We start from the raw sequence: 98774 nt of genomic DNA on the forward strand, positions 1-98774 counted from the left end.
CTTCAGCAACTTGTATTGGAACCAAGCCGGTGCTTTGAAACCGATTTGCTGTCCAAAGAGCCTCTATTTGTATATGAATGTTATATGAAATTCATTTTCGTACATAAAGATACATTATACTAAAATACTGTCTCCGCGCAAATAGAGTGTGCTGAATTTTTTATTTGTAAATTCCATACAAGCCGAGGGAAAGCATTGCCGCATCAAGGTTTTACGCGTTTTGAAGCACGTTTGTGATCTTTTGGATCGCCCAGTCCAAGTCTTCCTTGGAAATCATTAACGGCGGTGCAAAACGGATCACGGTATCATGTGTTTCTTTGCATAAAAGCCCTTCGCCTTTCAGCTTTTCACAGTACGGGCGGGCCGCTTCTGTCAGTTCAACGCCGATAAACAGGCCGCGTCCGCGCACGTCTTTTATGATCGGGTTATCAATTTTCTCAAGCTCTTCTTTAAAATACCGGCCAAGCTGAAGGGAACGCTCTGCCAGCCCTTCTTCCTCAAGGACTTCAAGAGATGCGAGCGATACCGCGCAAGCGAGCGGGTTTCCGCCGAATGTCGAGCCGTGGGAACCCGGGTTAAACACGCCGAGAATGTCACGGTTCGCCGCGATGCACGAAATCGGGAAGACGCCCCCGCCGAGCGCTTTGCCTAAGATGAACATATCCGGTACGATATTTTCCCAGTCAACCGCGAATGTTTTCCCTGTGCGGCCGAGTCCCGTCTGAATTTCATCAGCGATCAGAAGCACATTTTCTTCCTTACAAATAGCGGCCGCTTCTTGTAAAAATCCTTCCGGCGGAATGACGATGCCCGCTTCTCCCTGAATCGGTTCGAATAAGAAAGCGGCTGTGTTCGGCGTGATCGCCCGGCGCAGCGCTTCTGCGTCTCCGTATGGAATTAATTTTATACCCGGAAGCATAGGTCCGAAACCGCGTTTATACTCATCTTCTGAAGAAAGGGATACCGCGAGCATCGTTCTGCCGTGGAAGTTGCCGATACACGCAATGATTTCCGCCTGATTATCCGCTACTCCTTTGACCTCATATGCCCAGCGTCTCGCCGCTTTGACAGCGGATTCAACGGCTTCCGCTCCCGTATTCATCGGCAGAATCATATCTTTTCCGGTCAGCTTGGCTGTTTTCTCATAAAACGGGCCGAGCTGATCGTTATGGAACGCGCGTGACGTCAAAGTGATTTTATCCGCCTGATCCTTCAGCGCCTGAATGATCTTCGGATGTCTGTGCCCCTGGTTCACCGCAGAATAAGCACTCAGCATATCCATATATTGATTGCCTTCAGGGTCTTTTACCCATACACCCTGCGCTTCGGAAATAACAATCGGCAGAGGATGATAATTGTTCGCGCCGTAATGTGAAGTTTGGCTGATAATTTCTTGAGATTTTGTGAAAGCTGACATAATCTGATTCCCCCTTGTTTTGTAATCATTCAACATTAGATCTTGCTTTCCCTTTTTATAAAGCAAGTTCCGTGCCAATCCGAAAAAACGGGATGTTTCGCCGGCATTCTTTCTTTTCCTGCAAAATATTCCGGCAGTTTGCGTGCAAACTTCAGCCAAGCGCAAAATTTTTTTGCGTTTCCCGCTGACAAAACAGGAGCAATCCGATTAGATTGCTCCTGTTCAACAATTATTTATTTAATTGTCTCTGATATACAATGTAAGAATATAGTAAAGATAATATGATACAGCCGATTGCCGCAATGAAAATGACTGACACTCTATATACCGGCGGCAAAAAGGCTGCAAGCATCATGAGTATGCCCGCTACGACAAAAATTTTCGAACTAACCCTGTGTGTATCCTTCCAAACTCTTTCACTGCTCAGCGTCCAAGGTGTTCTTATCCCTAAAAAGAAATTAGGCTTCACGATCTGAATGAAGTTTCCAAACACCATGAAAATGACTCCCACTATAAAGTTTCCTAAATAAGATATAGGGAGATCATATCCCAGGCCGGTCAAGATGGTCATCAGATTAATGACAAACAGAACCGCAAACATTGTATTAAATATAGCCATATATGGCCGGATAAATGTTTTGTAGTTATTTTTAGGATCAATCTTAGGGATGATAACCATTAAAATATATACAATAATCATGATGCCAATAAGCATCATCATCGCATCAGCTTTCGTTTGGTAATCATTTGCACTTCCGTTTAATCCCCAGTGTGTCGCCAAATTGTCCGGTAAAGATGAATAAGTGCAAACCCATGTGAAAACAGTTAAAACAATGATTCCTGCCGAAAAGAGATATTTTTTCATGATTCCCCGCCTTTCTTATTATCATGTTCTGAATCAGTCAGAGAAAAGAACCAGCCTATAAGATCCTGTAATACAGTGGTATTTAATGAATACATAATAAATTGGCCCTTCCTCTCATCGTGAACCAAATCAGTATTTTTCAATATGGTAAGGTGATGAGAAATACTGGGTTTTGACATGTCGAAGTGTTTCGCAATTTCACCAGCTGTCATGTCTTGTTTCTTTAATAAATCCAAAATTCTTCTCCTTGTAGGATCGGCCAGTGCTTTAAAAGCTTTATTCAAAAACTTTCCCCCTCTCATACGTACATGATTTAGATATTTAAGTATATATCTAAATATCAATCATTTCCCTAAAAAAGTCAATGGTTTTATTACCTCAATTTCCATTTATTTTTAAACATCGCCAAGCGCAAAATTTTTTTGCGTTTCCTGTTCGATTTATTTTAAAATAATGAATGTTAAGACGATTGAGAGGGGGAATTGACCTGCACACAACCAGCGAATTTTACACACTCGTGTTACAAAGCATTCTGGAAGAGATTGATGTCGGGCTGCATGTGGTGGACGAGAAGGGCAGCACCGTCATTTACAATAAGAAAATGATGCAGATTGAAGATATGGATGAACGGGACGTCCTGCATAAAAACCTGACTGATGTATTTATGTTTTCCAATCAGCAGGACAGCACGCTCGTTCAGGCCCTTCAAGAAGGCAAAACGATTAAAAATGTAAAGCAGAGCTATTTCAATAACAAAGGCCAGGAAATCACGACGATCAACCACACCTTCCCGATTGTGCAAAACGGCGAGATCAAGGGCGCCGTGGAAATCGCCAAGGACGTCACCAAGCTCGAACGGCTGATCAGGGAGAACATGCACAGGAAAGAACAGAACAGCTACACGTTTGACAGCATTCTCGGCAACAGCCCGGTCATTAGGGAAGTCATCGAAAACGCGAAACGGGCAACCCGTACGTCATCGTCCGTGCTTTTGGCCGGCGAGACGGGAACAGGCAAGGAACTGTTCGCCCAAAGCATTCACAACGGCAGCCAGCGCTCAGGGGCCCCGTTCATATCACAAAACTGCGCCGCCCTGCCGGACAGTCTGGTCGAAAGTATTTTATTCGGCACGAAAAAAGGCGCCTTTACCGGAGCCATCGACCAGCCCGGTTTATTTGAGCAGGCGCAGGGAGGCACCCTGCTCCTCGATGAGATCAACTCTCTCAATCTCAGCCTGCAGGCAAAACTGCTCCGCGCCCTTCAGGAAAAGAAAATCAGGCGCATCGGATCAGCTCAGGACAAACCGATTGACGTCCGTATCATCGCCACGATGAATGAAGACCCGATCACCGCCATTTCAGAAGAGCGGCTGCGCAAAGATTTATACTACCGCTTAAGCGTTGTCACGCTGATCATTCCCCCGCTCCGGGAGCGCAAGGAGGATATTCTGCCTCTGGCCGAAGTGTTTATCCAGAAAAACAACCACCTGTTCCAAATGCATGTCGATTCGATCAGTGACGATGTGCAGCAATTTTTCCTGGAATATGACTGGCCGGGCAACATCCGCGAGCTTGAACATATGATTGAAGGCGCCATGAACTTTATGACGGATGAAACGACGATTACGGCGGCCCACCTGCCTTACCAATACCGGATGAAAATCAAACCCGCTGACACGGAAAGCAAAGCCGCCGCAACCACCCAGCCCGGCACCGATTTAAAAGACAAAATGGAAAACTTCGAAAAATACATGATCGAAAAAACTCTGAGAAAACACGGCAATAACATATCCAAAACGGCAAACGAGCTCGGAATCAGCAGACAGAGCCTGCAATACCGCCTGAAAAAATTCGGTCTGGACCGGATGAAATGAATCCATACAAAAAAAGGCTGAGGTGCTCCTCAGCCTTTCGTTTATATCTGATTGGCAAGCCGCTCTCCGGTAAACCAAAAGTTCTCACTCACTGCCAATGTATGTTCCGTATTCTCGACTTGATGCCACCAATGGCGCGGCGCGTAAATGATTTCTCCCGCCTTTTGTCTGAAGCGGATCGGAGACGCCTTTTGCGCCAGCGGTTTTTGCTCTATGTCTTTTTCATCAAAGACATTGATATTTCCTTCGTACAAATACGGAGAGTCGTCCGGATGATAGAAGATCCATTCCTTCTCTCCGAAAATGACGCCGTTCCACGCGTGCGTGCTGTTAAAATCCTGATGCAGCGGCGTGCCTGTCTGCTTAGAACCGAGAAAGAACCATTTCCAGTCCCGTCCCGTTTCTTCATCCGCTCTCAATGTGTCTTTTGTAAAATACTCGGGTGCGGAATAGACAAGGTCTAAGTCATTTTGGTTCAGCTGCGTAAAATTCCAGTCACAGTACCATTTGTCATCATTCTGATCAATGTACTCGATATAGTTGGAAAGCTTTACTTGTTTAAACGTTTTGACCCCTTCGATATCTGATTTCCGGATGGTGACCATTCTGTCTCCATAGTGTTCGCCAATGTATTCAAGCGTCCACCGCCTGCATTCCCAGTGATCCATTGCCCCCGTCAAAATAAAAGGTTTCTTATCAGCATACTCGCTTACAAAAAGATCGTACGATAACTCATTGATTGTCAGTCTGTCAATGGTCATATCCATTCCCCTTTTATTCGGCAATCTGCCGTTTTTTGTTTGGCGTAACTGTATGGACCTGAAAAGATGGTGACGTTTTGATTCTCAAGCCAGAAAATCTTGTTGAACTTCTCCAGCAGGTTTCTGTCGTGAGAAACGCAGATGATGGTGCCTTGAAACTGCATCAGGCTGTTTTCGAGAATTTCCTGAGATTCAATATCCAAGTGGTTGGTCGGCTCATCCAGGATCAAAACATTCAGCTTTTTTCCATTAAGATGGACAGCTTCAGCCTGATTCTCTCACCGCCCGACAGGACGGAAAGTTTTTTAAAGACTGACGACCCGTAAAATCCGTACTTGGCCAGCATATTCCGGGCCATGCCCTCTTCAGTCAGCAGATTTTCTTTAAAGAATTGCAGAATCGTCTGACTCGAATCTCCGACGTGGCTCTTTTGATCAATGTAGCCTATTTTAAGATTTTCCCCTACTTTAATGGTGCCGTCCGACAGTTCTCTTTCCCCGATGATGCAGCGGATCAGCGTTGTTTTGCCGACGCCGTTTCTGCCGACGATGCCGATTCTGTCTTTATGCTTTATGCGCAGATTCACATTTTGATATAAAAGGGAAGATCCGTTGGCCACCTTTCCGTTTTCAATGAACACAATATCTTTTGAACCGGCGCCCGCTTCCTGAAATGCGTTTTTTAATTTTTGCTCCGTCCGGACCGGCTTATTGATCAGCTCGATCCTTTTCAGCGCCTTTTCCATATTATTCGCGCGTCTGTGCAGGCCGACAGACGGCGGATTCGAGCGGTTGGCCCAATCTCTCAGCTGGGCGATGGATTCCTTCATCTTCTGTATTTTTCTCTGCTGTTCTTCATATTTCTCAAACTGGGCGATGATGAATTCTTCCCGTTTTTTCAGGTATTCGCTGAAACCGTAAGGCCAAATCTTCACCTCAGTATCATCAATCTCGAGCACCTTCATCGCCGTTTGGTCGGCAAACGTTTTATCGTGGGTCGTAAACAGAATGGTTTTGTTCGATTTTTTAATAAACCCTTCAAGCCATTCAATCGCATGGACATCCAAATGGTTGGTCGGCTCGTCCAGCAGTATAATGTCGTCGTTGCGGATTAAAATTTCGGCAAGGCCGGCTTTTGTTTTTCGCCGCCGCTCAGCTTTGAGAACGGCTGATCCTTTAATTCGCTGAGGCTGAGCCCGTTGCATACCTCGTCAATCATCGCATGCATCTGGTAGCCGTTGTTCCGCTCAAATGTTTCCGTGTATTGACTGTACTTTTCCAATAAAGCAGTCAGCTCGTCATCACTCATCGGTTCCGAAAGCTTCAGCTCAATGGCCTTCATTTCCTTCTGGATCGCCGCGAGAGCTTCAAACGATTTTTCCAGATATTGATACAATGTCAGATCCTCATGGGGGTCAGCGATCTGCTTCAGCAAACCGACCTTCGCCCCTTTGTTGATCGCAATCGTTCCTTCATCCGCCTCAAGCTCCCCGGAAAGCACCCTGAACAGCGTGCTTTTGCCGGAACCGTTCGGCCCGGCCACAAGCACTTTTTCGCCTTCATTGATGAAGAAAGAAACTTGTTTGAAAATGGTATCTCCCGCTACATTTACCGTAAGATTATGAATATTCAGCAACTCACATCATCCCTTTGTCATTCTGGTTCAAAGCTCGACTTTATTCTGGATGGCGACGCTCGCTTTCAGTTTGTAAAAGCTGAGCATCATAAACAGCGACAATAAGATGGATAATACCCCGATTGCGGTCAGCAGCAAAGCTGAATCAAAATAGTCCGTTAAGAATCCGATAAACGGAAAGGCAATGAACATGAAGAGCGAGGTCATCAAACTGATAATGGACAGCAGCGTGGCTCTCGTTCTGGACGGAATCTCATTATTCACCACCTGACTGGATACGGGTTCTATCACATCATAGAGCGCGTTGATGACGACAAAAGCTGCAATCGTCACGTACAGGCTGCCCGAAGGTATAAACAGATAGGCCGCCCCGATGATGCAGAATGTCAGCAGAAGCACGCGCCTCGGCGTGAATTTTTCCGCCGGCTTTGAAGAAAAGATGGAGCACAGCGCCTGCAAGATGGACAGTCCCGCAAAAATAATGGATATATTGCGCACGGACAGCCCTTCCTGACTTAACAAATCTTGTCCGTACATATAAAAAACCGATGTAATCGCAAAGAAAACAGACAGTGACAGCACCAGATATTTAAAGGCTTTGTTCAGCCTGAAGAAATCTTTGACTTCTTTTAAGATGTCCCCGACCGTCTGCGTTTCGTGTTCACTGTTTTCAAATTTGATTTCCGTCAGCTGTGTAATGACCGCCATCGCAATCAGCTGAGTCACAATCCCGGCGATAAACACATACGACCATGATATTTCCTGCAAGTAGCCGCCGATGCCCATGGCGATCGCAAGACCAAGTATGACAAGTCCGTTATAATTTCCGATGGATTTGCCGTACCACTTTTCTTTCCCTTGTTCTTTCAGTGAATCAAACAAAAAGGCGTGATCCGTTCCTGATATAAACGTCAGCCCGATACCGTATATAATATGGGCGATGAAGAGGGCGATGAAGTTATGGAAGCTCAGGAACATCACCAAATAGACAATGACCATAAAATGGCCGAGCAAGAGCGATTTTTTTCTCCCGATTCTGTCCGAGATGACGCCGCTCGGCACTTCCGCCAGAAACATCGCCAAATTCAGGACCGATTGCAGGATGCCCACTAGAAACAATGAATAATTCATGCTTGTTAAATATAAAATCCAAATTCCCCGTTCGAAAAAGAAGTTTCCGAAAAAACCGGAGAAATAAAGCAAATTTCGATTCCGCAAATGAATACCCCTTTCCAGCTATCTGCATTTAACATCATGAACAGAAAGGAGCCCGTCAGTCTTTACACTAAAACCCTCTATACATGGATCTTGCAGATACAGACTTTTCCCAAAACAAATTGGGCAATAATGAGTTGTATTCTCGAATAACCCAAAAAGTTCCTTCTTTTTTTCAGATCCTATGGCATCAATGATCGTTTTTTTCTTCCCCGGATCGCTGATGTCGCGGATGAAATATTTGATATAGCTCAGCTCATGCATATAACCCGGCAGAAACAAATGGAGCTCAATATCAAACCCGCTTTTATCCATATGGTAATAATCATTGAAATGACTGACGCGGGAGACGGATACGTCCGCTCCGGCCCTCCGAAACAATTCAGCCAGCCTTTCAATGATCTCTCCGTTGGGATAATAATCGGCATAAACAATTCGGATCGGCTCTTCTTTTGTCAAAAGGGGCGGATCTTTCTGCGGTGTCCGTCCGCTTTCCCATATACCGATCAGTGAATCAGTCGGTGTGATGATATGCCCCAAATCGCCGGCCAGCTTTTGTTTATCAAAATAATGCTGAATGAAAGTTCTCAGCATGCCGTCCTTTACCTTGAAGGTAAATAACATCGGCAAATGATTTTCTTTAAAATCAGCATACTGCCGATACCTCATGTTGGAATGATGAAACTGGGTGTGGCAGGTTACATCGGTCTGATTCGCTTCGTACAGCCCGATGCTTTTTTCCAGATCATCATTCAAAATAAATTGGATGATCTGAACGGTGCGGTCATCCGCGGGCGTCATTTTATATTGCGGATTCCGCTCAAATTCCAGTCCCTTCTCAAACGTACGCTTGAATCGGTACGGGCCGTTTTCCGGCACATCGCCCCCGGCGGTCGCCGGAATCAGAAAGCTGCTCTGCAAAACGGCTTCTATTTCATCAGACGGCTCGTCCAAGGTGACTTCAAAGCGTTTTTCGCCCGTTACGTTCACCCCGAGCTGATCGGATGAGACGAGGCCTTTTACATACGGAACGGCCTGTTTTATGTTCAGGAAACTGCCGAGATGGGGACTTTGGTTTTCTTTTGTCAGATGATAGATGATCGTTTGAACCACACCCTCGGCGTCACCTAAATAGTCCGGGTGAATGTCCACCTGACAGGTGCGGCGATCTTTGCGGATGATTCGGCAGTTATAGCCGTCCTGCAGGCTTTCATACATAATGCTGCAAATCATCTTGCTTGTGTAATCCTGCGTATCTAATGGGTTCAAGCGTATCGGGCTTGTGTCGATTTCTATTTTCAGAGGGTCGCCCGGTTTTCTCGCCGTACGATGCATCGTCTTCATAAAGCGCTTTCCTTTTGAGATAGCTTCGTTTCTGTAATATGAAGGCCGTCAAAGTCCAAGCCGATGCGGGTATTCAGGGATTTCGGGCTTCCGCCTGCAAGGTATGTGATAATGTCATGAGACATAAACGAGGATATAATACCGTTTGTCGCTCCTAAAGAACCTTTGATCGGTTCATCGGGGTAACAGTTCAGAAGTCCGGCCGGCATGCTTTTTTCATAGGTGACGCCGGATTGATAGGATTCAGGCGTGAGCAGAGGCCCCCATTGGCCGCTGAAGCTGCCGACACCCCCGGTCATAAACGCGATATTCCGCTCCTTACAATACTGATAAACCCATTCAGAAATGTTATGGGGTTTGTCAGCGGCATTTATGACGATATCAATTTCGTACGGATCTAACACGCGCAGGTCCTGCGGCTGTGTCATTTCCTGATGGTAAAGTGCTGCGTCCGCATGGGGATTGATACCCGCGATATAATCTCTGCATTCTGAGATCTTTAATTTGCCTACAGAAGATTGAGTATAGACGAATTGTCTGTTCAGGTTATGTACTGATACGGCATCGAAATCAATGAGAATAAAATGCTGCATGCCCGCCGCCAAAAGGTTTTGAAGAATGATCGTTCCGACGCCCCCCAGACCCACGATCGCTGCCCTGCTGCCGTCTAATCTGTTTTGGATCAGATTGGGGTTTTGGTTGTATTTCTCAAAATGGTACAGCTGCTTTTCAGTGATGCAGCCTTCACGGCCGTTTTGCCATGGCTCTATTAAAGCATCCAATTTCATTAACGCATCGAAAAACCGGTTTCCCGCTTCCTCTCCCAGAAGATCAGAAAGCTCTTGTTTTTCACAGCCGGTGATCAGCCGTTCAACCGCCTCTTTGATCTCACTCGTATGCGCAAGCTTAATCGCCTTTCGATATTGAATGATAATATGCGCCGTGTAGGTCAGCACCTGCACGCTGTCTTTAAACTTCCAGCGCTTACAGTCCGTTGACATCATGACATACCCCCTGAAAGATAATAACTCCCCAATGAGGGGAGTCACGGCTTTACTAGCAACGCTGCACCAAGCTTGCTGTTTCTGTATCAAGATCAAGTTCTTCAATCTTCATCAGTACACCCCCTTTTCCAATAACTAGATATTATCATCATTATTGGAAAAAGACAAGTTATTTTTTGAAAATTTAGAATTTACATATAAATTGTGATACATCTTCCGGCATCCCGGTCTATCCCGGCAGCCGGATGATGAACACGGAGCCTTTTCCCTGCTCACTTTTCACTTCAATTGTTCCGTTATGGCTGTCAATAATGGTTTTTGTAATGGCAAGACCCAGCTCCGCGCCGCCGGATTGACGGGATCGGGAGGTTTCCGCCCTGTAAAACCGGTCAAACACATGAGGCACATGCTCCGGAGCGATTCCCGTTCCGTTATCCGCAATCATAAGCATGATTCCTCCGTCTTTCTGCAGGGAGACGGTGATGACACCCGTGTCTTCATCCGTATGCTGCACCGCATTGTAAAAGAGATTGAGAATGGCCTGCTTCATTTTGTTTTTGTCAAAAACAGCTTCTATCTTTTGATCGACAAAGAACTCGAGTTTCCGGTTTCTCGCGAGCTGCTTCAGCTCAGCCTCCATTTCCAAAATGACGTCTCCCAATGCGCCTTTTTTCATTTCAAAGCTCGGCTCCCGGTCAATCTTCGCGAGAAACAAAAGATCCTCTATCAGCTTATTCGCCCTGGCGGATTCCGCGTACATGCTTTGAAGCGCTTTTTCTCTCTGCTCCGGCTTTTCCGCCGCTCCGCGCATTAAAATTTCGATAAAGCCGTGAATGGAGGTAAGCGGCGTTCTCAGCTCATGTGATGCGTCTGATACAAACTGCCGGATGCGCTCCTTCGCTTCTTTTTCCGCCTGAAACGCGGTTTCAATCCGTTCCAGCATCTGATTGATGGAGATGCCCAATGACTCAATTTCGGCCTGCTTCCTATCAATCGGCAGCCGTTTATCGAGACTGCCGGCATGAATGTCACCCATCATATGCACAATGCGGGACAGCGGCTTGAGTGTGAGCCGGATCACCGGCAAAAAACAAACAGTCCGATGACCAAAGCCGCAAAGGAAAGCATCGCGAAAATGCTGATCTGGCGGAAAAGCGAATCATTCAGCGGCTGGGTCAGCGTGCTCATTTGCACAACTCCCGCCTGACTTCTGTCAACGGAAATCGCCTGAAACACGACGATGATTTCCTCACCCGCCTTATTGTGAGCCACCTGATAGTGAAGCGCCATTGTATCTGTCAGCGCATCCCGATACACGTGTTTCGGAAAAGAAGGAGCGGCCCCCGCGTGCGGGTCTTCTGATAAAACTGACATCTTGTATGATTGATTGATAAAAGCAACCGTCACCCCGGGGTAAATCACATTCGGATGAGCGGGTGTTTCGGAACGGACAAGGGTTTTGATTGACTTCCATACGCTTTGATCCATTGAATTGATATCACTCTGAATGCTGATCGCCTGATTTTCATACATCGTCCGTTTCATCAACATGTACTGTGTGCCGCCGATGAAACATAACAGCAAGGTCAAAATCGCCAATGATCTGAACAGGAGCTGGAACCGGAGGGTTCTGTACAGCCGTTTCATGCCAGGTTCACCCTGTACCCGGCGCCCCGAACCGTGCGAATCACCTTGTGTTCTTTGTCCTTCAGCTTTTCGCGCAAAGAACGGATGTATGCCTCGAGGATATTGTCTTCCCCGAGGACCGTTCCGTGATGAAGCCCCATCGTTAAAGAATCAATGAGTGCAGACTCGCCGTCTGCACTCAGCAGCTTGATGCCTTTCAACTTATCCATGATGCAGTCTCTCCTTAGATGTATCAGCCTGTGTTTATTTTTTCGCTTCCCCTTCTATTATTCGCTTTTATCTGAAACAAAACGGAAGCTAAGCTGAATTGGTGAAAGTAAACGCTCAAAACGGAACTATCTGCAAATCATAATCAATAAGCTGCCGCTTCAATTCAGCACCAGTCTGTTTCAATCACAAAGTTCTAAGGTCATGTCTGCCTTTTTCTAAACATACCCATTTTCAACTGAACGTGTTGAGACCCGCGTTCAGTTCTTTTTTATGGCTTCTGAAAAAAGGCATAAAAAAAGCGCCCCCGAAAAAGGACGTTTGATATGACGTGTTTCGTTTTCTTAAATTCTGCATTCTAAAATAATTCTTCCTTCACATTCACCCTCGATTTCATTCAATACGATGATCACATCAGCCGTTTTCATATGTTTCACCTCCCCGCTTCACAATAGTATAATATTAACAAATAAATCAATAAGAAACAGCCCGGATGTCCGGGCTGCTTTTTTATTTCTGTAATCGATCCGCTTCTGTCAGTTTGACTTCCGCTGTTTTTTCTTTCCCGAACGGTAGAATGTGATGTTCACACGGTCGCCGATCTTTTTGCGATACAGGCGCTCACGGAGATCCACAACGTCATTGACCTTATGTCCGTCGAACCCGGTAATCACGTCGAGCTTTTTCAAACCCGCTTTTCCGGCCGGTGAAAACGCGTCGACACCCATAATGACCGCCCCGGTTTTAACGCCTTTCGGGAGTTTCAGCGTCTGGCTCCAATGGTAGCTCGCAATATCCGTTAAGGATTTCATCTCAATACCGAGGAAAGGCCGTCGGACTTCTCCGTATTTTTCTAAATCCTGAATAACGGGAATGACAAGCTTTGACGGAATGGACAGGCCGATTCCTTCAACGGCGGATTCAGCGATCTTCATTGAGTTGATGCCGACCACCTTGCCCGATATATTCATCAAAGCGCCGCCGCTGTTGCCGGGATTAATCGCGGCGTCGGTCTGCAGCACTTCGGCATTCCAATCCGGATGTCCGTCGCCGTTTGAGTCAACGGGCACCGCTCTTTCCGTGCCTGAAATGATCCCCTGTGTCACTGATCCCGCAAATTCAAGTCCGAGCGGATTTCCGATCGCAATGACCGGTTCTCCGACTTTGACTTGATCAGAATTGCCGAACTGGGCGGCCGATTTGATTTTATCAGACTTCACCTTCAGTACCGCGAGATCCATCAGACGGTCGCTCCCGATCAGCTCAGCAGGCACGCGCGAGCCATCCTTCAGGCTGATCTCAATCTCAGTCGCACCTTCAATGACATGGTGATTGGTTACGATATAAGATGTGTTTCCGTTCTTTTTGTAAATGACGCCCGAACCGCTTCCCGCTTCGCCGCCCTCTCCCCAAATATCGGTCTTTTGGATATTGAGAACGCCGACTACCGAATCCGATACACGGCTGACCATATTCGTGACAGCGTCATTGACATTTACGTTGACTGTTTTCACCTGTTCGCTGCCGAGACGCTGGCTGGTGCTTTTGCTGCTGTCTCCATGGTCTCCGCCTGTCCAGTACGGCAGCAGGAAAGCCATGAGCGCGGCCCCGACGATGACGCCGATCAGACTTGATAGAAAGTATCCTCTCTTGCTGCGGCGGGGCTGTTCGGAGGCGTACTGTTCATCATCGCGATTATAATCCACCCTATCTCAAATCCTTTCAAGAGTACTCGATTTGCTTATAGTGTGGGTCAGATCGCGGATTAATAATCATGATTCATTTGGAAAAATTACACGGCGCACAGCGGCGTCGGAATTTTCGGATCGGTATCAAATAACTGAAATGTTTCCCCGGCGACAAATCCTTTCGCAGCCAATGTCTGCTGCACGGACATTCTCGCCAGTTCCTTCATATTGTTGTCTTGGCTCAGATGCGCCAAATAGATGCGCGATGTGCCGTCGCCGATGACATCAGTCATGGCGAGCGCCGCATCTTCATTCGAGACGTGGCCGACATCGCTTAAAATCCGCCGCTTAATGCTCCAAGGGTATCTGCCCATTTGCAGCATGCCGACGTCATGGTTGCTTTCAAATACAAACACATTGGCCGAACGGATGATGCCTTTCATTCTGTCGCTCACATATCCGGTGTCCGTCATCAGCGCGAGCTTTCTGCCTTGGTAGTGGAAAACATAAAACATCGGCTCGGCCGCGTCATGAGAGACGCCGAATGACTCAACATCAAGCCCGCCGAAAGATTTCACGCTTTCCATCGGGAACAAAAACTTTTGTCCGGTATCCAGCTTGCCGATCTGATTCTCCATCGCTTTCCACGTCTTTTCATTGGCGTAGACGGGTAGACCGTACTTTCTCGCAATGACGCCGAGCCCTTTAATATGGTCGCTGTGCTCGTGAGTGACAAAGATGCCGTCGACGTCGTCTATCTTACGGCCGATTCTCTCCATCAGCCCGTCCATCGCTTTACCGCTCAGGCCGGCATCCACCAGAAAAGAGTGCTCCTCTGTCTCCAGATAAAACGCGTTTCCGGTACTCCCGCTCGCAAGCACGCTAAATTGCAAGCCCATTGTGTCTCACTCCATTATTTATTTTGATTGTTATCAATGACTGTGCTTTCCAATGCATTCACAGTGTACGTTTGCTGTGTCTTTTTCTTCGTCCCTTTTGACTTATCTTCAATTGTAATTCTCCATACCGGCGCCAGCACCTGCGTACTTGTCAGCGGGTATTGGGCAATATAGCCGAACTTGACGCTTTTAACGGCGCAATTCGCTTTTAAGTAATTTTGAGAATACAATAATTCGACCGCATCAAGCTCAGGAATCAGGCTCTCCGTCTGGATTCGCTTGAATGACTCCAGCATGGTCTGCTCGTAAGATACGACCTGGTTTTTATCGTTCAGATGCAGAATCACCTGTCCGATCGCATCCGTGGACGAGTCAAAATCCTGATAAATAAACTGTCCGTCATACGTCTGGTAAAAAATGATCTGTTTTTGATCCTTGTCGACTTTCCACAGTTTATATTTTTCACCGCCGGTTACTTTAGAGCTGACGAGCGATTCCGCATCCTCCTGCGGTTTTTGCTTCGATAAACCGACCGGATCGGTAAATTTCATTTTCAGCGTTGTGACCTTGTGATCATCCGCCGGCATTTCCATTAACGGCTTTTGATCCTTCAAAGCATCAATATCTTCAGCGGTAAATACTTTTTGGCCCGCCGTCAGCCGGTAGCCCGTCGCGGAATCAGAAGACAGGTTGCCAAATGTGATATGATCCATCTCCATGTCTTTTTCCACGTTTGAATTTTTAATCACTTCGTATTCACTGCTCGAGCGTTTTTCAAAAAACTGATAGCCGAGAAAAATATCGAGGATGAGGAAGGCAATGATGAAGATCGTTTTTGTCTTATTCCACTCCATTATCGTCCTCCTCCTTCCCCAGCAGATCTTTCGTAATCGGGACGATCTTCCCGTTGATTTTCATACTCCAGACGGGTTCCAGTTCAACGAGATCATTCGTTGACGAAGAGACCATTTGATAGGACAGGAAGATCTGGTCGATTTTGTTCACGTCGTATTTATCCTGCTGCTCCAGCAGAGACACAACCTCATTGCCGTTCATCATTTTTACGTCTTTTGTTTTAATCGGATTCGGCCCGAGAACATAGTTCGGCCGCTTGTAGCTGAGAACCTCGTCATTGGCCCATTGCAGGGTCAAAACAGGTCCGGATCCGAAAGGCTTAGACGTGCTGTTGATCACAGGCATTTGGTCTTTAAACATGTAGAAACTCAGCTGCTGGTTATCACTCACATTGAAAAATTGATAATGATCCGTCCAGCTTCCCGTATCCTCTAAATATTTATAGCTTTTCTTAATCAGCTCACCCGTTTGGTAAGAAGCGCTTTGTGCCAGGTTCCGATGCTGGAATTGAATCTGCCGCTGTGTCGAATTGATTTCCAGACGGCTGATTCCGTCAGTCAGCACATTCCGATTGTAATTCGGGTCCTCTCTGACCGTGCTCGGATCATTAAAAAGCGTCTGCTTAAACAGGTTCGTCTTAATGGTTTCAGTGATAAATTCTTTTTCCTTCATATTAAACCGCGCATTCGGCATGAGAAATTCTTTGCTTTTTCCGACCGAATAGAGGTGGTATAACGGCATACTCGACTTTTTGCTGTACAGCTCATTCATCAGATTGCGGTAATTCGCCGATTCCACAGTCACTTCCAAAATCAGCTGCTTGCTGTATGAGACCATGTAAATCTTCTTATTCGTCTTATTCTCATTAAACGGAATGACAATATGGTCAAATGAGCTGTATTCCATTGACGGATTCGACCATTTAAACATCGATTGGAAGAAATCAATCGGAATGGTGTCATTGAATTGCAGATCGAGCTTTGCCGAATTGCCGTTTCTGCCGTAAAGCCAATTTTTAAAACCGAGCTTGTCGTATTGATCGGAAATATCCTTCATCCCTTTTACTTCCCATTGCGGCAAATCCGCCCACAGGTCATTAAAGAGCGTCTCATCATCCACTTTATAATGAGAGCCGTTTGTATGAATAAACATATCCCGGGGTTTTACCGTTTGCGACACTTTTTGGCTCGTTTTATCAATTTTATGCTTTTCCCGGACAGTCGATTTGGTTGAGGCCGTGCCTTCTGAAAAATTGGGCTGGAATGTCCAAATTCCCCATGTTAAAACAAGACTAATGACGACCAGCACTGACAGTATGACTGTTTTTATATTTTCACGCCTCATCCCAATCATCCTCTTGCTCTTCTTTATATGGAAGAGTAAATGTAATCTTCGTTCCTTTGCCTTCTACACTGTCGGCCCAAATGTCTCCGCCGTGCGCCTGAACCATCTCTTTTGCAATCGCAAGGCCGAGCCCGGTGCCGCCGAGTTTTCTCGTGCGCGCTTTATCCACTCTGTAGAAACGGTCAAAGACTTTTTCCACATCTTTTTTCGGAATGCCGATACCTTCATCTTTTACGCTGATATAAAGCAGCTCTTCTTTCTCGTTCACATCGACTGAGAAAGTGACATGCCCGCCTTCCGGTGAGTATTTCAGTGCGTTAGAAATGATATTATCGAGAACCTGCGTCACTTTATCCTGATCAATCTCCACGTACAGATTTCTGTCCGGAAGCTCGCGGATAAATTCGACATGCTGTTCTTTCGTCATTTCAAAACGATCGATAATCAGTGACATAAAGCGGATCATATGAATCCACTCCCGATTAAACTGATAATCTTTGCTGTCGAATTTAGAAAGCTGAAGCAGGTCGTTCACCAATCTGATCATGCGCTCAGTCTCATTTTGGGTCACCATTAAGAAACGCGGAGCGATATCTTTGTTTTCCCACGCGCCTTCCGCAAGCGCCTCTAAATAGCTTCGCATGGTCGTCAGCGGTGTCCGCAGCTCATGAGACACGTTGGCAACGAACTCTCTGCGTTCCCGATCGAGTTTTTCCTGTTCGGTGACATCATAAAGAACCGCGATTAAACCGTCGATTTTTCCGTGCTCTCTCTGAATAACGGAAAAATTCACCCGCAGTACAGTCGTTTCATCGTCACGTTCGATCTCCAGCAGCATTGAATCCTGCTGTTCTACTAAATCCTCAAATGTAAAGTTCTCTTTTATGCCCAATAAAGACGTAATCGGCATCTCTAAAGCCGTTTCACGTGAAACATTCAGCAGCTCAAGCGCAGGGCTGTTTAAAAGAATAATAGCCCCGTTGCGATTCGTAGCGATGACACCGTCCGTCATATACGCGATAACGGAAGAAAGCTTTCTTCTCTCCCCTTCCGTCATGGCTTGGGCATCTTCAAGCTCTCTCGTCAGATGGTTGAACGTCGTTGCGAGCTGACCGATTTCATCATGCCCGTATTTCCGCACCTTTCTGGAGAAATTCCCTTTTGCCAGTTCCATCGCCTGCTTCCGCATATCCGACAGCGGATGGGTGATGGTGCGGGCGAGAAAAATACCGAGAAGGGCCGTCAGAACAAGGGCTAATCCTGTTCCTGAAGCAAGAATCGAGTTGACGGTTTTCATCTGGTTAAAGGTATCTTCCATACTGGCCACGACATAAATCGCGCCGACAACTTCCTGATTCTCTGTGACGACAGGTTTTGCTGAAATCAGCACTCTGTTTTTGCTTTTAGGATCATAATATTTTTTTGAATAGGCCTGTTTTGTTGAAAAAATCCGTTTAAAAATCGGGTCAGTCGTCTGTTTCCCCGCTATTTCCTCGCCATAAGGCCTCGAAGAACCGACGACCTCATAGCTTTTATCAACAAATGTAATCTCCCGTATTTCATTGTTTTTCGTAAAATCATTCAAAATCCGTTTGACGTCATCTTTAATGACGGTGCTGTCATTATCTCCTTTATATTCCTGCTCAATATAATAAGATAGATTGTCAATCCGCTGATTTAACGATAATTCATAGGACTTGAGAAGAGAATTCTCCACCTGTTTCACAAAGTACACGCCGATAATCTGCATGGCGATGATAATGAGAAGCACATAGATCAGCGTGATCTTAAACTGAATCGACCGAAAAAACCAACCTTATTCATCGCCGGTTAGTCCTGTTCAGGATTTCTCAAGTAATAACCGACACCCCGTCTTGTGACGATCCAGTTCGGATGGCTCGGATTATCCTCGATTTTCTCACGGAGACGGCGCACTGTTACATCCACCGTTCTCACGTCACCGAAATAGTCATAGCCCCACACAGTCTGCAACAGATGCTCACGCGTCATAACCTGTCCGATATGTTTGGCTAAGTAATGAAGCAATTCAAACTCACGATGAGTCAGCTCGATCGTTTCTTCTCTTTTTGATACGACATAAGCGTCAGGGAAGATGACGAGAGAACCGATATGAATGTCATTAGAAGCTGATTCTTCCTCAGCCGGCGCAACCGTAAGCTGGCGGCGCAGGTTCGCTTTGACGCGGGCCAGAAGCTCACGCGTGCTGAAAGGCTTCGTGACATAGTCATCCGCTCCGATTTCAAGCCCGATGACCTTGTCAATCTCCGAGTCTTTTGCCGTCAGCATAATAATCGGCATATCATATTTTTTCCGGACTTCCCGGCACACTTCAACTCCGTCTTTATTCGGAAGCATAATATCTAAAAGAATTAAATCAGGCTGAAGCTCCTCCACCATTTCCACGGCTTCGTTTCCGTCGTACGCACAATGCACGTCATAGCCTTCTTTTCTTAAATTAAACTCTAATATATCTGCAATCGGTTTTTCATCATCGACTACAAGGATTTTCTTATCCATCATCTTGATTTTCCTCCTGCCAGAATGACTTCATTTCATCTATTGATGTTTCATGATGATCACAATTCGGATCATGAAAAACGTTCCCCGTCTATTATAACGGTTTCAGGTCAAAAGATAAAAAAATTAAAGAGAACAGCGCAAAAACGTATTGAACTGCCATCCTTTTGTCATGTTTTTTATTTTCTTTTAAAAAATAATATTTTTTTGAAACCTCACGAAAAAAAACGCCGTCTAGTGTTTGACGTCTTCTTCTGGGCCGGCTGAAAAGCCGGCTCTCCCTTTTTTATAACAAAAGAAAAAACGCACCTACTATTGCAGATGCGTTTGGGTAAGTGGCTCGGGACGGAATCGAACCGCCGACACACGGATTTTCAGTCCGTTGCTCTACCAACTGAGCTACCGAGCCAGATGTTTCTTTTCTATACTATAAAGTAAAGTAAAATGGCGGTCCGGACGGGACTCGAACCCGCGACCTCCTGCGTGACAGGCAGGCATTCTAACCAACTGAACTACCGGACCTTACAGTAATTTGTCCGGAGAACCGTATCGTGGCGGCCCTCCGAGGACAAATAAGGAGTTAGCAATAACGCTAAAGTAAATCAATGACCCGTACGGGATTCGAACCCGTGTTACCGCCGTGAAAGGGCGGTGTCTTAACCGCTTGACCAACGGGCCATAAAAAGTGGTGAGCCATGAAGGACTCGAACCTTCGACCCTCTGATTAAAAGTCAGATGCTCTACCAACTGAGCTAATGGCTCTTGATGTGTCGGATTATGTATCATAGAGCATTCAGACAAAAGCTTTCTTGCAGTACTCTATTGAAGCTGTTCCGTAACAACGAGATTTATAATATCATAGAACATTCGAAAGTGGCAACTACTTTTTTGAAAAAAATCTATTATTTTTTCCTACATAAAAAACAAGCCTCCGTGACCGGAGGCTTGTTTGCTGCAAATTCTTAGTTAGCGCGGTATACGCTGCGGATGACGTTCGTTTGTGAACGGTCGGGACCGACAGAGAAAATAGAAAGCGGAATACCTGTCAGCTGAGATACGCGTTCCAGATAATGGCGCGCATTTTCAGGAAGATCGCTCAATGTTTTTGCGCCTGTGATATCTTCCGTCCAGCCAGGCATTTCTTCATATACCGGTTCACACTCTGCGAGAGCTTTCAGACTTGCCGGGAATTCTTCAATCACTTCACCTTTGTAGCGGTAAGCGACACAGATTTTCAATGTTTCAATGCCAGTCAGCACATCGATTGAGTTCAGAGAAAGATCTGTGATTCCGCTGACGCGGCGGGCATGGCGGACAACAACGCTGTCAAACCAGCCGACACGGCGCGGACGGCCTGTTGTTGTGCCGTATTCGCGTCCGACTTCACGGATTTGATCTCCGATTTCATCTTTCAGCTCAGTCGGGAAAGGACCGTCACCGACACGGGTTGTGTACGCTTTCGATACACCGACGACGTGCTGGATTTTTGTCGGGCCTACGCCTGAACCGATCGTCACCCCTCCGGCGACCGGGTTGGATGAAGTGACAAACGGGTATGTCCCTTGGTCGATATCAAGCATAACCCCTTGAGCGCCTTCAAATAAAACGCGGCGGCCTTCATCCAGCGCGTCATTCAGAACGACGGATGTATCGCATACATACTTTTTAATCTGCTGGCCGTATTCATAATACTCATCCAGAATATCTTCAATTTTGAAGCCTTCCGTTTCATACATTTTTTCCAGCAGACGGTTTTTCTCTTCAAGGTTCCGTTCAAGCTTTTCTGCAAACACGTCACGATCTAGCAGGTCTGCGATCCGGATGCCGATCCGCGCCGCTTTGTCCATATAAGCAGGTCCGATGCCTTTTTTCGTTGTGCCGATCTTGTTGGCCCCTTTGCGTTCTTCCTCTACTTCATCCAGTTTCAGATGGTATGGAAGAATGACGTGGGCTCTGTTGCTGATTCTCAAGTTATCTGTGCTCACATTGCGTTCATGAAGATACGCAAGCTCCGTTACGAGCGCTTTCGGATCAACAACCATTCCGTTCCCGATGACACACGCTTTTTCTTTATAAAAAATTCCTGATGGGATTAAATGAAGCTTGTACGTGACGCCATCAAACTTGATGGTATGTCCTGCATTGTTTCCGCCTTGATAACGTGCGATCACTTCTGCATTTTCTGATAGGAAATCTGTAATTTTACCTTTTCCTTCATCGCCCCACTGCGTACCTACTACGACTACTGAAGACATATATCCGTGCACCTCCGTTAACCTTTCAAAACGATATCTCATTCAAACAAATTAAGTGTATCAGTGCCGAAACAGAAAGTCAATCGTAAATCCGAACGTTTAAATCTTATTATTCTGTATTTGTTCGCCTTAAACCTGATTAAAAGCGTTTTCTCTTTCATTTGCTATCTATTACTCCCGAAACTTTCATACTTTAACATGAAAAAGAACCCGTATCCCAGGTTCTTCAGACAGTCATTTATATTCCGCTTGTATTCATCAGGACGATCCGCCAGCCGTCAGGATCTTCGATGGTCACGCCTTTTTCTTCCCAGTACGGATTTTCGGATTCTTTCTCCTCATATCCCATCTGCTTTAATTTCGTGCTGATGCGAATGACCTCCTGCTGATCAGGGATGTAAAAGACAAGCAGGCTGTCGCCGTGCGGAACGGGCGCCGGCTGAAACGAGCCGGTTTCTTCGGTGAATTCTAAGTGATATTGCGTATGGGGCAGACCGAACATGACGCCGCTGTAGCCCTCATGTCCGGAAAAACTGCCGATTCTCTTCAATCCGAGGCCTTCTTCATAAAACCTGATGATTTCTTTGAGCTGTCCGGTCGGCCGGGCAATCCGGATTTGCGCCGCTTGAAATTGCGGAAATTCAATTGTCATCATCATCCCTCCCTTAATGCCATTGTATAAAAGCGCTTTCTTTTTTTCGTCTGCCGAACGGACGGCATTCTCTCATTCTTTCGGATGAAAAAAAGCCTCAAGACATTGCTTGAGGCTTTACGCACCTGCCGGAACACCGCCGTCATCAAAGCGCCTTTCCAGGTTTACGAACTTATTGTATTCTTTCACAAAAGCCAGTGAGACGGTGCCCACCGGGCCGTTACGCTGTTTGGCAATAATGATTTCGATGATGTTTTTGTTTTCGGATTCTTTATCATAGTAATCATCACGATACAGGAAGGCGACGATGTCGGCATCCTGCTCAATACTTCCCGACTCACGGATATCTGACATCATCGGACGTTTATCCTGCCGCTGCTCAACACCCCGGGAGAGCTGAGACAGGGCGATGACCGGGACTTCGAGCTCCCGCGCCAGCGCTTTTAGCGCCCGTGAAATTTCCGATACCTCTTGCTGACGGTTGTCGCTCGAACGGCCGCTTCCCTGAATGAGCTGCAGGTAGTCAATTAAAATCATGCCCAATCCGTTCTCCTGCTTCAGCCTGCGGCATTTTGAACGGATTTCGCTGACGCGGATGCCGGGGGTGTCATCTATAAAGATACCGCTGTTTGACAGGCTTCCCATCGCCATCGTCAGCTTGCCCCAATCTTCTTCCGTCAGATTACCCGTTCTGAGATTTTGGGCGTTAATATTCCCTTCAGCGCAGAGCATACGCATGACAAGCTGCTCGGCACCCATCTCAAGACTGAATATCGCGACGCTCTCATCCGTTTTGGTGGCCACGTTTTGCGCAATATTTAAGGCAAACGCCGTTTTTCCCACAGACGGACGGGCTGCGACAATGATCAAATCATTCCGCTGAAAACCCGCCGTCATCCGGTCAAGCTCGATAAAGCCGGTCGGAATCCCGGTAATATCGCCTTTCCGGTTGTGAAGCTGCTCAATGTTGTCGTATGTTTGCACAAGCACGTCTTTAATATTTTGGAAGGCGCCCGAATTTTTTCGCTGCGCGACCTCCATAATCGTTTTTTCCGCATCGCTTAATAAATCTTCAACTTCATCCTCGCGCGTATACCCGTCTTGGGCGATTGAGGTCGCCGTTCTGATTAAACGGCGGAGAATGGATTTTTCCTCAACGATTTTCGCGTAATATTCTATATTAGCCGCTGTCGGAACGGAATTCGCGATATCCGTCAGGTAAGAAACGCCGCCCACCTCTTCTAACAAATCGGTATTCGCAAGCTCTGACGTTACCGTGACCAAATCAACCGGTTCACCGCGGTCTCCGAGCACGAGCATGGCATTGTAAATTTTTTGATGTGACATTCTGTAGAAATCATCCGGAATCAACACTTCAGAAGCCAGTGTCAACGCAGACGGCTGTAAAAAAACAGCACCTAACACGGCCTGCTCAGCTTCTATGTTTTGCGGCGGCAGCCGATCATTCAGAAGGTCTGTCATGCTAAGCACCGTCCTCTCCTTAAAAATATCCAAACTCCATTTTACCATTTCTCATGAAAAAGAATAGAAAAATATCACTTTCCCTGTATTTGGAGGAGAGGGTTATGTGTTTTGCCGTTCCGAATGCCGGGAAACAAGTAAATAAATCGAAACCGGGAGGTAAGAAGGATGAAAACATATGCTGTAACACCCAGTGTTGATGCGGACGGATGGTTTGTGAAGGTGGAAAATGTGGCGCCGACGGCTCTTTATACATCAAAGGACGCGGCGATCGAGAAAGCGGAGCAGACGGCGAAAGAGAACAGCCCGTCTAAGCTTGTCATTTATGATCAGCATAAAAACATTGAAGAAGAACGGTCCTTTTAAGAAAAGCCTTCGCCCGAGCGAGGGCTTTTCCTTATTCGATGAAACGGATGTGCAGCACCGTCTGCGCCATGAGATCGGCCGTTTTTTGATACAGCTCCCATTCTTCACAGGCGGCGAATACTTTCATCATGTCCTGCAATGTCTGTTTCAGTATGATAAATTCGTCAATTGTCCGCAGTTCTGCGGCTTTTTTCTGATAATCAGCCAGCTTCAGCTGTAATAACATCAATGGCGATTGCATAAAAAACCTCCCCCATTCTGTTATAAAGCCCCGCTTTTCAAACCTCCATTCCTTTGTCATATCCTCTTACGATAGATTTCTGATTTTAGTACAATAAAGAAACGGAAGGAGTGATCACATGAAACCGCTGCAAATTTCCGCCGAAACGGCGCAAAAGCTCGCAGAATCACTGAATATGCCGCTTGAGAGAATCATGCACATGCCTCAGCACATTCTGCTTGCCAAATTAGCTGAAATCCAAAAAGAGAACGATCACAAATAAAGGCCGCTCTCTCATATATATGTGCGGGAGGCGGAAGCGATGGCTTTCCGCCTCTTTTTTCCGTGAAGAAAATTTCGGTAAAACCGTCTCACAGCTGAAAAAACTTGTTGACGAAGGAAAAATGAACTATTACTTATTATCCGGCAACAATTCAGGCAACACAAAGCTTGTCTCATGGATTAAAAAGAACGGCACAAAAATCTCAGCTGACCGATACAGCACCGGAAAAACAAGCTCAGCCCGGCGAGGAATGCCAGGCGGCCCGGGCGGACAAAGTCAGCAGACTCTGTATGAGATGAAAAAACAGCTCGGAAAGAAGCTGGATAGTTAAACGCCGGCCTCTTTATTCTGCTCATGAAGCACCTGCCATGCGGCGCCGGTATCATTCAGAAAAATGATTGATAAATCCTTTCTATTTTTGAAACCATCAGTTCCTGACGCAGATGCCGGCCGGCATAGGAGCGCGCTTCTTTTCCAAGCCGTTCCCTGAGAGACTGATCCGTAATCAGCATTACGAGGGCATCAGCAAGTTCGCGGCTGTTGCCGGGCTGACAGATAAGCCCTGTGTCCTCATGCCGGATCATCTCAGGGATTCCTCCGCAGTCAGTTGCGACAATGGCTTGACCTGAGAACATCGCTTCGATGATCGCTATGGGGAAATTATCATTCAATGTCGGCAGGACAAATATAGATGATTCAGCCAAAAGCGCCGGCACATCATGCCGTTTTCCGAGGAAAAACACATTTGAGAGGCCCAGTTTCCGTCTCTTCTCTTCCAGAAACTCTCTCATGTTTCCGTCTCCGATGATCCATATATCAACTCCGGATAAATGGTGCCGGATGCGGGCGAGAGCGTCCAGCAGCACATCATGTCCTTTTCGCTCGGTCAGACGGGAAACGCACGCAATCACGAGCTTTTCAGCACGTTTTGGCTCAGGGGCATCCTGAATGTGAATACCGGTATGAACAGTCGTCAGCTGAGCCTCCTTCGCTCCGTACTCCAGCAAGGGCTCGTGAAAGGAGTCGCTGATTGTAATGATTTTATCCGAAGCCCGAATACCCTGCCTTTCTATTTCACTGAAATATGCCTCTTCTATTGAACCCTTTTGGATTTTATGAAACTTCATCCGGCTTTTCGTAAAATGTCCGTGCGGCGTGAAAAAAAGCGGACGCCGATACGTTTGATTAAGGTATCCCAGCAAAAATACTGCAAATAAATCCTGCGCGTGAAACAGGTCATATTGTTCTAAGTCTTTCTCCTTCAAAAATCTTTGAAAGACATGTAAATAGCTGAGATTCTTCACAAACTTTTCGTTTGCGGCGCCGTATCTGCCAACAAGAAACGCTCTGATCTCGTCAGCGGCCCGCGGGATATCTTCCTGAAAAAAAGTTGGCGGCATTTGGAGCGGCGAGATGACATCCGCCTGATGACCGATGCGCTCAAAACCCGTCTTAATTGACGTGATATAACTCGCCAGTCCTCCGACATTCGGGTAACGGAGAAAGGTTGCGTACAGAATACGCAATGGCTTTTTTCGTTTGGGGGAGCTTTTTCCTTCCGCACAGAACGAATACAGCATCTCCGGCTCACTTTGATGTTCGATCCCGTAAAATTGATCCATGACGCGCAATAAGGCTAGAGGCACCAGACCGTTCGGCTTGCCGATCTCTTCTTTCAAATCCGCTCCCCCTCTCTTAAACTTATAATCCTAATTCCCGTCCCCATTTTGACACTTTGTCAACATGATACGGCAGCAGTTCTCCTCCCCGATTGTCGAAGATTCTCCGCAATTGGGTATGAAGCCCTTTCTCAAGTGTTCTCTGCAAATAAGCCATTTTATAAAGCGTCATAGGAGGGGTCTGAAAATGAATGCCCCGCTTTTTCATTTCTTTCGAATACACTTTTACGCAATACGTCCGAATATCTTCTGCGTGCCGGCTCCAATCTTTTCTGAAGCCGAGCAGAATTTCGACCAGCACCGTCATATCAAACCAAACCGGCGCGTATTTTGCGGATTCCCAATCGATGAATTGAATATCCCACGGTTCATGTCCGGACACATCGTGGGTGCAGATATTCTGCATATGAAGATCACCGTGTGTGATGGCTGAGCCGTTTTGTATCAATTCAGGGAAAAAATCCGGCTCCTCCTGCTCCAGCAAGTTTGTGATTTGCCGATAATGAGGCTTCACGATATCCTTTGTGCGCTCATCTTTAAGAGCTCTATCCAATAATTCCGCTGTCTTTTTGATCTGCTTTTTACGCCCTTTTCTCATGGTTTCCGATTCGTATACCGGCAGCCACGACCGCCATTTACCGTCAGAAATAGTCTTGTTTTCAAAGGTGCGGCTGTGCAGTTCTGCGACAGACGGAATAATATACTTGAAATGCTTCGGATGAAATGTAAGCTGTCCTCTGATCTGGCTGACAAACTCCATAAATATCCACGTTTCATGGTCACTTTCTTCTATAAGATAGATGTCCGGCAGCAAATCCCCTAAAACAGAACGGGCTTTCCCGTATATATTAATCTCGACCTTGTTTTTTTCACGGGAAGATTTATACACCTTCAATATCAGCGGAACAGTGCCGGATTTTTTCTTTACAAACAGTTTATAAATGGCGCTTCTGTCTGTTGATTTCAGGCATGTGATGTCATCCGGATTCACCGCGGCCCTTTCACCGAACGAATACGACAGTTTTTCGTCAATTCTCAGTTTTTGAAATGCATCATACAAAAGATCCTTTTCATACATGCCGATCTTCCTTCCGCTTCCGTTTCCAGCTGTTTTTGAGATGAGACCAAGTGTTTCTGATAAATGGCATCGGGTCATTCCAAGCAAAAAGAGCGTACTCTTTTTTCCTTTACATCCTTTCCAAAAATCCCGGAACGTCATTTCTCCTCTTTTTCGTTTCTTCAAAAACGTTAAGAAGTAACGCACCTCATAAATCCAGTTGATTCCGTCTTTTTGTTCGAGCTGGGGCTTCACCTGTTGTCCGGTCAAATACAGATAGTACATGTAAACGAAATGAATGCCTGCCGGTTCTGTCAGGCTATGGCTGAGCCAAAAGCGCGGATTAATTTCGATAAACTTGTAAACATTGTCCCGGGGATCCTTTTTAAATTCCGCCATGCCTACTCCCTTCAGCTGAATCGCTTCAAAAAACGGCAGGGTCTTCTCGATTAAATCAGGAAGCCGTTTGCTGACGACGTGGGCCCCCGCGCCAAAGTCAGCAGGGAATTGATGGTTCTTTTGCAGAGTGAACAGGCCCATTAATTTCATTTGATCATCATAAAAAGTGGCGACTTTATAAAAACACTGGTTGTCTCCGGGGATGATCTCCTGCACGAGCAGTTCTCCATTTTCTCTGTAGGAGCTGAACTCCTTGCGCAATTGTGCGGCATCCTTCATTACAATTGCTTTTTTGTTTACTTTTTTCTGTATTCATGGCCGGCCACCGGTTTTAAAATACACGGGAAGTCAATATTGGCGATGGCCTCTTCCAGCTCATCCCGGTTGTTCGGAAAAAAGGTTTTCGGGCAGGGGATGTTATGCTTGACCGCTAATTCATATGCTTTGCTTTTATCTAAGACCGTTTCTAACAGAGAGCGGCTCGGGAGCAAAAATAAAAAAAACCGGCTAATGTCTCGCGGAATTTAGATATAAATCCCGCGTAATCATCAGATCCTGCGTACAGAACCGGCTTTGCTTGGAATCGCTTCCCGAAATCAGTCAGAAATGTCAGCAGTTCTTCTTCTTGTGTTAAAGGGCTGGGACATATCCCGCAATCTGCCAACCTTGATTTTCCGATACGATAAGGTCCCTCCGTGTCAAACGCGTAAACATCGATTCCTCTTCGGGCCAGGCTGCGAATGATCCCAATCCCGTTTGCACTGAAATCAAGTACAACGGCTGCATGTTCATGTTTCATGATCTCCCTCCGAGCTGTTGGTATTTTGATAAATCGATTCGATATTTTTTATCATCGTCTCACTGCTTAAATATTTCTCCGCGTAGGCCTTTGCGTTTGAAGCAGCCTTCTCCCGCGCAGATTTGTTAGAGATAAAAAACGCTAAAGCCCGGGCAAGAACCTTTGCATTTCCCGGCTCGACAATAAGTCCCGTTTTGTTATGGCGGATCAGATCCGGAATACCCCCGCAATCGGTCGCGATGATAGCCGAGCCGCTGAACATCGCTTCAATAATCGAGATGGGCAGACTATCATTAATGGTCGGCAGTACGAATATATCCGTCATATTCAAAATAGCGGGAACATCATCTCTTTTCCTAAAAAGGAGACCATAGATAGATTCAGTTTTCGAGCCTGTTCCTCTAAGGCGCTCCTCATCTCTCCGTCGCCCGCGATCAGCACTTCAACATGTTCAAGCACATCAGACGGAATTCGTGAAAGTGCGTCAAGCAAATGATTATGTCCTTTTCTCGGGCCTAATCTTGCAATACACGCGATGATGATCTTATTTTTCGGCAGCGGGGTTTCTTTTTTCACGTCTGTTTTTGCATTGTAATCGATTCCTGTGATCACCGTTGTCATGTCTTCCTGTTCGGCTCCGAGCTTCATGAGCGGGCTGCGGAACGTATCGCTGATAATAATCAGGCGATCTGCGTATTCAATGGCTTTCATCTCTAGTTTTTTATAATAAAACTCTTCTACCGATCCTTTTTTAAAGATGTGAAATTTAAGTCTGTTGAAAGTAAACATGCCATGCGGTGTGAAAAATAAAGGTTTCTTATAGATTTGATTGAACCTGCCTAATATATTGGCTGTAAATAAATCTTGAGCATGAAATACATCATATTTTTCCAAATGAATCTTTTGAAGCATTTGCTCGTATATAAACATCAGCCGATTATTCTTCAAAATATGAGCACTGTAATCCCCGTATCTGTCACTAAAGAAATCTTTTAATTTCGGAACAACATCCGTCCGCAGTTCTTTTACCTGTGCGGAAGGAAACTGATTGGGGGATATGACATCCACCTTATGGCCTCTTTTTTCCAGTCCTTCACTAAGCGTTTTAATATAGTTTGATAAACCGCCCGTATGCGGGTAGTCCCAAAACGTGGCAATCAAAATGGATAACTTCTGTTTTTTCCGTATAATCGCGGAATAGGATGTGCATGTTTCATCTGAGTCTTTACCGCCGTCTTTTTTTGCGGGCGCGTTTTGACCCCGTAGTAGCGGTCAAGCGTCTGAATCATATACGGATACGGGACGGAAAATGTCTTGATCATTTCCAGATCCTCCGCACGACTTCAAAAGCTTCGGCGTATTCCACACCCGCCGTCATCCCTCTGACTCTTCCTAAATGTTTAACGCCTTCATATGAACGGGGATGAGGGTAATCCCTCATTTCTACGTCATAGTGGTGAAGCGCCGCGAGTTTGGCATCCATTGTGTCTGTGATGTTAACGAAGTAATTAGGCTTGAAGAGTTTATCAGCCGTATTCCTCTCCCACTCGCTTGAAGATAGCGTTTCAAACGTAAGCAGTTCGATAGGCTTTTGATTCGGAAGCGGTCTGGCGGCTGTTAAAACTGCTTGGAATGTTCTCTGGTGGTCCATATTGACATCGCCGTAATGATGTGTAAAGATTTTTTCAGGCTGATAGACGCGGATGAGCTGCTCTAATTCTTTGACAAGCTTATGAAGAGGGATACATTCCAGCTCTAAATTCGTATGCTCCAAAAAGATGACTTTCTCAATTCCAAGCTCTTGATTCGCGCGTTCGCCTAATTGTTTAATATGATGAGCTTCTTCTTTTCTTCCTAATGCCGTAATAATGGAAATCACTTTATATCCTTCATTGATCAGCCGTTTTATGGTGCCCGCTGATCCCAATAGTTCATCATCGGGATGAGCGCCGATAACCATAATGTATTCTGCCATTTTTTCCACACTCCACCAAACAAATGTTACAAATATCATATGACGACCCTGAAAAAAGGAAACTTACATATGCGGATTTTCAGAAACTTACCATTTCCTTCGCCATTCCCGGTAACGTGACGGATTTAATTTTTTTATAGTGTTCAAAAACTCATCCGCCAAGCCGTATTTGTCCAATCCTTTTAATAGTTTTACAGGAACTCGGGTAACGGTCGAAAAGGCTCTTTTATGGTCGATCACTTTAAGTTTGCCTTGTTCATTGATCAGAATATGCCTGATTTCGGCATCCCACCTGGCAAAACCGATATCTTTTAATTCATCCAGCATGGCTAAAATATCAGCTGTCAGTTTGTCGGACAGGGATTTTTCTTTTTGATATGGCGCGCAAGAGAGGTGCCTTTGACGTATTCCATCACAATATAATAATCTCCGTATTCATACAGTTTCGGGATCACCGGTGAACCATATCCGAGCTGTAAAGCTTCCAATTCCTTCTTACATGTCTCTTTTTTAAAAAATATTTAATGCATTTGTTGTGTGTTAAGCGATAGACCTCCCCGTCTTTTCCATCTCCGATCAGGGGGTAGTGCTCCAGCGCCTTTTTATTCTCCGGATTTTGAAAATATGTTTCAGAAAAAAATCGTTTCATACCGACACATCCTTCGTCATGATGTAATATAATATGCAATCTGGTAACAATCGGAAATGAAACAATCTCATCATTTTCTTGTGCTGCGCCGTATGCTGACATGAAAAAAACCCGCCGGATCGGCGGGTTTTTCATTGTGTATTACGCTTCTTCTTTTACGTGAACCTTCAGCACAGCCTGAACTTCAGGGTGCAGCTTTACAGGAACGTTTGTATATCCCAGTGTGCGGATACCGTCTTGGAGCTCCAGTTTCCGTTTATCCACTTTAATCTTATGCGTTTTTTGCAGCGCTTCTGCAATCTGCTTGCTTGTGACAGACCCGAACAGGCGGCCGCCTTCACCGGATTTGGCACTCAGCTCAACAGTCAGCTGTTCAAGCGTTTCTTTCAAATCTTTCGCTCTTTCAAGCTCGGCAATCGCTTCTTTTTCTCTTTTTCTTTCTGTCCTTTCAATGCGCTGATGTTTGTCGCATTTGCTTCGACAGCGAGGCCTTTTTTAATGAGAAAGTTATGTGCATAACCGTCTGCTACGTTTTTCATTTCGCCTTTTTTCCTTTACCTTTTACATCTTGTAAGAAAATAACCTTCATCTCTGAACGCCTCCCTCAAAATATTCATCAATGGCTTCCTTCAGCCGGACGAGCGCTTCTGAGACAGAAATGCCCGATAACTGGGTTGCCGCATTGGTTAAATGCCCTCCGCCATCCAGCGCCTCCATAATAATCTGCACATTGACCTCGCCCAGCGATCTCGCACTGATGCACACCGTATGCTCATCCCGTCTGGCTACCGCAAATGAAGCTTCCACTTCACTCATCGATAAGAGGGAATCAGCCGCCTGCGCAATCAGCACCTGGTCAAAGTACTCCTCTTCATTCTCAGGAAGAGAAGCAATCGCGATATGTTCTTTATAAAGAGCCGTATGCTGGATCAGTTTCGCCCGCTTGATGTAAGAACCGACGGATTCTTTGAGAACTTTCTGCACCAGAACCGTATCTGCGCCTTTCGCTCTCAAATAAGAAGCGGCGTCGAACGTCCGCGAGCCCGTGCGAAGGGAAAAACTCTTCGTATCCACTATTATACCAGCTAACAGGGCCGTCGCTTCAATCATATTGATTTTGAGCCGCTTCGGCTGGTATTCAAGCAGCTCCGTCACGAGTTCTGCGGTGGATGAAGCGTATGGCTCCATATAAACGAGCAGCGGGTCTTTAATAAATTCCTCGCCTCTGCGGTGGTGGTCAATCACAACGATGTGCTCGATTTTGTTCATGAGACGCTCTTCCATCACAAGGGACGGTTTATGTGTATCAACAACGACAAGCAGCGTGTCGTCATTTGAAATTTCCATCGCCTCTTCCGGCGTGATGAACCGCGACCACAGCTCTTCATATTTTTAATTTCTTCAATCAGGCGCTGAACGCTTGATCCGATCTGGTTCGGATCAATGACGATGTAGCCTTCTTTGCCGTTGGCCTGCGCCACCTTCAATATTCCGATTGCGGCTCCGACTGCGTCCATATCAGGAAATTTGTGCCCCATGATAATGACATTGCTGCTTTCTGAGACAATCTCCTTGAGCGCGTGAGAAATCACCCGGGCGCGCACCCTTGTGCGTTTCTCCATCGGATTTGTTTTGCCGCCGTAAAATTTCACCTTGCCGTTCGGCATTTTGATCGCCACTTGGTCGCCTCCGCGGCCGAGAGCCAAATCGAGGCTGGACTGCGCCAGATCTCCAAGCTCCTTCAAGGAAGAAACCGATGCGCCGATCCCGATGCTGAGGGTCAAAGATACAGTGTGAACGGATGTTTTTTCTCGGATTTCATCCAAAATCGAAAATTTCGCGTTTTCAAGCTCCGTTAAAATGTGTTCATTTAACACCGCGATAAACCGCTCAGAGGACGTCCGTTTCAGGAAAATGCCGTACTCCTGCGCCCACGCATTTAATAATGAGGTGACCTGGCTGTTCATCGTGCTTCTCGTTTGGTCATCCAGTCCCTGTGTGACGTCATCATAGTTATCTAAAAAGATATATGCCAGCACGGTTCTCTCATTTTCGTACTGCTTTTCAATCTGAATCTGTTCTGTCACATCAAAGAAATAGAGCAGGCGCTCATCTCTTTTAATCACTACTTTAAACTTCCGCTCATTCAAGGTGATCGTTTCCGAATCGACCTCCTGCTTGATCAGCGGCACGACGGCCTCGCATGTGTCATACAGCGAGCGCCCGACGAGTGTGCTTTCATTAAAACAGGAAGACAAAAACGGATTCGCCCACTCAATGTAATATTGATCATTAAACAGCATAATCCCGATAGGCATTTCCATTAATGCCTCTTCGCCTACTTTTTTCAATCTATACGATAACGTGGAGATATAATCGTCAATTTCTTTTCTGATCAGAGAATCCGCACGCTTAATGAAAAACAGGATCACGGCGAGCAGCACAACGCCGATGGCTCCTATCAGCCAGTTAAAGTAAATGCTGATGAGGATTATGATGATTGACAATGCAATCAATGCATAGATGGGATACCGAAACAACGGTTTTTCATAAAAACTAGGCATTTCTATCAACTCCCCACCTGTAAGTCACACTCAATTTCGCGTCACCTTATTTCTTATGTTAAAGCCTATGTCAATGATGCCTAAGAGGAGATACACGGACAAGATGAGCGGAAAAAGCACACCCAGCACAATTGCTAAAACAGGAACGGCTTTCGGCATCTCCATTTCGCGGCAATAGAAAAAAATAAACGCTAATCCTTGAATACAAATCAGCAAGCTGAGAATAAATCCCCCATTCAATGAAACCGAATACAGCATATGCCCTTTTTCTAAAGGCAGAAACCCTAATATCGTCACAATAAAATACAGAATGACAACGCTTTGCGGGAGTTTGAGCTCTCTAAAAGGCTTCATCTTCGGAAGATCAGGGGAAAATCGCCGTAAAAGCGGCCTTGCCATAGCATAACTGAGGAAAGAAAAACGATACCGGTCAATACGAGCACTGTCGGAAAAAGATATTGAACCGTGTTCAGCTGACTTTCCATCAGCTTGATCTGCTTCCCGAACTGATCTCCGTAACCGAGCTGCTTTGACATGGTTTCTGCTAAAGACATCGACTCCCGAAGCTGGGACATGGTGGTATCGATCACATTCATGTTAAGAAACACGATGCTGACCACAAAAAAAACGACGCCGCACAGCACATACGCCATAGCGCCGGCAGCAACCGCATAGCCGGGCTGTTTCTTTTTAAAATAATATCCCATGGCGATTCCCGTACAGGCAGCCGTAAAAGCGCCTGTAAGCCCGGTAAACGAACTTACAATAAAGCTGACAGGAAGGCTGGCAAGCCCCATCCATACCCCGGGCTTCAGACCGTGCCGAATGGTGTAAAGAATGATCGGCAGCGGCAAAGCAAAGAGAAGAATTGCCCCCAGTAAAGGGAGGTACACGACCAAAAGGGAAATGATTGCAAAAATACTGATCAAAATGGCGCCTTCTATTAGAGCCCTTGTATTTTTCACTTACTCACCTCAAACCTTGTATCATTCGAACATACGAATAGAAAAGAGCAGCTTAGACGACTGCTCTTTTGACGCCGCAATGTCTCTTTCAAGACCTGAATTTTCCATAAACTCTCCAAAATACACGTATATATTTTAACATAAGTCGAAATCGCAAGTAAAATGAGCGCGGACACCCGCAATGTTCCATGTGAAACATGAAAACAGACAAACGGACATCCCAGTGAAAGAATGCCCGTTGTATCAGTGATCCTGATCATCCATGAAACCAGAAGTATCTCTGTTTTTCTTTTTGGTTTTTCGTACATATAACAAGACGATAACGATAAGTAAGAGAGTGGTCGCCTGTAAAACCCCGCTGCTGAAAAGGAAGAAGTTCTTTATCATGTCCCACATATAGTTTCACCTCTATTTCGTATTTCCTTTACATTGAGTTTCCCTTTCTGGAAACTTCAAAACATCAGGAACAACATCGGGACCGGGGCATATGCTGAAAGTGAAAATGAAGGGTAAAGGAGATTCTTACACCATGACCGAGCGGAGAACATTAGCATGGCATGAAACGTTAGAACTGCATGAGTTAGTGGCTTTCCAGGCAAACGGACTTGTGAAATTAAAAAGAACAGAGCGGGACGTAAGCGATGCCAGATTAAAACAGCTTTACAGATTTTCCATCCATTCGCTGGAACAAAATCTGCGTGAACTGCTTCCTTTCTTCCCTGAAGCTCCCGCTTTTCGTGAGGATGAAACAGAAGAGCGCGCTGATTCCTCCTTTTACAGCGGCGGCCTGCTGATCATGGCCAAAACGTCTGTCCGCAATTACGCCGGAGCCATTACAGAGACGGCCACACCCCAATTAAGACATGTTTTCGTCAAGCACTTAAACGCGGCTATCAAGTGGCATCAAATGGTCTTTGAGTATATGGAAGAACGCGGTCAATATCCGGCTTACAACCTGAGCGAATTGCTGAAGAATGACGTGCGCAACGCCAGAAAGGCCATCGCGATGAAATAAAAAAAAGCAGCAAGGAATTTAATCCTTTGCTGCTTCTTATTTTTGAGCGGACTGATCTTGAGGCGACGTTTTTTCCCGGTATGCCTCGAGAAACTCCCGGTTGGCATCTCCCCATTTCTTCATTTGCAAAACGATCGGTTCCAGCGACCTGCCGAATTCGGTAAGAGAATACTCCACCTTTGGAGGCACCTGCTGATATACCTCGCGATGCACGATGCCGTCCGCCTCAAGCTCGCGAAGCTGAAGCGTCAGCATACGCTGCGTAATGCTGGGGCAAATGCGCCGAAACTCATTAAACCGCTTTTTTCCGCCGATCATATGATAAAACAAAATACCCTTCCACTTTCCGCCGATAACGGAAAGCGTCAGTTCAACCGGACAACCTTCTTTATTCGGATATATGTTCATTTTTCATCCTCCATAGTACCTTTTTTGATACTATATGCTGATTAGCATCTGACTTACCCAGTATTTTACTCGCAATCCTCCTCACCGCTCAACAAAAATGCTTCTTTTTCACATCAATTTTTAAGGTTTTGAAGATTACACCCTCCGCAAGACGTGTTAAACTATAAAAAGATTGTTTACACTACAAAAAAGGACAAGGAGTTATTATGGAAAAAATTCTTATTTTCGGACATCAAAACCCAGACACAGATACCATTTGCTCTGCCATTGCCTACGCTGATCTAAAAAATAAACTCGGCTTCAATGCTGAGCCCGTCCGCCTTGGACAAGTCAACGGCGAAACACAATACGCGCTTGATTATTTCAAGCAGGAAAGCCCGCGTTTGGTGGAAACTGCCGCAAACGAAGTAAACGGCGTCATCCTTGTTGACCACAATGAACGCCAGCAAAGCATCAAGGATATCGAAGACGTTCAGGTTCTTGAAGTGATCGACCACCACCGTATCGCCAACTTCGAAACAGCGGAACCTCTTTACTATCGTGCTGAGCCGGTCGGCTGTACGGCTACGATCTTAAACAAAATGTACAAAGAAAATAACGTGAAAATCGAGAAAGAAATTGCGGGCCTCATGCTCTCAGCAATTATTTCCGACTCTCTGTTATTTAAATCTCCGACTTGCACAGAGCAGGATATCGCAGCGGCAAAAGAGCTTGCTGAAATTGCCGGCGTAGATGCGGAAGAGTACGGCTTAAACATGCTGAAAGCGGGAGCCGACTTAAGCAAAAAACTGTGGAAGAACTGATTTCTCTTGATGCGAAAGAGTTCACGCTCGGCAGCAAAAAAGTCGAAATCGCCCAAGTCAACACAGTTGATATTGAAGATGTCAAAAAGCGGCAGCCGGAATTAGAAGCGGCTCTTTCAAAAGTAATTGCTGAGAAGAACCTTGACCTGTTCCTTCTCGTGATTACGGATATTTTAGAAAACGATTCCCTTGCGCTCGCCATCGGCGATCAGGCGTCAAAAGTTGAAAAAGCATTCAACGTGACGTTAGAAAACAACACGGCTCTTTTAAAAGGTGTCGTATCCAGAAAGAAACAAGTCGTTCCTGTTTTAACAGACGCGATTGCAGAATAACCAACACACCCCGGAAAACAGCCGGGGTGTTTTTTTACGGTCTTTTTTTGTAAGCGCTCACCCATCACATTTTGATATGTAGTATATCAAGAGTGAGGCGTTTGTTTTTCTAAGAATTGCCCCCTAGCCATATCATTAGGGGGTTTTCATTTAAAGCAATAAATAGCGCTATGGAGCAGAAGGGAACTTAGAAAAGTGCCGCTGTTCTGAATGCTGTGGAGTGACCGGATCTCATAGACAACAGCCTTTTTTTAAGGATAGAGTCTAAGATAATGGTTTGGAAGGACTAATATTGGAGAAACCTCTAAACGTGCTCAGATTCGTTTCTGAGCGGTTTAAAAAGCAAACATGATTAAATAACAGAACGGTAATTCGACAGCAAATACAAGAGATAAAGCCTTTTTCCAGCTTTATCTAGGGGGATTCTATAATTGATCCGAATAACGCAGCATTTTTTCCTTAACACCTTGATTAGACCAATATAACCACATACCAGAGATGAAGGTTCAAATTTAACGACTGTTAACCTATGGCGAAATGCAAAAACAGACTTAAAGAAACGAGTCTTTTGTCATTTTCCGTCCGAAAATACGTAAATATCTCCAAATTTTAGTATTTTAGTCGGATGTAAAATCTTCTGATTACTATTATTATATTTAAAGTGATGATTAATGAACCATATTGACATAGGAGGTATTACTTAATGAAGAAGAAGTTAATTATGATATTAGCCGCTTTGGTTATTGCATTGACAAGCTTTACAGCCGTTGACCTTGCGAATAACAAAGCACAAGCTAAAGACTGGAAAAAAACAGGTGGACTTTGGACTGAATACTGGCATTCAGGTTCTTTTAAAAATTACATATATACTCCAGTATTCCATCCATATTATAAAGGCAAAGTGTCTGGTTTCTTAACAGCTAATGGATCAGGAAGTGGAAAAATCCAAGCTGTTCTTCAACAGAAGACAAGTAAAGGTTGGAAAAATGTAAAAACATTTTACGCTAAGAAAAAGGGAAAACGAGTATGTATTATAACAAGGCATCAAAAAGCTACTCTGCGAGTTATAGATTCAAACTTACCAACACGGGCACTAAGAAAACTGTAAATTATAAATTTATGTCCATGTATTAAGATCATTTTGATGACCGGATAAGATTTTTTAACCTTGATTATTATAGTTTGAGCTACTGATCCGAACAGTAGCTTTTTATTTTGATTGTCATAGGAGGATTATGAAATTGAAGAAAAAAATGGGGGTAATTTCTGTTCTTTCAACTGCATTATTACTATCTGCTTGCGGTAATCATGATGACGGTTCAACAAAGAAAGCTGAGAAAAAAGTCGAAACAACATCACAATCTGAATCAAAGAGTAAAGAAAATAATGCCTCTTTTACAGATAAAACATCTTCGGAGAGTTCAAGCGGCGATACTGCAAAAAATGGTGTTTTGAATTCTTATATTGCAGATTCAACTAAAGGGCAAGCAGATGTCATTTTCAATAACGCAGATCCGAAAATCGATCTGAACTTCGATGGATTTAAATTCAAGGTATCTCAGTATCAAGTGGTTCATGTGAAGAATGCTGAAAACGAGCCGTACAGTTTTGACGGAGATAAAGAAGGATATGTAATAACACTTAAAGCCACTGTAGAAAACCAGACAGGCGGCAAGGCTTATTTCAACAATCCGGCAGTTCAGGGGAAAGATGAATACAATACGAAACAACCGGACGTCAGTTTAGTTGATGAAACAGACAGGGTAAAGCCTAAAAAAGATGGTACGCCAAGTAATCCAGCATACTACGATAAAGGGGAATCTAAAACTGGATTCATTCAATATGAATTATCGAAAGAAAAATATGAAATTCTTGTTAAAGAAAAATCAAAACTGGTAGTCTCTAATGCTTCTAAAGATTCTATGATGAGAGAACACTTGGGAGAAAAACAAATCGTTGATTTACCTTTATCAGGTGCTTCCGCTAAAAAACAAAAAAGTGATAACAAGTTCTTTGATGATCAGATTGTTACCAAAAACATTGCTGAAAAAACGTTACTGGAACAGAAAAATGAAATTAACGAGAAACAGTCTCAGAATAATATTGAGCTTACATTGACAGGCGTACAATTTACAAAATTAGATCCAACTGATTCATTCAAAAACTCTTTCAGAGGTTTCGGCAATGAAGACATTGTTGCAGTTACAGTCAAGATGACAGTCAAAAACGGATCAAGTGATTCATTACCAATCAATCAATTTAGTGCATTTTTAGATACTGATGCTATGCATTATTTGAACCAAGGTTCGTTAGAGAGCGATTCTGGGGATGTTAAGAGCGGGCAAAGAGGCGATAAATATTTAGTATTCTTGCTTAAGAAGTCAGAATTTGAAAAGAATAAAAACTTCAAACTGAAGATTAGACATATCGAGGGTAATAGTGGGGATGCATTGAAAGATCACGAACTATCCTTCAATATAAAACGCTGAAACAAAAAAGCAACCGAAATGGTTGCTTGAGGCTGTCGAGAAAATCTCGACAGCCTGACACCCCGGCAACCAGCCGGGGTGTTTTTTTTACAGCTTGTTCATCAGACAGCCATTTAGTAAGCGCTTTCTCCGAAATTATTTTGACGCCTGTTAATATACAATATATAATATATCACATGTAAGGCGTCGTTCGTTTTCCTAATTATTGTAAGTTGCTATCACAACATCAGAATCGGGGGTGTCTATCCTGGAAAAACACGCTGCTCTTTCTTATTCACGAACAACAGGCATTTGGCTTGTGCTTACAGGAGCTATCTTATGGGGGGTCTCGGGAACGGTTGCCCAGTATCTGTTCCAGCACCGCCATTTTAATACAGAATGGCTGACTTCGGTGCGCCTTCTGGTGTCAGGGGCGCTTCTGCTCGGAATCGCGTACCGCAAAGAAAAAGGACGGATATGGGCTGTTTGGAAAGACAGACGGGACAGAATTCCCCTTCTTTTATTCGGGATTTTCGGAATGTTAGGCGTTCAATACACCTACTTCGCGGCAATTGAGTACGGCAACGCGGCAACTGCTACCGTTCTTCAGTATTTAGGGCCGGCGATCATTACATGCTTTTTAGCGATTCGCGCAAAGAGAATTCCTTCGGGAAAAGAACTGCTCGCCGTCTTATTGGCGGTTGCCGGCACATTCATTTTGGTCACGCACGGGAATGCCGGAAGCCTGTCCATATCCGGTCTGGCCGTCTTTTGGGGAATCAGTTCGGCGTTTGCACTGGCGTTTTACACCCTTCAGCCGCATCGTCTGCTGAAGAAATGGGGATCCGCCATTGTTGTCGGATGGGGCATGCTGATCGGCGGAGCCGCCCTCAGCTTGATCCGCCCGCCCTGGACATTTGAAGGCGAGTGGTCCTTTCCTGCATATGCCGCGATTGTGTTTATCATCATTTTCGGAACGCTCATCGCTTTTTATTGCTACTTGGAAAGCCTGAAATATCTGAGTGCCTCTGAAACCAGCCTGCTTGCCTGTGCAGAGCCGCTGTCGGCAGCTTTTTTAGCTGTTATCTGGCTGCATGTTCCCTTCGGAATATCAGAATGGCTGGGTACTTTGCTGATTTTAGCCACCATCGCTTTATTATCTATCAAGAAAAATAACCTCTCTTTTTTAGAGAGGTTATTTCCTAGGCCCAGAGCACCCCTTAGTCTCAATTACCCATATATTAAAAGGCCTTTTTTCATTTTACTATCATCCAAAAGAGGAAAATAGACCAGTTGTCAATAGAATCAGAGTCTAATAGAATGATGTCGACAAGTAAATCATGCAGGATTGTTACTGATAAAGCAGGCAAGACCTAAAATGTGTTAAGGGCAAAGTGTATTCTTTGGCGTCACCCCATACATATTTTAGGTCTTTTTTTCTGTAACAAACCTGCCATCCATGAATGCAGGAGGATCGAATCGGCAGATCGCAAAAAAAGGTACATACAAAAGGAGACATGAACATGAACATCAAAAAATTTGCAAAACGAGCCACAGTTCTAACTTTTACGACTGCACTTCTGGCAGGGGGAGCGACTCAAGCCTTCGCGAAAGAAAATACCCAAAAACCTTACAAAGAAACGTACGGCGTCTCTCATATCACACGCCATGATATGCTGCAGATCCCTAAACAGCAGCAAAGTGAAAAATACCAAGTTCCTCAATTCGACCAATCAACAATTAAAAATATCGAGTCCGCGAAAGGACTGGATGTGTGGGACAGCTGGCCGCTCCAAAACGCTGACGGAACAGTAGCTGAATACAATGGCTATCACGTCGTGTTTGCTCTTGCCGGAAGCCCGAAAGACGCTGATGACACATCCATCTACATGTTTTACCAAAAAGTCGGCGACAACTCGATCGACAGCTGGAAAAACGCGGGCCGTGTCTTTAAAGACAGCGATAAGTTCGACGCCAACGATGAAATCCTGAAAGAACAGACACAAGAATGGTCCGGTTCTGCAACCTTTACATCTGACGGAAAAATCCGTTTATTCTACACTGACTTTTCCGGTAAACATTACGGCAAACAAAGCCTGACAACGGCGCAGGTAAATGTGTCAAAAGCTGATGACACGCTCAAGATCAACGGAGTCGAAGATCATAAAACGATTTTTGACGGCGACGGAAAAACATATCAAAACGTTCAGCAGTTTATCGATGAAGGGAACTATACATCCGGCGACAACCATACGCTGAGAGACCCTCACTACGTTGAAGACAAAGGCCATAAATACCTTGTATTCGAAGCCAACACAGGAACAGAAAACGGATACCAAGGCGAAGAATCTTTATTTAACAAAGCGTACTACGGCGGCAGCACAAACTTCTTCCGTAAAGAAAGTCAGAAGCTTCAGCAAAGCGCTAAAAAACGCGATGCTGAATTAGCGAACGGCGCCCTCGGTATGGTAGAGTTAAACGATGATTACACATTGAAAAAAGTCATGAAGCCGCTGATCACTTCAAACACGGTAACTGATGAAATCGAGCGTGCGAATGTTTTCAAAATGAACGGCAAATGGTACCTGTTCACTGATTCACGCGGTTCAAAAATGACGATCGACGGTATTAACTCAAACGATATTTACATGCTTGGTTATGTATCAAACTCTTTAACAGGTCCTTACAAGCCGCTGAACAAAACTGGTCTTGTCCTGCAAATGGGTCTTGATCCTAACGATGTAACGTTCACTTACTCTCACTTCGCAGTGCCGCAAGCCAAAGGCAACAATGTCGTGATCACAAGCTACATGACAAACAGAGGCTTCTTTGAGGATAAAAAGGCAACATTTGCGCCAAGCTTCTTAATGAACATCAAAGGCAAGAAAACATCCGTTGTTAAAAACAGCATCCTTGAACAAGGACAGCTTACGGTTAACAACTAATAACAACAAAAAGAAAATGCCGATACTTCATTGGCATTTTCTTTTATTTCTCAACAAGATGGTGAACTCAATCATGGCACGAAAATGGCCCGTTGTAATATTGATCTTTTTGGGTGCGTTCCTGTTTGTCGGCTTACTGCCGAACAAAAACCACAATTCCTCTGACACAAACAATACGGAGCATAAGAAGGATTACCGGGCGGCGTATCATTTTACGACTCCGGACAAATGGAAAAACGACCCTCAAAAGCCCATTTTTTTCGAGGGAAAATATCATTACTACTATCTTTATAATCGGGATTACCCGAACGGCAACGGCACAGAATGGCGGCACGCCGTATCAGAGGACTTGGTGCACTGGACGGACGAAGGCACGGCTATTCCGAAATACACCAACGAAAACGGCGATATATGGTCCGGTTCTGTCGTCATTGATAAACACAACACGTCGGGCTTCGGCAAAAACGCGCTGGTCGCCGTCACAACGCAGCCGACTGCCAAAACAAAAGCCCAGGAACAATATTTATGGTACAGCACGGATAAGGGAAAAACGTTTACTTCCTATAGTGATCAGCCCGTTATGAAAAACCCGGGAACTAAGGATTTCCGGGACCCGAAAGTGATCTGGGATGAACAGGATGACAAATGGGTGATGGCCATGGCCGAAGGAGAAAAAATCGGTTTTTATGAATCACCCGATTTAAAAAATTGGAAATACACGGGCGGCTTTATCACTCAGCAGATCGGCCTCGTCGAATGCCCCGACCTTTATATGATGCGTGCAGATGACGGAACAGCCAAATGGGTTCTGGGCGCAAGCGCAAACGGCAAACCCGCAGGCAAACCGAATACGTACGCGTATTGGACCGGAAACTTTGACGGGAAGGAATTTACCGCCGATCAAGAAGAACCGCAATGGCTCGATTACGGCTTTGACTGGTACGGCGGCGTCACATTTGAAGACGGTAATAGCGAAGATCCGCTGACAAAACGCTATGCGCTGGCATGGATGAACAATTGGGATTATCCGAATGAAACACCGACACTAAAAAACGGCTTTAACGGCACGGATTCTATCGTCCGTGAAATCCGCCTTCAGCAGCAGGACGGCGGCACATACAGCCTTGTGTCAGAGCCGGTTGAAGCATTGAACCAATTAACCTCTTCAACTGACAGCATAGAACACAAACAGGTGAACGGTTCAGAGACACTGCCGATCAAAGGTGATACATATCAGCTTGATATGGATATCGCTTGGTCAGATATCAAAAATGCAGGCGTCAGACTCAGAGAATCAGCAGACCAAAGCCGGCATATTGATGTCGGTATTTCAGCAGAAGACGGCTGTGCCTATGTGAACAGATCGTTTACAGACCAGCCTGATAAAACCGGCGCATACGTCGAAAGCAAAGCCCCATTTGACGGAAACAAAGGGCGCGTTCATCTGAAAATTCTCGTAGATAAAACCAGTATTGAAGTATTTGCAGACGACGGAAAAACCGTTCTGACAAATGAAGTGTTCCCAAAACACGAAGATCAGGGAATCACGCTCTTTTCTGAAGGCGGCTCCGCTGACTTTCAGCATATTGAGATGAAGCATCTCGGTTCGATTCATTCTTAGATGTCCCTCTTCATTTCTAACCGGCGCCCGGTCTGTGGTAAAATGCCAATATGTATACTACGATTCATGAGGTGTTCCATTGGATAATCAAAACAAAGAACCTGTGCTGAAAAGAACCATCATGCGGGACGAAGTGTATCGCACACTCAGAAACTGGATCATAACGGGCAAGCTCAAACCGGAAACAAAGTTAAAGGACAAGGATTTGTCGGAAACATTGGGAATCAGCCGCACCCCGATACGGGAAGCCTTATTGCGGCTGGAAGATGACGGCTTGGTGATAACAAAAGCGAACAGATGGACGCTTGTCGCTCCGATTGAGTTAAAAGAAGCGGAAAACTTGTATTCCATCGTCTGGACGCTTGAGAAACTCGCATTGCAGCAAGCCCTCCCGCGTATGGACGATGCCGTGATTCAAGAATTGAAACAGCTGAATGAAAATCTTCTTCAAACGATGAAAGACGGCGATAAAATGGCCGTTCTGGAAGCGGATAATGCATTTCACCATCACATCATTCTGCTTGCGGACAACGCTGAACTTCACAAATTGCTTGTAAGCCTGAAAGTCAAAATTCAGAGACTGGAAATCCGCTATTTCAGTGAAAGCGGCGCTTTAAACAGATCATATAATGAACACTCTGATATCATTCACGCATTAGAACAGCAAGATGCCGCCGCTGCTTTTACAGCGCTTGAAGCGAATTGGAAAAACAGTTTAGAACGGCTGCAAAACATGGCATAGCAAACGAAAAAGCCAAATCACTCATATGATTTGGCTTTTTTACGGATATCACAAGACAGCCGCGTGGGCTGTCTTGTTTACTTTTTGTTTATATATAAATAAATACCGTAATCCGTCGGCACAGAAGCATACCCCATCTGTCTGAGCATGGCTGTTATATTCCCGCGATGATACGTTCCGTGGTTCACAACATGTAGGATCATATCGGCAGCTGCGGTTTTCATGATGTCACCTGACGGATGCTCTATTTCAAGGGGGAGGCTGATATTTTCCTCCTTCTGCAAAAATAGTTGATACCGGTCTGATAATTCCAAAAATAGATCTTCCAGCTCTTCTATCTCTTTAGACAAGATGTCCCCTTTTTGCTGTTCAGCTGATTTCAGCGTATCCTCCAGACGCTCTCCGGAGAACACATCAAACCACCCCTTATCGGACAGATACACATGAGTCAATACACCGGCTATCGACGGAAAGACACTTTGAATCTCCTTACGGTACACATCCTCCGGAAGCTCTTTAAGCCGGGTGAATATTTGCTGATTTGCCCAAAGATGATAATCATACAATTGCAGTGCCAGATGTCCCACATTACCCTCTCCTCTCTCGATATAGAACGTACGTTCCTAATTATACTACACTACATGCCGCTCTGTACCATTTTCTTCATTCTCAGCTGAGAAAATCCGATAAAAGCCGAAATTAATAAGAGAAGGCCTGCGCCGATATAAATAAACCGCACGCCGAATACATCTGAGATAATCCCCGTTCCGATAATGGAAAACATAAAAATGAACTGAACTAAAGCTGATCTCGCCGCTAATATATTGACCCGTGTCTTTTCGGTCGTGATGTTTTGAAGTAATGTTTCCTGCGTGAGATCTCGTAATACACAAGCCGGCCCCATACACAGCACCAGAAAAAGGGCCGTAACGGCGCTTGTGATCAGCCCGTAAATAAACGTGAACATTCCATATGCCAAGGCTCCCGTCAGCATAAGCGGAATGAGATGATGCTGAAACTTACCGGATAACTTATAGATGATCAGTCCTCCGATCATCGTCCCTGCATAATAGACTCCGTTGACATACCCCCACCAAGCCTCTCCTTTATGAAGGACGTCATGCACATAAGTCAAGGACACAGACCCGATCCATATCATGCCTGCCCACGATTCGATCACATCCATCACAATGAGAACCCTGAGCTGTTTTTGCTGAAATAAATACACCCAGCCGCTTGCCGCATCTGCAAAAAGGGAACGTTTCCTGACTGCTGCCGGCGCACACATGCGTACTCGAAGAAACAGAATGATGCCCAACACCGAAGAAACCAATAACATGACAGTGACGATCATTGTATCGCTCTCTCCCAGGAACGCTATGATGACGCCGCCCAGAGACCACCCCGCAAACTGAACGGTCTGATCCGCCGCCGATAATAAACCGTTCGCTTTCGCCCTTCGATCAGGAGGAATGATTTCCCCAATCAACGCGCTTTTTATCGGAGCAAACCATCCGTTGCAAAAAGAAATGCCTCCGATCAGACAAAACAGCAGAAAAAAGAATGCGGATGAACCGGTTTGGATGACAAAAACAAACAGACTAACAGTGTGATCTGTATCAATTGAGAACTGATTAACAAAGAACGAAGCGTGAACCGGCCGGTGACCAGCGGCAAAACGGCGCTGCCCAATACGCGGCATACAATGCTGACGAGCGTCATAAGAGAGGCCATCGCTGTCGAACCGGTTTTTGTAAACAAAAACAAGATGACGGCCATCGTATAAAGTGAAAACCCCAAGTTGATAGCGGTCTGGCTGTATAAAATAGCGTAATACGCTCTCTTCGTATTCATCCTCTGCAACCCCACTCCCTGATTATGTAAATCATACCATATTTGCCGATCAGCTTTTTTTTAAAAAAACAGATTGACATGGAGTCCGCTCCATCTATTAGGCTTTATTAGCAGAAAGAAGGCTATCAGCAAATAACAATTAAAAAGGATGGAGTGACACATGTTTAAAATCATCAGTGCGATTATCATTGTTACGTTCGTGTGGGGGTATTTGTGGGTGCCCACCAAAATCGGACTCGGTTATATTTCACCGTTTTTGGCTTTTCTATTGATACCCTTCGTTGTTATGAAAAAAATCGGCTTGCTTTCCCCGCCGCAAAGAAAAGAAAGCGGTGTGCGCATTTACTTTCAAAAAGACATCGACACACTATCTTTTTTGCAATGCTTAAAAAAGACGGGGCTCTCTGTTGAAGAGATGACTGAATTCATTCACACCAGGGGCTTTGCTCTCGCTCATAAAACCCCTATGACCGAAGAATATGCAGCTTCCGTCAAAACGAAGGTGGAAATCTTAACGAAACACGTCAGCAAGCTGAAAAAATAGCTGGCTGATATCGAAAATATCATTTCTTTAACGATAAAGAAAATCGGCACTTATCGCGAGATATTGAGTCAGATGAAAGAGTAAATGATGTACAGGATTCCGGACAAAAAAGCCGTTGCGCGCAGGCATCGGCAGATTTTTGTAAAGTGTGCTTAATGAGGAATATTGAATGTTATTTGTTGGCTAATATCCCCAGTTTGTTCGCCTCTCTAATTGCGCCAACTCTTGATTTAACAGAAAGTTTATTAAAAATCATAGTCATATAATATTCTACCGTACTTATCGAATAGTTAAGAATATGAGAAATTTCTTTATTTGTTTTTTCATTATAGATTAATTTTAATATCTGTATTTCTTTAGTTGTTAAATTTTTGTTACTGTTTTTATTCATATGTTTTGATAGCTCTTTGCTGATTACTATTTGATCATTTTGAATTAAATAAAACATCTCGGCTATGCCATCTGCATCCGAAGCGGCAGTCATAAAGCCTTTGACGTCAAGGTTTATCAATTCATCAAAATAGGTTTGGAACAACCCCTTTTTTATTATTACAACAATTTTGGACGTTAAACGATATCTTGTGCTTTGAAGGTGTTTTAAAAAAGCAATACATTCTCTAATATTATGATGCTCTATATTAATTACAATAATTTCAAAATGGAACTCATCTATTATTGAATATTCCTTACTTTTTACATAAAGGGTATTCACTGATTCCATATCATTTTTGGTTTCAAGCATTGATTTCATTCCATAACCAAACAAAGGATAGACGTCGACTAACAAAAGATTTATCTCCATTTACTTTCTCTCCTTAACTAAGCTCCTCTAATTCTCATTCTAAACTCTTTTTTCGACTGGTAATTTATTCTTTGGTTAAATATAGAATAACGGTATATTCCGAGTCAATATTACAAAAACACTAATTTTAGTTAATTTGCAATATTCAATCATGTTATATAAAATAAGATACAGATTAGCAAAGTTTAGATTAGTTGAGACAGGATAGCTGAGGAAAGTAGAAAAATCTTATACTGTTTAACTCAGTTTTCTCCTGTAAATTAAGGAGGAACCATACATGAGTATTCTTAAAGACTTCCCGTTGTTGAAGAATGGAAGTAAGCAATATTACACAAAAAATGGGTTAGTCATCACTCGGACTCAGAAATTGCTTAATCGTGCAACAGCAGCCGAACATGTTGATACAATTGTAAAAGGTGTTGACACACAAAAAGGCGCTTTATTTTCAAGCGGTTATGAGTATCCGGGCCGCTATTCACGCTGGGACATGGGGTTTGTTAATCCGCCAATTGAGTTGCGGTCGTTCAAGGATTCATTTAAATTACGCGCCTTAAATAACCGAGGGAAATTGCTCTTACAATATATAAACGATCATCTTTCAGATTTTGAAGAAATCTATGACATCTCTGTAGAAAAAATACCGAATTGAAGGGGAAAATTATTGGTCCGCAAGGAATTTTTTCTGAGGAAAACAGAAGTAAACAGCCATCCATTTTTACTTTAATAAAATATATAATGAGTTTGTTTTTCCCCGGAGGATTCATTCCTCGGGTTTTATGGAGCGTTTGGCTATGATCTGATTTTTCAATTTGAACCTACAGAATTAAAACATAAACGAAATGAAAATCAAAACGATCTGCTGCTCTATATACCTGACGAAATTTTAATAGTCGATCACAGACTGTCCACAGCATATCAACTGCAATATGAATTTTCATATAAATCATATGATACAAATTCGCTGGTACGTGATCAGTTATATTTTCAAGATGAACATCCCGCTGTAAAAATCCAGCCGAAAGCGTATGTGAAAGGAAAATATGCGGATTTGGTCCGCACTGCCGCACAATCTTTTATAAAGGGTGATTTATTCGAAGTTGTTCCGACGCACTGCTTTTATGAAAAGTATACTGATAATCCGTCAGATGTTTTTCTTAGGCTGCAACATTTGAATCCGAGCCCTTATGGATTCATCATTAATTTAGGCGGGGAATACTTAGTCGGATCATCCCCCGAAATGTATGTCCGGGTAGAAGGAAGAAGGGTAGAAACCTGCCCGATTTCAGGTACAATAAAGCGTGGCGAGAATGCGTTAGAAGATGCAGAGCAAATCCTTAAGCTGTTGAATTCAAACAAAGATGAATCTGAGCTAACGATGTGTACTGATGTTGACCGGAATGACAAATCGAGAATTTGTGTTCCTGGGACGGTCAAGGTGATTGGCAGAAGACAGCCTGAAATCTATTCACATTTGATTCATACAGTGGATCATATAGAAGGGCAGTTAAAACCGGATTTTGATTCTCTGGATGCCTTTATCACGCATATGTGGGCGGTAACAATTACAGGAGCTCCTAAAAGGTCAGCTGTTAAATGGATTGAACAACATGAGGAGACACCCCGAAAATGGTATGGGGGGGCAGTCGGACATATTTCTTTTAATGGCGATATTAATACCGGTCTTACACTTAGAACAATATATATGCAGGAAAATCAGGCGGAAATCAGAGTGGGTGCCACTTTATTATACGATTCTATTCCAGATGAAGAGGAAAAAGAAACGCAATTAAAAGCACAGGCTCTCAAGAGTGCGATTAGAGGAGTTATGAGGAGAGCTGGAGAAGAAGAGTGTCAGGAAAACAAAGTCCTTTCCTCAAAAAGTATTCTTCTGGTTGATCATGAGGATTCATTTGTTCATACACTGGCGAATTATTTAAGGCAGTTCGGAGCTGATGTGGTCACGATGCGACACAGCTATGCTCGTAAAATCTTAAAAGAAGAAAACTTTGATTTAGTCTTTCTCTCCCCTGGTCCAGGGCTTCCCTCAGAATTTATGATGAATGAAACCATTTATTTATGTATAAGCAAACAAATCCCAATTATCGGTGTCTGTTTAGGACTTCAAGCGATTGTTGAATACTTTGGGGGATCACTCGGTATTTTAGATGAACCGAGACACGGTAGGAAGCATCTGGTACATCTGACCGGAAACTCCAAATTATTCGAAGACGTGCCTTGCCAATTTGAGGCAGGCCTTTATCATTCCATTTTTGCACAGTCCGTATCTGAAGACCTTCGGGTTACAGCGATCTCAGATGAGGGCATTGTGATGGCAGTTGAACATAGGAATCTTCCTATCGCAGCTATTCAATTTCATCCCGAATCGATCATGTCAGCGCAGCATCAGGTTGGCTTAACAATTATTAAAAATATTATTCATTATATGAAATAAATACAGTGAAAGCCTCCCTAAACACTCACGGGAGGCTTTCACATGTCAGGTTTTCATTTTTAATTTGATCTTCCTGCCTTCCGAAAAAGTAATCATGCTTAGGACAATGAAACAGCCTATCCACTGTATCCATGTTAAGCGCTCACCCAAGAAAAAGGCGCCAAAGATGATTGTGATGATCGGGCCCATCATTGAAATCAAAGACCCTCTCACTGCCCCAATCCGTTTGATACCTTCCAGCATAAATAAAAAAGGAACGACTGTTGTAAATACAGCAATGATTAAAAAAAGGAAATATACGGTTGGCTGAAACGACCATAGCTCTGTCTGATAGCCAAAGCCCTTTCTTGCGATTAAAAAAAGCACCATGGCAATGCTTGCTAAGGACATCCCATATGCATTCATACGGATACTGCCTACTTTGCGAACAAGCTGACCGGATAAGACCAAATAAAGTCCGTAAACCGCGGACGACAGAAGAACGAGAAAAGCGCCAAATATATTCGCACTCAATTCGTGCAGATTCCAGCCGCCAATGGAAAAAAAGATTCCTATGCTGACCACAACGACAGAAATGATGTCTGCAGCGGTGATTTTCTCCATTTTTCCAAAAAACGAGATAATCATGACAAAAATTGGATAACTCATAACGAGCATCCTTTCTACAATAGCTGAAACATAATGCAGCCCGATAAAGTCCAACAACGGAGATAGAAAAAAACGAGCAAACCCGTGATTCCTGCTCTGACTATATCAGCCTTTGCCGGTTTTTCAGATAATTTTGCACGATATATAAAAAAAATGATGCAAAAAAGAGGGGTTGCAATCACTTGCCTGAAAAATAGCGTTGACTCCGGAGTGGCTCCGAATGAGTAAGCCCACTTAATAAAGATCGACTTTGAGGCAAAACACAGCGTACCAACAATCATAAACAACATTCCGGCGAGAAACGGATGGTTTAGTTTTGGCGGAGTATTCACTTCGATTTTGCTCATAGATTTACACCTTTCCTTAGTATGAAAGAAATGAAACACCCTGGCTCATAGCGCAAGGTGCTCAAGGTTATTCTTTTTATCATACATTTAATTTAATATTATTTATTTCAATTCTGTAAGCAGTTTCCCTTTTTGTTTTATATACCATAATGCATTTCTATCAATAATTTTAGAAATACTGGAGTCTGAAGCAGAAACAGCATTTTTTAACAATTCATCAATAACGCCAAATGAAAAATACTTTCCTTTCTCATTTTCAAAGTTTTTTTGTAAATAATAGGTACCTGAAACAGTGTAACCACCTATTTTGACTTTCTTACACTTTGCAAAAAAATCATCAATATTAAAAAGAATGTCTAAAACTTTCTCTCTCATAGAAGGATGACTACTTAGTGCTTTTTTACTTTTTCAGCGGTTAGAAAATCTATGATTTTATATTTATCTTTCAAAAATAAAGAGGTAAATGTGATTAAATGAAAATTCTCGATAGGTTTTATAATAACTGTGTTTGTCCCTTCATAAATATCAATAAGCGTATGTAAGTTCATCTCTGTGATGTTTCCAACTAAAATTTTTTGACCCGTGTCCAAGCGTGCTGGTGTGTTTTCTAAATACATATAAGCATTTTTTGTTTCTGTATTTTGTGAAAACGAGGTGATTGTGGTGTCTGCACCAACTTTCTCTAATACTCTTTTTGTTACTTCGACCTCACCTTCAATTCTTCCCAAAGTTAAAATAGAGTCAGTTCCTGCTTGACTGAAACTCATAGTAATATTAGAAATTAATTCAATGGTCTGCAGGTAATCTAATTGACCGGAACTGTGTTTAATCCCCCATGTTCCGTCCTTATTTAATCCAATACTGAATGGATCCACTGTGATATGGAGAGTCCCCTTAGGATAACGTGCTCGTATTGTCTTAAACGCATCAACATGGTCCTTTAAGACATCATATATATCCCAGCAGTTATCAGAGGGCTTTCCGACAAGACGGAGAGTTATCGAATAAATCCCATGAGATCTTACCTCTTTTATAAATTCAATTGAATTTTCAACAGAACGATAAGGATAATCATCCATATTTTTCATTTCCCTGGTGGTGTCGCCCTGTAAATAAACATCAACATCAATCGGTTGTGATAATTTATCCGCACTTACCTCAACCTCAAAATCATGAGTCAATCTTCTCGATGTTCTCCTTTGATCCCATTTATCAAATTCCGAGTGTTCAAATAATTCTATCATGGTTAAAGCACCCTCTCTACGTATTTGGTAAAACAAATTATAGAATTATTCGAAAAAATAATAACCGATGAATGGTATGAATTTTATTGGTGCAAGTCCCTTTTGGGTATAAGGTATTCCCTAAGAGCATTTAGTCAGTAGCATTATTGTTTTCAGGCAAATCAGCAAATACTCATGCTGCTTAAAGAGCTTCCGGGCTTCAATGAAATAAAGAAATCCGCGTCATAGCAAAATACGCATCAGCTGGCCAAAATGCCAGCGCGTGATCGGCATCGCCTGGATAAAAGGCAGATTTTTATCCCCTGTTGCTGAAACGTTCAAACAGCGTGTGATTGAACATTTCGGCTGAACAATGCCGTCTTGACGAAAAAAACCGATGCGCGCAAGCATCGGCTTTCAAACTAAACTAAACATCATTTAACATCAAATGACTAAGAACAAGGGATACAAAAGCCGCGGCGGCCGAAACTGATTTTCAAAACAGAATAAAAAAAGAGGGCTTCCTTTCCGGAAGCCCTCACTCCGTCTGCTACGCCAATAAAAGAAAAATAAGCGCTAAAACAGCCGGAAGTCCTTGTTTTACGATAATTGATTTGTTTGAAGTAAAGCCTCCGAAAATGGCCGCGATGACCACACAAATAACGAAAAACATTTGAATCATATGGCCAATCGGATCAGCTCCGAGGATCAGTCCCCAAATGAGGCCGGCAGCCAGAAATCCATTATACAGACCTTGATTTGCAAACATGACCGCCACATTCCGATCACCTTCTAAATGCTTCGGCAATTTGAAAGACCGCTTGGCAGCCTTCGAATTGATAAAAAACATTTCAAGTATCATGATAAATATATGTTCTAAAGCTACAATTCCGACGAAAACAGCCGCAATTATGTCCACTGTCCCTCTCCTCTCAGCTTCACTTCAACCTTATTTCCATTGTGCGATTGTTTCGATAGGAAGACGGTAGGAAGCATATCCTTCGTCTGCCGCTTTTCCGATTGATAACAGCATGACCGGTACATAACGCTCTTTATCCATTCCGAAAACCTCGGCAATCTTTTCTTTATCATAGCCGCCGATCGGGTTTGTATCATAGCCGTGCGCACGTGCTGTAAGCATCAGCTGCATGGAAACGAGACCTCCGTCGATCAGAATCGTTTCACGGTTCACTTGCTCCGGCAGTTTTTCAAAATGCGCCGTCAAAGCAGCGATTTGTCTGTCTTTTACTTCCTGCGGCATGTAGCCCAGTTCGACTGCTTTTGAATAAATTTCTTCTAAATAGTCATCACTGTTCATATCTGCGAAAACCGCGATCACCGCAGATGATGTGCTGACTTGTGTTTGGTTAAAGCTGGCAAGCGGCGCGAGTTTTTCTTTTCCTTCAGGGCTGTCAATGACGAGGAAACGCCACGGCTGCGCGTTGACTGAAGACGGCGCTGTCGTTGCTTCTTCAAGAATTTGAGTCATTTCTTCTTTGCTGATTTTTACGGCCGGATCGTAATTCCGAATGGAACGGCGCCCTTTCATAATGTCCATAAAGTCGTTTGTTTTCAGTTCTGTTTTCATGTGTAATACACTCCTATGCTTTCATATTTTCTATATTATTCTGCATCTGCGACAATACGTTTTTTAACATATTGCGTTCTTCCTCGCTGACACCGGCAAGCATTTCCTTTATGAAACGCTCTTTCTCTTTTTTGGAAGCCTCAATTCTCGCCCGCCCCTGATCAGTAAGCCGGACAAGTATAATTCGGTTGTCCTCGGGCTTCCGCCTTCTTGTGACCATTTCTTTGGCTTCAAGCTGTTTCAAGTGTCTTGTCACGGCTGCGCCATCAATATTCACCTTTTTCTGAAGATCGCTTTGGCTGATCTCATCGACGTAAAAAAGCACGGCGAGAAGCTCAAGGCGGGATTGGCTGATTCCGGTGCACGCTTCAAACTTCGTGCCGATCACTTTGTGCAGTGATTGGAGCTGATACAAAATCTCGCCTTCCTCTGAACAACATGCTGTCAAAACCCATCCCTACTTTCTTTTGCGCAATTAATTGACTAGTCAATGTTTGATATATCAATAATATACATCCGTTATTCTTTTTTTGCAAGTGTTTTCTCTTTTTTTAAAAAAAGCTGCCGGTGAACGGCAGCTCGCTTCTTAATGATTATGGATTTTTCTGAAATTACTGCCTTTTACTTCAGCGACATCATATACCGTCACAAAGGCTTGATTATCAATGTCATTAATAATTTCCTTCAGTTTGGTTTCTTCCAAACGGTTGATGACACATGTGATTTCTTTGAATTTTTCATGAGAAAAACCGCCGTATGCTTCTTTATACGTAGCGCTCCGGCCCAATTCTTCACGAATGGTCTCTACCATTAATGCAGGCTCGTTGGTGATAATCTGAAATGTTTTAGAACCGCTTAAGCCTTCCTCAACCACATGGATCACCTTGGATGCGATGTAGTAAGCAATGACGGAAAGCAATGCGCCTTGCAGCCCGAATACAAAAGAAACAAAATAAACACAAAAATGTTTAAAAATAAAATGAGATCACTCGTGCCAAACGGCAGTTTCCGTGACAGCAGCACAGCCAGCATATCAATACCATCTAAGGCGCCGCCGTTGCGCAATGCCAATCCCATTCCCAAGCCGAGAATAATCCCGCCGACAACGGTGATTAACAGGGTATCTCCCTCAATGATAGCCGGCGTGTGGTGGAAAAAACTCGTGCCCGCGGCAAGTGAGACAATACCGATAATTGATAGAAACGCAAAACCTTTCCCGATTTGCTTATATCCTAACCAGACAAACGGTATATTGATCACCGCAATCAAGATCCCAAGAGGCAAATGAAAGAGCTGTGAACCGACAATGCTGAGTCCGGTTACACCGCCGTCAGATACACTATTCGGAATCAGTACGGTTTCCAGTCCATACGCGGCAATAATTCCGCCGATGATGACCATGATGGCCCGTACGATTGATTTCGCTCTGAATTTCTTACGTCTTTGTTTTTCGATTGTACTCATATCATTCCCCGCTTCAATTATTTTGTCTTATTTAAATATACCATAATTGATACTTTTCGTTAAAAATAAGCCTATCGGCTAGTTGAAGCAGGAACCGAGGAAGGAGATTTCACAGATAACGTATCCATTTATGACTTTAATCATTCACAACGCAATTATTCAGTAAAAGGGATTATCATCCATTAATAGTCCCTTTTGTTTCCCTTCTTCACATATTCCCAATCATGCTCTATATTTTTTCTCACCCGCTGAAGAAGGCTGAAAATGGTTTCTTTTTCCTCAGACGTAAAGCCGGACAGGGCTACTTCCGCAGAGTGCTCTCCTTCTCTTTGCAATAACGGATAAACCTTTCTCCCTTTTTCGGTCGGGAACAGTTTTTTTATTTTTTATTTTGATCATCAGGACGCTTTTCAACAAATCCTTGTATTTCCAGTTTCTTGATCGCTCTCGCCGCTGTTGTCCGGTCAACTTTAATCATTTCCGCCAGTTTTTCCTGTATCACTCCCGGGTTTTCACATATACGCACAAGATAGAGATACTGCCCCTTTGTTAAGTCTAATTCTTTAAATTCTATATTGCTGATGGAATCCAATGCCCGTGCGATCATGCCGATTTCCCGCAAAATATCAGTCATATCTTTTCAAACCCTTCGTATTTTTGTTGCATTTACAATATAATTGTTTTATCGCTACTTCTATAAGACCACAAGCAAGCCGTGCAGTCCAGACTAATATGTGAAAAGGATTGGTTAATGATGAGGGTAAAAAGAATAACAACGGAAATTGATTTACAAGCAGCGCTCGAGATTAGAAAAGCAGTATTCATTGAGGAACAGCAAGTACCTGAATCCGATGAATTTGATCAGTTCGATACGCTTGAGGAACAGTGCGGGCATGTCTTGGTTTATCATGAAAATCAGCCTGCCGGCACAGGACGGGTCCGCATCGTAAACCATACAGGCAAGCTCGAACGAATCTGCATCCTGAAACCTTACCGCAAATACGGGTTGGGCAAAGTAATCATAAGCGAATTAGAAAACATGGTAAAAGAAAAAGGCATCACCCAATGTAAACTGCATGGACAAACACATGCGGAAGGCTTTTATCACAAACTGGGCTATCAGACAGATTCACCGGAATTTATGGAAGACGGCATCCCGCATGTCTTAATGACAAAAGAGCTGGCTTAACCGAATAACAAACGGCCGGACTTCTTCCTTTTTAATCTTTAGTATATTAAGGATGCAAGATTGACCGAAGTTAAAGGAGATTAGAATATTCTGACCTCCTTTAACTTTCTTATCTATCCCTGCCTTGTCACTCACTGCATCCCGATTCGCCAAGTTTAAAACGAACCATGCAGTTTGAATTCCGGTATGCCGCTGTCTTTTAAATTTATCTGCTTGCCAATTCCTTAATCATCAAACCCAATTCATAAATTCCCTTTTGAAGGTCTTCAAGAGATGCATAAGCATATGATAAGCGAATATAATTCCCTTTTTCCTCAGCATAGATACTGCCGAGATTGAGCAGAATCCCTTTTGATAAGGCTTTGGTATAAAGTAATTTCATGGATATGGAAGGCAATATTTTTACCCAGACAAAGAATCCTCCCTTTGGGATATTCCATGCAGCGACATTTTTCAAATTGGTTTCTAAAAGACTCATGACCAATTGTCTTCTCACCTTTAATTGACTTCTCACCTGTTCTAGATGCTGCTGGTATTCACCGGATATAAACCACTCAGCCGCTACTCTCTGGGATAACGAACTGGAGCCGTAATCTGTTTGCATTTTTATGTCGGATAAACGTTCAATCACTGGTTCCGGCCCGACGATCCATCCAATCCTCAAGCCCGGACTTAATGTTTTCGATAAGCTGCCTATGTAAAGTACATGCCCATTTTTATCAATTGTTTTAATAGGATCTGGAGGAATCTCATCGATCCATAACTCACGATAAATGTCATCTTCAATAATGGGAAGCTGTGCATTCTCACTTGCCGCAAGGATTTCTTCTCGTCTCTTTTTTGACATTAAAATACCTGTCGGGTTATGAAAACAAGGATTTGTATATAAGATAGCCCTCCCCGTTCCCCCCTTGCCATGCGGATATGTTCCGGCAAAAGTCCATTATGATCCATAGGAACTCCAGTCAGCTTCATACCGGCTGATTGAAATACGTGTAATGAATAAAGATAGGAAGGCTGATCGAGAAATACGGTCGATCCTCTTTGTAAAAGCCCCATTGATATAAGCTGTAAGGCTTGCAGCGCGCCAGAAACAATAAGAATGGAAGAAGGAGAAGCTTGAATGCCGATTGTTCTTAAATAGCCGCTTAATGCCTCTCTCAAAGGCAAATATCCTTTTGGTTCCTCATATCCGAATGCCTCTATGTTTTGAGATACCTTTCCCATGATCTCTTTCATAACAGCTAAAGGAAAAATCTCATGTGAAAGTTCTCCTTTACTGAGCTGTATAAGATCAGTTTTTGATTCTGATTTATTGATCTCTTGAACGATTTTTTGGCTTGGCTGCTGAATTCCGGAGGTTACATACTGATCCCAATCGGGGGCGGAATTCTTAGCCAAAAGTGTCCATGTATTGTTCGTAACAACTGTCCCTTTGCCCATTCTGCCTTCGATTAATCCATCCGCCATCAATTCCTCTAAGGCTGTAATGACTGTGCTCCTGTTCACCTCAAAGTGTTTGGCAAGCGTGCGCTGGCTTGGAATCTTACTTCCGATCGGCCATTCTCCATTTCCTATTTTCTCTTTTATAAATTGAATGATTTGTATGTACTTAGGAAGCTTTCTCATCTTTTTTTCTTCTGGAGCGCTCATAAAAAGGATCCTCCTTAAAAACTAAAGTGGTTGGGTCAAAATCTATTTAACTGGTTGAAGTCATCTCATCAAATCTTTATTAATATAGAAAAACATTAAATAACTGGTTGGTTTTTGTAAAGAGGAGTGAGAAAGATGAGAAAGAAAACAGTTCGAATCGGCATATCTTACAGTCTGATGATTGGGTTGTGGGCATCAGCTTTCCCGGGAATTCGCGCGGGTCTTGAGAGTTACACGCCGGAACACCTCGCTTTGTTTCGCTTGTTGATTGGGTCAATGGCATTGGTGGTTTTTGCTGTTTTGACTCATATGCGTTTACCTGACATGAAAGATATCCCTGTTATTTTCTCTTTAGGATTTTTAGGTTTTGCACTATATCACATTTTGCTGAATATCGGAGAAAAAACAGTCAGCGCTGGAGTTGCGAGCTTACTCGTGACCATGACACCTATTTTTTCTGCAATGTTATCTCGTCTGTTTTTTGGTGAACATTTTGGGCTTTATAAATGGATTGGCTCTATCATAAGTTTATTGGGTGTGTCGATCATTTCTTTCGGGGCAGGAAACTATACAAATTCAGTGAACGGCATTTTGTTAATCCTGCTGGCAGCTTTTTCGGAGAGTATTTATTTCGTTTTTCAAGCCCGCTATATAAAAAAATATGGTTTTATTCCATTTGTGACATTCACCATTTGGGGTGCAACATTGCCTATGCTGATGTTTCTTCCTGGATTATGGGGAGAAGTTGTTCACGCATCTATGAATTCCACATTGTCTATCGTTTACTTAGGCTTATTACCAACGGTTGTGCCTTACTTTGCACTTGCATACGTCACTTCACTCGTCGGTGCTTCAGAAGCAGCCATTTCACTTTACCTAACACCCGCTATAACCTTGGTCATTTCTTGGGTGTGGTTAGGTGAGGTACCTGCGTTTATTGCACTGACAGGCGGGATGGTTACAGTCGCCGGGGTGTGTTTCACTTATCTGAAAGCAAATAAAATTAGGCTCAAATGAATTTTTCAGAATTGTGATATGTTAAGTATATCAATATTAAAGGGAAGAAAATCCATGATGCGATAGGTTGCACTTCTTTGCCATGCTTGACTTTCAGTTTCTGCAATTAGCGCATCAAAGGGGTGTAAGGAAAATGAAGATAACAGATAGTATTTATGGCGATGATGAAATAGATGGAATTCTTGAAGAGCTTATTTTCAGTCATCCAGTACAAAGACTAAAAGGGGTTTACCAAGGAGGAGCAAGTTATGTTGTGAATCAAAAGTGGAATGTCACGAGGTATGAACATTCCATAGGCGTAATGCTCCTCATAAAAAAGCTTGGCGGTTCTTTAGAAGAACAAATCGCAGGTTTACTTCACGATGTATCTCATACTGCATTTTCACACGTTATTGATTTTGTGTTTAACAATAAAAATGAGGATTATCACGAAAACATTTATCATCAAATCATAACTGATTCAGAAATCCCCCATATTCTCAGTACATATGGATTAAATTACAAGGACATTCTATTAGACACCTCTAATTGGAATTTGCTCGAACAGCCAGCTCCTGAGTTATGCGCTGACAGAATCGATTATACCTTAAGAGATATGTATCAGTACGAAAACATCACAATGGAGGAAGTTGATCATTTCTTAGATCATCTAATAATTAAAGAAGGAAAAATATACTTAAAAAATATAAAAACTGCTGAATGGTTTGTAAGAACTTATTATAAAGAAGTTATTGATTTCTTTATGAACCCTCTTAATATTTACGGTTATGATTATTTGGCTAAGACTTTAAAAACCGCCTTGGATAAAGAAATCATTAACATAAACACACTGCTCGGAACAGATGAAGAAGTAATGAACATCTTGCGTTCTTCCGGGGATATAGATGTGAAAAATCTTGTAAGCCGCTTACATCGAAGAGTCATTGTTAAAGAAGATAAGGCTGATTATCATTTGCATCGTAAGAATAAATTGAGGCTTATTGATCCGTCTGTATTCTATGATGACAAACTTATCGCTTCCTCTGCATTATCAAATGAAATCAAAACGATGAACGAAAATGCTAAGAAAAAAGCTGAGGAAGGGATGTATGTAAAAATAATTTCAAACTGATTTACCTCTTGAGCCTGCTTGATAAAAAAACAATACAGTTTGACAAAGCAATCATTGGGCAGATGTAGGGAATAGTTGATCGTTAATGCAAAATAAAACGCGAAAACAAGCCGGCTCTTATCAGCATCGGCTATTCCGTTTTCAAGTTAGACATACCTTACCAAACATAAAACTTTAACCTTGTTTCCTGAATATTAATCAGTTATACTGATTATATTGTTAAGTGATTATCATTAGAGGTGAATTTATTTGGAGAAATGGAATCAATCCTATGGTTTTTTACTCGGAAAAGTTCTTCAGCGCATGGAAAGAAAATTTGCCGAAGGGCTTATCCCATACGAGATTAATGCAAGACAATACGGAGTTCTTTTATTTATCAAAGAAAATCCTTACTCATCACAAAAAGAGATTTCTGAAAATCTTCAAATCGATCGGACAACGATGGTGAGTCATATCGATCATTTGGAAACTTTGGGATTCGTTGAGAGAACAAAGAATCTTAATGACAGAAGATCCTACAGCCTTAAGATTACCGAAAAAGGTAACGATGTATTGGATTCACGCTGGGAGTTTTTAATGGATACAGAATTAGAAGTATTAGCTCCATTAAACCAGCAAGAAAGACAATTACTTAAAAATTCTCTTATTAAAATCTGGAGATCACTCTAAAAAACAGGAGGTTTTACAATATGCAAGCTCTCGATTATTTTAACGCACGCCTCGACGCAACGATAAGCCCTATGGATTATTTGAAAGCGAAGCAAATGAATCCTGAGAAATACTACTTAATCGATGTGAGAAACGGTCCAATTCATGTAAGAAATGTAACCATTGAAGATGCTCATGTTATTCCTGAACAAGAACTGCAATCTCGTTTAAACGAAATTCCGCAAGAAAAAGAAATTATTGTTTACTGTTGGGATGTCTGGTGCAATACAGCTGCCAAAGTTGCAAAGTTTTTATTAGAACATGAATACAAAGTGAAAGAGCTGACCGGGGGTATTGCAGCATGGAAAGAAATGAACTTTCCTATCACAAACCCAGTTCAAGACAAGAACATACCGGATAATTGCGGGTGTTGAATTTAGTGGGAAATGAAAGATACTGGATTGGGGTTGCTTCTCGAGACCATGTAATGAAAGCAATCCAAGGCGGGTTTGCTCAGCTTTGTCATGGCAAAGAGGCACCTTTAAAAAGATGAATAAAGGTGATTGGATCATTTATTACTCTCCAAAGGTACATTTTAAGGAAAGTACTCCACATCAAAAATTTACTGCTTTAGGTAAAGTTGTAGATAATAATATTTTTCAGTTTGAAATGGGAAATGACTTCAAACCTTTTCGGAGAAAAATAAGTTTTATTTATTGCACAGAAACACCGATTCGCCCATTAATCCCAAAGCTTTCTTTCATTAAAGACGAGCAGCGTTGGGGGTATTCTTTTCGATTTGGACATTTTGAAATAAGTGAAAAAGATTTTAAGCTAATTGCAAAAAAAATGGTCGATGCTTAAGGAGATTAGAAAATTCTAATCTCCTTAAAACTTTCTTATATATCTTTGACTTGTCACTCTTTGCATTCCGGTTCAACAAGTTTTAAAATTAACCATTTATCACATGAAGAAAAGATTCAATCTCTATAGATTGAATTCCTGACATGCACTTGGTGGCATGACTCTTAGAATAACCGGACATTAGGACATAAGTAAAATTTTTTATCTATCAGTGACAGGCAGCAGAGGGCGAGAAAGAATAAGCGATGACAGTACGACAGATGTATTTAATTGAATGGGGGATATTACAAGCTTCGTATTGGAGCCGCATATACCCTACGGTACTAGTAAGTGCAAACTTATGGGCATAATTTGATTTTTGCCCTCTTAGCAGGTCTCGTACGCACGGATTCCAGCGTAAGGGATATCATTGTAAATCATAATACTATTCTAATATCTATTAATGATCACAAGGAGATGTTAAATATGCATATTGTCATGATTGTTATGCAAACGTTCTCTATATTTATGTTTCTTATGACAAGTTTCAGAAAATTGACAGGCGATAAACGGCTATCGAAGAATTTAATATACTGAGACTACCACAATGGTTTCGTGTGTTCACAGGTGTCTATGAATTAGCAGCTTTAATTATCGGTTATTGGGATACAAGCTGGATTGCATTCGGTTCACTTCTGATTGTAATTTTTGCTATAGTCGGAACTTTGGCAATGGTGCGCGTTAAAGAACCATTTAAAAACATGATAATGATTATAGTGATAGCTGTTTTTGCCATTATCTTATTTATAAACAATGTCTTGGGTCTTTCAAATTTTCCTGATTTAACTAATTCATTTTTTGTGAAGGCTCTAAGAGAACCTAACATTCAGTGTGGTTAAGACCAAAAATTGGTGCCATTACATATTTTTAAGGCAGAGAACTAATCATAATTTGTGTTACACCTGTTCATATACACTTTATAAATATTCAAACTATGCTTTTAAGTAATCTCTTATTTTCTTCTTAATATATTTCCAATCATGTTCTATACTGTAGTATCATTCGTTAAAATGTGGGGAGGGGAGTGAAGAAATGAATTTGACATGTGAATCTAAAAACTTTGATGATTATTTACTTGAATTAAATGAAGTTGATTATTCTAATCCTATTATTTGTGCACTTGCAAATGAACTTTTCAATCCTTTGCAGACAGAAATAGAAAAAGTAAAAATAGCCTATGAATTTGTTCGAGATGAAATTTCCCATACTTGGGATATTCAATCAAAGCGAGTAACTTGTAATGCTTCAGAAGTATTAACCTTTAAAGAGGGAATTTGCTATGCAAAGTCAAACCTATTAGCTGCCCTATTGCGCTCAGAAGGAATACCGACAGGCTTTTGTTATCAGCGTTTAATGTTGTTTAATACGCCAGATAAGGGATATTGTATTCACGCATTAAATGCTGTATTTTTTCATTCACTTAAAAAATGGATTCGATTAGATTCTCGCGGTAATAAAATAGGAATTGACGCTCAATTTTCACTTGATAAAGAGAGATTAGCATTCCCAATTCGACAAGAATTTGATGAAATCGACTATCCTTTGATTTATATAAGACCACATCCAAAAACAATTGCAGTTTTAAAAGAACACAAAAATGCTATCGAGATGTATAAACATCATTTACCCGAAAGGATATAATTGTTTATAAGAATTCCTCTTCTATACTTAATGAAGCCTTTCACGAAATCATAAAAGAATAAAATACATTAAATTATGGAAAAATAAATTCGAAATGATCATTTGTTTTATGAAAGAGGTGAGCCCATGCCAAACAATAGTAAACCCAACAGTTTAATCACGGAGAAGTCCCCCTATCTGCTCCAACACGCCCACAACCCCGTAAACTGGCACCCTTGGGGAGAAGAAGCCTTCGAAAAAGCGAAACGCTTAAACAAGCCGGTTCTTGTCAGCATCGGCTATTCGACGTGTCATTGGTGTCACGTAATGGCTCACGAGTCCTTTGAGGACGAAGAGATCGCCGGTATGTTAAACGATAAATTCATAGCCATCAAGGTTGATCGTGAGGAGCGCCCTGATGTGGATTCCGTGTATATGAGAATCTGCCAGCTGATGACGGGGCAGGGCGGGTGGCCGCTGAACGTGTTCGTCACACCAGATCAGAAGCCATTTTATGCGGGGACGTATTTTCCGAAGACGAGCAAATTTAACCGTCCGGGCTTTATCGATGTGCTTGAACATCTGTCCGAAACGTTTGCGAATGACCGGCAGCATGTCGAGGATATCGCCGAAAACGCCGCCGCTCATCTTGAAGTCAAGATTCACCCGGCTGAGGGCATGCTTGGCGAACAGGCGGTTCATGACACGTATCGCCAGCTGGCCGGCGGGTTTGATACGGTGTACGGCGGGTTCGGCCAGGCTCCGAAATTTCCGATGCCGCATATGCTCATGTTTCTGCTTCGCTACTACAGCTATACGGGCAAGGAACAGGCTTTGGCCGGCGTAACCAAGACACTCGACGGCATGGCGAACGGCGGAATTTTTGACCATATCGGATTCGGCTTTGCCCGCTACTCGACTGATAATGAATGGCTCGTGCCGCATTTTGAGAAAATGCTGTATGACAACGCCCTTCTCCTGACCGCATATACGGAAGCCTATCAAGTCACGGGTAATGAGCGCTACAAACAGATTGCGATGCAGATCGTAACGTTTATTCAGCGGGAAATGATGCATGAAGACGGCAGCTTTTTCTCAGCTTTAGACGCTGATACCGAAGGCCGTGAGGGGAAATATTACATATGGTCCAAAAAAGAAATCATGAATCTTCTCGGTGATGAACTCGGCCCGCTTTATTGCAAGGTGTATAACATCACAGATCAAGGCAATTTTGAAGGCGAAAACATCCCGCACCTCATTTTCACGCGGCGTGAGGCTATCCTCGAAGAGACCGGCCTCACCGAACGTGAGCTGGCCGAACGTCTTGAAGAGGCAAGAACAAAATTGCTGGAGGCCCGTGAAAACAGAAGCTATCCGCATACAGATGACAAAGTGCTGACCTCATGGAACGCGCTCATGATTGCCGGGCTGGCAAAAGCCGCAAAGGTATTTCACGAGCCTGACTATCTCAGCATGGCGGAAACAGCCATCCGCTTTCTCGAACGGCACCTCATGCCGGACGGGCGCGTCATGGTCCGCTATCGCGAGGGCGAAGTGAAAAACAAAGGGTTTATCGATGATTACGCTTTTCTCATCTGGGCTTATCTTGAACTGTATGAAGCGGGTTTTCATCCGTCTTATCTGCAGAAAGCGAAAACGTTATGTACAAGCATGCTGGAGCTGTTCTGGGATGAACGGCACGGGGGTTTCTTCTTTACGGGGAATGATGCTGAGACCCTTCTTGTCAGGGAAAAAGAGGTTTATGACGGGGCCGTGCCTTCCGGAAACAGCGCGGCTGCCGTACAGCTGCTTCGTCTCGGCCGCCTGACGGGTGATGTATCACTGATTGAAAAAGCCGAAGTGATGTTTTCCGTGTTCAAACGGGAAATAGAGGCCTATCCGAGCAGCAACGCTTTCTTCATGCAAAGCGTACTGGCACACACAATGCCCCAAAAAGAAATCGTTGTGTTCGGAAGGAAAGATGACCCGGACAGAAAACGTTTCATTGAGGCGCTTCAGGAGCATTTCACTCCCGCCTATACGATTCTCGCCGCAGAACATCCGGATGAGCTTGCTGGCATTTCTGACTTTGCCGCGGGTTATCAAATGATCGATGGGAAGACAACGGTCTACATTTGTGAGAATTTCGCCTGCCGGAGGCCGACGACGGATATTGATGAAGCGATGAACACCTTACAAATCAGCAGCAGAGCCTAGGCGGCCTGCTGCTTTTCTTTTTTCACAAAACGGAATGCGAGCCATGCGAAGATGATATTGATCACCAGAGTCGATATGCAATCGTATATTTCATAGCCCCCGGCTGCTGTTGTAAATACCGACGGAATGCCGCCGTACACCGAATGATCCTCTGTGAGAAAGATAAATAAAAACATATTATTGGCAGCGTGACCGCCAAGGGACATCTCCAGACTGCCCGTTTTAATCGTGATAAAGGTCCAGATCATGCCGATGGTGACATATCCGATTCCCGCCCATAGAGCCCCATTATCCATCTCCGGATTTCCGAAATGAAGTGCGCCGAATAATCCGCCGATAATGACCGTCAGAACCACCGCGTTTGCCGTCAATTTTCCGGCGAACTGTAGCAGAAAACCGCGAAAGAGAAATTCCTCCGCAGAGGTTTGAATCGGAACCAACAAGACGGCTGCCGCTAACAGCAGCAGAAAACGTGAAGCATGGAATTCCTGAAGCGAGAAACGATCCGGGTGAATTGAAAAATCAATCAGCCCCGCGATAAACATCAGCACAACATATGTGCCGAATCCAAAGAACATTCTCTTCCAGTTCAGCGACTGATTCGGTGTGATGATGGATATAAACCGCCGCTTCATAATGAAACGAACCGCTATCCAAATGCCCGGAATCGCTATGAAATAGACGATATGCTGTAAATAAATATCCGCCAGCGGGTCACTTAATGCCGCCTCATCCCAATTTATCGTCAGTGAAGGATTGAAAGCGGACGTGAGAAACATATAAAACACAGTCAGCATGCTTCCGAAAAAGAACAAACCCACAATGAGCAACAGAGAAAGAAGATATCTCGATACACTATTTCTTCCCTCTGAGGGCCGTACAAATGTATTCATATTTATGCATCAACTTCCTTTCCTTCAACATTTTACAATATAAACAGAAACAGATATAGGAAATGTTATATATTTTAAGAAGAAAGCGCTATGCCGTTTCCTTTGGCTCTGGTTATTTACACTCTGTTTTTGCCAAAAAAAGACCTTTATAATGTATTCGTCAGATAAATTTACAGTATTTTCTGATTACAACTGCTAAATCAGGGGGTTTTTTATGAAACATCAGACATTCTCAAATGTAGCGAACCGATTAGACCGTCTCCCCATTTCGCGTGTGCACTATCAAGTATTAACCGCTCTCGGAATCATCTATTTTTTCGATCTCGCTGACCTGTTTACGCTCAGCAACGTGGCTCCGGCGCTGATTGAGCATTGGGGCGTGAAGCTGTCCGTCATTGCCGACATCACGGCCGCATCCTTCCTGGGCATGTTTTTAGGCGCCTCCATCGGCGGAAGGCTGTCCGATCGGATCGGCAGGAAAAAAGCGCTGAATTGTTTTGTCCTTGTCTTTTCGATCTCATCTTTTCTGAATGCGCTGGCATGGGACATTCCGTCCTTAATGATTTTTCGCTTCTTGACCGGGCTCGGCGTCGCGGCCGCCATGATTGTGACGAACAGCTATTTGGCGGAATTTTTCCCATCATCCGTACGGGGAAAATACATCTCCTTTTGCGCCATGATCGGACTAATCGGCGTTCCCGTCACAAACGTTGTTTCCGCTTTTGTCATTCCTTTAGGCTCATGGGGGTGGCGGCTCGTATTCGTATGGGGGGCGGCCGGTCTCATTTATTTCTTTTTTATCCGCCGGCTTGAGGAATCGCCGCGATGGCACGAAAATCGGGGCGCATATGATCAGGCAAACGCCATTATGAACCGTCTTGAAGCACGTATAGAGAAAGAAAAAGGCCCGCTTCCCGCGCCAAAAGAGGCGGCAGAAGTACATACAGTGAAGCACGCGGGCTACTTAGGGCTGTTTCAGGGCAGGAATTTAAAGATCACCATCATCCTGTCAGCGGTATGGATTCTTGAAACCTTTGGCTTTTACGGCTTTGCTTCATGGGTGCCCAGCCTGCTGAAAAGCAACGGCATCACCATGGAAAAAACGCTGTGGTACAATGTGCTTCACTCTGTCGGCGCACCGCTTGGCGCATTGCTCGGTTCCATGATATCCGAGACGTTCCAAAGGAAATGGATTCTGGCCGCAAGCGCTTTTCTGACTGCCATTGCCGGACTGTTATACGGCATGACGTTTATTCCCGTCATGATTATTGTGTTTGGATTTGTCGTCAACGTCACGGAACGGGTTTTCACCTCAAACTTATACGCATATACATCGGAGCCGTACCCTACGGAATATCGCTCGGCCGGGAGCGGGCTGGCGTACGGGCTCGGCCGTTTTTCCAATATATTCGGTTCCCTGCTCGTCGGATTTATTGCCGTTAAGCTCGGCTACATCAGCGTCTTTTTGTTCATCGGCGGCTGCTGGCTTCTATGTTCCGTTTTGTTAATCCTCTTCGGTCCGAAAACTAATGCTCAGCAAATTTAATCAATAAAACAGTGCGGGTTCCCCGCACTGTTACACTGTGATTTCTATCAAATTACCTTCCCCATCCTCTATCACGCTCTCATAATATCCGTCACCCGTCACCCGCGGGCCGCTTACAACCTGAAATCCGTCGTTTTTAAACGTCTCCGTCAATTCATTCACCCGCTCCTTGCTGCCTGCAGAAACTGCGAGATGCGCCCATCCGGTCATATTCTGTAACGGAGCTTCATCAATGCCGCCTTTTTTCATAAGTTCCAGCCTGCATCCGGAGTCAAACGAAAGAAAATACGATTTGAAATCTTTTTTCTCATTATGATAAAGGTCATTGGCCTTGGCGCCGAAGTATTTCTCATAAAATTCTTTCATCCGTTCTAAATCTTTCACCCATATGGCCGCATGTTCAATTCGCATATGTCCGCCTCCTTTTTTCTCAATCTAGTTATAAAGCATGAAACCCATTTCAGCTCAAGACTTTTTCCGCTGAAATTGATGCATAATTTGTTTTTTAGCCGTTTCTCCGTGCAAAAACAGCAAAAATGCTTCCCTTCCGACCCGTTCCAAATGAAGTTCCAGAGATGGGATATTCAATGCCCGGCTGACGCTCAGGTTTCCCTCGCCGATGATCTCCGCGTCCCATTTCTGTTCTTTCGCAAACTGGTACAAGCCGGCAGCCACGTCATCACTGTGCGCATAGATGGCCGTCGGCGCCTTGTCGAAACCCCAGAAGTGTTCACCTGCCCGCTTCCCGTCGTCCATATCATGGCATCCGATCAGAATACGGGTTTCATCAAGAGAGCCGAAAACGGCCTTATATGCGGTTACCTTGTCGGCCGTACTCGGGCTTTTTTCCGCTTCCCGCACACATGTAAAAGCAACGTCTTGATGTCCGCGGTTTTTCAAATACAAAAAGCTTTCTCTGTAAGCTGCCTGCCTGTCATTATAAGCGCAGGGAATCTCTTGATGCTGCGTATATTCACAAGCGACAATGGGGCCGTATTCCAGGTAAGGCACGGCGGTTTCCCATTCATTCGCGCGGGACGTGACAATCAGTCCGTCAATCTTTTTCATTTTCAGCAGTTCGAAATAGGTCATCTCTATAGCGGGGTCATAGTTGGTGGGGAGAAGGGTTGTCACGTAATCATGGGCAAACGCTTCCTTCGTGATACCGTTTACAATTTTGTCAAAGCAGGGATGGTCACTGTACGGCAATATCACGCCGATCGTATTGGTCTTTCCGCGAATCAGATCAATGGCGGTTCGATTAGGGGTATAATCCAGCTCCTTCATCACTTGATTCACAAGACGCCTTTTCTCCTCAGATACGTACGGGTGTCGGTTTAATACGCGTGATACGGTGGCCACCGACACATTCGCCAGTTTCGCAATCTCTTTTATATTTGCCATGTGCTCCTCCATTTTCGGTGATAAAAAAGCAGCAAGAGTGGATTTCTCTTACTGCTATCTCATCATAAATCCACTGTCATTTCAACAGGGCAATGGTCAGAGCCCATGATATCGGCACAAATGGCCGCTTGGCTGATCCGCGTCTTCAGTCTGTCTGAAACAATGACGTAATCAAGCCGCCAGCCGATGTTTTTCTCACGTGCGTTCGTCCTGTAAGACCACCAGGAATAGGCGCCTTCCCGATCAGGATATAAATAGCGGAATGAGTCGGTAAATCCGGTGTTCAGCAGGGCGCTGAACGCTTCCCGCTCTTGATCCGAGAAACCGGCGTTCTTCCGGTTGGCTTTCGGATTTTTAAATCTATCTCCCTGTGTGCGACATTCAGATCGCCGCATAAGATCACGGGCTTCTCCCGGTCAAGCTTCTGCAGATACTCCTTAAAATCGGCTTCCCATTGAAGACGGTAATCAATTCGCTCTAATCCGCGTTTGGCATTCGGCGTATAACAGTTGACGACGAACACGTTCTCAAATTCAAGTGTGATCACCCGTCCTTCTTGATCATGATCATCAATTCCCAATCCATAAAACACGTGAAGCGGTTTTCTTTCGAAAAAACAGCCGTGCCTGAGTAGCCTTTTTTCACCGCATAGTTCCAATAGCCGTGATATCCTTCAAGCTGTAATGATACTTGTCCGTCCTGTACTTTCGTTTCTTGCAGACATAAAATATCCGCTGCCGTTTCCTGAACGTAAGTATTGATATCTATCTTTTTCATCACGGCACGCAAGCCATTTACGTTCCAAGAAATCAGTTTCATGTGTTCCCTCCTGTCCGGCTCAGCCCGCATTCCAGTGTTTCAATGTTTCCGCCCTCTAATGCCAGCAGCTGCTTTTTCATTTCTAAACCGCCTCTGAATCCGGTCAGTTTCCCGTTTTTTCCGATGACGCGATGGCACGGAACCGTAATCAATACCGGATTTTTCCCGATTGCGGCGCCCACGGCTCTTACGGCTGCCGGTTTCTGAATCATTTCTGCTATATCCGAATAGGAGTATGTCTTGCCGTACGGTATGTCCATAAGCGCTTTCCATACAGCAAGCTGAAATTCTGTCCCGTAAAGATCCACCGGCACTGAAAAAGTTGATCTGCCATTTTCGATGTACTCGGACAGCTCTGCCGTGTAAGACGCCAGCTTCTCATCATCACGTGCCAATCGGTATTGCGGCAGTGATTTTTTTGCCCACTGCTCAAGCTCTTCAAAGCTTCCATGATTTGAACCTATAAAGCATAGCCCCTTAGATGTGGCGGCTGTATACAGGCTCCAATCATTCCGTGTGAAAAGTGTCCAATAGACCATTGTCTCTTTACTCATATTGAACCTCCCTGTCCCATTCCGGCAGTTTTTCGGTATTCTGTGGGCGAATTCCCGGTTCTCTTTTTAAAAAGAGTGGCGAAATGCGCTGTGTTTGGAATCCCGACAATCAGAGCGATCTCCATGACTGTCATATCAGTATGCTTTAAAAGGTGTTCCGCCTTCGACAATCTTCTTTTCTGTATATACTCAATCGGGGATATTCCCCTGATTTTTTTAAATGTCCGCTGTAAATGATAGGGGCTGCCGTGACACATTTCGGCCAGTACACTCAGAGTCAGAGATTCGTGATAATGGCGGTCAATGTACTCAATGATTTGAGCAATCCATTCTTCATCAGGAAGACGAAGACCGTTCGGCCGGCACCTTTTACAGGGACGAAAATGTTTATCGAGCGCTGCATCAGCCGTATCAAACACCAGCACGTTTTCTTTATTCGGAACTCTCGATTTACAAGAAGGCCGGCAGAAAATCCCCGTCGTTTTTACTGCATAATAAAATGCTCCGTCATAAGAAGCATCATTGCGTATGATTGCCCTCCACTTTTCATCAGTCAGGATATTTCTGTCTGTCTCCATCTCAGCCACCCCCTGTTCTTCAGTATAAACAAATTCATTGCATAAGTACGCGTATTTGAATAGAGGAGCAAGATAACAAAGGTGTAAGAAGCACTTCCATGTTTCATGTGAAACATTTCGGCAGGATGGAGGAGGACTGATATAAAAAAAGAGCAGGAGCCCGCAGGCTCTTGCTCTTTTCTTTCGGCTTACTCGCCAGTTACGTATGGAAGTAAAGCCATTTGACGTGCGCGTTTGATCGCGATAGTCAATTTACGTTGGTATTTCGCATTTGTTCCAGTTACACGGCGAGGTAAGATTTTACCACGCTCAGAAACAAACTTTCTAAGAAGATCTACATCTTTGTAATCGATGTGCGTAATGCCGTTAGAAGTGAAGTAACAAACCTTACGGCGTTTCGCACGACCGCCTCTGCGTCCTCCTGCCATTGTCATTTCCCACCTTTCTCGTTATGAATATAGCGATAATCTATTAGAACGGAAGATCATCATCCGAGATGTCAATCGGCTTGCCGTCGTTGGCAAATGGATCATCATTAAAGCTGTTCCCTTGATTTCGTCTCTGGTTGTTCTGATTTCCGCCGAACGGATTATCATTTTGGCCTCCGCCAAAGTATTGGCCTCCGCCGCTGTTTCCTTCGTTGTATCCGCCTGATCCAGAACCGCCGCTGTTTTTAGGCTCAAGAAATTGAACACTTTCAGCTTGGACTTCTGTCACGAAGACACGCTGTCCCTGCTGATTTTCATAATTTCTTGTCTGGAGTCGGCCGTCTACGCCGGCAAGGCTTCCTTTTTTAAGAAAGTTTGCAACGTTTTCGGCTTGTCTTCTCCAAGTGACACAATTAATGAAATCGGCTTCACGTTCTCCGGACTGGTTCGTGAATGTACGATTCACAGCAAGAGTAAACGTGGCGACAGCCGCACCGCTTGGCGTATAACGAAGCTCTGGGTCTTTTGTCAGTCTTCCGACTAATACAACTCGGTTAAGCATATGAAAGACCACCTTTTAACATTATATATTTCAAATTGCTTATTCTTCTTCTTTAACAACGATGTGGCGAATGATATCGTCACTGATCTTAGCTAAACGGTCGAATTCAGCAACCGCTGCAGCTTCAGACTGAACGTTTAAGATTTGGTAGAAACCGTCACGGAAATCGTTGATTTCGTAAGCAAGACGACGTTTACCCCAATCTTTTGTTCCAGTGATCTCCGCTCCGTTAGAAGTCAATACGTTGTTGAAACGCTCGATAACTGCCTTCTTTGACTCTTCGTCAATGTTCGGACGGATAATGTACATAACTTCGTACTTTTTCATCTGTTTGCACCTCCTTTTGGTCTAAGCGGCCCTATAATGGGCAAGGAGCAATAATTCTATTACTCACAAGTTTATATTATACCAAAGCTCTTGTCCCTTTACAACTGTGTCCTATACATTAAATCGGAAATGAATGACATCTCCGTCTTGGACTACATATTCCTTACCTTCCAGACGCACTTTTCCGGCTTCTTTCGCTCCGGACATTCCGCCGCCTGCCAAAAGGTCTTCATAAGCAACCGTTTCAGCGCGGATAAAGCCGCGTTCAAAGTCAGTGTGGATGATACCCGCACACTCAGGAGCTTTCATGCCTTTTCTGAATGTCCATGCGCGCACTTCCTGTTCGCCCGCCGTAAAGTATGTCGCAAGGCCGAGAAGAGAGTATGACGCTTTAATCAGCTGATCAAGACCTGATTCTTCGATGCCGAGCTCCTCAAGGAACATTTGCTTTTCTTCGCCTTCCAATTCAGCAATTTCAGACTCAATTTTCGCACAGACGACGATAACTTCGGCATTTTCACCCGCGGCGTACTCACGGATTTTCGCAACGTATTCATTGTCTGAAGGATCAGCCACTTCATCTTCGCTTACATTCGCCACATAAAGCACGGGTTTTGACGTAAGCAAATGAAGCTGCTTCACAAGCTTTTGCTGTTCTTCCGTAAATTCAACGGAACGGGCAGGCTTTTCTTGTTCGAAAGCTTCTTTCAATTTAGACAGAATGTCAAATTCAAAAACCGCTTCTTTGTCTTTTTGCTTCGCAAGCTTGCTTACACGCGTGATGCGTTTTTCGACTGTCTCCATGTCGGCAAGAATCAATTCAAGATTGATCGTTTCAATATCGTCAATCGGATCGACTTTCCCTGACACGTGCGTAATATTGTCATCAGCGAATGCACGTACAACGTGGCAGATCGCATCAACCTGACGGATATGAGAAAGAAACTTATTTCCGAGTCCTTCACCTTTAGATGCGCCTTTTACGATCCCCGCGATATCAGTGAATTCAAACGCAGTCGGCACCGTTTTTTTCGGGTTCACCAATTCAGTCAGCTTTTGCAGACGTTCATCCGGCACTTCCACGATTCCCACGTTCGGATCAATTGTACAGAACGGGTAGTTGGCTGATTCGGCACCAGCCTGGGTAATTGCATTAAATAACGTCGATTTTCCGACATTCGGCAAACCGACAATTCCAGCAGTTAAAGCCATTCTTTCATCTCCTCTATATCAAACCATCATCGTATAAACGTATTGTAAACCTAGAGCAATTATAAGGAGGTTCATAGGAAAAGACAAGCTGAGAAAAAAGCATTTCCCGCCCTCTCTCTCCTTAGATTATCCTTTTTTAACCGCTACCAGACAGTCAAAAAGCGTACTTCCCATTCCATTATCGGAATTTGAATCCTTTGTGAGCATGTTGACGGAGCCTCCGAATGCCGCCCACATGCCTTCATCTATATTCACCGTCTTCGGGTGAGCCTGCTTCATGATTTTCACCCTGCCGCGCAGACGGCCGCGGTCATTGTAAACCTCTGCCGTATCTCCGTCTTGAAGAGAAAGCTCTTCCGCGATATCCGGCGACAGGTCCACCTGAATCTGCTGAAGCTTTTCAATAAACGGCACGTGCTGTGAATGATTGGAGCGCTGCGGGTGAATGGACAGCAGCGTATACGGATATTTCCCGGCCAGTCCGGCGTCGTGATAAACAGACTCCTCCGGCACTTCCAATTGAGGGAGGCCGCTGTATCCTTTCTCTTCTGCCAGTGACGAGACGAATTCAAATTTTCCGCTCGGGGTTAAAAATTGAAAATCACTCCATGGAACCTGTTTAACCGGAAGCGGCATATGTCCTTTTTCCTTTAATTGCTCAAGGGTGATTCCTTCTTTCTCCAAAGAAGAGAGCCCCATTTTTAAGAAATCTTCCGTACTGTAATCAAACAGCTCCCCGAATCCGAGACGCTTTGCGAGTTCCGTCCAGATCCAGCGGTCTGATTTTGCCTCTCCCTGCGGTTCCGCAAGCTTCTTGCCATATTGAACATAGTGATGATACATGCTGGAATAATAAATATCTTCCTCTTCGAAAACAACGGCCGTCGGCAGCACATAGTCACAGAGCTTCGCCGTATCGGTCATGACCGAATCAATGGCCACTGTGACCGGCGTTTTTTCAAACGCTTCCTTCACTTTTTTTGTATTCGGCACCTGTGTCAGCGGATTGCCGCACGTCACGATGATCATCTCAATCGGCGGGTCGGCTGCATTCAGCGCCTCTTCAGCTTGAGTCATCATCGAAAACGTTCTCGAACTTTTCTTCAAATCAGGACGAGTGAGCTCGGCCTTTGCAAAGCTTTCACCGACTTGCACATTTCCGAAGTTTGCGCCGCCGCCTTTGATACCGACATTTCCGCTCGCCGCAGCTAGAGCGTCAATCCACCGTATCGTCCCGCCCCCGTTTTTATATCTCTGCATCCCAAGACCCATAAAAGTGGAGGCGGGACCGTCAGCATATAAATCGGCAAGATATTCAAGCACTTCTAAAGACGTTTCTGTTTTCTCAATGATCTCCTCAAAAGAAATCGTCTGCAGAAGCTTGTCTATTTCCTCAAAACCGACCGAATGCTTTTGAATAAAATCAGAATCGGTTCTGCCGGTTTGGCATAATATTTTTAAAACACCCGCCGCAAGCCAGCCATCCATGCCGGGTTTGACGGATATATACCGGTCGGCAAGCTTTGCAGTCGGGTTAAAAATAGGATCAATGACCGTCAGTGTCGCTCCTTTTTTCTTCACCTGCTGCAGATGATGATAGAGGTGCATATTCGTCCGGGACACGTTTCTGCCCCATACGATCACATGCTTGCTGTGATAAATATCAAGCGGTCCATGCCCGTAAGAACGCCCGAAATCCCAGCGCTGCGCTTCAATGCCGGAACCCCAGCAAATGCTGCCCGCAATCTCGGTTACACCGCCGTATCCATTGAAAAAACGCTGGTCGAGCGCCTTCAAAAGACCGTTATTGGCGTAGTCATGACTGTGCAGCACTGCGGCAGTGCCCAACGTCTCCTTAATCACCGCCATTTTTTCAGCAATTTCATCTAACGCCTGCTCCCAGGAAATCCGGACAAATTCGCCGTCTTTCTTTTTTAAAGGGAAACGAAGCCGTTCCGGCGCATTCGTTTTCGTCTCCAGCATTCTGCCCCGGCCGCAAATTTTCCCTTCCGTAATGGGATGATTCGGGTCTCCGTCTACTTTCGTCACCTTTCCATCCTCAACTGTCACCAAAAAGCCGCAGCTATCCCAGCAATTCAGCGGGCACGCTGACTGATGCACTTTGCTCATCGGGCCTCTTCCTCTCCTCTATATGAAAAAGCATGAGCGCCAGCCCTTATGATGTAGGCTCCTCATGCTTGACGAGTACTTTTTTCAGCTTTCTCTCAAAATCTCTTCTCGGAATCATGACACTGTGGGAACAACCCGTGCATTTGATCCGAATATCCATTCCCATCCGAATGATTTTCCACCTGTTTTCACCGCAAGGATGCGGTTTCTTCATTTCAACAATATCATTCAGGCCAAAGTCTTTATCCGCCAAGACCCTTCACCTCTCTCCATAGACTGCTTTATTTATTGTACAAAAAAAGACAGGATAAGAGCAACGGCCGCACTCAAAATGAGCATTATACTTTTTTCCATCTCCCTAAAATAGGGTAAAGAAGAAGACATACCAGCAGATAAAGACTTAAAAGCCCGTAAATGGGATATAAAATGGCGATCAAATCTGAAAAACCGATTGTCGTAAAAGGCACCATCACAGCTAAAAGAAGAGATACGAGCGTCCATCTCGGCAATTTCACAAATGCAAGCATGCGGCTGGACAGCCCGAAAAGACCGGTCACCGTTGTCGTATAGATGGCTAAAAAAAGCACGGCGGCCATACAAAGAAATAACGGATAAGGAGCGCCTTCAAGGACGGCGAAAAGAGGAATCTCATATTGTGTAAGACTGCCTGAAAGCTGTACAAGCGTTTCATTGTAAACAAATGAAATCATACCGAAAATCAGCCCGCTTGCAACGCTTGCGATTTTGGCTTCTCCCAGTCCCTTCATATCTTTCCCGATTGAAGAAAGAACAGCGACAACAGAAAGAATGTTTAAGGACGTGAAGGTAATGCTTGCCGGCCAATTATACTGGCGGGTCAAATCTATCGTCCACGTGTAATGATGGGTTGTCTGAAAAAAGACCAATGCATATAACAGCCCCGCTACAAGAATGGGTATCAAAATACTATTCAGAGATAATATTCCTTTTATATCCCAAAAGAATAAACCGACGGTTACAATGCAAAGAAGAAAAATACCGATCCAAAACGGCAGCTTGTACATTTGCAGCGTCACACCGCCGCCGGCAATCATAACCATCGTCATTGAAAACAAATAAAACATAATAAGCACATCATAGACTTTAGCAAGAGCCGGCCCCATCAGATGCTCAAGCACAGGTAAAAAGTGCGTTGATTGAACCCGATAGCTGATCTTCAACACAATATAAGCCGAAATCGTAAACATGACTGTAAACAATACAATAGCCAGTCCGCTTTCGACACCGAAAAACTGCCATATTTCCTGCCCGCTTGCATACCCGGCCCCAATCTGGCTGCTTAATATGAGCAGCATCCACTTCATCCCGGCTCTCCACACCCTCATCACCTCATAAAATTTCTGATCATCTCCGCATATTGCTACTATATTGAGTGACAGCGGCAAACATTCATACAAATGGGACAAATATGGTATGATAACGACGATTGACTATTCAGAAAATTTATTTATGTTAGGCGCTCAAATCATGGACATCAGGCGTTTAACCGCAAGTGATACCCAGCCTTACTCCGATATCAGGCTCAAAGCTTTAAAAGATCACCCGGACGCATTCGCCGTCAGCTATGATGAGGAGAAAGAATGGCTGTCCGAAAAATGCAAAGCCAGGCTTGAAGCCGGCAATGCCATCGTGCTTGGCGCCTTTGAACAAGACAGACTGATAGGAATCCTCAAGATCTCCAAGCATTCGCTGTTTAAACTAAGACACATTGCGGTTATTGGTTCTATGTATATTTCCCCCAAACACCGAGGGTCAGGCGCGGGAAAAGCTTTAATGACGGAAGCCATCAGCCCAGCAAAAAAGATGAAAGACACAGAACAGCTCCATCTCTCTGTGACTTCAACAAATGAACCCGTAAAAAAACTCTGCGCTCAGTTAGGATTTATCCTCTTCTCTGCAGAAAAAAGAGCACTGAAATTAGATCATCAGCAATATGTTGATGTAGATCAAATGGTTTTACTTCTTTCATGAACTTAGAGAACAACTGCTCTGGGTTCTTTTTTCTATCCCGCTCTTTTCAAACAACCGGCATGCTGATCATGACATAAGCATAAAAAAAGGCAGCGCTGGATATACTGTAAACAACCATACATCACCAAAAACAACAATGTAATACTCGTATGACATGACAAGGAAGTGAACCTTATGAATCGAAAAGGCGGGCTTTTTTCTCAAGAACGGGCAAAACAATATGTATCCCATACGGATTCTTCTGCTGCGAATCAAATACAAGCGATCCTTACTTCATCTTTACGTAAAGCAGCCGGCAGACCGTTAGTCACCGTGTGTATCGGTACAGATCGGTCGACCGGAGATTCATTAGGTCCGCTCGTAGGAACAAAGTTAGAAAAAATGAATTTAGGCAGATTGCACGTTTACGGCACGCTGTCAGATCCTGTTCACGCCGTCAATATGAAAGACAAGCTGAAAGATATTCAACATCTACATAAAAATCCGTTTATTATAGCGGTTGATGCTTGTTTAGGCCGCGTCAAAAGCGTAGGCTCATTTCAAATCGGCGATGGGCCGCTGAAGCCCGGAGCAGGTGTTCAAAAAGACCTTCCTGAAATCGGTGACGTCCATATCAATGGAATCGTCAATGTCAGCGGGTTTATGGAGTATTTTGTCCTGCAGAATACGAGGCTTCATCTTGTTATGAGCATGGCAAATGTTTTAGCAGAGGGGTTACAGCTGACAGATAAATCAGAAGGCCGGCAGGAACGGCTCAGTCCGTTTCATAAGCTGACAAGACGTATATAAAAAACCATCTTTTAAACAAAGATGGTTTTTACGCTTCTCTCTCGGACAATAGTTCCAGGATACGTTCAAGATCTTCATTTGAGAAAAACTCAATCTCAATCTTCCCTTTTTTCTTTTGTCTCTTAATATTGACTGTTGTTCCGAAGTAATTTTGCAAATACGATTCCCGCTCTTTTAACACAACATCTTGAACAGGTTCTTTTTTCTTTGTTTCACGTGGAACATTGTTGTTTAACTGCTGAATCAGCTGCTCAAGCTGACGGACGTTCAGCTGTTCTTCAACCACTTTCTTCACAAGCGGTTCAAGCTTGTTTTATTTTTCAAACCAAGCAAGGTTCTGCCGTGTCCCATGGATAACGTACCTTCTGCAATGAGGTTCTGGATGCTTTCCGGCAGCGTCAGCAGTCTTAAATGGTTGGCAATATGAGGCCTGCTTTTCCCGAGCCGTTTAGCGAGCTGTTCCTGGGTTAAATCCAAATGCTTCAGCAGTGAGTCATATGCCAGAGCTTCTTCAAGCGGTGATAAGTCTTCACGCTGAAGGTTTTCCAAAAGAGCGATTTCCCGCATCAGCGATTCAGATAAATCCCGCACGATAGCCGGCACTGTCTCTTTACCGGCAAGTTTTGCGGCGCGGTAACGGCGTTCGCCTGCTACAATATCATAGCCCTTCAATGATTTTCTCACGATAATGGGCTGAAGAATGCCATGCTGAATGATGGACTCCTTCAGTTCAGCTAATGACTCATCGTCAAATTGTTTTCTTGGCTGATAAGGATTGGGGCGTAAATCACTGATTTTAATTTCTTCCACTGTCTCTTCAGACAAATCAACCTGATTAAACAACGCGTTAATCCCTTTTCCGAGCCCGCCTTTAGCCATTCGCTGCCACTTCCTTTGCTAAATCTAAATATACTTCCGCACCTCTCGAACGCGGATCGTATAATATGATCGGCTTGCCGTGACTCGGCGCCTCACTTAAACGGACATTGCGAGGAATAATGGTTTGATACACTTTATCTCTAAAGTATTTCTTTACCTCTTCTATCACTTGAATGCCGAGATTCGTTCTGGCATCAAGCATCGTCAGAAGCACTCCTTCTATCATTAAGTCGGTATTTAAATGTTTTTGCACAAGCCGAACTGTATTTAATAATTGACTCAATCCTTCAAGAGCGTAGTATTCGCACTGAACCGGGATAACGACTGAATCTGAAGCGGTAAGCGCATTAATCGTTAATAACCCGAGAGACGGAGGACAATCAATAATCATGTAATCGTAATTTTGTTTCACTGATTCTAATGCTCTTTTCAGCCTGACCTCCCGTGAGATCGTCGGAACCAATTCGATTTCCGCTCCCGCAAGCTGGATCGTGGCCGGAATGACATCTAAGTTCTCTACTGAAGTCGGTTTAATAATATCTGTAACATCTGCATCATCTACTAAAATGTCGTACACACAATGATCCACATCGGCTTTTTCAATCCCTAATCCGCTCGTTGCATTGCCCTGCGGATCAATATCAACAAGAAGAACCCTTTTACCTATGTAAGCCAAGCAAGCCCCCAGATTGACAGAAGTCGTCGTCTTCCCGACTCCGCCTTTTTGGTTCGTAATTGCTATGATTTTTCCCACGATGTCACCTACCTTCACATGAACATGTACTGTCTTGTTTCTATCTTATCAAAAAAAGAGTAAAGCGTTTTATTTTTTTCATAATTTGTTTATCAGCAAGTGAAAAAAATGTAAACGAAAAAGACACTTTCTAATATAAGTTCTCCGATAAAGTGACTTTTTTGACTGTAAAAAGACAATTCACGACACAAAAAGATAAAATTTTACATATATAATGTATAGTGCACAATAAATCTATCATTATCTTAAAATAGTTTTTTGATTAAAATAAAAACTCCCCTGCTGATCAGGAGAGTTTTTATTTAGGTATCCGAATGGTAAGCTGGATGTACTCTTCGAATTCTTCTTCTTCAGTGTTCAGCCTGACGCCGCTGTCTTCCACCATCGACAGTGACTGACGAATCGTATTCATCGCAATTCTTGTATCCCTGCTGAACGCTTTGCGTCTCGGCTTTGGTTTCTGCTTATTCTGTTCAAGCATTTTCACCACTCTGTCTTCCGTCTGCTTGACGTTTAAGCTTTTCTCAATGATTTCCGCAAGCAATGTGACCTGAAACTCCGGCTGTTTGAGCGGAATCAGTGCTCTTGCATGACGTTCCGTAATTTTTTTCTCCATAATCGCATCCTGGACGGGTTCCGGGAGCTTTAACAATCGGAGCTTGTTCGCAATCGTTGACTGGCCTTTTCCTAAGCGCTGCGCCAAGGCTTCCTGTGTTAAATCATGAAGTTCTAACAGCCTTGCGTACGCATGAGCTTCCTCAATGGAGGACAATTCTTCCCTTTGCAGGTTTTCAATCAAAGCGACAGATGCTGTTTCCGTATCAGAAAAATCTTTAATAATTGCGGGAATCTTCTCCCATTCAAGCGTCTGTACCGCTCTCCAGCGCCTTTCACCCGCAATGAGCTCATATTGTCCTTCATCTTCTGTATGTCTGACAACAATCGGCTGAATGATGCCGTGTGTATGGATAGTCATTGCTAACTCTTTGATTTTTTCATCTGAGAAAATGGTGCGTGGCTGAAAACGGTTGGGAACGATAGCATGTACCGGTATTTCGAGTATCTCTTCTTTGTTTGTATCATGCTCAGCTATCTCCGGTTCCTCTTCCTTCTCACCAAACCCGAAGAAACGAGAGAATGAATGCTTCATGTACCTACACCACCTTTAAAAACTGCCATTTTTATAATTCTATTTTCTCATGGTTTTTCCTGCTGTATCTTCATCAATTTTGCAGAAAATATGATGGAATTGTCACATCAGGCTGTCTAAATTACCCTTCAATTGGCGATTTATTTGGAGTACCCGGTTTTCTCGGATATTTTTTCGGAGTGCTTTTCGTCTTGCGAATGATCATAATGTTCCGTTCACTTTCTTCAACGGGAAGTGTAAAGGAATGAACTTGTTCAAGCTCTCCTCCCAATACTTTAATCGCCTTTTGCCCCGCTTTCAGCTCTTCATCAGCGGCTGCAGCTTTTAGTGCCGCAAATATACCGTTTTTCTTGGCCAGCGGCAGACAAAGCTCACTCAGGACCGACAGACGCGCCACCGCACGGGCCGTCACGAGATCGAAGCTTTCCCGGACGTCTTTCCGCTGTCCGAATGTCTCCGCTCTGTCATGGACAAATGTCGTATGCTCTAATTGTAAAGCATCAGAGAGAGTTTCCAAAAACGTAATCCGCTTATTCAGTGAATCGACGATGGTGACATGCAGATGCGGGAAGCAGATTTTGACGGGCAGGCTTGGAAAACCGGCGCCGGCGCCGACATCACAAAGAGTGGTGACCTTTTCAAAATCAATATAAAATGCCGCCGTTATCGAATCATAAAAATGCTTGAGATAAACTTCCTTTTTCTCAGTGATGGATGTCAGATTCATTTTTTCGTTCCATTCCACGAGCATCCGATAATACAACTCGAATTGCTCCAGCTGGCGGTCAGAAAGGGAAATCCCTTTCTCCGCTAAACTGGATGTAAATTCCTCTATATTCATGCCGTCATCCTTTCTATTCAGCTACCTTGGCAATACGGCCCTGCTCCAGGTATACCAGCAGGATTGAAATGTCTGCCGGATTGACGCCGGAAATACGGGACGCTTGAGCAACTGATAAAGGACGCACTTCTTTCAGCTTTTGACGGGCTTCAGTAGCAATTCCTTTAATGGCGTCATAATCAATCCGATCAGGGATTTTTTGTTTTCCATTTTCTTCAGCTTTTCCACTTGCTGCAAGGATTTTTCGATATATCCTTCATATTTCACTTGGATTTCCACTTGTTCCGCCACATCTTGCGGAACCGGAGAATCTGCAGGCGCAAGTTTTGTCACTGTTTCATAGTTCATTTCCGGACGTTTCATTAAATCTGTGCCGCGCACTCCGTCTTTCAGCTCGCTTCCGCCGAGTGAACGGATATATTCCTGATTCTCAGGAGACGGCTTGATAATAACAGACCAGAGACGTTTTTTCTCTGCCTCGATCGCCGCTTTTTTCTTCTCAAACGCTTCATAGCGCTCATCAGAAATTAAGCCGATCTCATGGCCGATTTCCGTCAGGCGAAGATCCGCGTTGTCGTGACGGAGCAGCAGTCTGTATTCCGCCCGTGAAGTCAGCAGACGATACGGTTCATTGGTTCCTTTCGTTACCAAATCATCAATCAATACACCGATATAAGCATCGGAACGGCTGAGGATCACTTCTTCTTTTCCAAGCGCTTTGCGGCCTGCGTTGATCCCTGCCATAATTCCTTGCCCGGCTGCTTCCTCATAACCTGATGTACCGTTAATTTGACCGGCTGTGTACAGGTTAGGGATTTTTTCGTCTCCAGTGTAGGCCAGAGCTGCGTCGGTACAATCGCGTCATACTCAATCGCGTATCCCGCTCTCATCATCTGCACCTTTTCCAGTCCCGGAATGGTCGCCAGCATCCGCTGCTGCACGTCCTCAGGAAGACTCGTGGATAGACCTTGAACGTATACTTCCTGCGTATTTCTGCCTTCCGGCTCAAGGAAAATCTGATGACGCGGTTTATCATTAAACCGAACGACTTTATCTTCAATCGAAGGGCAGTATCTCGGTCCCGTTCCTTTAATCATACCGGAATACATCGGCGAACGATGCAGGTTGCTGTCGATGATCTCATGAGTCTCAGGACTCGTGTAAGTCAGCCAGCAAGGCAGCTGATCGGTAATGTATTCAACCGTTTCATATGAGAAAGCGCGCGGAACCGGGTCCCCCGGCTGGATTTCTGTTTTGCTGTAATCAATGGAATCGCTTGAGACACGAGGAGGCGTGCCCGTTTTAAAACGGACGAGATCAAAACCGAGCTCCTCTAAGTGCTCAGAAAGTTTAATAGACGGCTGCTGGTTATTCGGGCCGCTTGAGTAAGACAGATCACCGAGAATGATCCGCCCTCTTAAATACGTTCCGGTTGTCAGCACGACCGTTTTTGCCTTGTATTCAGCACCCGTTTGCGTAATGACACCGCGGCACTCTCCGTCTTCAATGATTAAACGCTCGGCAATCCCTTGAAGAAGTGTCAAATTCGGTGTTTTTTCCAGCGTATGCTTCATTTCGTGCTGATATTGGAATTTATCCGCCTGCGCACGCAGCGCCCGTACGGCCGGACCTTTTCCTGTATTAAGCATTCTCATTTGAATATGAGTTTTATCTATATTTCTAGCCATCTCTCCGCCGAGCGCGTCAATTTCGCGGACGACAATCCCTTTCGCGGGGCCGCCGACAGACGGATTACATGGCATAAACGCAACCATATCAAGATTAATCGTCAAAACAAGCGTTTTGGCTCCCTGGCGCGCGGATGCGAGGGCAGCCTCAACACCGGCATGCCCGGCGCCGATGACAATCACGTCGTATTGGCCTGCTTCATACCCCATGGTTTTTTCCTCCCTTTTATTTACCTAAACAAAATTGTGAAAAGAGCTGATCAATTAAGCTTTCGTGGACGGCATCACCGATGATTTCGCCCAGCAGCTCCCAGCACCTTGTCAAATCAATTTGCACCATATCAATCGGAACATCCTGTTCAATTCCGTTCAGCGCATCATCAATCGCTTGCTTGGCCTGATGCAGAATCGAGATATGACGGGTGTTGCTGACATAGGTGAGATCTCCGCTTTCGATCGCTCCTGTATAAAATAGCGACTGAATCGCTTCCTCTAAATCTTGAATGCCTTCTTCTTTCAGCAATGAGGTCGTGACGACAGGCCTGCCTTTCGCCAGTTCCTTGACGCGCTCAGCGTCAATCTTAGCCTCAAGGTCCGTCTTATTCATAATGACAATGACGTCCATTCCCTCAACCGCTTCAAACAATTTAACATCTTCTTCAGAAAGCGCTTCGCTGTGGTTAAGCACAAGCAAAATGAGATCCGCTTCCTTCAGAACCTGCCGTGACCGTTCCACACCGATTCTTTCGACGATGTCTTCTGTCTCGCGGATTCCGGCGGTATCGACAAGCCGAAGCGGCACGCCTCGCACGTTGACATATTCCTCTATCACATCACGCGTCGTTCCCGGAATATCGGTTACAATCGCCTTCGTTTCATGGACAAGGCTGTTAAGCAGAGAGGATTTCCCGACGTTCGGACGGCCGATGATCACGGTAGACAGTCCCTCTCGCAAAATTTTCCCCTGCTCGGACGTACGGAGCAGCGCCTCGATTTCTTTCTTCACGCCGCTTGCCTTCTCCACTAAAAGCTGATGCGTCATTTCTTCGACGTCATCATATTCCGGATAATCTATATTCACCTCAACATGGGCAAGTGTTTCTAACAACTCATCACGCAGACGGCGGACAAGCGCGGAAAGCCGTCCTTCCATCTGGTTCATGGCGACATTCATGGCACGGTCCGTTTTGGCCCTGATCAGATCCATCACCGCTTCCGCCTGTGAAAGGTCAATCCGTCCGTTTAAAAATGCGCGCTTCGTAAACTCACCGGGTTCTGCCAGTCTCGCACCTTCTCTTAAAGCAAGCTGGAGCACCTGATTAACCGTCACAATACCCCCGTGACAGTTGATTTCAATGACATCTTCCCTTGTGAATGTTCTGGGCGCTCTTAAAACAGACACCATGACTTCCTCAATAATCCGTCCCGTCGTACTGTCCGCGATATGCCCGTAATGAATGGTATGCGATTCTGCCGAACTGAGCGTTTTGCCTTTCGGACCCTTGTACATTTTGTCGGCGATCTTTACGGCTTCCGGGCCGCTCAGCCGAACGATCGCAATCGCGCCTTCACCCATCGGAGTTGAAATCGCTGCAATTGTATCCATGCTGTTCACCTCTCTTTATCTCTGTTTCCATCTATATAAAAAATTTTATTTACGCCAAAATTAAAAGATAACATAGTTTGGTTTGAAGTGGAAGATACGTTATCCACAAAGGCAGAAATTCATCCCTTATTACTTTAACTTATCCACATGTGAATAACAATTAATTTTATTTCCTAAAACCTTTTTTATCAACAGCATAGACCGAAAAAGAAAAAACTTAAACGCAAAAAAATGCGATTCTGCTTAGGAATAGAGCCATTTTTACCAATAAAAAAACCGAAGTTCCGATTTTACCCGGACTTCGGTTTTCTGCTATCTTTATGGGAAATAACGAGATGGCGGTACCGGCCTTCACCGGTAGAAAACGTTTTGATATTTGGATGCTTTGACAGCGCGTCATGGATGATTTTTCTTTCACCTGACGGCATCGGTTCTAAATGCACATCTTTTTCGTTTTCGACACTTGCTTGGCCAGCCTGTTTGCCAGCTGATCCAGAATTTCTCTTCTTTTCCGCCGATAATTCTCAGCGTCGACAACGGCTTGGCGATACTGGCCGGAGCCGCGGTTCAAAACAAGCTGCGTCAATGTTTCCAATGCATTGAGTGTTTGTCCTCTTTTGCCAATAAGCAGCGCCGCTTTTTCACCTTTAATGTGAAAACAGACTGTTTTCTTGTTTTCTTCCGTAACAATCTCAGAAGGCCCGGCAATGGAATGGATGATTTCTTCTAAATACGCTTTCGCTTCCTGAACAGGATTTCTTTTCTCTTCCAGTTCTACGATCGCATTCTTTTTTCCGAAAATACCCAAAAACCCTTTATATTCTTCTTGCACCACCGTTATTTCTACTTGATCTTTCGTCAGTTGAAGTTCCTGAAGGCCTGATTGAACTGCTTCTTCGACATTCCGTCCCGCAGCAGTCACCTTCTTCACTTTTTCTTTCCTCCGGCTTTCTGCGTTTCCGGATCGTGTTTAATGTCAGGTCCTTTAATAAGGAATGTCTGAGCAATCATAAACAGGTTTCCGACTACCCAATACAGAGACAGCGCACTCGGGAAGTTGATCGCAAATACGATGATCATGATCGGCATAATCCATACCATCATTGCCATTTGAGGATTCTGAGTCGGATTTCCCGCCATCATCAGCTTCTGCTGGACAAAAGTGGCCACACCGGCAACGATAGGAAGAATATAGTAAGGATCCTTCTCTCCTAAATCAAACCATAAAAAGCTGTGCTGTGAAATGGCTTGCGTACGCATAATGGCGTGGTAGAATCCGATCAAAATCGGCATTTGAATCAGGATCGGGAAACATCCTGCCAGCGGGTTTACCCCGTGCTTTGAAAACAGGGCCATCGTTTCCTGCTGAAGCTTCTGCTGCGTTTTTTGATCTTTAGAGCTGTATTTTTCTCTGAGCTTCTGCATTTCAGGCTGCAGCGCCTGCATCGCTTTTGAGCTTCGAAGCTGCTTGATCATCAGCGGCAGAATCAGCAGACGAATTAAAATCGTAACGATGATGATCGATAAACCATAGTTATCGCCCGTCAGTTTCGCTACGTACGTAATGACTTCTGACAATGGATACACAACATATTTGTCCCAGAAATGCGGACTATTCGCCGTAATCGGCTCTTTCACACTCGAGCACCCGGCCAGCAGCACGAGCATACCGACCATACTCAGTAGTAACCATATTCTCCTTTTCAAGAACGTTTCCTCCTATACCAATCTTTATAAACCTTGTATGTATTTTAGCATCTTTCAGTTTCAAATGGCGTTCATTTTTCGCCAAATAAAAGGAAGCGCTTTTAAAAACGTGAAGAAAACAAAATATGAGCTATTTTGACGAAGATTTCTTATATAATGAGGTTTTTCTGAATAAGTGCTGCAGACTCTTTTTCGTTTCTTCAAAACTGAGGTCTCCGGCGGGTTTTCTTGCGATAATAATAAAATCTTTCGGCTTGAGCAGCTCTTTTTCCTCCTGAACAGCCTGTCTGATTAACCGCTTCACCCGATTGCGCACGACGGCATTGCCGATTTTTTTACTGACAGAAAGCCCTACCCGGAGCTCTTCCTGTTTCGGCTGATCGAGCGTATACAGCACGAACTGGCGGTTTGCCATAGACGTTCCGCGTTTAAACACTTTTTGAAAATCTTCATTTTTCTTTAACCGATTTCGCTTCTTCACTTTAATTCACTCCGATATTCACTCGCAGAAACTTTTATTTCTATTTAAAAAAACGGGCCGCCGGAATACTGAAGAAATTTCTCCAGTACCGGGCGACGCATGACATCTCTTTTCTCTTAATGTGAAAAAAGACCACTGACATTATTCAGTGGCCTAAGCTGATAATACTTTTCTGCCTTTGCGGCGACGGCGTGCTAATACTAGACGACCGTTTTTTGAACTCATACGGCTTCTGAAGCCATGAACTTTACTGCGTTTACGGTTATTCGGTTGGAATGTTCTTTTCATTTATGACACCTCCCTCGAGGAATAGCTGTTAAAGACAGTCTTACTTATTATATTTGTGCTGCCTATTCATTGTCAACTTCAGCAGTGCTTTTATTTCTTACAACCATAATAGGATAACATACCTTAACCAGATTAGAAACCTTATTTTTCATATTCCTTTTTTTAACGCACAAAAAAAGCCGCGCTCCCCCGAAAAAACGTCATGTGGATAATTTTTCGGTCTTTTTTTAATATCCACAATCGTTATCGACAACATTTTCACATTGCTAACCCCTGTGGACAAAGATTTTTCAACAAGTTGTCAGGTTTGTGGATAAGATTACGAGAACCATTGCAAGTCCTCGCTTAATTTGATATTATATTTGTGTTTTAACTCTTAATTACTTATCCAGTCCATTCTCTTTATCCACAAATTGTGGATAAGTTGTGGATTGTTTTCACACAGCTTGTGTAGATTGTTGTCCACAACTTGTGGAATTTGTCGAAAAGCTATTTTTCTACTATACTATATGTTTTCAACATTTCGTGTGTACGAATGGTCAGAGCCATATGCTCTTTTTTTGTGTTCTATAACAGGGGAAGGGCGCTGATTTTTAAAGAAAAGGAGGGCTGTGCCGGATAATGGAGAATATATTGGATCTTTGGAATCAAGCTCTAGCTCAAATTGAGAAAAAGCTAAGCAAACCGAGTTTCGAAACTTGGATGAAGTCGACGAAAGCCCATTCGCTGCAAGGAGATACCTTAACCATCACCGCTCCCAATGAATTTGCCAGAGACTGGCTGGAGTCCAGGTACTTACATCTCATTGCAGATACCATATATGAATTAACCGGGGAAGAATTGAGCGTCAAATTTGTCATTCCTCAAAATCAGGACGAAGAAGACTTTTTGCCGAAACCGCAAGTGAAAAAAGCGGCAAAAGAGGAACCGTCTGATTTTCCCCAAAGCATGCTCAACCCGAAATATACATTCGACACATTCGTCATCGGATCGGGAAACCGATTCGCCCATGCAGCATCACTGGCTGTGGCGGAAGCACCCGCTAAAGCGTACAACCCTTTATTTATATACGGGGGAGTCGGCTTAGGAAAAACCCACTTAATGCACGCGATCGGCCATTATGTCATTGATCATAATCCTTCAGCCAAAGTGGTGTACCTGTCTTCTGAAAAATTCACAAATGAATTCATCAACTCAATCCGCGATAATAAAGCCGTTGATTTCCGCAACCGCTACCGGAACGTTGATGTACTTTTGATAGATGATATTCAATTTTTAGCCGGAAAAGAACAAACACAGGAAGAGTTTTTCCATACATTCAACACGCTTCATGAAGAAAGCAAACAAATCGTGATTTCCAGTGACAGACCGCCGAAAGAGATCCCGACCCTTGAAGACCGCCTGCGTTCGCGGTTCGAATGGGGATTGATTACAGATATCACACCGCCGGATCTGGAAACGCGGATTGCCATTCTGAGAAAGAAAGCGAAGGCGGAGGGCCTTGATATTCCGAACGAGGTCATGCTTTACATCGCGAATCAGATTGACAGCAACATCCGCGAACTGGAAGGGGCATTAATCCGGGTTGTCGCCTATTCATCCTTAATCAATAAAGACATTAACGCAGACCTGGCAGCAGAAGCATTGAAAGATATTATTCCGTCTTCTAAGCCGAAGGTCATTACGATAAAAGAGATTCAGCGGATTGTCGGACAGCAGTTCAACATTAAGCTTGAAGATTTCAAAGCGAAAAAGCGTACGAAATCCGTGGCTTTCCCAAGACAAATTGCAATGTATCTTTCAAGAGAAATGACGGATTCTTCTTTGCCTAAAATCGGGGAAGAATTTGGCGGGAGAGACCATACAACCGTCATTCACGCCCACGAAAAGATTTCAAAACTGCTGATTGATGACGAGCAGCTTCAGCAGCAGGTGAAAGAAATAAAAGAACTGCTTAAATAATAGTGTCCTCGGATGAATCGGGGAAAGTGTGAATAACTTTTTCATAGCCATACACAGTCTGTCCACATGTGGATAGGCTGTGTTTCCTGTCTTTTTCACAACTTATCCACAAATCCACAGGCCCTACTATTACTACTGCTATTTTTAAAATATATTAATTATATTATCCGTTAGGAGGATAAACATGAAATTTACGATTCAAAAAGATCGGTTAGTCGAAAGTGTACAAGACGTTCTAAAAGCCGTTTCATCCAGAACCACAATTCCCATTCTCACCGGTATTAAGATCGTCGCCTCAGATGAAGGAGTATCTTTCACAGGAAGTGACTCTGATATTTCAATTGAGTCATTCATTCCGAAAGAAGATGATGATAAAGAAATCGTGACGATCGATCAGCCGGGAAGTATCGTGCTGCAAGCGCGCTTCTTCAGTGAAATCGTTAAAAAACTGCCGATGGCGACTGTTGAAATCGAAGTTCAAAATCAATATTTAACGATTATCCGTTCCGGAAAAGCCGAATTTAATTTAAACGGCCTTGATGCAGATGAATATCCGCATCTACCGCAAATCGAAGAGCATCACGCCATTCAGATTCCGACGGATCTTTTGAAAAACCTGATCCGCCAAACCGTGTTTGCTGTGTCCGCCTCAGAAACACGCCCTATCTTGACAGGTGTAAACTGGAAAGTTGAAAACGGTGAATTATTATGCACTGCCACGGATAGCCACCGACTCGCTTTAAGAAAGGCGAAGCTTGATATTCCGGAAGACAGCTCTTATAACGTCGTCATTCCCGGGAAAAGCTTAACCGAGCTGAGCAAAATTCTTGATGACAACCAAGAGCTGGTGGATATCGTCATTACAGAAACCCAAGTTCTGTTCAAAGCGAAAAACGTATTGTTCTTCTCAAGATTGCTTGACGGAAACTATCCGGACACGACCAGCTTAATTCCGCAGGAAAGCAAAACGGAAATCGTCGTGAACACGAAGGAATTTTTACAGGCGATAGACCGTGCTTCTTTATTGGCGAGAGAAGGCCGCAACAATGTTGTAAAACTTTCTGCCAAACCGGCGGATTCGCTTGAGATTTCATCAAATTCTCCGGAAATCGGGAAAGTGGTCGAAGCTGTGCTGGCTGACCAGATTGACGGCGAGGAATTAAATATTTCATTCAGTCCAAAATATATGATGGACGCACTGAAAGTACTTGAAGGAGCGGACATCCGCATCAGCTTTACGGGAGCGATGAGACCGTTTCTTATCCGTACGCCGAATGATGAGACCATCGTTCAGCTCATCCTTCCGGTCAGAACGTATTAATCAAACATAATGTGCTGCCGGCTTAGTTCGGCAGCTTTTCTATTCATCAGCCGCTCCCTCAAGTTTTCCCTTTCCTTATTTCAGGATTTTTTAGTACAATTAGATATTAGTGATATTTGAAAGAGGTCGATATTATGGCAAATCCGATTTCGATTGATACAGAAATGATTACGCTTGGCCAGTTTTTAAAATTAGCCGATGTGATTCAGTCCGGCGGCATGGCGAAGTGGTTTCTGAGCGAGCATGAGGTGACTGTCAACAATGAACCTGACAATCGCCGCGGCAGAAAGCTTTACGTTGGAGACGTGGTCGCGATTGAAGGATTTGGTTCATTTCAAGTCGTCAATTAAAGCGGGTGACAGCGGTTGTATATCCAAAATTTAGAATTAACATCCTACCGTAATTATGAGCGCGCTGAGCTTCAATTCGAAAACAAGGTGAATGTGATCATCGGGGAAAATGCCCAAGGCAAAACCAATCTGATGGAAGCCATCTATGTCCTTTCGATGGCAAAATCACACCGCACCTCAAATGACAAAGAACTTATACGGTGGGACGAAGACTATGCTAAAATAGAAGGAAGAGTGATGAAGCGCAACGGGGACATCCCGATGCAGCTTGTCATCTCCAAAAAAGGTAAAAAGGGCAAGGTCAATCATATAGAGCAGCAAAAACTCAGTCAGTATGTCGGAGCGCTGAACACCATTATGTTTGCCCCTGAGGATTTAAATCTCGTCAAAGGAAGCCCTCAGGTGAGGAGAAGATTTCTCGATATGGAGATCGGGCAGGTTTCTGCCGTTTATCTGTATGATTTATCTCTTTATCAAAAAATCCTTTCACAGCGGAATCATTTTCTGAAACAGCTGCAAAGCCGGAAACAGACTGACCGGACCATGCTTGACGTTCTCACTGATCAGCTGATTGAAGCAGCCGCAAAAGTTGTCGCCAAACGTCTGCAGTTTACGGCGCAGCTTGAAAAATGGGCGCAGCCGATCCATTCCGGCATTTCCCGGGGACTTGAAGAACTGACGCTTAAGTATCACACGGCGCTTGATGTATCAGATCCTAAAGATTTGTCGAAAATAGGTAACAGCTACCAGGAGTCTTTTTCGAAATTAAAAGAAAAAGAAATAGAACGAGGCGTCACATTATTCGGACCGCATCGGGATGATGTCCTTTTTTATGTGAACGGACGCGATGTGCAGACTTACGGTTCGCAGGGACAGCAGCGTACGACGGCTTTGTCTCTGAAGCTGGCTGAAATAGATTTGATTCATGAAGAAATCGGAGAATACCCCATTTTACTTTTGGATGATGTACTAAGCGAGCTGGATGATTACCGGCAGTCCCATTTGCTTCATACGATCCAAGGCCGTGTGCAGACATTTGTCACCACGACGAGCGTGGATGGCATTGACCACGATACCTTACATCAAGCAGGAATGTTCCGTGTGGAAAACGGTACGTTAGTGAAGTGAAGAAATGAGGTGAGCGATTGTATATTCATTTAGGTGACGACTTTGTCGTTTCAACCCGTGATATTGTCGGCATTTTTGACTGCAAGGTCAATGTATCGCCGATCGTTGAAGAATTTCTGGACAGACAGAAAGAAAAAGTAGTGCCGTCCGTAAACGGCACGCCAAAGTCTATCGTAGTCACGACTGAGAATATATATTACTCTCCCTTATCTTCCGGCACACTGAAGAAACGTGCGCAATTTATGTTAGAAATAGATTCTTAGCGGATCTTTACAATGAATATATTATCGTTTAAGAAAAGTGTAGGTGAATGTGCATGGCTATGGAACAGCAGCAAAATAGTTATGATGAGAATCAGATACAGGTATTAGAAGGTTTGGAAGCTGTTCGAAAGAGACCGGGGATGTACATCGGATCAACTAACAGCAAAGGCCTTCACCATTTGGTGTGGGAAATCGTCGACAACAGTATTGACGAAGCCCTGGCCGGTTATTGTACAGATATTAACATCGAGATTGAAAAAGATAACAGCATTACCGTTAAGGACAACGGGCGCGGAATTCCGGTCGGTATCCAGGAGAAGATGGGCCGCCCTGCGGTTGAAGTCATCATGACCGTTCTCCACGCCGGCGGTAAATTTGACGGAAGCGGATATAAAGTATCCGGCGGTCTTCACGGTGTAGGGGCGTCCGTCGTAAACGCCTTGTCGACCACTCTTGACGTTACGGTTCATCGTGACGGAAAAATCCACTATCAGGCGTACGAGCGCGGTGTACCTGTGGCCGATCTTGAAGTGATCGGTGATACTGATAAGACCGGAACGATTACGCACTTCGTTCCGGATCCGGAAATTTTCAAAGAAACAACTGTATATGACTATGATCTGCTTTCAAACCGTGTCCGGGAATTGGCCTTCCTGACAAAAGGCGTAAACATCACGATTGAAGACAAACGTGAAGGACAAGAACGGAAAAACGAGTACCACTACGAAGGCGGAATCAAAAGCTATGTTGAGTACTTAAACCGTTCCAAAGAAGTCGTTCATGAAGAGCCGATTTATATTGAAGGCGAGAAAGACGGCATAACGGTTGAAGTTGCATTGCAATACAACGACAGCTATACAAGCAATATTTATTCTTTCACAAATAATATCAACACATACGAAGGCGGCACGCACGAGGCCGGATTTAAAACCGGTCTGACCCGTGTCATAAACGACTATGCAAGAAGAAAAGGGATTTTCAAAGAAAATGATCCGAATTTAAGCGGGGATGATGTGAGAGAAGGGCTGACTGCCATTATTTCAATTAAGCACCCTGATCCGCAATTCGAAGGGCAGACGAAAACGAAGCTCGGCAACTCCGAAGCGAGAACGATCACTGATACGCTGTTTTCTTCTGCGCTGGAAACATTCCTTCTTGAAAATCCGGACTCAGCCCGCAAAATCGTTGAAAAAGGTTTAATGGCCGCAAGAGCGCGGATGGCGGCGAAAAAAGCGCGGGAATTGACCCGCCGCAAAAGTGCGCTTGAGATTTCCAATCTGCCGGGCAAACTGGCGGACTGTTCTTCTAAAGATCCGAGCATTTCCGAGCTGTATATCGTAGAGGGTGACTCTGCGGGCGGATCAGCGAAACAGGGACGGGACCGTCATTTCCAAGCCATTCTGCCGCTGCGCGGTAAGATTCTGAACGTTGAGAAAGCCAGACTTGATAAGATTCTCTCAAACAATGAGGTCAGATCAATGATCACGGCCCTCGGAACAGGAATCGGAGAAGATTTTAATCTTGAAAAAGCGCGTTATCATAAAGTGGTCATCATGACGGATGCCGATGTTGACGGCGCCCATATCAGAACGCTTTTATTAACGTTCTTCTACAGATACATGCGGGAAATCATCGAAAACGGCTATGTCTACATTGCCCAGCCGCCGCTTTATAAAGTGCAGCAGGGAAAACGGGTGGAATACGCTTATAACGATAAGCAGCTTGATGAGCTGTTAAAAGAGCTTCCGCAATCACCTAAGCCCGGCCTCCAGCGTTATAAAGGTCTTGGAGAAATGAACGCGACTCAGCTTTGGGAAACGACAATGGACCCTGCGACCAGAACGCTTCTGCAAGTCAATCTTGAAGATGCAATGGACGCTGACGAGACTTTTGAAATGCTGATGGGTGACAAAGTAGAACCGCGGAGAAACTTCATAGAAGCAAACGCCAGATACGTGAAAAATCTTGATATTTAACCAAGAAAGCCTTATTTTCGTTAAGAAATAAGGCTTTTTTCTCAAAGCGGCTTCTAAAGCCTCTGAAAACCCGCAAAACCCGTATATTCTACTAAATTAATGTGTATAAACACAAGTTTATTGATATAATGGAGAATAGTGAAATCGTATTGAAGATCATAATGGACAATCTACTCCCACATTATTTCATGTGATACTTCAGGGAGGTTTTTTTAATGAGTGAACAAAACACACCACAAGTACGTGAAGTCAATATCAGTCAGGAAATGCGGACATCCTTCCTGGACTATGCAATGAGCGTTATCGTATCCCGGGCGCTTCCGGATGTGCGTGACGGTCTGAAGCCGGTTCACAGACGGATTTTGTACGCAATGAATGATTTAGGCATGACCAGTGACAAACCATATAAAAAATCTGCCCGTATCGTCGGTGAAGTTATCGGTAAGTACCACCCGCACGGTGACTCAGCGGTTTACGAATCAATGGTCAGAATGGCGCAGGATTTTAACTACCGCTACATGCTTGTTGACGGACACGGCAACTTCGGTTCGGTTGACGGCGACTCAGCGGCCGCGATGCGTTACACAGAAGCGAGAATGTCAAAAATCGCAATGGAAATTCTGCGTGACATTACGAAAGACACGATTGACTATCAAGATAACTATGACGGTTCAGAAAGAGAGCCTGCCGTCATGCCTTCGAGATTTCCGAATCTGCTCGTAAACGGGGCTGCCGGTATTGCGGTCGGAATGGCGACAAACATTCCCCCGCATCAGCTTGGAGAAGTCATTGAAGGCGTGCTTGCCGTAAGTGAGAATCCTGAGATTACAAACCAGGAGCTGATGGAGTACATCCCGGGCCCGGATTTTCCGACTGCAGGTCAGATTTTGGGCCGGAGCGGCATCCGCAAGGCGTATGAATCCGGACGGGGATCAATCACAATCCGGGCTAAGGCTGAAATCGAAGAGACTTCATCGGGAAAAGAAAGAATTATTGTCACGGAACTTCCTTATCAGGTGAACAAAGCGAGATTAATTGAAAAAATCGCGGATCTTGTCCGGGACAAAAAAATCGAAGGAATTACCGATCTGCGAGACGAATCCGACCGTAACGGAATGAGAATCGTCATTGAGATCCGCCGTGACGCCAATGCTCACGTCATTTTGAATAACCTGTACAAACAAACGGCCCTGCAGACGTCTTTCGGGATCAACCTGCTGGCGCTCGTTGACGGACAGCCGAAGGTACTAAGCCTGAAACAATGTCTGGAGCATTATCTTGATCACCAAAAGGTTGTGATCCGGCGCAGAACGGCTTACGAACTCCGCAAAGCGGAAGCGAGAGCTCACATTTTGGAAGGTTTAAGAATTGCTCTCGATCATTTAGATGCCGTTATTTCTCTTATCCGCAATTCCCAGACGGCTGAAATTGCGAGAACGGGTTTGATCGAACAATTCTCACTGACTGAAAAACAAGCGCAAGCCATTCTGGATATGCGCCTTCAGCGATTAACCGGTCTGGAGCGCGAAAAGATTGAAGAGGAATATCAATCACTTGTTGCGCTTATCGCTGAGCTGAAAGATATTTTAGCCAATGAAGAAAGAGTTCTTGAGATCATCCGTGAAGAACTTAATGAAATCAAAGAGCGTTTCAATGATGAGAGACGCACTGAAATTGTGACGTCCGGTCTTGAAACAATTGAAGATGAAGATCTTATCGAGAGAGAAAATATCGTCATCACACTGACCCATAACGGCTATGTTAAACGTCTCCCGGCGTCCACATACCGCAGCCAAAAACGGGGCGGAAAAGGCGTACAGGGAATGGGAACGAATGAAGATGACTTTGTGGAACACTTAATTTCCACATCAACGCACGATACGATCCTGTTCTTCTCTAATAAAGGGAAGGTATACCGTTCTAAAGGATATGAAATCCCTGAATACGGCCGAACGGCAAAAGGCATTCCGATTATTAACCTTCTGGAAGTTGAAAAAGGCGAATGGATTAATGCCATTATTCCGGTCAGCACGTTTGATGAGGAGCAATACCTCTTCTTTACGACCAAACAAGGGGTGTCGAAACGTACGGCACTGTCCCAGTTTGCGAATATACGGAATAACGGGCTGATCGCCCTAGGTCTCCGGGAAGACGATGAACTGATGGCCGTCCGCCTGACTGACGGCAAGAAACAAATCATCATCGGAACGAAGAACGGTTTACTGATCCGTTTCCCTGAAGAAGATGTAAGACAAATGGGACGCACAGCTGCGGGTGTTAAAGGCATCACGCTGACAGACGATGATGTCGTTGTAGGTATGGAGATTCTTGAAGAAGACTCCCATGTCCTCATAGTGACAGAAAACGGCTACGGCAAACGCACACCGGCTTCAGAATACAGAGTTCAAAGCCGGGGCGGAAAAGGTCTTAAAACATGTAAAATCACTGACAGCAACGGTCCGTTAGTAACCGTGAAAGCAACAAAAGGCGAAGAGGACTTAATGATTATTACGGCAAGCGGCGTGTTAATCAGAATGGATATTAATGATATCTCCACTACGGGACGCGTAACTCAAGGCGTCCGTCTGATCCGCATGTCTGATCAAGAGCATGTAGCCACTGTGGCGCTTGTCGAAAAGAATGAAGAAGAGCCGGAAGAAACGGAAGAAGTATAAACGAAAAAGCGCAGCTGCAACAGGCTGCGCTTTTACTATATAAAGAAATGAAAAAAAGCTTTGACACATAGTGATGATGCTGATATAATTCTTTTTGTTGTCTTTTTAATAGAAAGGCAAGCCTAGCGAAAATATTTTTAAAAAAGTATTGACCTAGCAAACTGAAAATGTTATGATTAAGAGGTCGCTTCGAGAGAGGCGG

At 44.2% G+C, this 98774-nt stretch carries 82 protein-coding genes, 4 tRNA genes and 22 pseudogenes; 35 read left to right on the top strand and 73 right to left on the bottom strand.

All coding sequences use genetic code 11. The annotated features are described in order from the left end of the window. Positions 1 to 211: 211 nt before the first annotated feature. The 3 genes from D368_RS02590 to D368_RS02600 form a co-directional block, all read right to left on the bottom strand. On the bottom strand, positions 212 to 1417 hold the full coding sequence (locus D368_RS02590; RefSeq protein WP_004393130.1) for an ornithine--oxo-acid transaminase: 1206 nt from the start codon (positions 1415 to 1417) through the stop codon (positions 212 to 214). Between the two features lie 229 nt (positions 1418 to 1646). Then, positions 1647 to 2282 carry an SdpI family protein gene (locus D368_RS02595; protein WP_109567565.1) on the bottom strand — a complete coding sequence of 212 codons (636 nt, stop codon included), beginning with the start codon at positions 2280 to 2282 and terminating at the stop codon, positions 1647 to 1649. Continuing rightward, on the bottom strand, positions 2279 to 2566 hold the full coding sequence (locus D368_RS02600; RefSeq protein ID WP_058906481.1) for an autorepressor SdpR family transcription factor: 288 nt from the start codon (positions 2564 to 2566) through the stop codon (positions 2279 to 2281). Before D368_RS02600 ends, D368_RS02595 begins: the two co-directional genes overlap by 4 nt. 173 nt (positions 2567 to 2739) lie before the next feature. Between D368_RS02600 and D368_RS02605 the strand changes: the two genes are divergently transcribed. Next, positions 2740 to 4155 (top strand): sigma-54 interaction domain-containing protein, encoded by a 1416-nt coding sequence (locus D368_RS02605; RefSeq protein ID WP_486129193.1) that lies wholly within the window; start codon positions 2740 to 2742, stop codon positions 4153 to 4155. A 41-nt stretch (positions 4156 to 4196) separates the two neighbouring features. Here the strand turns inward: D368_RS02605 and D368_RS02610 are convergent, their stop codons facing one another. From D368_RS02610 to dnaB, 22 genes and pseudogenes are all read right to left on the bottom strand, one after another. After that, positions 4197 to 4916 (bottom strand): cupin-like domain-containing protein, encoded by a 720-nt coding sequence (locus D368_RS02610; RefSeq protein ID WP_128574533.1) that lies wholly within the window; start codon positions 4914 to 4916, stop codon positions 4197 to 4199. Beyond that, a complete protein-coding gene (locus D368_RS19840) occupies positions 4913 to 5119 on the bottom strand; it encodes a hypothetical protein (RefSeq protein WP_486129194.1) in 207 nt (68 codons plus the stop codon). The genes D368_RS02610 and D368_RS19840 overlap by 4 nt, the downstream gene beginning before the upstream one ends. 32 nt (positions 5120 to 5151) lie before the next feature. After that, on the bottom strand, positions 5152 to 6120 hold the full coding sequence (locus D368_RS19845) for an ATP-binding cassette domain-containing protein (protein ID WP_486129195.1): 969 nt from the start codon (positions 6118 to 6120) through the stop codon (positions 5152 to 5154). Continuing rightward, positions 6027 to 6551, bottom strand: coding sequence for an ATP-binding cassette domain-containing protein (locus D368_RS19850; protein ID WP_486129196.1), 525 nt, complete (start codon positions 6549 to 6551; stop codon positions 6027 to 6029). The genes D368_RS19845 and D368_RS19850 overlap by 94 nt, the downstream gene beginning before the upstream one ends. 27 nt (positions 6552 to 6578) lie before the next feature. Beyond that, on the bottom strand, positions 6579 to 7769 hold the full coding sequence (locus tag D368_RS02620; protein ID WP_014306161.1) for an MFS transporter: 1191 nt from the start codon (positions 7767 to 7769) through the stop codon (positions 6579 to 6581). Between the two features lie 18 nt (positions 7770 to 7787). Next, positions 7788 to 9110 (bottom strand): periplasmic substrate-binding domain-containing protein, encoded by a 1323-nt coding sequence (locus tag D368_RS02625; protein ID WP_128574534.1) that lies wholly within the window; start codon positions 9108 to 9110, stop codon positions 7788 to 7790. Beyond that, a complete protein-coding gene (locus D368_RS02630) occupies positions 9107 to 10114 on the bottom strand; it encodes a ThiF family adenylyltransferase (RefSeq protein ID WP_128574535.1) in 1008 nt (335 codons plus the stop codon). The genes D368_RS02625 and D368_RS02630 overlap by 4 nt, the downstream gene beginning before the upstream one ends. 229 nt (positions 10115 to 10343) lie before the next feature. Beyond that, positions 10344 to 11761 (bottom strand): annotated as a pseudogene (locus tag D368_RS02635) (sensor histidine kinase). Continuing rightward, complete coding sequence (locus tag D368_RS02640; RefSeq protein ID WP_101562600.1) at positions 11758 to 11970, bottom strand: winged helix-turn-helix domain-containing protein; 213 nt, start codon at positions 11968 to 11970, stop codon at positions 11758 to 11760. Before D368_RS02640 ends, D368_RS02635 begins: the two are co-directional and overlap by 4 nt. 508 nt (positions 11971 to 12478) lie before the next feature. After that, positions 12479 to 13674: pseudogene (locus tag D368_RS02645) on the bottom strand (S1C family serine protease). 86 nt (positions 13675 to 13760) lie between these two features. Next, complete coding sequence (locus D368_RS02650) at positions 13761 to 14555, bottom strand: MBL fold metallo-hydrolase (protein WP_004393110.1); 795 nt, start codon at positions 14553 to 14555, stop codon at positions 13761 to 13763. 14 nt (positions 14556 to 14569) lie between these two features. Continuing rightward, positions 14570 to 15409 (bottom strand): two-component system regulatory protein YycI, encoded by an 840-nt coding sequence (locus tag D368_RS02655; protein ID WP_004393108.1) that lies wholly within the window; start codon positions 15407 to 15409, stop codon positions 14570 to 14572. Beyond that, the gene (yycH, locus tag D368_RS02660) at positions 15396 to 16754 is read right to left on the bottom strand and encodes a two-component system activity regulator YycH (RefSeq protein WP_004393107.1); all 1359 of its coding nucleotides are present in this window, start codon (positions 16752 to 16754) and stop codon (positions 15396 to 15398) included. Before yycH ends, D368_RS02655 begins: the two co-directional genes overlap by 14 nt. After that, positions 16744 to 18578: pseudogene (walK, locus tag D368_RS02665) on the bottom strand (cell wall metabolism sensor histidine kinase WalK). The gene yycH and the pseudogene walK overlap by 11 nt, the downstream one beginning before the upstream one ends. Before the next feature lie 6 nt (positions 18579 to 18584). Then, positions 18585 to 19292 carry a cell wall metabolism DNA-binding response regulator WalR gene (gene walR, locus D368_RS02670; protein WP_004393104.1) on the bottom strand — a complete coding sequence of 236 codons (708 nt, stop codon included), beginning with the start codon at positions 19290 to 19292 and terminating at the stop codon, positions 18585 to 18587. A 336-nt stretch (positions 19293 to 19628) separates the two neighbouring features. Next, positions 19629 to 19701, bottom strand: a tRNA-Phe gene (locus D368_RS02680). 36 nt (positions 19702 to 19737) lie between these two features. Then, positions 19738 to 19814: transfer RNA gene (locus D368_RS02685), tRNA-Asp, on the bottom strand. Between the two features lie 84 nt (positions 19815 to 19898). Then, positions 19899 to 19970 (bottom strand) — tRNA-Glu (locus D368_RS02690). An 8-nt stretch (positions 19971 to 19978) separates the two neighbouring features. Then, a tRNA-Lys gene (locus D368_RS02695) sits at positions 19979 to 20054 on the bottom strand. 200 nt (positions 20055 to 20254) lie between these two features. Next, entirely contained in the window at positions 20255 to 21547 is a 1293-nt protein-coding gene (purA, locus tag D368_RS02700) for an adenylosuccinate synthase (protein WP_004393102.1), read from the bottom strand. 238 nt (positions 21548 to 21785) lie between these two features. Beyond that, positions 21786 to 22199 (bottom strand): VOC family protein, encoded by a 414-nt coding sequence (locus tag D368_RS02705; protein ID WP_101562601.1) that lies wholly within the window; start codon positions 22197 to 22199, stop codon positions 21786 to 21788. A 117-nt stretch (positions 22200 to 22316) separates the two neighbouring features. Next, on the bottom strand, positions 22317 to 23681 hold the full coding sequence (gene dnaB / locus D368_RS02710) for a replicative DNA helicase (protein ID WP_004393100.1): 1365 nt from the start codon (positions 23679 to 23681) through the stop codon (positions 22317 to 22319). A gap of 168 nt (positions 23682 to 23849) precedes the next feature. Here dnaB and D368_RS02715 point away from each other — a divergent pair, with 168 nt between their 5' ends. Then, a complete protein-coding gene (locus tag D368_RS02715; RefSeq protein ID WP_007407900.1) occupies positions 23850 to 24047 on the top strand; it encodes a DUF2188 domain-containing protein in 198 nt (65 codons plus the stop codon). A 31-nt stretch (positions 24048 to 24078) separates the two neighbouring features. On the opposite strand, the gene D368_RS02720 is transcribed toward D368_RS02715, so the two are convergent. Next, positions 24079 to 24288, bottom strand: a complete 210-nt coding sequence (locus D368_RS02720) for a hypothetical protein (RefSeq protein ID WP_015418617.1) — start codon at positions 24286 to 24288, stop codon at positions 24079 to 24081. Positions 24289 to 24406: 118 nt separating this feature from the next. Between D368_RS02720 and D368_RS02725 the strand changes: the two genes are divergently transcribed. Together D368_RS02725 and D368_RS02730 are read left to right on the top strand one after the other, a co-directional pair. Beyond that, complete coding sequence (locus D368_RS02725) at positions 24407 to 24550, top strand: YycC family protein (RefSeq protein WP_014306172.1); 144 nt, start codon at positions 24407 to 24409, stop codon at positions 24548 to 24550. Between the two features lie 19 nt (positions 24551 to 24569). Then, positions 24570 to 24881 carry a mannosyltransferase YkcB-related protein gene (locus D368_RS02730; RefSeq protein WP_101562602.1) on the top strand — a complete coding sequence of 104 codons (312 nt, stop codon included), beginning with the start codon at positions 24570 to 24572 and terminating at the stop codon, positions 24879 to 24881. 55 nt (positions 24882 to 24936) lie between these two features. Here the strand turns inward: D368_RS02730 and D368_RS02735 are convergent, their stop codons facing one another. From D368_RS02735 to D368_RS02785, 10 genes and pseudogenes are all read right to left on the bottom strand, one after another. Continuing rightward, a complete protein-coding gene (locus D368_RS02735) occupies positions 24937 to 26229 on the bottom strand; it encodes a glycosyltransferase family 4 protein (RefSeq protein ID WP_071392526.1) in 1293 nt (430 codons plus the stop codon). Between the two features lie 22 nt (positions 26230 to 26251). Continuing rightward, on the bottom strand, positions 26252 to 27307 hold the full coding sequence (locus tag D368_RS02740; RefSeq protein ID WP_101562603.1) for a phosphotransferase: 1056 nt from the start codon (positions 27305 to 27307) through the stop codon (positions 26252 to 26254). Continuing rightward, positions 27300 to 28484 (bottom strand): annotated as a pseudogene (locus tag D368_RS02745) (carboxylate--amine ligase). Before D368_RS02745 ends, D368_RS02740 begins: the two are co-directional and overlap by 8 nt. Then, a pseudogene (locus D368_RS02755) lies at positions 28474 to 29806 on the bottom strand (glycosyltransferase family 4 protein). The pseudogenes D368_RS02745 and D368_RS02755 overlap by 11 nt, the downstream one beginning before the upstream one ends. Further along, a complete protein-coding gene (locus tag D368_RS02760) occupies positions 29803 to 30459 on the bottom strand; it encodes a PIG-L deacetylase family protein (protein ID WP_071392530.1) in 657 nt (218 codons plus the stop codon). Before D368_RS02760 ends, D368_RS02755 begins: the two are co-directional and overlap by 4 nt. An 87-nt stretch (positions 30460 to 30546) precedes the next feature. Then, positions 30547 to 31108: pseudogene (locus tag D368_RS02765) on the bottom strand (protein kinase family protein). A 141-nt stretch (positions 31109 to 31249) separates the two neighbouring features. Continuing rightward, positions 31250 to 31697: pseudogene (gene rplI / locus D368_RS02770) on the bottom strand (50S ribosomal protein L9). Beyond that, positions 31694 to 33672: pseudogene (locus D368_RS02775) on the bottom strand (DHH family phosphoesterase). Before D368_RS02775 ends, rplI begins: the two co-directional pseudogenes overlap by 4 nt. Before the next feature lie 30 nt (positions 33673 to 33702). Further along, positions 33703 to 34637 (bottom strand): annotated as a pseudogene (locus tag D368_RS02780) (YybS family protein). Positions 34638 to 34880: 243 nt separating this feature from the next. Further along, the gene (locus D368_RS02785) at positions 34881 to 35033 is read right to left on the bottom strand and encodes a hypothetical protein (RefSeq protein WP_004393059.1); all 153 of its coding nucleotides are present in this window, start codon (positions 35031 to 35033) and stop codon (positions 34881 to 34883) included. A 133-nt stretch (positions 35034 to 35166) separates the two neighbouring features. Here D368_RS02785 and D368_RS02790 point away from each other — a divergent pair, with 133 nt between their 5' ends. Next, a complete protein-coding gene (locus tag D368_RS02790) occupies positions 35167 to 35652 on the top strand; it encodes a spore coat protein (protein ID WP_017418488.1) in 486 nt (161 codons plus the stop codon). 36 nt (positions 35653 to 35688) lie between these two features. Here the strand turns inward: D368_RS02790 and D368_RS02795 are convergent, their stop codons facing one another. Further along, complete coding sequence (locus D368_RS02795; RefSeq protein ID WP_007615010.1) at positions 35689 to 36060, bottom strand: winged helix-turn-helix transcriptional regulator; 372 nt, start codon at positions 36058 to 36060, stop codon at positions 35689 to 35691. Positions 36061 to 36266: 206 nt separating this feature from the next. On the opposite strand from D368_RS02795, the pseudogene D368_RS02800 reads away from it, so the two are divergent. The 7 genes and pseudogenes from D368_RS02800 (at position 36267) to D368_RS02830 (ending at position 44971) form a co-directional block, all read left to right on the top strand. Then, positions 36267 to 37195 (top strand): annotated as a pseudogene (locus D368_RS02800) (manganese-dependent inorganic pyrophosphatase). Positions 37196 to 37898: 703 nt separating this feature from the next. Then, positions 37899 to 38303: a hypothetical protein gene (locus D368_RS02805; RefSeq protein WP_486129197.1), complete on the top strand. Its 405-nt coding sequence runs from the start codon at positions 37899 to 37901 to the stop codon at positions 38301 to 38303. A gap of 127 nt (positions 38304 to 38430) precedes the next feature. Beyond that, positions 38431 to 39684, top strand: a complete 1254-nt coding sequence (locus D368_RS02810; RefSeq protein WP_486129198.1) for a DUF5068 domain-containing protein — start codon at positions 38431 to 38433, stop codon at positions 39682 to 39684. Between the two features lie 238 nt (positions 39685 to 39922). Beyond that, positions 39923 to 40951, top strand: coding sequence for a DMT family transporter (locus tag D368_RS02815; RefSeq protein ID WP_486129199.1), 1029 nt, complete (start codon positions 39923 to 39925; stop codon positions 40949 to 40951). Between the two features lie 235 nt (positions 40952 to 41186). Further along, positions 41187 to 42608 (top strand): glycoside hydrolase family 68 protein, encoded by a 1422-nt coding sequence (locus tag D368_RS02820; protein WP_101562606.1) that lies wholly within the window; start codon positions 41187 to 41189, stop codon positions 42606 to 42608. 61 nt (positions 42609 to 42669) lie between these two features. After that, positions 42670 to 44229, top strand: coding sequence for a glycoside hydrolase family 32 protein (locus tag D368_RS02825; protein WP_101563130.1), 1560 nt, complete (start codon positions 42670 to 42672; stop codon positions 44227 to 44229). A 79-nt stretch (positions 44230 to 44308) separates the two neighbouring features. After that, on the top strand, positions 44309 to 44971 hold the full coding sequence (locus D368_RS02830) for a GntR family transcriptional regulator (RefSeq protein WP_004393043.1): 663 nt from the start codon (positions 44309 to 44311) through the stop codon (positions 44969 to 44971). 77 nt (positions 44972 to 45048) lie between these two features. Here the strand turns inward: D368_RS02830 and D368_RS02835 are convergent, their stop codons facing one another. Together D368_RS02835 and D368_RS02840 are read right to left on the bottom strand one after the other, a co-directional pair. Next, positions 45049 to 45558, bottom strand: a complete 510-nt coding sequence (locus D368_RS02835; protein ID WP_070082663.1) for a DinB family protein — start codon at positions 45556 to 45558, stop codon at positions 45049 to 45051. A 50-nt stretch (positions 45559 to 45608) separates the two neighbouring features. After that, positions 45609 to 46825 (bottom strand): annotated as a pseudogene (locus D368_RS02840) (MFS transporter). A 160-nt stretch (positions 46826 to 46985) separates the two neighbouring features. On the opposite strand from D368_RS02840, the gene D368_RS02845 reads away from it, so the two are divergent. Then, a complete protein-coding gene (locus tag D368_RS02845) occupies positions 46986 to 47369 on the top strand; it encodes a MerR family transcriptional regulator (protein WP_128574538.1) in 384 nt (127 codons plus the stop codon). Between the two features lie 172 nt (positions 47370 to 47541). Here the strand turns inward: D368_RS02845 and D368_RS02850 are convergent, their stop codons facing one another. Beyond that, positions 47542 to 48171 carry a response regulator transcription factor gene (locus tag D368_RS02850; protein WP_071392535.1) on the bottom strand — a complete coding sequence of 210 codons (630 nt, stop codon included), beginning with the start codon at positions 48169 to 48171 and terminating at the stop codon, positions 47542 to 47544. 277 nt (positions 48172 to 48448) lie between these two features. Here D368_RS02850 and D368_RS19855 point away from each other — a divergent pair, with 277 nt between their 5' ends. Both D368_RS19855 and D368_RS02855 read left to right on the top strand, forming a co-directional pair. Then, a complete protein-coding gene (locus D368_RS19855) occupies positions 48449 to 48820 on the top strand; it encodes a hypothetical protein (protein ID WP_486129200.1) in 372 nt (123 codons plus the stop codon). A gap of 108 nt (positions 48821 to 48928) precedes the next feature. Then, a pseudogene (locus D368_RS02855) lies at positions 48929 to 50623 on the top strand (anthranilate synthase component I); the annotation flags it as partial. Between the two features lie 45 nt (positions 50624 to 50668). On the opposite strand, the pseudogene D368_RS02860 reads toward D368_RS02855, so the two are convergent. The 3 genes and pseudogenes from D368_RS02860 to D368_RS02865 all read right to left on the bottom strand — a co-directional run bounded on the left by D368_RS02860 (position 50669) and on the right by D368_RS02865 (position 52862). Next, positions 50669 to 51618 (bottom strand): annotated as a pseudogene (locus tag D368_RS02860) (DMT family transporter). Between the two features lie 102 nt (positions 51619 to 51720). Next, entirely contained in the window at positions 51721 to 51993 is a 273-nt protein-coding gene (locus tag D368_RS19860) for a hypothetical protein (RefSeq protein ID WP_486129201.1), read from the bottom strand. 14 nt (positions 51994 to 52007) lie between these two features. Beyond that, positions 52008 to 52862: a delta-aminolevulinic acid dehydratase gene (locus tag D368_RS02865; protein ID WP_486129202.1), complete on the bottom strand. Its 855-nt coding sequence runs from the start codon at positions 52860 to 52862 to the stop codon at positions 52008 to 52010. A 226-nt stretch (positions 52863 to 53088) separates the two neighbouring features. Between D368_RS02865 and D368_RS02870 the strand changes: the two are divergent. Beyond that, positions 53089 to 53211 (top strand): annotated as a pseudogene (locus D368_RS02870) (LysR family transcriptional regulator); the annotation flags it as partial. Positions 53212 to 53391: 180 nt separating this feature from the next. On the opposite strand, the gene D368_RS02875 reads toward D368_RS02870, so the two are convergent. The 6 genes and pseudogenes from D368_RS02875 to D368_RS02895 all read right to left on the bottom strand — a co-directional run bounded on the left by D368_RS02875 (position 53392) and on the right by D368_RS02895 (position 56527). Continuing rightward, entirely contained in the window at positions 53392 to 53760 is a 369-nt protein-coding gene (locus D368_RS02875) for a DUF1304 domain-containing protein (protein ID WP_004393040.1), read from the bottom strand. 30 nt (positions 53761 to 53790) lie between these two features. Beyond that, the gene (locus D368_RS02880) at positions 53791 to 54429 is read right to left on the bottom strand and encodes a nitroreductase family protein (protein WP_004393039.1); all 639 of its coding nucleotides are present in this window, start codon (positions 54427 to 54429) and stop codon (positions 53791 to 53793) included. Positions 54430 to 54442: 13 nt separating this feature from the next. Next, on the bottom strand, positions 54443 to 54877 hold the full coding sequence (locus D368_RS02885) for a MarR family transcriptional regulator (RefSeq protein ID WP_128574539.1): 435 nt from the start codon (positions 54875 to 54877) through the stop codon (positions 54443 to 54445). 138 nt (positions 54878 to 55015) lie between these two features. Continuing rightward, positions 55016 to 55240 (bottom strand): DUF2179 domain-containing protein, encoded by a 225-nt coding sequence (locus D368_RS19865; RefSeq protein ID WP_486129205.1) that lies wholly within the window; start codon positions 55238 to 55240, stop codon positions 55016 to 55018. Between the two features lie 45 nt (positions 55241 to 55285). Further along, positions 55286 to 55893 (bottom strand): annotated as a pseudogene (locus D368_RS02890) (YitT family protein); the annotation flags it as partial. 182 nt (positions 55894 to 56075) lie between these two features. Then, positions 56076 to 56527 (bottom strand): annotated as a pseudogene (locus D368_RS02895) (MarR family winged helix-turn-helix transcriptional regulator). A 120-nt stretch (positions 56528 to 56647) separates the two neighbouring features. Here D368_RS02895 and D368_RS02900 point away from each other — a divergent pair. After that, positions 56648 to 57082, top strand: a complete 435-nt coding sequence (locus D368_RS02900; RefSeq protein WP_071392615.1) for a GNAT family N-acetyltransferase — start codon at positions 56648 to 56650, stop codon at positions 57080 to 57082. Positions 57083 to 57287: 205 nt separating this feature from the next. On the opposite strand, the pseudogene D368_RS02905 reads toward D368_RS02900, so the two are convergent. Then, positions 57288 to 58735: pseudogene (locus tag D368_RS02905) on the bottom strand (aminotransferase-like domain-containing protein). A gap of 135 nt (positions 58736 to 58870) precedes the next feature. On the opposite strand from D368_RS02905, the gene D368_RS02910 reads away from it, so the two are divergent. The 8 genes and pseudogenes from D368_RS02910 to D368_RS02950 all read left to right on the top strand — a co-directional run bounded on the left by D368_RS02910 (position 58871) and on the right by D368_RS02950 (position 66251). Next, positions 58871 to 59752 carry a DMT family transporter gene (locus D368_RS02910; protein ID WP_128574540.1) on the top strand — a complete coding sequence of 294 codons (882 nt, stop codon included), beginning with the start codon at positions 58871 to 58873 and terminating at the stop codon, positions 59750 to 59752. 133 nt (positions 59753 to 59885) lie between these two features. Next, positions 59886 to 60863, top strand: a complete 978-nt coding sequence (locus D368_RS02915; protein WP_029973043.1) for an HD domain-containing protein — start codon at positions 59886 to 59888, stop codon at positions 60861 to 60863. A gap of 249 nt (positions 60864 to 61112) precedes the next feature. Then, positions 61113 to 61532 (top strand): MarR family winged helix-turn-helix transcriptional regulator, encoded by a 420-nt coding sequence (locus D368_RS02920; protein WP_128574541.1) that lies wholly within the window; start codon positions 61113 to 61115, stop codon positions 61530 to 61532. Positions 61533 to 61552: 20 nt separating this feature from the next. Continuing rightward, positions 61553 to 61945 (top strand): rhodanese-like domain-containing protein, encoded by a 393-nt coding sequence (locus D368_RS02925; RefSeq protein WP_071392543.1) that lies wholly within the window; start codon positions 61553 to 61555, stop codon positions 61943 to 61945. A 5-nt stretch (positions 61946 to 61950) separates the two neighbouring features. Then, positions 61951 to 62375: pseudogene (locus D368_RS02930) on the top strand (EVE domain-containing protein). Positions 62376 to 62971: 596 nt separating this feature from the next. Then, complete coding sequence (locus D368_RS02940; RefSeq protein ID WP_101562612.1) at positions 62972 to 63253, top strand: hypothetical protein; 282 nt, start codon at positions 62972 to 62974, stop codon at positions 63251 to 63253. 193 nt (positions 63254 to 63446) lie between these two features. Then, a complete protein-coding gene (locus D368_RS02945; protein ID WP_077723116.1) occupies positions 63447 to 64055 on the top strand; it encodes a transglutaminase-like domain-containing protein in 609 nt (202 codons plus the stop codon). Positions 64056 to 64181: 126 nt separating this feature from the next. Then, the gene (locus D368_RS02950; protein WP_128574542.1) at positions 64182 to 66251 is read left to right on the top strand and encodes a thioredoxin domain-containing protein; all 2070 of its coding nucleotides are present in this window, start codon (positions 64182 to 64184) and stop codon (positions 66249 to 66251) included. Here the strand turns inward: D368_RS02950 and D368_RS02955 are convergent. Next, positions 66248 to 67144: a CPBP family intramembrane glutamic endopeptidase gene (locus D368_RS02955; RefSeq protein WP_071392546.1), complete on the bottom strand. Its 897-nt coding sequence runs from the start codon at positions 67142 to 67144 to the stop codon at positions 66248 to 66250. The genes D368_RS02950 and D368_RS02955 overlap by 4 nt on opposite strands. 214 nt (positions 67145 to 67358) lie before the next feature. Between D368_RS02955 and D368_RS02960 the strand changes: the two genes are divergently transcribed. Beyond that, positions 67359 to 68690: an MFS transporter gene (locus tag D368_RS02960; protein ID WP_004393001.1), complete on the top strand. Its 1332-nt coding sequence runs from the start codon at positions 67359 to 67361 to the stop codon at positions 68688 to 68690. 30 nt (positions 68691 to 68720) lie between these two features. On the opposite strand, the gene D368_RS02965 is transcribed toward D368_RS02960, so the two are convergent. The 12 genes and pseudogenes from D368_RS02965 to D368_RS03020 all read right to left on the bottom strand — a co-directional run bounded on the left by D368_RS02965 (position 68721) and on the right by D368_RS03020 (position 78068). Continuing rightward, entirely contained in the window at positions 68721 to 69101 is a 381-nt protein-coding gene (locus tag D368_RS02965) for a VOC family protein (RefSeq protein WP_128574543.1), read from the bottom strand. Between the two features lie 54 nt (positions 69102 to 69155). Continuing rightward, entirely contained in the window at positions 69156 to 70094 is a 939-nt protein-coding gene (locus tag D368_RS02970; RefSeq protein ID WP_014306206.1) for a LacI family DNA-binding transcriptional regulator, read from the bottom strand. 62 nt (positions 70095 to 70156) lie between these two features. Continuing rightward, positions 70157 to 70913, bottom strand: a pseudogene (gene xth / locus D368_RS02975) (exodeoxyribonuclease III). After that, complete coding sequence (locus D368_RS02980; RefSeq protein ID WP_128574544.1) at positions 70910 to 71467, bottom strand: methylated-DNA--[protein]-cysteine S-methyltransferase; 558 nt, start codon at positions 71465 to 71467, stop codon at positions 70910 to 70912. The pseudogene xth and the gene D368_RS02980 overlap by 4 nt, the downstream one beginning before the upstream one ends. After that, positions 71464 to 72045: a bifunctional transcriptional activator/DNA repair enzyme AdaA gene (locus D368_RS02985; RefSeq protein ID WP_128574545.1), complete on the bottom strand. Its 582-nt coding sequence runs from the start codon at positions 72043 to 72045 to the stop codon at positions 71464 to 71466. The genes D368_RS02980 and D368_RS02985 overlap by 4 nt, the downstream gene beginning before the upstream one ends. A gap of 188 nt (positions 72046 to 72233) precedes the next feature. Next, positions 72234 to 72473 (bottom strand): 30S ribosomal protein S18, encoded by a 240-nt coding sequence (gene rpsR / locus D368_RS02990; RefSeq protein WP_004392983.1) that lies wholly within the window; start codon positions 72471 to 72473, stop codon positions 72234 to 72236. 43 nt (positions 72474 to 72516) lie between these two features. After that, on the bottom strand, positions 72517 to 73035 hold the full coding sequence (ssbA, locus tag D368_RS02995) for a single-stranded DNA-binding protein SsbA (RefSeq protein ID WP_004392979.1): 519 nt from the start codon (positions 73033 to 73035) through the stop codon (positions 72517 to 72519). Between the two features lie 39 nt (positions 73036 to 73074). After that, the gene (gene rpsF, locus D368_RS03000) at positions 73075 to 73362 is read right to left on the bottom strand and encodes a 30S ribosomal protein S6 (protein WP_004392977.1); all 288 of its coding nucleotides are present in this window, start codon (positions 73360 to 73362) and stop codon (positions 73075 to 73077) included. Positions 73363 to 73473: 111 nt separating this feature from the next. Further along, the gene (ychF, locus tag D368_RS03005; RefSeq protein WP_004392975.1) at positions 73474 to 74574 is read right to left on the bottom strand and encodes a redox-regulated ATPase YchF; all 1101 of its coding nucleotides are present in this window, start codon (positions 74572 to 74574) and stop codon (positions 73474 to 73476) included. A gap of 126 nt (positions 74575 to 74700) precedes the next feature. Next, positions 74701 to 76704, bottom strand: a complete 2004-nt coding sequence (locus D368_RS03010) for a molybdopterin-dependent oxidoreductase (protein WP_101562618.1) — start codon at positions 76702 to 76704, stop codon at positions 74701 to 74703. A 46-nt stretch (positions 76705 to 76750) separates the two neighbouring features. Further along, positions 76751 to 76957: a DUF951 domain-containing protein gene (locus D368_RS03015; RefSeq protein ID WP_004392973.1), complete on the bottom strand. Its 207-nt coding sequence runs from the start codon at positions 76955 to 76957 to the stop codon at positions 76751 to 76753. A gap of 85 nt (positions 76958 to 77042) precedes the next feature. After that, complete coding sequence (locus tag D368_RS03020) at positions 77043 to 78068, bottom strand: YkvI family membrane protein (RefSeq protein ID WP_088005468.1); 1026 nt, start codon at positions 78066 to 78068, stop codon at positions 77043 to 77045. Between the two features lie 88 nt (positions 78069 to 78156). On the opposite strand from D368_RS03020, the gene D368_RS03025 reads away from it, so the two are divergent. Both D368_RS03025 and yyaC read left to right on the top strand, forming a co-directional pair. Continuing rightward, on the top strand, positions 78157 to 78714 hold the full coding sequence (locus D368_RS03025; RefSeq protein WP_232484464.1) for a GNAT family N-acetyltransferase: 558 nt from the start codon (positions 78157 to 78159) through the stop codon (positions 78712 to 78714). Between the two features lie 174 nt (positions 78715 to 78888). Continuing rightward, entirely contained in the window at positions 78889 to 79503 is a 615-nt protein-coding gene (gene yyaC, locus D368_RS03030) for a spore protease YyaC (protein WP_004392969.1), read from the top strand. 28 nt (positions 79504 to 79531) lie between these two features. Here yyaC and D368_RS03035 read toward each other — a convergent pair. The 10 genes and pseudogenes from D368_RS03035 to rpmH all read right to left on the bottom strand — a co-directional run bounded on the left by D368_RS03035 (position 79532) and on the right by rpmH (position 88897). Then, positions 79532 to 80382: pseudogene (locus D368_RS03035) on the bottom strand (ParB/RepB/Spo0J family partition protein). Then, positions 80375 to 81136, bottom strand: coding sequence for a sporulation initiation inhibitor protein Soj (gene soj, locus D368_RS03040; protein WP_007409899.1), 762 nt, complete (start codon positions 81134 to 81136; stop codon positions 80375 to 80377). The pseudogene D368_RS03035 and the gene soj overlap by 8 nt, the downstream one beginning before the upstream one ends. A 298-nt stretch (positions 81137 to 81434) precedes the next feature. After that, positions 81435 to 82286 carry a nucleoid occlusion protein gene (noc, locus tag D368_RS03045; protein WP_007409900.1) on the bottom strand — a complete coding sequence of 284 codons (852 nt, stop codon included), beginning with the start codon at positions 82284 to 82286 and terminating at the stop codon, positions 81435 to 81437. 121 nt (positions 82287 to 82407) lie between these two features. Next, positions 82408 to 83127 (bottom strand): 16S rRNA (guanine(527)-N(7))-methyltransferase RsmG, encoded by a 720-nt coding sequence (gene rsmG, locus D368_RS03050; RefSeq protein WP_014306213.1) that lies wholly within the window; start codon positions 83125 to 83127, stop codon positions 82408 to 82410. A gap of 13 nt (positions 83128 to 83140) precedes the next feature. Continuing rightward, positions 83141 to 85025, bottom strand: a pseudogene (gene mnmG, locus D368_RS03055) (tRNA uridine-5-carboxymethylaminomethyl(34) synthesis enzyme MnmG). Between the two features lie 16 nt (positions 85026 to 85041). Beyond that, positions 85042 to 86421 carry a tRNA uridine-5-carboxymethylaminomethyl(34) synthesis GTPase MnmE gene (mnmE, locus tag D368_RS03060; protein ID WP_004392954.1) on the bottom strand — a complete coding sequence of 460 codons (1380 nt, stop codon included), beginning with the start codon at positions 86419 to 86421 and terminating at the stop codon, positions 85042 to 85044. A 290-nt stretch (positions 86422 to 86711) separates the two neighbouring features. After that, positions 86712 to 87352, bottom strand: a pseudogene (gene jag / locus D368_RS03065) (RNA-binding cell elongation regulator Jag/EloR). Continuing rightward, positions 87349 to 88098 carry a YidC family membrane integrase SpoIIIJ gene (spoIIIJ, locus tag D368_RS03070; RefSeq protein WP_007409906.1) on the bottom strand — a complete coding sequence of 250 codons (750 nt, stop codon included), beginning with the start codon at positions 88096 to 88098 and terminating at the stop codon, positions 87349 to 87351. The pseudogene jag and the gene spoIIIJ overlap by 4 nt, the downstream one beginning before the upstream one ends. 160 nt (positions 88099 to 88258) lie before the next feature. Then, positions 88259 to 88609 (bottom strand): ribonuclease P protein component, encoded by a 351-nt coding sequence (gene rnpA / locus D368_RS03075; protein ID WP_004392944.1) that lies wholly within the window; start codon positions 88607 to 88609, stop codon positions 88259 to 88261. A gap of 153 nt (positions 88610 to 88762) precedes the next feature. Next, positions 88763 to 88897 carry a 50S ribosomal protein L34 gene (gene rpmH, locus D368_RS03080; protein WP_003178075.1) on the bottom strand — a complete coding sequence of 45 codons (135 nt, stop codon included), beginning with the start codon at positions 88895 to 88897 and terminating at the stop codon, positions 88763 to 88765. A 621-nt stretch (positions 88898 to 89518) separates the two neighbouring features. On the opposite strand from rpmH, the gene dnaA reads away from it, so the two are divergent. From dnaA to gyrA, 7 genes are all read left to right on the top strand, one after another. Further along, the gene (gene dnaA, locus D368_RS03085; RefSeq protein ID WP_004392913.1) at positions 89519 to 90859 is read left to right on the top strand and encodes a chromosomal replication initiator protein DnaA; all 1341 of its coding nucleotides are present in this window, start codon (positions 89519 to 89521) and stop codon (positions 90857 to 90859) included. A gap of 184 nt (positions 90860 to 91043) precedes the next feature. After that, complete coding sequence (gene dnaN / locus D368_RS03090) at positions 91044 to 92180, top strand: DNA polymerase III subunit beta (protein ID WP_007409909.1); 1137 nt, start codon at positions 91044 to 91046, stop codon at positions 92178 to 92180. 134 nt (positions 92181 to 92314) lie between these two features. Further along, positions 92315 to 92530 (top strand): ribosome maturation protein RlbA, encoded by a 216-nt coding sequence (rlbA, locus tag D368_RS03095; protein WP_004392910.1) that lies wholly within the window; start codon positions 92315 to 92317, stop codon positions 92528 to 92530. A 15-nt stretch (positions 92531 to 92545) separates the two neighbouring features. Beyond that, positions 92546 to 93658 carry a DNA replication/repair protein RecF gene (gene recF / locus D368_RS03100; protein WP_007409910.1) on the top strand — a complete coding sequence of 371 codons (1113 nt, stop codon included), beginning with the start codon at positions 92546 to 92548 and terminating at the stop codon, positions 93656 to 93658. A 17-nt stretch (positions 93659 to 93675) separates the two neighbouring features. Beyond that, positions 93676 to 93921 carry an extracellular matrix regulator RemB gene (remB, locus tag D368_RS03105; protein ID WP_004392908.1) on the top strand — a complete coding sequence of 82 codons (246 nt, stop codon included), beginning with the start codon at positions 93676 to 93678 and terminating at the stop codon, positions 93919 to 93921. Between the two features lie 59 nt (positions 93922 to 93980). Next, positions 93981 to 95897 carry a DNA topoisomerase (ATP-hydrolyzing) subunit B gene (gene gyrB, locus D368_RS03110; protein ID WP_014720600.1) on the top strand — a complete coding sequence of 639 codons (1917 nt, stop codon included), beginning with the start codon at positions 93981 to 93983 and terminating at the stop codon, positions 95895 to 95897. Positions 95898 to 96112: 215 nt separating this feature from the next. Further along, complete coding sequence (gyrA, locus tag D368_RS03115; protein ID WP_004392898.1) at positions 96113 to 98572, top strand: DNA gyrase subunit A; 2460 nt, start codon at positions 96113 to 96115, stop codon at positions 98570 to 98572. Positions 98573 to 98774: the final 202 nt, after the last annotated feature.

Origin of the sequence: Paenibacillus lentimorbus NRRL B-30488, from assembly GCF_000411595.1 — a bacterium.
Taxonomy (GTDB): domain Bacteria; phylum Bacillota; class Bacilli; order Bacillales; family Bacillaceae; genus Bacillus; species Bacillus velezensis.

Excerpts from the sequence above, each read along its gene's own strand:
- ssbA (WP_004392979.1), bottom strand. The coding sequence starts at position 73,035 with ATGCTTAACCGAGTTGTATTAGTCGGAAGACTGACAAAAGACCCAGAG.
- rsmG (WP_014306213.1), bottom strand. The coding sequence starts at position 83,127 with ATGAATATAGAGGAATTTACATCCAGTTTAGCGGAGAAAGGGATTTCC.
- D368_RS02715 (WP_007407900.1), top strand. The coding sequence starts at position 23,850 with ATGAAAACATATGCTGTAACACCCAGTGTTGATGCGGACGGATGGTTT.
- yycH (WP_004393107.1), bottom strand. The coding sequence starts at position 16,754 with ATGAGGCGTGAAAATATAAAAACAGTCATACTGTCAGTGCTGGTCGTC.
- D368_RS19865 (WP_486129205.1), bottom strand. The coding sequence starts at position 55,240 with ATGGTAGAGACCATTCGTGAAGAATTGGGCCGGAGCGCTACGTATAAA.
- D368_RS02790 (WP_017418488.1), top strand. The coding sequence starts at position 35,167 with ATGACCGAGCGGAGAACATTAGCATGGCATGAAACGTTAGAACTGCAT.
- dnaN (WP_007409909.1), top strand. The coding sequence starts at position 91,044 with ATGAAATTTACGATTCAAAAAGATCGGTTAGTCGAAAGTGTACAAGAC.
- D368_RS02740 (WP_101562603.1), bottom strand. The coding sequence starts at position 27,307 with ATGTATGAAAAGGATCTTTTGTATGATGCATTTCAAAAACTGAGAATT.
- rpsF (WP_004392977.1), bottom strand. The coding sequence starts at position 73,362 with ATGAAAAAGTACGAAGTTATGTACATTATCCGTCCGAACATTGACGAA.
- D368_RS02805 (WP_486129197.1), top strand. The coding sequence starts at position 37,899 with ATGAAGAAGAAGTTAATTATGATATTAGCCGCTTTGGTTATTGCATTG.
- D368_RS02595 (WP_109567565.1), bottom strand. The coding sequence starts at position 2,282 with ATGAAAAAATATCTCTTTTCGGCAGGAATCATTGTTTTAACTGTTTTC.
- D368_RS02970 (WP_014306206.1), bottom strand. The coding sequence starts at position 70,094 with ATGGCAAATATAAAAGAGATTGCGAAACTGGCGAATGTGTCGGTGGCC.
- D368_RS02900 (WP_071392615.1), top strand. The coding sequence starts at position 56,648 with ATGAGGGTAAAAAGAATAACAACGGAAATTGATTTACAAGCAGCGCTC.
- D368_RS02725 (WP_014306172.1), top strand. The coding sequence starts at position 24,407 with ATGAAACCGCTGCAAATTTCCGCCGAAACGGCGCAAAAGCTCGCAGAA.
- D368_RS02985 (WP_128574545.1), bottom strand. The coding sequence starts at position 72,045 with ATGGAGACAGACAGAAATATCCTGACTGATGAAAAGTGGAGGGCAATC.
- rpmH (WP_003178075.1), bottom strand. The coding sequence starts at position 88,897 with ATGAAAAGAACATTCCAACCGAATAACCGTAAACGCAGTAAAGTTCAT.
- D368_RS02955 (WP_071392546.1), bottom strand. The coding sequence starts at position 67,144 with ATGAATACATTTGTACGGCCCTCAGAGGGAAGAAATAGTGTATCGAGA.
- D368_RS19845 (WP_486129195.1), bottom strand. The coding sequence starts at position 6,120 with ATGCAACGGGCTCAGCCTCAGCGAATTAAAGGATCAGCCGTTCTCAAA.
- spoIIIJ (WP_007409906.1), bottom strand. The coding sequence starts at position 88,098 with ATGGTCGGTATGCTCGTGCTGCTGGCCGGGTGCTCGAGTGTGAAAGAG.
- D368_RS02915 (WP_029973043.1), top strand. The coding sequence starts at position 59,886 with ATGAAGATAACAGATAGTATTTATGGCGATGATGAAATAGATGGAATT.
- D368_RS02910 (WP_128574540.1), top strand. The coding sequence starts at position 58,871 with ATGAGAAAGAAAACAGTTCGAATCGGCATATCTTACAGTCTGATGATT.
- D368_RS03010 (WP_101562618.1), bottom strand. The coding sequence starts at position 76,704 with ATGAGCAAAGTGCATCAGTCAGCGTGCCCGCTGAATTGCTGGGATAGC.
- D368_RS02950 (WP_128574542.1), top strand. The coding sequence starts at position 64,182 with ATGCCAAACAATAGTAAACCCAACAGTTTAATCACGGAGAAGTCCCCC.
- gyrA (WP_004392898.1), top strand. The coding sequence starts at position 96,113 with ATGAGTGAACAAAACACACCACAAGTACGTGAAGTCAATATCAGTCAG.
- D368_RS02785 (WP_004393059.1), bottom strand. The coding sequence starts at position 35,033 with ATGTGGGACATGATAAAGAACTTCTTCCTTTTCAGCAGCGGGGTTTTA.
- D368_RS19855 (WP_486129200.1), top strand. The coding sequence starts at position 48,449 with ATGAGTATTCTTAAAGACTTCCCGTTGTTGAAGAATGGAAGTAAGCAA.
- D368_RS02850 (WP_071392535.1), bottom strand. The coding sequence starts at position 48,171 with ATGGAGATAAATCTTTTGTTAGTCGACGTCTATCCTTTGTTTGGTTAT.
- walR (WP_004393104.1), bottom strand. The coding sequence starts at position 19,292 with ATGGATAAGAAAATCCTTGTAGTCGATGATGAAAAACCGATTGCAGAT.
- D368_RS02965 (WP_128574543.1), bottom strand. The coding sequence starts at position 69,101 with ATGCGAATTGAACATGCGGCCATATGGGTGAAAGATTTAGAACGGATG.
- D368_RS02655 (WP_004393108.1), bottom strand. The coding sequence starts at position 15,409 with ATGGAGTGGAATAAGACAAAAACGATCTTCATCATTGCCTTCCTCATC.
- D368_RS02880 (WP_004393039.1), bottom strand. The coding sequence starts at position 54,429 with ATGAAAACAGAACTGAAAACAAACGACTTTATGGACATTATGAAAGGG.
- D368_RS02630 (WP_128574535.1), bottom strand. The coding sequence starts at position 10,114 with ATGATGTCAACGGACTGTAAGCGCTGGAAGTTTAAAGACAGCGTGCAG.
- noc (WP_007409900.1), bottom strand. The coding sequence starts at position 82,286 with ATGAAGCATTCATTCTCTCGTTTCTTCGGGTTTGGTGAGAAGGAAGAG.
- D368_RS02795 (WP_007615010.1), bottom strand. The coding sequence starts at position 36,060 with ATGAACATATATCCGAATAAAGAAGGTTGTCCGGTTGAACTGACGCTT.
- D368_RS02820 (WP_101562606.1), top strand. The coding sequence starts at position 41,187 with ATGAACATCAAAAAATTTGCAAAACGAGCCACAGTTCTAACTTTTACG.
- purA (WP_004393102.1), bottom strand. The coding sequence starts at position 21,547 with ATGTCTTCAGTAGTCGTAGTAGGTACGCAGTGGGGCGATGAAGGAAAA.
- dnaA (WP_004392913.1), top strand. The coding sequence starts at position 89,519 with ATGGAGAATATATTGGATCTTTGGAATCAAGCTCTAGCTCAAATTGAG.
- D368_RS02925 (WP_071392543.1), top strand. The coding sequence starts at position 61,553 with ATGCAAGCTCTCGATTATTTTAACGCACGCCTCGACGCAACGATAAGC.
- D368_RS02625 (WP_128574534.1), bottom strand. The coding sequence starts at position 9,110 with ATGAAGACGATGCATCGTACGGCGAGAAAACCGGGCGACCCTCTGAAA.
- D368_RS03025 (WP_232484464.1), top strand. The coding sequence starts at position 78,157 with ATGATAACGACGATTGACTATTCAGAAAATTTATTTATGTTAGGCGCT.
- gyrB (WP_014720600.1), top strand. The coding sequence starts at position 93,981 with ATGGAACAGCAGCAAAATAGTTATGATGAGAATCAGATACAGGTATTA.
- D368_RS02980 (WP_128574544.1), bottom strand. The coding sequence starts at position 71,467 with ATGAGTAAAGAGACAATGGTCTATTGGACACTTTTCACACGGAATGAT.
- D368_RS02845 (WP_128574538.1), top strand. The coding sequence starts at position 46,986 with ATGTTTAAAATCATCAGTGCGATTATCATTGTTACGTTCGTGTGGGGG.
- D368_RS02610 (WP_128574533.1), bottom strand. The coding sequence starts at position 4,916 with ATGACCATTGACAGACTGACAATCAATGAGTTATCGTACGATCTTTTT.
- D368_RS02810 (WP_486129198.1), top strand. The coding sequence starts at position 38,431 with ATGAAATTGAAGAAAAAAATGGGGGTAATTTCTGTTCTTTCAACTGCA.
- D368_RS02760 (WP_071392530.1), bottom strand. The coding sequence starts at position 30,459 with ATGGCAGAATACATTATGGTTATCGGCGCTCATCCCGATGATGAACTA.
- mnmE (WP_004392954.1), bottom strand. The coding sequence starts at position 86,421 with ATGGATACAATTGCAGCGATTTCAACTCCGATGGGTGAAGGCGCGATT.
- D368_RS02705 (WP_101562601.1), bottom strand. The coding sequence starts at position 22,199 with ATGACAATTGAATTTCCGCAATTTCAAGCGGCGCAAATCCGGATTGCC.
- D368_RS03020 (WP_088005468.1), bottom strand. The coding sequence starts at position 78,068 with ATGAGGGTGTGGAGAGCCGGGATGAAGTGGATGCTGCTCATATTAAGC.
- D368_RS02865 (WP_486129202.1), bottom strand. The coding sequence starts at position 52,862 with ATGATAGAATTATTTGAACACTCGGAATTTGATAAATGGGATCAAAGG.
- D368_RS02650 (WP_004393110.1), bottom strand. The coding sequence starts at position 14,555 with ATGGGCTTGCAATTTAGCGTGCTTGCGAGCGGGAGTACCGGAAACGCG.
- D368_RS02640 (WP_101562600.1), bottom strand. The coding sequence starts at position 11,970 with ATGGATAAGTTGAAAGGCATCAAGCTGCTGAGTGCAGACGGCGAGTCT.
- rlbA (WP_004392910.1), top strand. The coding sequence starts at position 92,315 with ATGGCAAATCCGATTTCGATTGATACAGAAATGATTACGCTTGGCCAG.
- D368_RS02590 (WP_004393130.1), bottom strand. The coding sequence starts at position 1,417 with ATGTCAGCTTTCACAAAATCTCAAGAAATTATCAGCCAAACTTCACAT.
- dnaB (WP_004393100.1), bottom strand. The coding sequence starts at position 23,681 with ATGACAGACCTTCTGAATGATCGGCTGCCGCCGCAAAACATAGAAGCT.
- D368_RS02945 (WP_077723116.1), top strand. The coding sequence starts at position 63,447 with ATGAATTTGACATGTGAATCTAAAAACTTTGATGATTATTTACTTGAA.
- D368_RS02960 (WP_004393001.1), top strand. The coding sequence starts at position 67,359 with ATGAAACATCAGACATTCTCAAATGTAGCGAACCGATTAGACCGTCTC.
- ychF (WP_004392975.1), bottom strand. The coding sequence starts at position 74,574 with ATGGCTTTAACTGCTGGAATTGTCGGTTTGCCGAATGTCGGAAAATCG.
- D368_RS02730 (WP_101562602.1), top strand. The coding sequence starts at position 24,570 with ATGTGCGGGAGGCGGAAGCGATGGCTTTCCGCCTCTTTTTTCCGTGAA.
- D368_RS02605 (WP_486129193.1), top strand. The coding sequence starts at position 2,740 with ATGTTAAGACGATTGAGAGGGGGAATTGACCTGCACACAACCAGCGAA.
- D368_RS19860 (WP_486129201.1), bottom strand. The coding sequence starts at position 51,993 with ATGAGAGAGAAAGTTTTAGACATTCTTTTTAATATTGATGATTTTTTT.
- yyaC (WP_004392969.1), top strand. The coding sequence starts at position 78,889 with ATGAATCGAAAAGGCGGGCTTTTTTCTCAAGAACGGGCAAAACAATAT.
- rpsR (WP_004392983.1), bottom strand. The coding sequence starts at position 72,473 with ATGGCAGGAGGACGCAGAGGCGGTCGTGCGAAACGCCGTAAGGTTTGT.
- D368_RS02720 (WP_015418617.1), bottom strand. The coding sequence starts at position 24,288 with ATGCAATCGCCATTGATGTTATTACAGCTGAAGCTGGCTGATTATCAG.